Below are 98,161 nucleotides of genomic sequence, written 5' to 3'. Positions count from 1 at the left end.
GTGTCATTTTGATTGCTTTGTGGAATCTTCGGGTGTTATACCAGATGGTGTGTGCGAATATTGTTTGTTTTGCATCATAAAACCCCGTGAATTCGTAACGTTCGATTACTTCCCGCTGAATGATGGAGTGGAATGCTTCGATGTAGGAATTTTCTTCCGGTGTTGCGATGTGTGTGAACTCTTGATTGGCTTCCGCTGTGCGAAGGTATTGCTTTACGTTGTTGGCAATAAATTGAGATCCATTGTCATTTCGAATGGTTACTCCTTTGATTCCGTATTCGTTGTTTATTCGTCTAAATGCATTGATGACATCAATTTGTTTGATGCTTTTTTGAAATATCTGACCCACGATTTTACGAGAAAAGACATCGATGATAGTTAGCAAGTAAAAGTTTCTTTTTTCGCCGTGTACATAGACGTATTTAATGTCTAGGCATAGGTATTCCATTGGATAGGAAGCCTGAATCTTACGGTGTTGGACAAACTTGCGTTTGCCGCTGGTTCGTATCACTTTACCCAAAAGTAGGTTGTGTTCGTCCATTAATCGGTAAACTTTTTTCTTGTTAATGTAATAATCAAGCTTGCGTAATTCCCCTGTTACATTTTCATACCCGTAGCAGCAAAACTCTTGCGAGAGGATGTCTTTAATTTGCTCGATAACGATTTGATTTTCGACCTTCTCTCCATCTTGTTTCCACGTATGAGAACTGGCTTTAACGCCCGGTTTTCCACCTGTAGACTTATAATAGTAAACACTGGAAGGAAGGTTAGACCAAGATAAAAGCATACGTGTAGGAGCCTGCTGAAAGTATTGAGAAACGATCATCTTCTTGTCTTGGTTAGCACAGGGCTTTTTTTTAAAAGCTCTGATTTAAATTCTATTTCCAAGGCTTGTCGAGCGATAATTCTTTTCAATCGTTCGTTTTCTTCTTCCAAAGCCCTAAGCTCTGGATCTATTCGCTTATAGGCAGACTTTAATCCTTCAACTCCTTTGGAAAGGTATTTATTCTTCCACTTAGCATATAGACTAGGTGCTAAATTATACTTCCGGCACGTTACTGTAGTGCCCTCTCTTTGACCTTCTTGAAGTATCGCTAAACGATCTTCTGGTGTGAAAATTCTTCTTTCTCTTTTCATAGTTCCCTAATTTAATTGGTTCTAAACTCTTTTTAAAATTTAGTCCAGTCTATTAGGGGGTTAGTACATTAATTCATGAACCATCATGCCACTAAGATTCGCTCTAGTGGCATTTTTATTTTATCACCTCATTGAGGTCAGATCCGACCTTGTGTCAGATATGTCCTTTAAGCAAATTTGAACATGAAATTAAAGAAGGAAGAACTTGTTTCTCGAGTTGGTAGTAAGATACGGGAGATACGAAAGGAAAAAGGTCTTACTATCGAGAAGCTCGCCTTAGAGGCTGAAATTGAGAGCAAACAGTTGCGCAGAATCGAACTCGGTCAGATTAATACCAGTGTCTACCAAATCTATAATCTATCACATACTTTGGATGTTAAAATGCACGACATCTTTATTTTTAATCATTGATTAATATGGCTAAAAGTTTATTAATAAATGCAATTCAAAGGTTATTTAACAACTATAAGTGGTCGGACATTTCTAAACTTGGCCAAGTTAGCTTCGAAGAATATATCTCAAAACTAAATCCTAGTCAGACTAAAGTTATTGAAGACGATAAATTTAAAAGAATTCAATGGGAGGATGAGCAGACCCTATACATAGTTCGATTCACTAAGGGAGGGAAATTCCTAATGATAGAGAGAGAAGTTTGGTATGAATATCAATTGCCATTTTTTAAAAAGAAAATAATCTTAGATGAACGTAAAAGCTAAACTCTCCTATTTTCGTTTGGTCTACGTCTCATTGTTCTTTGCTTGTATAACCACTGATTTATTAGCTCAGTTGAATGATAAGGGAATTACAACCAGCAAACCCGCTAGGCTTAGCAATTTAATTACCCTATTAAAGGCAGAAATTAGTTCCTCCCTTAAAGCCAAAGAAGTGGGCTTCTGTTATGCCGATCATTCCTCGCCTACCATAATGGATGGCAAAATCATTTGTACACAAAGCAAGGAGACAAATTCGATTAGTACTATTGTTGCTCAGAATCAATTTAAGAAAGGTAAAACGTACTATGTTAGAGCATACTCAATTGTCGGCAGCACAGTTCTATATGGAAATGAAGAAACAATTAGCTTGGAGCAGCAACAATATGAAATTGGGCAGAGGGCTTTCGGCGGGATCATTGCCTATATATTTGAGCCCAGAGACAAATTGTATGTAAAAGGAGAGATTCACGGAATTATTGCTGCCGAATCAGACCTACCTGGTACACATGCTTGGAATACAGCAATTGAAGTTAATATGAAGAAGTCGCCTATTTCTCTTACGAGACAATTAGAGGAAGGACTTGGTAATGGAGCTACTAATACACGAACTATTACAAGTGATTTACGTAATAGAATACAAGAATTAAGCATTAATATCCCTGTAAAGGCCACCTATCCTGCCGCAGCGGAAATGTGCTCTACACTTAAATTGAACTCATATGACGATTGGTTTCTGCCAAGTTTGAACGAAATGAAAATTATGTGGTTCCATCAAACAGCAGAACTTAATCTGAGCAAAAAAAATGTTTATTGGACATCCACCTCATATAATCCAAACAAAGCAGTTGCATTCGCATTTAAAGAAACCCCTTTAATCAAAGAAGTAAATCAAGGGTTGAAATTTGCTGTTAGACCAATGAGATATTTTTAGGTATTAAGAACAGAGATTTGATTACAGGCCTCACTTTTAGTGGGGTCTTTGTATTATTAGACAATAACTCTGTTTGATCACAGGAGCTTTTAGAGGAGCTCTAGTAAATGCCCCCCCTACCCCCCCAACACGTTTGTGTGGAGAAAATAGGGGAGCATTTATTAAAGTAAATCTATTTGATCCCGATCGCTATAGGTTCACTCCCATGCTGGAAAATGCAATCATCCAAATCACATGGTAGGGTTTTGTTTAAGTGGGTTAATACGATGGTTAAATTTTGCTACATCGCCCCAAACTCAGAAATTGTTGAGTTTAGGTTCCACGGGGTGAGCCATAATCACCCCACTCGCCGTCATCCATTATCTATTAAGATAATTGCTACCGCTTGAACGCCAGTCTAGGAACAATTGACTTGCTGCCACCCTAGAATTTTCAGGATAATATTTGCCTGATTATTTTCTGATCAAATTTACAAACAACCTTTATTGTAGGCAATAGGAAGCCTTAGTTCCTAGAAAACCCCGCTAACCAAGCTTGTTAAATGTTCGATTCCACTCAATCAGGGAATATTTTTGTAACTAATTCAGTTATACCAATTTTAATTGGCTAGTAACTAAGCTTCGGTAACTCATCCAAAGTACCCACCTGTTCCATCCCCAAACTACGCAGGTACTTCAAGCTGGTCATCATTGATTGGTGTGAACAAAGCCTCTGAACAAGATGCAGGTCTTTATCCCTTTTGAACACTGAACACACTGCTGAATGCCTAAAGGAATATAGAGTGTGGTTAGGGGTAATTACTCCACTGCGAACAAGCTTAGTCTTTACCCTTGCCCAACAAGTGGAGAAATACCATTCATTTAGTGGTTTCAGCTCATTAGTAAAGATGTTAAACTGATCGGGAAGTGCTAGTACCCCATTTGCTATCAGAATTGTCCTAATGTTTTCAGGAACTGGAATAGAGCGTATACGCTTTGACTTATTCTCATCTCCTGAGAGGGTTAAGATCGTTAAATCTTCGTTGAAGTTACCTCTAGTAAGTAATCTGACCTCTCTGTGAGGACGCAATAGCATACAATAAACAAACAATGCACACAAAAAGAGGTTATCACTTCTAGTTCGTACCGCTTCTAAACATACCTCCAGCTGTTTCTCTGTAAATGCTTGGTTATGGACAGCTTCTACTCTCCTGCAGGAAGTACCTTTGACTGGATTAATCTTCATTATACCACGTTGTAGGATCTTATTGAACACTGCAGATAAGGTTCTGCGTTTGATAGCATAGTAAGCACTAGAGGAATTAAACCTCGAAAGAAAGCTTTCTACGGTAGCAGAGGTAATAGCATCCACCTCTTTGTCAAGAATCTCCAAACTACGTGCATAATCTAAGAACTCTTGGGTAACTATGGTGGTATCACGAATATACTTCTTAGAATAAGATGAAGTATTCAGCTCTTTAAGCATTGTTGTTAGCACCTCTTCAATTAACCACCTCTTAAGACCAGGGAGCCATCCTTTCTTTAGTTCAGCAATAACTATGTCTTCTAGTAAAATCAGTTCTCTGAGCCGCGATTTGGCTGTCTTTTTAAGGTTTGGAGAACATGATTTGCCGAATTGTGCACCTTGGTAGATGCGAACCCGCTTTTGGTTGATAAAGAAGTAAACATAGGACCGTTTGGAAAGGTCCTCACTGAAGAAGATTTTAGGTGTGATTTGCATTTACTGACCCAGTTTGTGACTCAGGCAATCCAAAACCACTCAAAAAGACTGTTTCCTCCTTAGCTCAGCTGGTAGAGCAACTGATTTGTAATCAGTAGGTCATTGGTTCGATCCCGATAGGAGGCTCTGAAAATAAGGCAGTTATAACGAAAGTTATAGCTGCTTTTTCATTTGTACCAGATTTGTACCAAAAACTTATCTCTCCTTCCTCCATTCTCCACTCCACCGTATCCGATTTTATTACCGGTAATATTCTTGCACAAATCAAGGGCCTCAATTACGGCAGAGAAATATTTTTGGATTTTTTTCTATAATTTCGACTCTATCTGCTTTGCAAAATGGGAATTACCCCAGTTTGCAACTTCTATCAAAACTGGCATAAGACTAATCCCTGAGTCGGTTAAATTATATTCAACTCTTTGAGGCAGTTCATCTGATTCTAATCGATTAATTAACCCTAGTAACTCTAAATCTTTCAACTCTTTAGAAAGGACCTTGTTTGAAATGGCTGGCATCAATTGATTTAATTTGCCAAAACGGATCGTCTTATCCCCAATACAATTCAAAATAATAGGTTTCCATTTACCACCAATAATTGACATAGTTCGGGTTACGGGACATTGGAATGGATTATCGATAAAACGCATATACCGGTTACTTAGAGGTTACTACTAATTGATTTCTGGTTACAAATGTATACCAATATTCCGTAGTTTTGAAAAAAATAATTATATATGAAAAAAGTATTGATTTTAGGACTATGCTATTTGATGGCATCTTATCATGTTCTCGCACAGCAAAAGGAAATGATTTATGTGAATGCAAATTCAGGTAATGATGACGCAGCTGGTTCTCAAATGACGCCATTAAAATCGTTGTTTGAGGCTGCTAAGCGTGTGAATAAATTAGCTGGCAAAGGAAGTATACAAGTTTTCTTGTCAGAAGGTACGTATGGACTTGCAGAAACCGCTACATTCAATCCCACACAATGGGTATTTTCAAAACAAGATCGCCTCGAAATTCGCGCGGAGATTTTACCAGATAGTTCAGCTTGGGAACCTAATAAAATGCCCATAATTGTTTCGACAATGCCATTTAAACTTGAACGTGATGATAAGAAAGTAATCACGGGCGGTTCAAATTATGGTATTTTAATCGAAAGCAGTCATGCTACCATTCAAGGACTTCGTATATTAGGTGAACCTGTGCATGAAAAACCCAAAGCGGGTGTACTCGTTCGAAATTATCCAATCGTATGGGAAGGTAAAAACTTGAGTGATTTGCGCGTTACACAATGCCTGTTTCTAGGGAATCAATTCGCATTACCTAACCACTTGGGCATATTATCCAATGGAAAGCAATTAGAAGTCGATCATTGTGTCTTTTATGGGGTAAAAGATGCTGTAGTGATGTGGAATGCACCTGCTGAACAATCTAGTATGCATCATAATTTGATTTTGAATAGTTACGGTGCAGCTGTTTGGACTTGGTCAACAACACCTGACTTCAAATTTTATAACAATGTCATGAGTGGAATCAACGTCTTGTGGGTATTGGAGAAAGAAGCAAAAAATGCTTACCAGATTCAGAATTCTATGGTTATTGGCTATAATCAATTAGTGAATCAAGGTGGAGGCCCACAAGATTTTGGTACACCAGCCAATCCAAAGAAATTGATGTATGGTTCTGATTTTGTTCTTCAAAAAACAGGCGGTTTATCTATCGAGGAAGACCAAACAAGTCGTTATTATTTACAAATAAAACCTGGAACTTTAGGAACTTCTTATGGGGCGGGGTTATTTTATAAATTATCAAATGAGAAATAAGGGTTTTATAGCCGTAATGATATTGTTGGCCGCACCCATGTATGGTCAGCAATTCACTTGGGAAAAGCAAACATTTTCCGCCATTAATTCAATTGCTAAAGTAGTTGAATTAGACGGAGCAAAAGTTTTAGAAGTTACTAGAGACTTAGTCAAATCTCCCTTTGATATTAATAATATTGAGAACTCTGTGGATGGACCGACCTTTGTTAAGTTGGCAAATACTGACATCGAAAATGGTATCATCGAAGTGAAGATGTTAAGTAAGATTCAAGTAGATTCACCGTTCCCACAAGCAAGAGGATTCATCGGTTTGGCCTATCGCATCGATGAGGCGAATACCCAATTTGAGAATATTTATTTGCGACCAAGTAATGGTCGAGCTGATGACCAACTGCGCAGAAACCATACTGTTCAGTATTTTGCCTATCCTGGTTATACTTTCAGCCGCTTGCGAAAAGAAGCTAATGGCTTATATGAAACCTATGCGGATATCGGATTAAACGAATGGATTGATGTCCGATTAGAATATCAAGGAGAGAAGGTCACTTTGTTTATTAACAACCAAAAGTCACCAAATTTTATTGTCAACAAAATGTTGGGCAAATCAACGCGAGGAAGCATTGGTTTGTGGGTAGAAGTAGGGACAATTGGCTACTTTAAAGACTTGAAAGTAACGAAGAATTAAATAAAAAAGGGGCTTAATTAATAGCCTCTTTTTTTATTTACTTGAAAAATAACTCAATACGATTTCATTGAACTCTTTCGGATTCGTTGTAAACCGTATGCTGCAAGCAACCCGTAAAGAAGCCCTGAATTTATTAGATTTGGGAATTGCCTCCGTGGAAGATATTGACCAGGCTGTTATAAAAGGTCTCGGCTATCCGATGGGCCCATTTCAGTTGCTCGACTTAACAGGCATCGACTTAGCTTATCATGTTGGAATGGAAAAATACCAAGCATCAGGAAATGAAGATGATAAACCATCTCCAACTATCGTGGAGAAGTTCAACAAAGGAGAATGGGGAAAGTAAGTGGGCAAGGGATTTTATACTTATTGATGCTTGACTTCATTCAATCCTCATAGGGGGTTCTGAGAAGCTCGACAGCAATGTCGGGCTTTTTTGTTGCCCTGCCCCCTGATAATTTCCTCTAAAAACTGATTATTTTCTTACAAATCCACAATTACAACTGAAAGTGCACTATATTGCACAAATCTGCCTAAATCAGCCTACAGTAATCATTAATTACAAACAAAAGAGCATTATAATGCACCAACAAGACATCATAGAAACACTAAAAAAGCGACGTATTACGCTCCAAGTGAACCAAGAGACCCTTGCTATGCTGTCAGGTGTAGGTCTACGAACGGTCAAACAATTTGAAAGCGGAAAAGGAAATCCTACCTTGGAGACGATTCAAAAACTAGCCGATGTACTAGGACTTGAAATGCAATTAGCCATTAAAAAAATAGCAACAGAAAATGAGGACAGCGACGATACTGTATAAGACTGAACCTGCAGGAATTTTGAGTCAACTGAATAATGGCAGTTTTCATTTTCACTATTTGGAGACATGGATAGAAGATAAAAAGAAACCGGCCATCAGCTTAACCATGCCTAAGTCAAAAAAGGAATTTAAGTCCCCTCAACTATTTCCAGTTTTCTTTCACTTGTTACCAGAGGGAGCAAATAAGCAAGCGGTTTGCAAGTTCAAGAAGATTGATCCGTCGGATCATTTTGGCATACTATTACATACCGCTCAATTCGATACGATAGGTGCGATAACGATTGAACAAATAGACTGATAAGTGAATATACCACTGCTTTCCTACTGCCCAAGTACACTAGCTGAAGGTCATTCCAGTTACTGCCGATCTGCGATTCAGCGACTATTCTCGAATCACAAGGTGCATCACGTGTTGCCCTATGATTCACCGACGAGTTCAGACGAGGTTTCTGGTATTTTCTTTGAGAATAGAACGATTATGTCTATTTCTGGAGTACAGGAAAAGTTTTCCCTCCTACTAAAGAAGAATAAGCTTCGATTAGCACAGCCGGGGGAAAGTGGTCATTATTTACTAAAGCCAATTCCTACTCTGGGCAAGAACAAGCATCTGATGCCTGCAAACGAGCATTTGACGATGCAGATAGCTAAACAGGTTTTTCAAATAGATACGGCAGAGAATGGGATTGTTTTTTTCCAAAATGGGGAAATGGCCTATTTGACGAAACGATTTGACCGAGATGAAGCTGGACTGAAACGAGGGAAAGAGGACTTTGCAGTTTTGGCAAACAGAACACCACAAACACACGGGGCGAATTACAAATACGAAGGAAATTACCTCGAATTGTTCCAAATCATGCAGCAATATGTGCCTGCCTATGCCACCGAGGCCCCTAAACTATTTAAAATCATCTTGTTTAATTACCTGTTTTCGAATGGAGATGCCCATTTAAAGAATTTCTCCTTACTAGAAACAGTGGATGGCGATTACATTCTGAGCCCGGCCTATGATTTATTGAATTCTCAATTACATATCGCAGATAGCGATTTTGCCTTACTAGGTGGCTTATATCCGAAGGCGCAATACCAGGGAAAATTAATCCATCAGTTTATACACTTGGGAAAAATGGCAAATATCCCTGAAAAAATGGTAGAACGAATTCTCGAACAAATGCAGGCGAATTCGACGGAGATTGAAATGTTGATTCGACGCTCCTTTCTAGAAGAAAGTGCTCAGAAAAACTATTATCAAAGTTACCAGGGACGGTTGAAACGACTGAAAATCTAGTAAATTGCAATATTATGTCTAAACCGATTCTTCTCATCAGATACTGCCCGAAATGCAACTGGTTACTGCGAGCAGCCTATGTGGCCCAAGAACTCCTCAGTACATTCGAACTAGAAGCTGGGGGTGTCATGTTAAAGCCTAGCCAAATTGCAGGAGAATTCTCCATTTCTATAGATGATAAACCTTTGTTTGACAGAAAGTTAAACGGAGGATTTGAGGAAATAAAGGTGATTAAGCAACTCGTTCGAGACGAAATCTGTCCTGAAAAAATATTAGGACACAGCGACAAATGATCGGTCTACTCATGGCAGGTGGGGCTAGCACTCGGATGGGAACCGATAAAGGTTTGTTGCTAGATAAGGCTGGAAAATTATGGGCCAAAAAAACATTTGAATTACTTGAAAAAGGGAATTTATCCTGTTTCGTCAGCCTCAATTCTAGTCAATTAGATACGTACCAAGCCCATTTTTCAATTAAATCGTTAGTGATTGACAATTCTAAAATCCCAGTAAAAGGCCCTTTACTTGGTATATTAAGTGTGCATCAGCAATTTCCCAAAGAGGATCTTTTTGCTTTGGCAACAGATCTTCCTTATTTGTCATTTGCTCAGATCGAGCGACTACTCGTATTTCGGGAACAAAATCCTAAACGGGGGATTTGGGTATACAGAAGTCATAAAGGGCCAGAACCACTTTGTGCGATTTATTCAGCGCGGATTTTAGCTCAAATCTTATCCGCACCTCCACAAAAATTCAGCCTAACGGCACTTTTGGATCAATTCCCAACAGCCTATTTACCAATCCTTCCGGAAGAAATGGATAATTTCGAGAATGTCAATTTCCCAATATACGGAAAGTCACTTTAGGCGCATTGCACAATTCACAGCAATAATCATCTTCCAGATTCATAAACGGCGTTCCGGGTTCAATACCTTGAGAGAGGTCACCGTAGGCTGGGTCATAACGTGTTAAACACGCAACACAGAAATAACGATTTTCTTCCAAGCTTTCCTCAGTGCGGACTTCTGATCGAATGGTTTGGCGCACCTGGGTGGCCCTATATTTATAAAATGACAAAATGGCTCGACGCAATTGCTCACCCAACACAAATTTAGGTACACTTGAACAAAATAGATAGCCTGTCCGCTGATTAGGATTAAAATCATGCGCGCATAAAATATCATATACGTAAAATAAACCCCACAAAACAGATCGCGAGCGTACCACGATTCCACCAAAAACTTCACTTTTCGGCCTTGTTTTAATCCCAATACTTAATCCAAACGAACGGGTATCTTCTCTATTTAAATGCCGGACCAAAAATTGCTTTAAGGCTAAACCTTTCGGACTATGATCTTCTAATTGAAAATTCAATTCGTTCGCGGCATGACGCATATTTATTTGATGCTTTTCTAACAGCAAATTCCAAGCGCACTTGTCCTTTTCCTCGATTCCCTTTATCATTAATGATTTCCAAGGAGTAGAACCAATTTGACCCACTTTGGTATCTAAACACAACAAGCATACTTCGCGTAAAAAATCACAGCTAAATAATTCTTTACGCCGATAAATACCTAACCAATACCGGTTGTTATACCGATTCAAGCCTTCGTAATAAGGCAAATTGAATGGTGGTAATTCAGCTGTCGACTGAGCCTTACGAATTATATAACTTTTAACCTCCAAACGAGAAAGTAAAAGCTCTCCACTCGCCGCTTCCTGCCCATAAAATGATTGCTTATCGGATAAAATTAAGCTTTCTAGCTGTTTTGAAAAAGCTGCCACATCTTGAGTATACACTAATTCTGTCCACTCATAAATCACATTAGTTTTCGGAAAACGGACAAATAAATGCCAAAAATGTGGCTCTGTAGCGGATGCAACCCAATTGATATTCCCCGTCAATAAAGGAGTAAAACTTTGATTACTATCGGATATATTTATTTTTAAAGTAGGTTGGTAATTAATTCCATCTAAAATATCTCGGTAAACTCCTTCATTCAGCCATGTACCTTGTATAAACACCTCCTCCGCGGGATAGGAGCTAACAATATTCGGGTAAATTTCTTGATCCACCTCGAAGACGATACCTGCTTCATCCAGTGAATGGACTAAATCCTCTAGAGAAGTAGCTTCCAACGGAATCAATAATTGTTGACGCAACCCAAAACGCACCTGCCGTAACTTCAGCGTATCTAGAACATTCAGAATCTCAAGTAAATCACCTGGAGAAATAATACCTCCCAGAAAATTAATTTTTATGTAACTCATACTAGTCCAAATTCACGCATAGCAATAGGAAAATTCTTGTTTTCATGACTAGGATTCGTCAATTTAAGAAGGCTGTATCGCTGCAAATCACTTAATGCATTCCAGCTATTGAGTGTAACCTCCCAACCAAATTCCAAAGCCTTAGAACAAATACTTTGGGGCACATTTTTTCCAGCTTGCCATCCCACTAAAATTTTTGATTCAGACAATTGTGCTGGGGGTTGACCGGTATAATTTTCAATTAATTGGGCCAAAAATTGAGAGTACATAGCCTTTTCTGTAACTGATTCACACGAATTCATTGCCAAGGCTAACTTCTCATCTGAACCGAATTTCGCCCAAGCGGCTAAGCTCAATTTTATCTGTACCGCGTCTAATTTAAATCGAACAGCCATCGGAATACAACGCATGTTCGCTTCCATAAAATCTTCCTCGAAGACAAAATACTCAATATTTGCGTGACCTAAAAAGATCGAAGGGGCTAATATTTTCATGAAATTATTTTTTGTTTCAACGTTCTATCTAACAAAGCTTTCACTTCTGGCCGGCAGCTGCCGCAGCCCATACCCGCACCAGATAATTGGCATAATTGTAAGTGATCGCTACAGCCTGCTTCGATTTTTTGAATTACATTTCCTTCCCCTACCCCATTACAAGAACAGACCACCTTCCCAAGTATCGGCTCAGGCGCTTTGCCTGATCGTAATAAAAGCAATCGTTTCTCACTTAGCTCTAATTTTTGCTCAATCAAATTTCGGAATTCTAAAAATTCCCGCTTATCTCCAATCAAAATGGCGCCTATTAGGCGGTCATTGTGAATAATGCATTTTTTATAAAATCGTTTGGCTTTGTCCATAAAAATCACCTCCTCAAAGGCTGGATCTTTAGGACATTCCACTACTCCCATAGAACAGAGATCCGTACCGGGCATCTTTAATATATTCATCAACAAAGATCCACTATATTGACGGGAGATATCGCCATTGAGGTAGCGAGCTAAGACCTCAGCTTGCTGTTCAGCCGCTGCAGTAATGCCATACAAAACCCCATTGCATTCCGCTATTTCTCCTATCGCGAAAATGGAAGGATCACTTGTTTGTAAGTAGGCGTCTACTACCACACCGCGCTGCGTGAGTAAATCAGCTTGTTTAGCTAATTCGATGTTTGGGATTGTACCAATGGCAATGACAATAGCTTGACAAGGTAAAGTAAGTCCACTTTTCAATCGGACACCTTCTACCGCATAATCGCCTAACAAGCGCTCTATTTCATCATTATAATGTATAGAGATCCCCCTATCCACTAATTCTTCATGCAAAAGCTGACTGCCTAATGGATCCAATTGGCGATCCATGAAGCGGGAGTTGCGATGAACCAAAGAAACGGGAATCTGCATTTCCTCTAAGGATGCGGCAAGCTCAATTCCGAGCAACCCGCCACCTACAATGACCACGGGACCATTGGCAGGATCCACATGAGCCTTGAAGCGATCTGCATCAGGCCGACTTCGCATCGTAAATATCCCCTCCAAAGGTGGCAAATCACGCAACATAGCTGGTCTACTACCTGTTGCTAAAATTAACACATCGTAGGAATGCACTTGTCCTTTCGAGTCGGTCACTGTCTTTGCTCCGCGATCAATCGAATCAATGCCGAGTCCACGGTACAACGAGATGGAATGTTCTTCCTCTTCTGCCTCCGACATTTTTACCAAATTCACCCAAGGCAAAGCCCCACTAATATAATCTGGCAACAAAACACGATTGTAAAAAGGTAAATCTTCTTTACTAAATACTACAATTTCATCTACGGAATTGTTTTGTCGGTACGATTTAACAAAGCCACAAGCACCAGCTCCAGCACCTACAACAACTATTTTTTGTTTCTGCTTAACAAAGGCCTGAACAGAAACGGCAGCAAATTTGAAATCGGGTTCCTTACTTTTCGGATCTACGAGACTCGAAGTAAGGTTATTTACTCGATTATCATCACGACCTGCGATTTTCCCCCAATGCATCGGCATAAAAACGCAACCACGTTTCAGATCATCACTTAACTTCGCCTTTACGCGAACGCATCCACGTTGATTCTTGACCTCGACGAGCGAACCTTCCTGAATGCGTAAGAAAGCCGCGTCATCTGGGTGAACCTCTACAAAGGATTCACCCATGTGCTGCTTTAATTTATTGACTTTCCCGGTCTTGGACATAGTGTGCCATTGATCTCGAATACGACCAGTATTCAAAATAAAGGGAAATTCTTCACTGCATTTTTCCGAAGTATTTTCATCTGATACCGACTGAATTTGGGCTTTCCCAGAGGGAGTATAAAATACACGATTTGTAAATAGACGCGAGGTACCAACACCCGTTGATCCGGCGGGGTAAGGCCATTGAACTGTCCGATTTTTCGTTAAAGTCGCATAATTTAGTCCACTAACATCTATGTGCGTACCTGCTGTTAATTGTGCATGTTCCGAATAAATGGCTGAGGCATTTTCAAAATCAAAACCTTGGTAACCCATTTCCTGGGCGAATCGACAGATAATTTCCGCATCTGGCAACGCCTCTCCTGGAGCATCGACAATTTTAGGTAAGTGAGAAATGCGCCGTTCAGCGTTTGTCATTGTCCCTTCTTTTTCGGCCCAAGCCGCAGCAGGAAAAACAACATCAGCATACTCTAAAGTTTCTGCCTGGTTGGAAATTTCTTGAACTACAACAAATTTGGCCTTTTTCAAACCCGCCTCCACCTGACGAACATTCGGCATACTAGTCAATGGATTCGTACAAATTATCCACACCGCCTTTAAGGTACCGTCATCTAGTGCTTGGAACATTTCTGTAGCACTTAAACCAGGCTTGGCAGCGATACTTCCAGCAGGAACACCCCAGAATTGCTCCACTTCAGCCCGATGTGCTGGATTTAATAAATCACGGTGGGCTGGCAGTAGATTAGAGAGTCCTCCTACTTCCCGGCCGCCCATGGCATTAGGCTGACCCGTTAAAGAAAGTGGGCCGGCACCTGGGCGACCTATTTGGCCTGTAATGAGATTCAAATTAATCAGCGAGAGATTTTTATTTACACCCACCGCACTTTGATTCAAGCCCATAGTCCACATACTCATGTAGCTTTTCGCACCTGCAATGTAGCTAGCTGCTTGCGTAATTTTCGCTAACGAAACGCCACAAATCAACGCTGATTCCTCCACCGACTTTAAAAAAACAGATGTTCGGTACGCCTCATACCCCTCTGCATGGTCACGAATAAAGGTATGATCTACCGCGTCCATTTCAATTAACAGGCGCCCAATAACATGATGCAAAACAACATCAGTTCCAGGATTGACCTGCAAGTGAATATCCGCTATAGCACAGGTCTGCGTCTTGCGGGGATCACTCACAATAATTTTCAAATCTGGATTGCGGGCTTTGGCAGCCTCCACCCTTCGCCAAAGTATGGGATGACACCAAGCAGGATTTGCACCTGCTACAAAAATAACATCCGCTAATTCAATATCAGCATAGGAAACGGGCACCGAATCCTCTCCTAAACTCATTTTATAACCCACCACGGCAGAACTCATACACAAACGGGAATTTGTGTCAATGTTGTTACTGCCGATAAATCCTTTGATCAACTTATTGATTACATAGTATTCCTCAGTTAAACATTGACCAGAGGCATAAAATGCGACAGAATCTGGTCCATATTGAGCAATTAAGGACTTAAAGACAGCCGCTGTTCGCTGCATAGCCGATTCCCAGCTTACCCGAATGCGCGGCTGATTTTTAGCATAGCGCATCAATGGATAATGTAAACGGTCTGATACATCATTTACCGTATAGTGCAAATTCATACCTTTACTACACAATTGGCCGTCATTTACAGGATGCCCCATTTCCCCCTCAACAAGCAGGCGACCAAGCGCATCCTTTTTAACAGATACACCACAGCCGACCCCGCAGTAACAACAGGTACTTTTGTGTTCAGTACAACCAGGTTTGAGGGATTTTTCCATGTTGAATATTAGGCAACCGTTAATTCAAGCGCTTTTTTTGCTTCGCTAAATCGAGTAACAAAAATGATGGCGGATACGGCAATTACTATCATACCAATATAACCGAAGGCTTGCATATAGGTAATACTTTCGCTCTTAAATAAGAATCCAAATAACATACCACCCACATTTCCACCTGCACCTACCACTCCGCTCACAAAACCAACATTTTTCGTATTGACAAACGGAGTAATGGCATAAGTTGCCCCGTTTGCCATTTTTAAAAATAATGCAAAAGTGATCATCGATAGGATTGCTAAAGGTAAATTACCTGCATTGGCAAAAAGTAATAGGCCGACACCCTCTAACAATAAAACCGAAGCTAATAGCAAACCCTTGCCACGCATACCATAGGAGCGACCTACTCGATCGGCAAAAATACCTCCCAAGGCACGCGCAAAGATGTTCATAAAACCAAATGCTCCAGCCCAAAAGCCAGCGCTGCTTTGGGTTAAGTTGTATTCTTGCACAAAATGTAAGGCTGCCACATTATCAAACGTAATTTCCATACCAAAACAAACAGCATATGCCAAAGCCAAGGCCCAAACACGCCAATCTTTCAATACCGTAAAATCCGTTTTTGACTTCAATTGTACATCACGATCAATTTCATCATAATTGCCAGCAGGTGTATCTTTCGTAAATTTGAAATATACAAAGGCCATTAGTAGCATCATCACGCCGGGAAGAATCATCGCATAACGCCAAGCGTCAGCTTTGACATAACCAAAACCAACAATTGCCGTAAATACAACGGGCATTAACATATTCGTGATTCCTCCACCTAAATTACCCCATCCACCGGCAACAGCATTCGCTGTACCTTTGATGGCAGGCGAGAACATCATTGACGTATGAAATTGAGTGATCACAAAAGAAGCTCCCACGATACTGATTGCTAGGCGAAACAAAAGGAAACTACTGTAACTTTCAGCGAGTCCAACGCACATTACAGGAATCGCCCCCACTATTAGTAAAGCCGTATAGGTCTTCCGAGGTCCCCAAGTATCGCACAAGCGACCAATCAATAACCGAGCAATAATGGTTCCTGAAACGGAAGCAATAATAATATTCCCAATTTGTGGTTTAGTCAAATGCAAAGTTTCTTTAATTGTAGGCATCAATGGCGCTAGTCCAAACCAACCAAAGAAACAAACAAAAAAGGTCATCCAAGTAATATGAAACGTACGCATTTGTACCCCACGGAAGGAGAAAATGTTTAATTTTTCGAGCGGCAGATTGTTCTTCATTAGATTTTATTTAAGTGGATTATAATAGAATATTGAGTTGTAGGTAAGCCCATGAAGCTTGTTTTTGAGTGGTGCCGGGACTAAATCCCTTAGCCGATTCCATCGAATCGCTTGCTTGCATCACAGAAAAACCCATTTCAAGCATACTAAACTTGTTCAGCACATAGGTGCTAACCCAGTCTAGTTCGATACCTAAGAAGGGGTTAATTTTTTGACCATCTTGGGCCTTTTGATCCGCCTCCAACGCAAAATAATGCAGATCCATCCCTGAACTGAATCGTTTATTTTTAGCAACATACTTTGATTTTAGATACAAATCAGACAACCCTCCTGCCGGGGAACCCGTTCCTGCATAGAAGTAATCCATCAATCCCCAAAACTTATGTGGCGTCCCATACAAGGGATCAAATCGATGGTTGGTTTTCGAACTCGAAAAGGCATCATTTCCAGAAACAACATCCCAACCAAACGTATAGGCTATATTCCTAGGTTGATAGGTAATGGCTAACGAAGAAGTAAAGGCATCTAAAAGAAGGCCGTCTTTATCCTTGCCTGTTTGGTAATAAATGGCTCCATTAAAATTCCAAGCTTTTGCCAAAGGTGCAGAGAAGTTCGATCCTATTGTCCAACGCGCATTCAACACCGTAGAATGGTAGCGACGTCCAAATACATAAGCCGTATCTTTACCCGCTATATTCCGAGTGGAATCTAGACTATAAGCTCCAAATTGATCACTCAAAATGACTCCAGACCATTTCGCTTTACCTACGTTTTTTGAGAGGTACAAAAATTGCATCGATTTGTAATTTTGGCCCAAAGCATTCGTCGACGGAGGATTTACCAGACTAGCGACACCGTTCTTCGCTGATAAACCAGTAACTCCTACCAAAGGAATAATTCCTGCGGGAACGGCTACTAAATTCCCCTTGCTATCTTTCACATACGGAAGAACATTACCAGGCACATAATAGCTTCCGTCTGTTTGAAAAGCATCCGTATTTTGATTATATGCCATTCCCAAATCCACTCTCCAGCCTTTATTAATCAGTTTCAAAACCAGTGCATCATGTCGACGGCCTTGCTGCAACCAATCCAGATTCCCCAAAATACGTGAATCATCATACATCAATTCTTGCCTTCCTAACTTAATACCTAAGTACTCCACAAAACCTGGCAAAATTGTATCCTTTTTATTTACTAAACTGATTTCAGTCCAGGCTTCATGAACACCTAAACGAACACCATCCGCCGCTGAAATAGTTGATGCATCCTGACCCCAAACGCGTACATCTTGTATGGAAGTTTGAAATTGCACTCGACTACTTTTATAGGCACTCGTCAAACGAGTTCGTTGCGAAATAAAAAGGGCTGGGTCATACGTATTGAGACGAAGAATTCCGGCTCCGTCTCGGTATTCCGAGCGAGTGCGTATTTGGCCTGACCACGTTAATTGTCCGAAAGCCTGGCTTGCGAACAATAAAATAAGTGATAGGTATTTATAGTTCATGAGAATCAATTAAGAGAAATACATTACCTTCCCGAACTTCGACAGGATAAGTCGCAATGGAGCATTCGTCTCCGCTGAGGCATTCCCCTGATTTGAGGGAAAAAGTTTTCTTGTGAAAGGGACAGGCCACTTTGGGCTCTTCTCCTGCTGATCCGATCATCCCTCTACTTAAGGCCATTTGATGACGGTGGGGACATTCATTTTGGGTGGCGTACCACTCGCCTCTACGGGTAAAATTAAAGATAGCAATTTGTTGGTCTCCTACTTTTACACATACGCCACCATTCTCAGGTACATCATGTGTGGGACACGCGAGTATCCAATGTTGTTTTGTTGTTTCTACCATGGCTTATTATTTCCAGGCTTGCGCCTTTTTTTGATAACGTAATTCATCAAATTGTACAGTGGGGTCTTTTTCTTCCGGCGCATTAACAAAATGGCTAAAGCGCTTTCTAAACTCCGGATTTTCTACGGCTGCCTTCCATTCACAGACATAATTATCTACGAGACTTTGCATCTCTGACTCAAGCTCTGACCCGATTCCGAGACTATCGTTCACCACCACGTTCCGGAGATAATCCATGCCGCCATCCAATTTATTTAACCAAGTGGCAGTTCGCGTAAGTGGATCCGCCGTTTTGATGTAAAACATCAAAAAGCGATCAATGAACCGAATGCACGTTTCGCTATCAAGGTCACTCGCTAATAATAATGCATGTTGTGGTTTAGACCCCCCATTACCACAAACATGAAGGTTCCAGCCTTTCTCAGTTGCAATAATACCAAAGTCTTTGCTCTGAGCCTCAGCACATTCGCGTATACAGCCAGAAACACCCCCTTTAATTTTATGGGGTGCTCGAATTCCGCGGTAGCGTTCTTCTATTTGTATTGCAAAAGAAACTGAATCATGTAGTCCAAAGCGGCACCAGGTACTTCCAACACAACTTTTTACAGTCCTTAACGCTTTTCCATAGGCATGACCACTTTCAAAACCTGCAGCAATTAACTGCTCCCAGATTATTGGCAAATCAGATAAATGCGCTCCGAACAAATCAATTCGTTGACCACCCGTGATTTTAGTGTATAAATTAAATTCTTTGGCGACCTGACCGATAACAATCAATTTATCAGGCGTAATTTCTCCGCCGGGAATACGAGGGACTACAGAATAAGTCCCCCCTTTTTGGATGTTCGCTAAGAACCTATCATTACTATCCTGTGCAGTGTCATTCCCTTTGTCTAAAATTAATTCATTCCAAAGACTCGCTAAAATGGAAGAGACCAATGGCTTACAAGTTTCACATCCATCCCCATTTCCGTGCGCGGTCAACACCGCATCATAGGAACGGAGATCCTGCAAACGCACTAAATCTAATAATTCTTGTCTGCTGTACGCAAAGTGTTCACAAATGACATTACGCACATAAATCCCCTGCGATTTGAGGGTATAATTGACTAAATCTTTGACCATAGGAACACAACCTCCACAACCCGTCCCCGCCTTAGTACATTTCTTAATCTCTTCAATAGAAACGGCTCCATCAATCACATGACCACAAATTTCTCCTTTTGTTACGGCTTCACAGCTGCATATAACAGCTTCATCTGGCAAACTTGTCACACCAGCTCCTCCATCAGATTCTCCTCCGCGAGATCCTAAAATCACATCCTCTGGATTAGGCGGCAACACTACTTTATTTTTACAGGTTTGTAACAACAAATTATATTGTTCAGCATCTCCAATCAAAATACCTCCTAACAACTCCTTGCCATCCTTACTGATATTAATTCGTTTGTAGATACCCTTATTTTTATCTTCAAAAACAATAGAGCGCGCCTCTGATCCCGCAATAAATGGATCACCAAAACTTGCCACATCTACGCCAATTAGCTTCAATTTAGTACTCATATCAAAGCCTAAAAACACTTTTTCGGTACCTAAAATCGAAGCAACAGCAACTTCGGCCATTTCATATCCTGGTGCTACTAAGCCAAAAATCATTCCTTCAAATAAGGCACACTCACCGATAGCTAAAATGGCCGGATCGGAAGTAAACATTTGTTGATTTACGACAATTCCTCCCCTAGGTCCTACGTTAAGTTGAGCCGCAATTGCTAATTCATCTCGAGGTTTAATTCCAGCCGAAATAACTAACATATCCACGTTCAATGTACTTTCATCTTGAAAGCGCATACCCGAAATCGCTGATTCACCTACGATTTCAGTTGTATTTTTAGAAGTATGAATGGAAAGCCCAAGTGTTTCTAACTTTGATTTTAAAACAGATGAACCTGCATCATCAATTTGCCGAGGCATGAGTCGTGGCGCAAATTCAATCACATGTGTATTTGTCACGCCTAGGTCAATCATCGCTTTCGCTGCTTCTAATCCTAGCAAACCACCACCAATGACAGCACCTGTTTTCGCCTTAGGTGCCCACGCTTGCATCATTTCAAGGTCCTCAATCGTACGATAAATAAAAACACCCTCTTTTTCGACACCCGGAATGGGAGGAACAAAGGCAGAAGAACCCGTAGCTAATACAAGGTAATCGTAGGCCATGGTAAGACCACTGTGTGAACTTACCGTTTTTTCCTTTCGGTTAATGGCTAAAATAGGATCTCCCACAATTAATACGATACCCTGTTCTGTGTACCAAGAAGTAGGTGCGAGTTGAAGATCTTCAGCCGATTTGCCGCTAAAAAACTCACTTAGATGAACTCTGTCATAAGCAGGTCGAATTTCTTCACCAAAAACAGTAAGATCTAAATGTACCTCTGATTTGGCCACTAATTTTTCACAAAACTTGTAGCCCACCATACCATTACCTACGATGATAATTTTCATATTGCTTGATTATGTTAAAAAAATTGCATTTTTCCAATATAAATTAAAATCAGAAAAATAAAATTAAGCTAAATACAGTTCCAATTCGAACAGATGAAATCTTATTTTACTTTTAAAAATGCATTCTATTGCTTGATTATGGAACAAATATTAAATTCTAAAATTTTAAAAACAAATTTATTTGGTTAAATTTCAAACCTATTTTTGCGAAATTTTCAAATTTTAATCTAATTCTTTGTAATTTTTCAACCTAAAAAAATTAGTTTTTCAAAAAAAATCAGAATTTACTATAAAATCTAAACCTAGATGTATAGATTTACAGAAGCTAGCCAAAAATAGGCTGATTAAAAATTGAATAATACTAAGAAAACCTAATCGGACCCACATGAAAAAATCATGCTTATACCTCGTGGGAGCAGGACCAGGAGATCCAGAAATGATCACACTAAAAGCAATCCGCGCACTTGAGCAAGCAGACGCTATTTTGTATGATGCGCTAGCGAATGTAGATCTATTAAATTATGCTAAACCAGGATGCCACTTAGAATTTGTAGGCAAACGATTTGGGTGCCACTATTTATCGCAACAGGAAATCAATGATCGAATTGTTGAGCTTGGATACTTACACAAACGGGTTGTTCGATTAAAAGGAGGAGATCCTTTTGTATTTGGAAGAGCGCAAGAAGAAATTGAAGCGGCGGAATCTGTTGGAATGAACATCGAGATTATACCAGGTATCTCGAGTGCCTTAGCTGTTGCAGCAACTAATCGCATCCCATTGACCTGCAGAGGTATTAATGAAAGCTTTTGGGTTACAACTGGAACAAAAGCAAACGGAGAAATTTCAGAGGACATCCAATGGGCTGCTCGATCATCCGCGACAGTCGTTATTTTGATGGCAATGAGTAAGCTAGAAACCATTATGGATTTATTCTGCCAAAACGGGAAACAAGATACGCCCGTAGCCATTATTCAAAATGGAACTAGACCTGATGAAAAAAAGGTATTTGGGACAGTTAAAGATATTGTCTTCCGATGCGAAGCCGCTACAATAAGCAATCCTGCTATTATTTTAATTGGTGAAGTGGTTGCTCTTCACCCAGAAAAAATCAAACAACTTATTGAAAATCAATACATAACCACTTAAATAATGCAAACCTTACAAAAAAGTGCACTTGATTCCGAAACAGAGTATACGGAATTAATGATTCCTAGTTACGCTAATTTTGGCGGTAAAATCCATGGCGGCATTCTGCTGTCCTTAATGGATAAAGTCGCCTTTATTTGCGCCTCGAAGCACAGTGGACAATACTGCGTGACAGTAGCTGTTGAAGGAGTAGAATTTAAGCAGGCAGTCGAAGTGGGCGAACTAGTAACAATCAAAGCCTCTGTTATTTTTGTAGGTAAAACTACCATGATTGTGGGAATGCGAGTTGAATCCTTTAAGCCCACCGAGGGTATTGTTCGCCACACTAACTCCTGTTATTTTACAATGGCAGCGAAAGATTCAGAAGGAAATCTCACGGCCGTACCTGGGCTACGACTGGAAACAGACAATCAATTACGCCGTTATTGCAAAGGAAAAATCATCCGAAAACTTTCCTTAGAAAAAAGAGATTTATTAAAAAGTGCAGTTAAGGATCAATTAATACAAGATCTACGTCAAGAATGCCAAGAAACCGACAAATGTTTCCTGTCTTAATCCCTCCACATTTTCTCCACTTGCCTTACAATCTCCGGCAAATCCTGTTTTTTCATACACGCAAAATGTCCTTTAGGACAAGTCTTCGTACCAAAATTCGAACAAGGCTGACAACTTAAATCTGGGACGATGGATTGAAAAACCTGCGCTTTTGAATCAACCGGCATCAAAGGCTCCACTTGCAAAGCGGGGGAAGTAGCTCCCCAGATCGCGATTACATTCTTTTCAAAGGCACAAGCAATGTATAACAATCCGGTATCGTGTGAGATGACGACACGGGCTTTGGCAACCATCAAAGCAGATTCATGCAAAGAATAAATGCCACAGGTATTTACAATTCGCGATGGGTCCACTAATGCCAATGCATCGCCCTCTTCCTTTTCCTCCTTACCTCCTATTAATACAATCGGATGCGGAATCTGTGCACACAACGCCTGTAATGAATCCAAAGGCAATTTCTTGGTAGCATACGAAGCACCAATGACTAAAGCCACATAACCTTCTGGGAAAAAAGTGGGCTCTTTTACTTCAGATGGCACAAAATAGTCCAAACCTTTTCCATCGTAGACAACCCTTAATGGCGCTAGAGCATCCACACTGCGCAAGGAAATGTGGCGATCGGCCATTTTATTCACGTGGAATTTGGTTAACAAAAACTTCTCTATACTTAACTTATTGTACGATAAATAGGGAACCCCTAAAGCCAGGCGAATCCGCAAACTGCGCAGATTCTTGTGTAGATCGATGATGTAATCGAATTTGTAGGCCTTTAATTCCTGGATGGTGGCAGAAAGATCTTTGTCAAAATAATGAAACTGGTCCACGTAAGGATTCGCTTCAGAGACGGCTTTCATCGACTTCTTCGTCAAGAAATGAATCTCCACACCGGGAATCTGCTGCTTCGCACAACGCAAGGCCGGAGAAGCTAAAACGATGTCGCCAATGGCCGAGAAACGAATAAAAAGTAGCCGCATAGGTAAATTCTGAATTTAAAGTTAATTCATCCCGGGAGAATTTCTATTCTAAATGTTTTATTTTAAATTTAGCTATGCAACGTAGAAACTTCATTAAAGGGGGCCTCTTGGCTTCTACCCTATCTTTAAAATCCTCCATTCCGGCTTTAACGCCTATCGAATTTACACCCATCAATGCGGAAGAACGTAAGATGCGCGTGGCAAAGGCTCAGAAATTGATGGCGGAGAAGCAGATTCAGGCCATTATTTTAGATGCAGGGATTAACATGAATTATTTCACGGGCATCAGTTGGCATCCGTCGGAGCGGTCGATGTTAGCGGTCATTCCAGTGAAAGGTGAAATTAATTTTATTTGCCCGGCTTTTGAGGAAGATCGGTTTCTAGAGATGGCTCCAGCTGGAACTAAGGTTTCGATCTGGGAGGAAGATGAGAATCCTTTTGCTTTGACCACTTGTGTCTTAAAGGGTATTGGAATTGAAAAGGGCCAAATAGGTATCGACGAATTCTGTCGTTTCTTCATCTTCGATGGATTGCGTAAATCAGACGCTAGCTTTCAATTCGTGAGCGCAGATCCCATCACCATTCCTTGTAGAATAATCAAATCTTCCGCTGAGATTTCCTTGATGCAAAAAGCGAATGATGCGACGGTTAAGGCGATTCAGGCCGGAATTGCAGCTTTATCGATCGGGTGTACACCTCGTCAAATCTCACAGAAGATTGCCCAAGCTCACGCAGAGCAAGGTGCGATGCACGGTTTTGCGTCGGTGACTTTTGGGGTGGCTACTTCGTTTCCTCACGGAAGTTCGAGAAAACAGATTTTGAAATCAGGCGATGTGGTGATGTTAGATTGCGGTTGCAGCGTGGGAGGATATGAGTCGGATATAACAAGAACCGTTGTTTTTGGGGAGCCTAGCGTGAAGCAAAAACAGATCTGGGATCTAGAGAAAAAGGCGCAACAAGCGGGTTTTGAGGCCGCTAAATTAGGAGCGCCGGCGGAAAACGTAGATTTTGCCGCGCGGAAAGTATTGATTGACGCAGGCTTTGGCCCAGATTATAAATTACCGGGTCTTCCGCATCGTACCGGTCACGGGATCGGAATGAGTGGACACGAATGGGGTAATATGGTCAAAGGAAACAAGGCGCCACTAGAAATAGGCATGTGCTTTAGTATTGAACCGACGATTGCGATTCCCGGGGAATTTGGCGTACGTTTAGAGGATTGTGCCTATATGACGGCAGATGGCCCTAAATGGTTTTCAAATCCAAGCAAATCGATCTCAGAGCCGTTTTAATTCCAACACCTGATTCACACAAGACGGAATATCACGCTCATAATGACTGACGTATAATAAGGTCATGTCTGATTTTTCTGCTAAATAATCAAGCACCGACTTTAGGTGCTCTGTTTGAACACGGTCTAGTCCTTGACTTGGCTCGTCGAGTATCAAGAGTTCTGGATTCTTAACCAAAGCACGCGTAATCAATACCATACGCTGTTCCCCACCCGAAATCTGCAAGAATGATCTCTCTTTCAAATGAGCGATGCCCATTACTTGCATCCAATGATTTACTTGATCCGATTGCTCCTCGGTTAAGCGCTTAAACAACCCAAGTGTATCAAACAAACCGGAGGCCACCACCGAAAAGCAAGAACCGCCCTCCTTAAAATACAAATGCAACTCCGGACTCAAATACCCAATTTTGCGTTTAATATCCCAAATACTTTCTCCTGATCCACGCTTTCGGTCAAACAAGATGATATTCTGTGAATAAGCCTGCGGATTATCTGCCGTAATTAAACTAATCAACGTAGACTTCCCAGCCCCGTTCGGACCTTTGATGGCCCAACGCTCTCCCCTATTTACTTTCCAGCTGAAATCACGTAAGATCGTCTTCGTTCCGTATTTTATCTGCACCTTTTCCATCTTAACGGCTGTTTCGAATGAATCTAATGGTCGCAGCAAAGGCTCTGGTTTCATGGCAGATTCTTGTGACAATGGCAATTCAATCACCTGATTAATGAAATCAGGCACATCGCCAGGCGAAGAAACGAGGATGAATTGGATGCCTTTCGAGTCAAGCGATACTAATCCTTTGGTGAGAATTTCCCGGCCATTTACATCCAGACCCACATAGGGATTGTCCAAAATCAACCAATCTGGCTGGTAAGCTAATGATTTAACAATTTGCAGGCGTTTGTTCTCGCCATTGGACAATTGAATTAAGGGGCGCTTCAATAGGCTTTCTAATTCAAAAACCGAGACCCAATCCCCTAATGCCAATCCAGCTAATTCCTCCTCCACCGTATAGGCATCCTCGCAATCCGAAGAATTAAAACGCTGTTGTAAATAAAATTCAGAGAGGTTACTGCGATTCTTAAATTGATGCTGTTGCTCTACGAGCATGACATAGGCTCTTTTTTCCGGATTTCGAGAAGAAAAAAAGACCTCGCCCGTTCTAAACAATCGTCCGGCTAAGGCTTTTGCCAAAGAGGTCTTCCCTGATCCCATCGGTCCTACGATGGCCGTTTTTTGGCCAGATAAAATCTGAAAAGAGATCGATGAGACGACGGGTTTAGCTCCAAGGGAGACCGAAACGTCCGAAATTTTAGCGAGGCAATTATCCAAGAATATTTCCTATTTTTAACAAAAATAAACCTATTCGATGAAAAAAGCCTCATTCCTCTCCGGACTCTTGTTCCTGTGTAGTTTTACTATCCTTGCCCAATCTCTACCACACAGTACGCCAGAAGCAGAAGGCGTGTCTTCCGAAGCTATCATCAAATTCATCGAGGGCTATTCCTCGGACAAACACGAATTACACTCCTATATGCTGATTCGCCACGGAAAAGTGATTTCTGAGGCATGGTGGAAGCCCTATGCAGCCGATAAAAAACATACGATGTATAGTGTTTCCAAAAGCTGGACCTCCACCGCCATCGGCTTCGCCGTGGCTGAAAAGCGTCTGACGGTACAAGATAAAGTCCTTTCTTTTTTTCCAGAACATGCTGATTTGAAAGACAAACCCTTTCTAGCCGACCTACGCGTACAAGACCTCTTAACCATGTCTGCTGGTCACGAAAAAGAGCCTCTACGCAGTGTGATCGTCTTTTCACCAGACTGGGTTCGCGGATTTTTGGACTACCCTATCGCGCACAAACCCGGTACTAAGTTTTTATACAATACGTTAGCCACCTATATGTTGTCTGCGATTATCCAAAAAGTGACGGGCATGACGACTTTGGACTATTTAAAACCACGATTATTAGACCCATTGCACATCAGCGGCATCGACTGGGAATCAGACCAAAAAGGCATCAATGTGGGCGGCTGGGGCATTCGTGTGAAGACAGAAGATATGGCCAAACTCGGTTTATTGTATCTAAACAAAGGTAAATTCGAAGGCAAGCAGGTTTTGCCAGCAGCCTGGGTGGAAGAAGCCACAAGCAAACACATCGACCAAGAACCGGATGCGAGCGAAGATAAAAAGGCTAATGGACAATATGCGGATTGGTTGCAGGGCTATGGCTACCAATTTTGGCGTTCTAGAAACGGGGCATTTAGAGGCGACGGAGCCTATGGTCAGTATATTTTGATGATGCCAGCGCAAGATGCTGTGCTTATTATCACGTCAGAATCCCAGGATTTGCCTGATGATTTGAACCAGGTTTGGAAAAACTTATTGCCAGCGTTTCAAGCGAAAGCCCTTCCTTCTAATCCTTCCGGGTTAAAAGCGCTAGCCGCATTTAATGCTAGCAGACAAATTAAAGCACCGGTTTCTAGCCTACAAGCGGCTTTGCCTACGAAAAGCTATTTATTAGGAACTAACCCACTGGATTTCCGCCAATTCAAGGTCGATTCAAAAGGAACGTTAACCATCACAACTAAAGATTCCACACAGCACGAATTTAAACTGGCTCAAGGTTCTTGGGCTACAGGAAAGTCAAACCTAGTGGGCCCTTACATGTTGAGAGCTGCCAGAGTTGACTTAGCCAAAAAAGCCCCATTTGATTACGCTGGATCGTATCGATGGATTGATGCGGAGACGCTGGAGATCACCTTATTGTATTTCGAAAGTCCACACCACTGGACGATTATGCTGAAAGGCGATCAAGTATCCGTGGTCAATTCATTTGAACCCCAAAACGAAATCAAGATCCCACAACGGAAATAGGTGGGATTTCGTCGCAAAATTTGACCCGCAGGATATAAATTTCGGGATATATTCGTAAAATGAACTTAGAAACCTATTCTTACCTATGAAAAATAACAACAACACATCGCGTCGTCAGTTTTTGGCGGCCGGCTCACTCGCCACTTTAGGCCTTTTGTGGGCATCAAATTCCTCTTTTAGTTTCGCGAAACCAAACTCTGTTTTTGGAGGCGTTCAAATAGGTGCAATAACGTATTCTTTCCGCGGCATGCCGGGAGACATCAAACAAATCATCCAATACTGCGTAGAATCAGGCGTTTCAGCCATTGAATTAATGGGAGATGCCGTGGAAGATTACGCAGGACGTCCGGCAAATCCGGTACCGATGCGTTGGACACCTGGTCAACCCCGCCCTACTTTAACCGATGAACAAAAGGCAGCACTAGCACAATACCAAAAAGAGGTGGCTGCTTGGCGCGAATCTGTTTCCATGGATAAATTCAAGGAAGTGCGCAAGATGCTTGATGACGCGGGTATCTCTGTGCATGCCTACAAGCCGAATGCCTTTGGCGAGAAAAACTCAGATGCCGAGGTGGAGTCAGCTTTACGCGCTGCTAAAGTGTTAGGGGCCAAATCGGTTACTTTAGAATTACCCTCTGCTGCGCAGACACAACGTTTGGGGGCTTTAGGAGAAAAACATAAGATTTACTTTGGCTACCATACCCATACACAAGTGAAAGATACGGTGTATGATGAGGCTTTGGCCCAAAACAAATACAATTCCATCAACCTAGATGCAGGTCACTACATCGCCGTGGGAGCTCCTCACACGACCGCTTCTTTGATTGCGTTTATTGAAGCGAAACACGACCGCATCTCCAGCATGCACATTAAAGACCGTACATCGAAAGAACATGGCGCTGGAAACCTAGCTTGGGGCAATGGCGACACTCCTTTGAAAGAGTTGTTGACGTTAATGAAGAAAAATAAGTATAAATTCCCTGCGACAGTTGAACTAGAATACGAAGTTCCGGCAGGATCAACGGCAGTAGAAGAAGTGAAGAAATGCGTGGCGTATGCTAAGAATATCCTAGCTTAATATATATGCTTGTAAAAGGGGCGCCTCACCATGTGAAGCGCCCCTTTTTTTATTTATACGCATCTATCGTCTCAATACTGCCATCCGGTCGGTATTTCAACTCAGTCACTTTGATATTTCTAAGGTGGGTCTTGCCTGAGATTTCCACATCGTGGTAATATAAATACCATTTGCCACTTTGTTCTACGATCGAATGGTGGTTCGTCCATCCTTTCACCGGCTTCAAGATAACCCCTTGGTAGGTAAATGGTCCATAAGGACTAGTTCCTGTGGCATAAGCGATGTTATGGGTATCACCCGTGGAATATGAGAAATAGTATTTCCCCTGGTATTGATGTACGAAAGCAGCCTCGAAGAAACGGCGATCGTGATCCTCTGATAATAAAACCTTACCCGCTGCATCCAAAATCTGCACATTGCGTGGCGCCTCTGCCATTTGCTTCATGTTTGCATCTAAACGAGCTACTTTGGCCATCAAGGCAGGCTGACCATTGGCCGGTTGCGTCTCATCTGTCGAGCCATAGTTTCCAGACTTCCAGCGTTGTAATTGACCGCCCCAGATTCCTCCGAAATACAGATAATACGTTCCATCTTTGTCCTTAAACACACAAGGATCGATACTGAACGAACCTTTCATAAACTCTTTCTCTGCTTTGAATGGGCCCTCTGGCTTAGAGGAGGAGGCAACTCCAATGCGGAAAACACCCTCCTTGTCCTTTGCTGGGAAATACAAATAGTAGGTTCCTTTCGATTCTGCTGCATCTGGAGCCCAAAGCATCTTGGAGGCCCAAGCCACATCTTCCAGCTTTAAAGCCACCCCATGATCAACCACCGGACTTTCGGGAGTTTTTTGTGATAAAACGTGGTAATCGTTCATCGCAAAGTGACTTCCTAAATCATCTTCCTTTACTCCGGCATCGATGTCATGTGAAGGGTAAATGTAAATTTGGCCCTGAAATAGGTGGGCCGAAGGATCTGCAGTGAACATATGCGAAACCAATGGTTTCGATTGCCCCAGCGCAGTTAAACTTAATAGGCTTAAAGCGAGTATTTTTTTCATGTTCATTGGTTTATGTTAAAAGGTCTGAATTGTTTATTTTTACTTCTATGAAACCGATCGAAACCGCTTTACTGTCTTTTGGAATGTCTGGCCGCGTTTTTCACGCCCCATTCATCCAGTTACATCCTGGATTTAATTTACAAGGATCTTGGGAGCGCTCCAAGAAAACGATTGAGAATGCCTATCCTGATTCCACCTCTTTTGATTCAATGGAAGCCGTATTAGCAGACCCTTCGATCGAGTTAGTCATTGTTAATACCCCCATCTATTCGCATTTCGAATATGCTACCGCCGCCTTGAAAGCCGGAAAGCACATCGTGGTAGAGAAAGCCTTTACTTGCAACGCGGCTGAGGCAGAAAAGCTCGTATCGTTAGGGAAAGAAGTGAATAAAAAGATTTTTGTTTACCAAAACCGCCGTTGGGATTCCGATTTCCTAACGCTGAAAAAGGTACACGAATCAGGTGTATTAGGCGATATCGTCGAAGCTGAGTTTCACTTTGATCGCTACAATCCATTGATGTCTCCTAAACGACATAAAGAAGAGGCAGGTCCCGGCGCTGGAATTGTGACCGATTTAGGGCCTCATTTAATCGATCAAGCTTTGCACTTATTTGGAAAACCTACACACGTTTTCGCCGATTTACGCAAAACAAGACCAGGTACGGAGGTCATCGACTTGTTCGAGATTCTGTTGTATTATCCAGCCTTACGCGTTCGCTTAAAAAGTGGTTATTACTTCAAAGAACCCATTCCTGCCTTCCAATTGCACGGAACGAAAGGCAGTTTCATCAAAACCCGTTCCGATCGCCAAGAAGTTGATTTAGACAAAGGCCACGTTCCGATAGGTGAAAATTGGGGTGTGGATGCTCCAAGTGAATACGGATTTTTACACGTGGATGGAAGCAGTCCAGAGCGCGTTGCTTCTGAAAAAGGCGAGTATATGGCATTCTATGAAAATGTTTTCCAATCTTTGCGTTACGGAGCGGTACCAGCAGTACCTGGAGAAGATGGAATCGCCAGTATGCGTGTCATCGATGCCGCCTATGAAAGTCTAGAAAAACAAGCAGTTATCTCGTATTAAAATGGAATTATTCAATCAATTTGAGCCTGAATTAAGTAAAAAGATTCAACAAGCCGGTGTCGTTCGTAAATTCAAAACGGATGATTACTTGATGAAAACAGGACAATCCATTCGTTCAGCTGTCTTGGTAACGAAAGGAATTATCAAAGTATTCCGCGAAGACGAGGAAGGTAACGAAGTTTTTATGTACAACCTGCATCCGGGTGAGGCTTGTGCCATTTCCATGACTTGCGCGGCGAGACAATTATCCTCTCAGATTATGGCCAAAGCCCTTGTAGACACTGAAGTCATCGCCATTCCAGTAGAATTAATGGACGAATGGGCCGCTAAATACAAGTCTTGGTACCAATTTGTGTTAGAGACCTACCGTTCTCGCTTTGAAGAATTATTGGACACCTTAGATCAAATCGCGTTTAGAAATCTGGATGAGCGCTTGCTTTGGTACCTAAAGCAGCATCAAAAAAGCTTAAAAACAAACATTTTAAAGGCTTCCTTCACCGATATTGCCCAAGAATTAAACTCTTCACGCGAAGTCATTTCTCGCTTGATGAAGAAGTTAGCCGAGAAAGGCTACATTAAAATCAATAAAAACCAGATTGAGATTGTGGATTTAAGGGGACTGTGATTTTCATCACGGACTAAGTCCCATTTTAGCGGCAATTTGCAGGCCTAAATACAAAAGCATGCAAAAAAACGCCTTATTCATCCTATTCTTATTCTTATTTTCAGCTACATTGGTAGCTCAGCACCAAGAAATTCATACGCCTCCGCATCTTTGGAAAGGTAAAAAAAGTGTCGCGGAGGATTCTACTTCCTTATTATTCGCTTTTAAACATGGAAAAGTACACGGTAATCTACGCTACTTTTTCATGGCCACAGAGAATCAAGATCATTTAACCGACGCCCATGCAAATGCAATGGGTGGTGGACTTTTTTATGAAACAGCTTCCTTTAGAGGATTTCAATTCGGAGTAGGTGGTTATTTTATCTACAATGTAGGTTCATCCGACATGACCCACATTGACCCTTACACTCAAACGGTCAGTCGTTATGAAACATCCCTATTCGACCTGGAAAATTTAGCCAACAAGCACGACTTAGATCGATTAGAAGAATTATACCTGAAATACAACTTTAAAAAATCTCACATTGCTTTAGGAAAACAGCTCATTAATACGCCATTCATCAATTTACAAGATGGAAGAATGCGCCCTACGGAGGTAGGCGGATTGTTTGGCGAGATTTTCCCAGGGAAAAAGAATAAACTAGAGGGAGGATACTTGTATGAAATTTCTCCACGCGGAACGGTGGATTGGTATGGTATAGGGGAGTCTATTGGAATTTACCCAAATGGCACGAATGTAAATGGGACAAAAGGGAATTACAAAGGGAATATTGAATCCAATGGGGTCTATCTTCTAGGATACACACACCAATTGCCTCAAGGCAACTCGCTTAAGCTTTGGAATGTGTATGTGGATAATGTATTCAACACGACTATGTTGCAATGGGATTTGAAACGGGGTGCTTGGGTAGCTGGAGTCCAATACACACAACAACACGCGGTTAACGAGGGTGGAAACGAAGACCCTACTAAAACCTATTTTTCACCTGATCAACATTCACGTGTGATTAGTACGAAGGTAGGTTATGAGACCGGAAATTGGAAAACTTCCCTTAATTATACACGCATCACCGCTGAAGGCCGTTATTTAATGCCGCGTGAATGGGGACGTGATCCTTTTTATACTTTTATGCCTCGGGAACGAAATGAAGGTTTTGGGGATGTGAATGCCTACGTAGGGAAAGTCAATTATGCTTTTGCCAAAGCTCCTCTAAAGGCTAGCCTCAGCTATGGCTATTTTCAACTACCAGATGTAAAGAACTATATGTTGAACAAATATGGCTTGCCTAGCTACACGCAATTGAATCTAGATCTTACCTATGAGTTTACTGATTTCTTAGAAGGTGTAGACATCCAGGCTTTATATGTTCACAAAGCAAACCAAGGAGAAACCTACCAGAATGAAAAATACATCATCAATAAGGTCAATATGAGCAATTATAACCTGATTTTAAACTTTCACTTTTGATGAAAACTTTTTTTAGGCTTGTGATAAAAATCACGAATTAGCTCTAAAAATGGCTCCAAATTTGTATCAACAAAAAACAATAATAAACGCATGGAAATTATAGGTTATTTCGCCTCCCTACTTATCGGAATTTCACTGGGCTTAATCGGCGGTGGTGGTTCCATTTTAACAGTACCCGTATTAGTTTACCTTTTCGGAGTTGACCCCATTTTAGCAACCGCTTATTCCCTTTTCGTGGTAGGTGCTAGTTCATTAGTAGGCGCATTCCCTAAGTACAAGCAAGGTTTAATCAACGTAAAAACGGCTGTCATTTTCGGTATCCCATCCATCGCAGCCGTTTATGCCACTAGAAAATTCATTGTTCCTCTGATCCCCTCAGAGGTATTCACACTAGGAGACTTCGTGGTAACTAAATCCATTTTAATGATGGTTTTATTTGCCATCCTAATGGTAGCGGCTTCCATCTCCATGATTCGCGGTAAATGCGAACAGTGTGAAAAGGAAAAATTAGGTACTTACGTAGAAGAAGAGCAAGTGTTCAACTACCCAATGATCCTATTAGAAGGAGCTGTAGTAGGTACATTAACCGGCTTAGTAGGTGCTGGCGGAGGATTCTTAATCATACCAGCCTTAGTCATGCTTTCTAAATTATCTATGAAACAAGCAGTAGGGACTTCCCTATTGATCATCGCCGCTAAATCATTAATCGGATTTACAGGAGATTTAGGTCACCAAGTCATCGATTGGAACTTATTGTTAATCGTTACAGGTCTTGCTATTGTAGGTATTTTCTTAGGCGATATCATTAGTAAAAAAGTAGACGGAAATAAATTAAAAGTAGGTTTTGGATGGTTTGTTTTAGTGATGGGTATCTATATCCTGATCCAGCAATTAGCCTTCCCATTAAAATAAATAAACACATTCACAGCATAATAATTACGAAAATGAAAGTAGAACAAATTTACACTGGATGTTTAGCACAAGGTGCTTATTACATCGAGAACAACGGAGAAGCAGCGATTATCGATCCACTTCGTGAAGTACAACCTTATATCGAGAAAGCAGAGCGTAACGGAGCTAAAATCAAGTATGTATTCGAAACTCACTTCCATGCTGACTTCGTTTCTGGTCACATTGACTTATCTGCCAAAACAGGCGCTCCTATCGTTTACGGTCCAAACGCTGCTTGTCAATTCGAATGTATCACGGCGACAGATGGCCAAGAATTCCCATTAGGAAATGCGACCATCCGTGTGATTCACACACCTGGTCACACGATGGAATCCACTTGTTTCCTTTTGATCGATGAAAATGGCAAGGAGACTAGTTTGTTCTCTGGTGACACCTTATTCATCGGTGATGTAGGTCGTCCAGATTTGGCACAAAAAGTGAAGGCTGACTTAACAGAAGATATCTTAGCGGGTCATTTATTCGATTCATTACGTAACAAAATCATGCCTTTAGCAGATGATATCATCGTCTATCCTGCGCACGGTGCGGGTTCTGCATGCGGTAAAAACATGAGCAAAGAGACAACGGATACATTGGGCAACCAAAAGAAGACCAACTATGCATTGAATCCAGCTTTAACAAGAGAAGCATTCAAAAAAGAGGTTTTAACAGGATTAGTTGCACCTCCAGCTTATTTCCCTTTGAACGTTTTGATGAATATTCAAGGATATGATTCAATTGACAAAGTATTAGAGCGCGGCCAACATGCCTTAAGTCCAGAAGGATTTGAAGCAGCAGCTAACGAAACGAGCGCGTTAATCTTAGATACACGTGATCCTCAAACTTTCGCAGCTGGATTCGTACCTAACTCGATTAACATCGGTATCGATGGATCTTTTGCTCCATGGGTAGGTGCTATGATTCCAGACATCAAACAAGAAATCTTGTTAGTCACTGATGAGGGACGCGAGGAAGAAGTAATTACACGTTTAGCGCGTGTGGGTTATGACTTCACGATTGGCTATCTAAAAGGTGGATTTGCGTCTTGGAAAGCTGCAGGTAAGGAGTTTGACCAAATCGAATCTATCGAACCAGCTGAAGCATTCAAACGCGTACAAGCAGGCGAAGGTGAAATCATCGACGTTCGTAAGAATTCAGAATATTTATCTGAGCACGTGATTGATGTAGAAAATGCTCCTTTGGATTTCATCAATGATAGCATGTTGAAAATCGACAAAAACAAGACTTACTTTGTGCACTGCGCAGGTGGTTACCGTTCGATGATTTTCAACTCTACCCTAAGAGCTCGTGGATACGATAACTTAATTGATATTAATGGTGGCTTCAAGGCGATCAAGGAGTCAGGTAAGTTCCAAGTGTCTGATTATGTATGTCCTTCAACCCTTTTATAATCATGGAAGATTTATTATCAAATCCAGCAACTACGGTTGTTGATGTCAGAGAAACAGGTGAATTTGCTGGTGGCCACTATAAAGGCGCGATCAATATTCCTCTGGGTATTATTCCCTTACGATTAGATGAATTCAAAGCAATGAACGGCCCCATTGTCGTTTACTGCAGAAGCGGTAATCGTTCAGGTATGGCGATGAACTTGTTAAAGCAAGCAGGTCTCTCTGAGGTGTATAATGGCGGAGGATTACAGGATATGTTAATTTACCAAAACTAATATGCTAGCTAGCCTAACACAAAATTGGGGTTTCATGCGCATTATCCGCCTAGTCATAGGTGGATATGCGCTTGTTGAAGCTATTCGTGCATCAGATGTACTGATTGGCATCATGGGCACCGTACTTGTAGGCATGGCCTTATTCAATCTAGGCTGTGGCGCACAAGGTTGTGGTGTACCTACCTCTCGCACTAAAACCACTCATTCAGATGACGTTGATTATGAAGAAGTTCTTTCAAAATAAGAGTTGGCAGATCTTGGGTGGACTTTTGGGCGGAATTGCCGGATATTTCTACTGGAAAGAAATTGGTTGTGTTACGGGCACCTGCCCCATTACCAGTAAGCCCCTGAATAGCATTATTTATTTCGCCGTTTTAGCTTATTTTGTAACGGGGACGATGGCAGGATTTAGAGCACAAAGAATAAAGCACAAAGAATAGAGATGGTGAATGGTAAGTGGTAAATGGTAAATGCTGAATTTTTCCTCCGGACTATTTCCCTCCGGACTGACTACTGGCCACTGACTACTGCCCACTGCTCACTGAATACTGATTACTAACAATTAAATACCCTTACAATGGAAACAATTACCCAACCCTGGCCTTGGTACACGGCAGGAATTATTATCGGACTTATCGTTCCGGCCTTATTGATTTTAGGCAACAAGCACTTTGGCATTTCAGCGAATTTACGTCACGCCTGCGCTGTCTGCTTACCCAGCAATATCCCATTCTTCAAGTATGATTGGAGAAAAGAAACCTGGAATTTCTTCTTCGTAGGAGGTATTCTAGTGGGTGGTATTATCTCAACACTTTATTTAGGATCAGGAGATGCCGTTATTGTACATCCAGATTTAGCTCAGGAATTAGCGAGTTATGGCATTACGGACTTCTCAGGCATGGTACCTGCCCAATTATTTTCTTTTGAATCCTTATTTACTGTTCGTGGCCTAGTTATGATGGTAGGCGGCGGATTTCTAGTTGGATTCGGTGCGCGTTACGCAGGCGGATGTACTTCTGGACATGCGATTATGGGTCTATCTGACTTACAGTGGCCCTCATTAGTGGCTACCATCTGCTTTATGATAGGTGGTTTTATTATGGCTAATTTCATTTTACCCTTCATCTTACACTTATAATACCCATGGAAAATAAGACAAATCAACACACAAATCCAGCTGATTTTGAAGTACGTTCATTAGACACCATGTGTGTAAATGAATCGGAATTAAAGCACCCTTGGTACTATAACCTAAAATATAGCCTAGTTGGCGTTATTTTTGGCATTGTATTCATTAAAGCAGAAATCATCTCTTGGTTCAGAATTCAAGAAATGTTCCGCCTTCAAAGCTTCCACATGTACGGGGTGATCGGAACGGCTGTAGTGGTAGGAGCTATCTCTGTATTTTTAATCAAGAAATTCAAGGTTAAAACCATACACGGAGAGGAAATTACTTTTACGGACAAGAAGTTTAATAAGGGCCAAATCATAGGTGGCTTAACTTTTGGTCTAGGATGGGCTTTAACTGGAGCTTGCCCAGGTCCTCTTTTCGCACAAGTAGGTTCAGGTGCCATCGTCATTCTAGTCGTTATTCTTAGTGCAACGGCGGGAACTTGGGTATATGGTAAGTTCAGAGATCAATTGCCGCATTAGGAGATACGAGAGTATAGATTATAGAGTAGAGATACTTCACTCAAATTCAAAAGCTAGCATCAGCACAAACTGCATGCTAGCTTTTTTTATGTCCCTTAAACACAAAAATAGGATGCCGAACCTAATCAACACCCTATCTCTACTCTATAATCTATACTCTCTACTCTATATTCTCTACTCTCCTATCTAAACGTATAATCCACCCCAGTCACTTGACTCAACAAATCTTGTGGCCCGTCTAATATCTTCGCATCGTGGCGTAAGATGGGTGTAACGGGAGAGAATTTTGCTAAGTACTCCTTCATCATCGAGTGTAAAGTATAGGCCGTATTAGTTGCCTCTTTTACTCCTTTCATACGGCACAGCATATCTTCTGGATCGCCATCACGCTCACAAGCGCACAAGGTATACAGCCGGTTTTTATCTAATTCAGCGCCCGCAATGGTCACTTTTTGTACACGATGTCCTACTCGCTCAAAAGCTTTGAATTCGACTTGCATTCCTTTAAAACGGATAAGCCAGCCACCAAAACGTTTGGAAGCATCCTGGGCAAACACATTCTGCATCTCTTTTTCTAACCAATCTAAAATCTGTTGCCCAGATGCTTTCGCTGTACGGATAGTACTATCCACCGGTAACATATCGTATAAATAGCCCTCCGTAATCGCTACTTTCCCATCTTTTCCTGGGACGCGTGGAGGGCAAAAACGGAATCCATTGGATAGAACAACATCCGCATTTACTTTCCATTTTAAAGCATCTACAATCATCGTATCGATGGTATTCTCTACCACAAAGTTGCGGTAAAGAGGGACCGTGCTATAGCCCAATACTTTATTAATTTCTTCCTTGTACGGCTTCTCTAAGTCTTGAACTAAAGCTTTGATCGCTGGATCGGCGGGGTATTTGATGGGATCGACTTCCACTAATTCATAGGTAGAACCTAGGACTTTACCATCCTTAACTTGAATATCGAGTTTGCCAATAAACGAACCAAAGGCTCCTGGCTCCACAATCTTCGTGTATTCCGCTTGAATCGGTTTACGAACCCTTTCATGCGTATCTGCCCCAAAAATATAGTCTACTCCCTGGCAATCGGGATGATTGCCCAAGGCAATTTGCTGAGATAAACCCAAGTGAGATAAGATAATCACAAAGTCACATTGCTCTTGCTCGCGCAAAAGCGTCACGTATTCTTTCAGATTATCCTCTGGTTTGGTATAAATAATTCCTTTTGAATACAAAGGGGATTGACGTAAAGGAACTAAAGGGTCTGTATAGCCCAAGAAGCCGATCTTTATTCCCATGCGGTGCATGATTTGGTAGGGTTGAAAGATCAGTTCACCTTTCTTTCCATCACCTAAATCGTGGTACATGTTCGCGCAAATTTTGGGAGCTAATAAACCACCCAATAATTTCTGCATATTCTTTTTATAATAAACAACCTCCCAGTTTCCTGGTAAATACAGATCATAATCCATCGCATTTAACAAAGGAACGAATGCCTGCCCCGTTGTTTTCACAGAGAGCATACTTCCTTGGAACATGTCTCCCGTGTCGAGCGTGATGGTATTCTGAGGATTTTTCTCCTTTAATTTCTGTAAAGCGGTGGCCATATGGGGGTATCCTCCAGCCTTGCGAAAGGTCAACTCATTATTTTCCCAAAACAATTCATCATGCGCATGCAATTGACAGTGCACATCCGTGGTTTGGAGAATTGTTATTTGACCAGATCCAGCGATTGATTTTGTTGATAAAGTAGTATTCTCTGCATTTTTAGCTTGTAAGCCTACAGGCGTTAACGCTGCCACACTCGTCAGTATTCCGCCTTGTAAAAATTTTCTTCTAGAGTTCATTCGGTTTATTTTTTAGACTTCTTGTGTTTCGCAATCCATTCTTTAATCGGCTTATATGGGCCATATTTATGTTGTTCTTCCGTAAAAGGATCAGCATAAGGGCCAAAAGGATGGTCAAAAGGCTTGCCCGCGACATCTGGCCAGTCCTTGCTTAAGTCTTTAGCCGGTCGTGGCATGGAATTGACATAAGCCGCTAAATCCCAAGCTTCCTCATCTGTCAACTGCGGTTTCTCGTAATTCGCTCCTAATGGCATGTTGTATTTCACATACCCAGCAAAATTCGACATCCGGTAAAGCCCAGCGCCATGATTATAACTATGAGGTCCCCAAAGTGGTGGATAAGTATACGACTTCCCATTTTCAGCCAGCACGCCACCGCCATCTGCCTGATGACAGGACTGGCATTTAGCTGCGTAAACTTCCGCACCTTTAGCGGGATCAATCGCGCGTTTTAAGCCTTTTAATTTGAAAATCCCTGATCCTTTAGGTGACTTGTCTTTCTTCACATCCGTGCCTAGCCATTTAATATAGGCCAAAATAGCCCGCATCTCCTTACTTTCAGCCGCTAATGCCTGGCCATTTAAGCTACGTTCAAAACAATCATTGACCCGCTTAACCTGATCTTCAATGGCCCCTGAACGAGCTCTGAATTTAGGATAGGTAGATTGTACCGCGAAATAATTATTTCCCCAAGGTTGCGTACCTGCATTCAAGTGGCAGTTTTGGCAATTCATGCCATTGGAAATAGCCTTAACAGAACCCTTTGGCCCTAAATAATCAGATGTGTGGCCAATTAACTCTTTACCATATTCCACTAGTGCTTTCTCCTCTGGCTTTAGATACATCATTCGCCAATCCGATGGTGCCGTCCAAAGATGAGTAAAGTTAGAATCTGGCTCCACATAAACTTGAGTAGAATCAGTGGCATCACTAGCTGTACTAACATGGGAGAACCCTAAATACCCCAAAAGACCAAACAGGGCAATTAATAAGGCATAAAGGAATACTTGTAATAAGCCTGGCTGAGTTGAATTTGAACTTGTATTAGACATAGAGGTACTATATTTAAAGCTATTAACGTACAAAAGACTAGATAAATCAGCATAAACGCTGTGACTTTTGTCACTATTACGATAAATGATTACATTTTTTCAGTAGGCGTTGTCACGATTGCGTCAAATTCGGCTTTGGTAATAAAAACAGGGGTGTAAGTGCCTCCCGCATTTGTCAAATTCTTGAAAAAAGAACGTAAGTGGTTGCGGCTACCTTTGTTTAAAAAATCATACACTAATTTAACATCTTGATTATTAGTTACTGCAATGGATTTATTCAAATCAAAAATATCCAATTCCTCAATTTTTGCCCCCACTTGATAGGCCGCTAATATGCTCCCATTTCCTTGGCTTACTAGCGCATTATACAGTGATTGAAGATCTGCATTAGCAAAAACGCCGCGTGGATTTTTATCCATAGGATCGACTAATTGGTATTTAGTTATAATCGTTAACATCGCCTCCATGTGGCTCAATTCGCTATTGGGGATGTTTTGAAAAATCTTAACCCCATATTTATCAAACATCGCTTGATAGACATCGTAGGCTAACTTTTCCTCCTCTCGAATAAACAAAACACGCTGCTTTTCAGCCGAGTCTAATGGTTCTACAGGCAAACTAGAGACTGTAGCTTGAATGGCGGACAAACTTTGAGACGAATTGCCTTGATCATCCCCTAGAGGACCTCCTTTTTCACAACTACTTAAAAAGACAAGAACAGCAACGAACGATAGGACCTTTTTCATATGAGATTATTTATATTTTTCTCAAAGGTAGGGTGCCTCTTACTGCCTAAGCGTGATATTACTCACGAAAACAGACATGTGACTTTTATCACTTTTTAGCAAGAAAATAGGAGCTATTTTTGAATAAACTTAGACTGTTAACCATGAAAACACATCACCATATTGTCATCGTTGGCGGAGGAAATGCCGGTATTTCAATCGCCTCGCAACTATTACGTAAAGATTCATCTTTAGACATCGCCATCATCGATGGCGCAAAGAAACATTATTACCAACCCGCTTGGACCTTAGTAGGTGGTGGAGAATTCAATATTCAAGACACAGAACGCGATGAAGCATCGGTCATCCCTGCCGGAACCACGTGGATTCAACAGATGGTTTCGGGCTTTAAACCAGAAGAGAACAAGGTTACCCTAGCTGATGGAACCGATGTAGGTTATGATTATTTAGTGGCAGCTCCTGGGATCCAATTGAATTGGGGGGAGATAAAAGGCTTAAAAGAAAATCTAGGCAAAAATGGGGTTTGCTCTAATTATAGTTTCGAAACAGCCCCTTACACCTGGGAATGTATTCAGAAGACTAGAGGCGGCAAGGCAATTTTCACCAATCCACACACCCCCATTAAGTGCGGTGGTGCTCCTCAAAAGATTATGTACTTAGCTGCTGATTATTTCAAAAAACAGGGCATTGATAGCCAGGTGGAATTTTGGAGTGGAGGTACGCGCGTTTTTGGCGTAGAAAAATATGAAAACACCTTAAAAAACGTTATTGCTCGATACGGTATACATACACAATTCTTTGTTAAGTTAGACGAGATTGATGGACCTAATAAAAAAGCGAAATTTGTGGGAATAGGCGAAGCGAATAAGGGCCAAGAATACTGGGTTGAATACGATATGATTCACGTAACCCCACCACAATCGGCACCGGACTTCATTAAAAAGAGTCCTTTAGCAAATGCTGCCGGCTGGATCGATGTAGAAAAACACACCCTACAACACGCTACATTCAAAAATATTTTCGCTTGCGGAGATGCTGCTGCATTACCCGTTTCTAGAACTGGAGCAGCTATTCGTAAGCAAGCGCCCGTTTTAGTGAGCAATTTACTGGCTGTAATGAAGGGCAAATCGATGTCAGCCTCCTATGATGGTTATTCCTCTTGTCCTATTATTACAGGATATGATAAATTAGTTTTGGCCGAATTCGATTATAACAATACCCCAATGGAAACATTCCCGATGGATCAATCAAAAGAGCGCTGGTCTATGTACCAAATGAAGAAATACCTACTCCCCTATTTGTATTGGAATCAAATCCTACCCGGAAAGATGTAAGAAAAAAGGCCGCTGTTAGGGCGGCCTTTCCATTTAATATTTGAGATAGGCCCAGCCGGCCTCCTGCTTAAGGACTACTTCAGCTACACCAGAGGGAACAGTGCCCGCTTGTGTTAAAATAGTAGAGCGATCAATTTTACGTTCGCGAATGGTATTTTCACAGGCTTTGAACAAAACGCCTGACGCAGCTAATTCTGCAACTTTGGATTTTTGAGTTGTTTTGCCATCGATTAAGATACCAATACCAGAACCATGAGCGACTAATTCAATTTGCGTAGTAGGCCCTAGTGCTGTTTGAAGATTTGAAATATTTTTCAATGCTCCGTGCCAAACTAAGGTATCCGAGGTATTTAATTGCACAACCACTTTGTGTGTTTGAGCATTAGCTGCAAAAAAAATGAAAGCAACAAATAAGGTTAACAGTAAGGTTTTTTTCATGATTATTTTTTTTTACTAAACTACAAATTTTACAAATGAAAGCAATGTGGAACGAGCGTTATCAAGCGGACGAATACCAATATGGAATAAATCCAAATGATTTTATGAAAGAGCAAATCACACCCCTACCCGCGAGCCGCATTTTATTTCCAGGTGCTGGAGAGGGACGAGATGCCGTTTTTGCTGCCAAAAAAGGATGGGAAGTCCACGCCTTTGACCTAAGTGAACAAGGGAAAGCAAAAGCGGAAAAATTAGCCTCAGCCGAAAAAATACGGATCCACTATAAAGTGGCAGATGCCGCGCTGGTAAAATTCCCTTTGGAATCTTTTGACGTCATTGCCTTAACCTATTTCCATCTGCCCTTGGAGACTCGATTACACTTTTACAAGCAATGCGTTTCGTGGCTTAAACCTGGCGGCTTACTTATTTTAGAAGGATTTAACCAGCGCCAACTCGGTTTAAGTTCAGGAGGACCTAAAAACGCAGAATGGTTATTTTCTACTGCAACTATTGCTGCCGAATTCCCTGGATTACAAATTCTAGTAAACGAAGAGAAGCAACGGACATTAAACGAAGGTCCACTTCACCAGGGTTTAGCAGAGGTTGTACAATTGGTGGGTCAAAAACTATAAAACATAGGCTTTGGCCGCATTTCCCACCATCTTCTTAGCTTCCTTTATTCGTTTTTTTTGACTAAAATAATTTAACACCCCTATAATAAGCCCTAAAATTGACATCCCATAAAATAGGTAAATCGCCCATCCAATCGTGTTAAATTGAACAATATTTTGAACACTTAAGCCAGCTACCAGAAAATACATGGAGGTTCGAATAAAAGATAAAAATGTGGTTTGATTAGCCATAATCGTACGCTGAATGGCTAAATTTTCTCTTAATATTAAGTCTTTGTTCATCAGTATAGATTTAATAAGGTGTGATTGAAGTCAAATTTTCTTGGTCCTGGACCACTCTACATTTATAAAAGAAAATAGAAAGAACTAAAAGCCCTTTCTATTCCTATGTCCTCTAAACCAAAATAATACTTTTGTATGATACTCAAATGTAGAATTTGACCAATGTTTACCAAATTCAATATGCAAAATTACCCTGATAACTTCAATTAAATCGTGACTTAAGTCCCAAGACTCAAACTATTTTAGGTGGTGACCAATATCACGAATTAGGCCTAGGGTTCACCGTAAATTTGTATTACTAAACAGAAAAAATAATGATTGGTTTAATTAAAAATTTATTTGGCTTTGGTCCAAAGGTTGACTTCAAGTCACTTTTAGCGGATGGTGCGACATTAGTCGATGTTCGCACTCCCGCAGAATTTAAAGATGGGCACATCAAAGGCGCCATCAATTTACCTTTGCAAACTTTAGGTTCTAATATGAACAAATTAAAGAAAGATCAGGTTATCATTACTTGTTGCCGCTCAGGAAGCCGTAGTGGAATGGCTCGCCGCCAGTTGCAAGCTGCCGGTTATACGCAGGTGTACAATGGAGGACCGTGGACTTCACTTAAAGCATAAAAAAAGAAGGAATGGTAAATGATGAATGGTAAATGGTTAATGATAAATGTTTCCCTCGGACTATTGACTAGCGACTATCGACTAAATCGCGCAGCGATGACTCGCGCAGCGACTGACTACTGATTACTAGAAACTAACAAATTATGAGCAAATTCGCAGACCTATTGAAATCGCCAGAACCCGTTTTAGTTGATTTTTCAGCTGAATGGTGCGGCCCATGCAAGCAATTAAAACCTATTTTAGAACAATTAAAGGCTAAAATTGGTAATTCTGCCAAAATCATTAAAATCGATGTCGACAAGAATCGTACCTTAGCAGATAAATTCCAAATCCGTTCCGTACCTACGATGATCCTATTTAAGGATGGTAAGTCGGTTTGGCGTCAATCAGGGGTAATTCCTGCGAGTACTTTGGAAGGTATCATTAAACAACATTCAAAATGAGAAACGTATTATATTCATTACTAATCCTTGGATTATTATTTTCTTGTGGGCCAAAAGAGGGACAACAAGACCTAGGTGCGACTGAATTCCAAACAGCATTAACAGCTGAATCAAAGGCTCAGATTTTAGATGTCAGAACGGCCGGTGAATTCCAAGGAGGCCACATCGAAGGTGCACTTAACGCAGATGTTAGCTCAGCGACTTTCCAACAAATTGCCTCAGGCTTAGATAAAGACAAAACTGTTTTCGTCTACTGCCTTTCAGGTGCAAGATCTGCTTCAGCCGCAGGAATGCTACAAGAAATGGGATTCAAATCTATCGTCAATTTAACAGGAGGTATGTTAGCTTGGCAATCAGCTAATCTTCCCATCGCTACTGGCGAAGCGAAACAAGCAGGTTCTGCCGGTTTAACAGAAGCTACTTTTGCCGAAAAAATCAAAGGCAAACCGATGGTCATCATCGATTACAATGCCACTTGGTGCGGCCCTTGCAAGCAATTAAGCCCTATCTTAAAAGAATGGGTTAAAGCTCAAAACGGTAAAGTCGAACTGATTGAAATAGATGTAGACGAAAACCAAGAGCTTGCAAAATCCAAGAAAATCGAAGCTATCCCCTACCTAGAAATGTACAAGAATGGCGTTAAGACGTGGTCTAGCGTGGGATTGATTGGGAAAGAGGAGTTAGATAAGTCGCTTCGCGACTAAGTCATTTACGTCGCTTCGCGACTAAGTCATCGCGTCGCGATTTAGTCGCCTTCGGCTAAGTCGTCGCTGCGAGACTAAGTCCGGAGTAAAGAGTAGAGAGCATGGAGAAAACATTTACCATTTACCATTCACAACTTACCATCTTCCCTCCCTATTCAGGTGTTAATGATGATTCTTTTTTGAAAATTATTGCGCAGCACAATTTTAAAAAAGAATCATCATTAACACATCATTCTCCACTTAATCACCCCCGCGGAACCCAACGTCAATAATCCAATGACGATTACACTCACTTCTAGTTCGAAATAGTCCGCTAAAACACCTGTTAAAATAGCACCAAAAGCATAGCCTAAATCGCGCCACAGGCGAAAAGTGCCTAAACTAGCGGCTCGATCAGCTGGGTGTGTGTTTTCTGCAATGGATGCTAAAAAAGTCGGATAGACAACCGCTGTTCCTACGCCTATCACAAAGGATAGGATGGCAAAAGCGGCGAATGTTTGAGCCCAAATAAGACCTAATATGGCAAAGGCTTGGAGAAGCATGCCGATAAATAATAAATCTTTTTGGCAAATAAAATCAGATAAACGTCCTGTCCCTAATTGCGCTAGGCCCCAAACCAGGGGATAGATGGCCGTAATCATCCCTATTTGGCCTAAATCAAAACCTTTAGTAGCTAATAACAGGGGAAATAGCCCCCATATCATCCCATCGTTCAGATTATTGACAAGACCTGCTTGAGAGATAGCTCCTAAATTTCGATGCAATAAAGAAGTATCCCAAAACGGATTTTTAAGTAAAGGGAGGGAACTTTCTTGGGCCGCTTTTTGGACAAATGACCGAGTATCTTTCACCCAAATCCAAGAAATCAACAAGCCCAAAAACACAAATACTATCCCGATATAAAAGGGATAAGGCCTAATTCCGTATGTATTCGCTATCCAGGCCGTTAAAAGCGCCACTAAACCGACAGATAAATAACCCGCGAATTCATTAATTCCCATAGCTAAACCCCGCTGCTTATCCCCCACTAGATCGATTTTCATAGTCACGGTACTAGACCAAGCGAGGCCCTGATTAATTCCCAAAAGTACATTAGCAGCCACAATCCAATTCCAAGTAGGCGCCCACATCAACAAGAACGGAATGGGAATCGCAAAAAGCCAACCGTAAATCAACAAACGTCTACGGCCCAATGTATTCGCAAAATGACCAGCGAAGTAATTTGTTAAGGCTTTGACAATACCAAAAACGACGATAAAGGAAAAGATGGCTGAATGAGAGGCAATATGAAATTCCTGAGCCGCTAATTGAGGCAAAATGGAACGTTCAAGTCCGACCATCCCGCCCACAAAGGCATTCACTAAAACCAACAAACTGAACTGCTGCCAATTCTCTTTCAATCCGAACCGAACTTCCATTTGCGTAAAATTTAGACACAAAGGTGCTCAGATGAACGCCAAAAGCACTTAACAAATGTTAAATTAGGATTTCTTCGCGCGAATGCGACTCAAACTTACCTGCGTGATTCCCAGATAAGAAGCAATAAATTTCAATGGAGCCCTCTTTAATACCTCAGGCTGCTCTTTCTCTAATAAATGGTAGCGTTCCTCTGCCGCATGAAACTGCAAATTTTCTATCCGTTGTATAGTCTCCACATAGGCCTTTTCAAACAATTTCGAGAACAAGCGTTCTATATCACGGTGCTCCTCGTACAGCGAAGTTAAAGCGGACGTATCAATGGACCAAAGCTCCGAATCCTCCAAAACCTGTATGCCTTTTTGACTAGGCTTACCCGCAAAAAGGCTTTCAGCCCGCGCAATCAAGTTGAATTCGCCATAAAAGCCCTCTGTCACATCCGTTCCGTCTTTGATATAATAAATACGAGCCATTCCCTTTTTCAAAAAATAAAGGGTCTTGCAGGTTTGGCCGATGGATTGCAAATCCTGGTTTTTAGCAATACGAATCTCCCGGCAAATACCTGCCAATGCCTCTTGAGAAGCTGCGCTCAGAGGGTAAATAGACTGGAAATAGGGGATGATGGGGGACATAGTATCGGTAATCAAAGTTCAAAGAGCAAAGTTCAAAGAATTTAAATTAAGTATTTCAAATAGTATCGCCAAAGGCGATTCCAACTCTGAACTTTGAACTTTGCTCTTTGAAATTTATTTCTTTTCCGCTTCAAACCCTATCGACACCGAATTAACGCAATAGCGTAATCCTGTATCCGTAGGGCCATCGTCAAAAACGTGGCCTAAATGGCCTCCACATTTTGCACAGGTAATTTCTGTGCGGCGCATGCCTAAGGTATTGTCTACGGTTTCTTTGATCACACCTGCTTTCACTTCCTTGTCAAAACTAGGCCAGCCGCAATGTGAATCGAATTTAGAATCAGAGCTAAAAAGAGGGGCTCCGCAGCCTCTGCAAGTATACATTCCCTTCTCGGTGTGCATCAAGAATTTGCCAGTATAGGGACGTTCGGTACCTTTTTGGCGTAAAATATAATACTCGTCTTCTGTCAATTTAGCCTTCCATTCGGCTTCCGTCTTAGGCAAATTTTCCATCGTCTTTGTTGCTGTAGTTGCTATCGTTTGTTTAGGCGTTTGTTTGGGCTCTTGTCCACAAGCTTGCAGGCTTACGAACAAAAGTACTAATCCTAGCATCTTTTTCATGTGATTATTATTTATAGCATAACGCAAGATAAGGGAAAAAGGTTTACGCGCCGCAAGCGGCAGTCATCGCTGCGCGATTTAGTCACGACTGCGTCGTTTAGTCGTCCTACGGACTTAGTCGATAGTCGCTAGTCGGGAGTCACTAGTCGATAGTCCGGAGTAAACATTTACCATTCACCACTTACCATTTACCATCCTCTCCTCTCTATACTCTCTTATCTCTAATCTTCTTTATTCTTTGTGCTTTATGCTCTATGCTTTAGACGTACCGCGGATCCACCCGCCACGCTAACTTCCGCAATTGTTGCACGCGCAGGGTTCTATGGCCAAAATCGTCCATCGACACGCCCTGCATCCAATAAATTCCACTGCCCCGGAAAGAATAGTTCTTTAGGTCGGAGGGGAAATGGACCGTATCAAAGAACTCGCCTTGGAGGTCCACAAAGTAGCCAAAATACATTCGTTCGCCCTGTTTCGTTCGGGTGGACTTTAAGGTGACGAGGTAGCCGATGATATCGCCTTTAGGCAATACCAAATCCGCATTCAACAAGGTCTCTGGTAATTCCTCAAGCAACAAAAAGGGCGAACAGAGAGGAAAACCGAGAATTTCCCATTGGTCGAAAGCATCCTCCTCGGGTTCGTGGATAAGCGGCGGCAAAACCCCGATGTCAGGGGAAAGCTCCTCGAACATCTCCATCGAGACCACCGTAGAGACTTTGCCTTGAAAACGCGCGTGCGCCTCCCATAATAGGGGCTTTTTGGCCTGACCTAGGTTGCGAAAGGCACCTATGCGAATCAACAAAATCGATTGCTCTAGCCCGATGGACACGCGGTGCACAAAATCCTCCCAAGAACGGAAAGGCCCAGACTGCCTCCGCGCCTCGAGTATTTCTTGGATGACCCGCTTCTCCAGGCCTTTGATATGTACCCAGCCCAAATAAATCCGCTTGCCTTCGATTCGGGTTAGGTAGTCGCTCTCATTAATTTCCGGTGCCTCCACCTCTGCTCCACAGCGTCTTGCCTCATGCACGTAAAATTCGGTGCGGTAGAATCCACCAAAATTGTTGATCACCGCCACCATAAATTCGAGCGGGTAATAGGTCTTCAGATAGAGACTTTGGTAGCTTTCTACGGCAAAAGAAGCCGAGTGCGCTTTCGAAAAGGAATAGCCCGAAAAGCTTTCCATCTGCCTCCACACCTCGCGTGAAACGGCTTCTGGATAGCCTTTGGCGGCACAATTCTCGAAAAAAGCCTGCCTAATGCGGTCAAATTCAGCTCTAGAACGGTATTTACCCGACATCCCGCGGCGCAGTACATCGGCCTCCGCTAAAGTCAAACCGGCAAAATAGTGAGCCACCTTGATCACATCTTCTTGGTACACCATCACGCCATAGGTTTCCTTCATCAGCTCCCCCATCAGCGGGTGCACGGGCTCGTAGGAATTCGGGGCGTGGAAACGCTCGATGTAGGCCTTCATCATCCCGGATGAGGAAACGCCGGGGCGAATGATGGAGGATGCGGCGACTAGGGTAATGTAATCTTGGCAACGTAGCTTCTTTAAAAGCGAACGCATCGCGGGCGATTCGATGTAGAAGCAGCCCATCGTCTCGTGGCGCATCAGCTGTTTTCGTACGCCTTCGTCTTTCATAAAGTCCTGGACGCGGTGCACGTCGACATCAACTCCCCGGTTTGCTCGGATGATGTCGACGGACTCTTTGATGTGGCCGAGGCCTCTTTGGGACAAAATATCAAACTTCGCAAATCCGATCTCCTCCGCCACGTACATATCGAACTGGCAGATGGGGAAACCTTTGGGCATTCCCTCCAAGGCCGTGTAAGCGGATAAAGGCGCATCCGAAATCAGGATGCCGCCCGCGTGGATGCTGAGGTAATTAGGGAAGTCGAGCAAGAGTTGGCCGTATTTGACGATCAGCGCCTGTATTTCAGATGTCACCTCCCGCATGGCGGTGGCGGGATCGAGCCAGGCGTCTATTTCGGCTTTGGGAAGACCAAAAACCTTCGCCAATTCCCGGTAAATCGACTTATCCCGAAACGTCACATAGGTGGCCAGAAGACACACGTGCTTCGCCCCATAGCGCTTAAAGATATAATCGATAATGTCATCGCGCTCATCCCAGGAGAAATCAATATCAAAATCCGGCGGACTCGTCCGGTGTTTGTTGATGAAACGCTCGAAATAGAGGTCTAATTCGACCGGATCCACGTCTGTAATCCCGATACAATAGGCCACAATGGAATTCGCCCCAGAGCCACGCCCCACGTGAAAATAGCCCCTAGAACGCGCATAGCGAATGATATCCCAGGTAATCAGGAAATAGGCATTAAAATCCAGCTCGTGAATAATCTTCAATTCCTTCTCCACCCGCGCCTTCGCCTCGCGATCCCCGCGCGGATAACGATACCGCAAACCCTCGTAAGCTAGCTTGGTGAGGAGGGCTAAATCGTCTTCTTTGGAAGAACTAAACAGCGAACGATTCTTCGGCTTTTTAAAATCAAAGCTAAAACTACAATCGGCTAGAATCTGATCCGCCTCCGCTAATAGCTGCGGATAATCCGCACAAGAAGCCGCTATTTCAGCAGGAGTATAGAAACGTTCGTCTGCCTGCGCCTGGTCCTTAGGCGAAAGTTTACTCAATAAGGTATTCAAATCGATCGCGCGCAGCAATCGGTGCATCGAAAATCCACGCTGATCCAGAAAGGTAAACGGCTGACACCAGACAAAATCACGCAGGTCTTTTTCTTTCCAAAGCAAATTCCGGTCACTCGCCCGCACGCCCCAGCGCTCCCGCGGTCCAGCCAGCGTCTTGATCTTTTTCCGCATGGCTAGCGGATAAATCGTCCACACATCGTCTGAAACGGGAGGTCGCTCTGGCCAGGGCTCTTTGGACACTAAATACTTCGTCGCAAAATCATTGATCTGCAAAAAACCACGCTCATTCCGCGCTAAACACACATAACCCGCCTCGAATTCCATCCCCACCACGGGCTTAATCCCCTCCTGCTGACACGCCTGCACGAAATCAAAGACACCAGAACTCCGATGTATATCCGTTAAGGCTAACGACGTAATGCCGCGCGCCTTCGCCTCCTGAACCAATTGCTCAGGCGAAAGCGTACCATAGCGCAAGCTGTAGTAAGAATGGCAGTTCAAATACATCTATTCGTCGTTTTTTGCGTGTGACGCCCCAGCGAGTGTCGCACCAGCAGATACTACAGCAGCAGGCAGTCGATTCCTCCGTTCGGCACTCCCCATCAATCCGCTCGCACGCAAGATGGAAAACTCGCCGTAGCGGTTCTTCAGGGAATCCATCGCCTGGTACAGCGGCACTAGCTTCGCCCCGTCATCAAACAGGTTCAGTTGCTCCTGCCCTTGTAACAGTTTGGAGAATCGCACCCCGATCAGCCGAATCAACAGCCTGCGGTCATACAGCTTCTCGAACAATTCGTAGACCGCCGGAATCAGGCGGTGGTCGCTAGCGGAAGCGGGGATACTGATTTGACGGGTATGGGTGTCAAAATTCGAGTAACGCACCTTCACCGTAATACAGGACGTACATTGCCCCAGCTTGCGCAAATCATAGCTCAGCTGCTCGGTCAGCGAACCCAGAATCCGCCGTAATAAAATTACATCCGTGCTATCCTGCTCAAACGTTATCTCTTTAGACAAGGACTTCTGCTCGGAATAAGGCACCACGGGACGTAAATCAATGCCATTAGCTCTTTCCCAAAGCATCGTCCCCGACTTCCCAAAGGTTCGCTCTAATACCCGCTGTGGCATTTGACTAAGCGTTCCTACGTGGACGATGCCCATATTACGCAGGGTTTGGGCCGTGACGGCACCGATCATCGGGATCTTGTTCACCGTCATCGGCGCTAAAAAGGCTTTCTCCTGCCCTGCTGGCACGTGAAACTCCCCGGCGGGCTTGACGTGATTCGTCGCGACTTTGGACACCGTCTTATTCACCGATAAACCAAACGACATCTGTAATCCAATCTGCTTTTTAATCCGATCCCGCAAATCCTGGGCAAAAGCATAGGAGCCAAAAAAGCGCTCCATCCCCGTCATATCTAAATAAAACTCATCAATCGAGGCTTTCTCCACCAAAGGCGCCCGCTCCATAATCAGCGAGGTCACCATCTCCGAATGCTGCACATACGCCTCGTAATCACCCCTTAACACAATCGCATCCGGACACAATTTCAGCGCCATCTTCATGGGCATCGCAGAACGCACCCCAAAAGCCCGCGTCTCATAACTACACGCCGCCACCACGCCTCGATCCGAACCGCCGCCCACAATGACCGGCTGGCCCACGAGTCGGGTATCTCGGAGTCGCTCTACCGAGACAAAGAAACTGTCTAAATCCATGTGCACAATCGCGCGCTCCTGCATAAAATTGGTAGATATTTGGGTATTTTGAATACCTTTCGTAACTTCGAAAAGTATACGAAGAAATTTTAGATACGAATTTTATTCATTTTCCTTTAATAAGCAAATCGCATGAGCACTTTTTTTAGTCAGAATTTACGTTTTTTACGCAGCAAGATGTCGGAGAAAACTTCGCAGGAAAAACTGGCGGAATTACTGAATATTAAGAAGCCGACTTTGGGCTCGTATGAGTCCGGAAGAGCGGAGCCTAAATATGCGGATTTGATCTCTCTAGCGGAGTTTTTTAAGGTTGAAGTGGATGAATTATTGAAGGAGGATTTGTCCAAAAGAATCCCCGGCCTGTCGAACAAACCTAAGCTACGAATTTTAGCTACGACGGTCGATGCGAACAATGAAGAGAATATCGAGATGGTACCGGTCAAAGCTTTGGCAGGATACACCGCCTCCTACGACGACCTCGACTTCGTGCGCGATCTCCCTACGTTCCAAGTGCCTTTCCTACCTAAAGACAAGAAATACCGCGTTTTCCCCATCAAAGGCGAATCGATGTTGCCCCTACAACCGGGCTCTTTAGTCTTCGCTGAATACGTAGAAGACTGGACCCAAATCAAGGACGGCACCATCTGCATCGTCGTGACCCGCGAGGACGGCGTCGTGTTAAAGCAGGTCATCAACCACCTCGCAGAACGCAAAGTCTTGATCCTGAACTCCACGAACAAGACCTACGACCCTTACCCGATTTTGGGCTCTGAAATCCAGGAAATCTGGAAGTTCGCGGGGTATTTTTATAATGAATTTCCGGAAAACTAAAAAAATGATGAATGGTAGATGGTGAATGGTAAATGAAAATTTACACAGAACCCCATTTACCATTTACCACTCACCATTTACCATCTCTACAGATGATCCTTAAAATTGCCACCTCCCTTTCCATTTCCGAAAACCAAGTTCGTAAAACCATCGCCCTATTAGACGAGGGCGCCACGATTCCCTTTATTTCCCGTTACCGCAAGGAGGCCACCGGAAGTTTAGACGAAGTACAGGTAGCGGCAATTCGTGATTTACGGGACCAATACGTAGAATTAGAAAAGCGACGAGAAGCCATCTTGAAGTCGCTACAGGAACTAGATAAATTGACGCCAGAACTGGAGAAGGCAGTTAGAGGGGCTGAGACTTTGGCCAAATTAGAAGACATCTACCTTCCCTACAAACCCAAGCGCAAAACACGCGCGATGGCGGCCCGAGAAAAAGGCTTACAAGAGCTCGCAAACCAAATCCGCTTACAAGGCCTAAAAGACCCAGAGGTCTTAGCGGCTGAATACTTAGACAACGTAGAGGAAGCACTTGCAGGCGCTCGGGATATTTTAGCGGAAGAGATGATGGAAACGGCAGAAGCGAGAGAAGAAGCGAGAAATCTGTTTACCCGCAAGACGACTGTTAAATCCACGGTTGCGAAAGGCAAAAAAGAGGAGGGCATTAAATACAAAGATTATTTCGACTGGTCTGAATCCTTGGCTCAAGCGCCGTCTCACCGGGTTTTGGCCTTATTCAGAGGCGAAAACGAGGGGATTCTAAATCTGAACTTAACAGGTCCAGACGAGGACGTATTAAATAGATTAGAGCGCCGGTTCTTAACCGGAAACAATGCCTGCGCGAAACAAGTGGGATTAGCTATCCAAGATGGCTATAAGCGCTTGCTAATGCCAGCGATGGAAACCGAAATGCGAGCTGAGGCGAAGAAACGCGCAGACGAGGAAGCTATCCGCGTATTCGCAGAAAATATCAGACAACTGTTATTAGCGGCACCATTAGGCCAAAAACGTGTCTTAGCCCTCGATCCCGGCTTCAGAACAGGCTGCAAAGTCGTTTGCCTGGATGAACAAGGAACGCTTTTAGACAATACCGCGGTTTATCCGCACACCGGACCTGGACAGGCCGCTGAAGCTGCCCACACCATCCAAGCCTGGGTGAAACAATACAAAGTGCAAGCGATTGCCATCGGGAACGGGACAGCTGGTCGTGAGACCGAATCCTTTGTACGTGGACTTAAGCTTGAAGGGATTACCATCATCATGGTAAACGAAAGTGGAGCGTCCATCTATTCTGCATCTGAAGCGGCGCGTGACGAATTCCCAGACAAGGATGTAACGGTTCGCGGAGCCGTTTCGATCGGTAGACGTTTGATGGATCCTTTGGCAGAACTGGTAAAGATCGATCCTAAATCCATCGGTGTGGGACAATACCAGCACGATGTAGACCAAAAGAAATTACAAGCCTCCCTCGACGATACCGTAATCTCGTGCGTGAACTCGGTAGGCGTGGAATTAAACACGGCCTCTAAACAGATTCTATCCTACGTTTCTGGCCTAGGACCTCAATTAGCCCAAAACATCATCGATTACCGCACCAAAAACGGCCCATTCTTAAAACGCTCTGACTTGAAAAAGGTCACGCGTTTAGGCGAAAAAGCTTTCGAACAAGCCGCCGCTTTCTTGCGTATTCGCAACGCGAAAAACCCGTTGGACGCCAGCGCAGTGCATCCAGAACGCTACGAAATCGTGGAGAAGATGGCGAAAGATTTGAACTGCAAGGTTTCTGATCTATTGGCGAACGAATCCTTACGCAAACAAATTCGCTTGAGTCAATACGTGAATACGGAAGTAGGTATGCCTACGTTAACCGATATCATGGAGGAATTAGCAAAGCCAGGACGCGATCCTCGCGAGCAATTCGAAGCCTTCGAATTCACGGAGGGCGTAAATTCGATTAAAGATCTTCGGGTAGGTATGATGCTTCCGGGAATCGTGACGAATATTACGAATTTTGGCGCCTTTGTCGATATCGGCGTTCACCAAGACGGATTAGTGCACGTCAGCCAGCTAGCGGACAAGTTTGTGAAAGACCCGAACGAAGTGGTTAAAGTGGCCCAAAAAGTGCAAGTCCGAGTGACGGAGGTGGATGAGGTAAGGAAGAGGATTGCGTTGAGTATGAAGAAATAGAGTAGAGATTATAGAGTATAGAGTATAGAGAAGAGATAAAATGTTCATCTATGCTCTATACTCTCCTCTCTCTAATCTACACTACTTAAAGGTAATTGGTTGAGTAAATCTACTTCTTACTGCTTTTCCCTCTAATATAGTCGGAACCCATCGAGGCATATTAATCACGACGCGTATTGCCTCTAAATCGCAATCAGGATGAAATCCTTTGACTATTTTGGCATTTGTAATCGTACCATCTTTCTCCACAACAAAGGAAACAAAAACTTGTCCAGTGACAATCCTTTGTTGCTTCAATAAAGATTCTGGATAAACTAAACTTGACATCAAATAAAGGGTATATGCCTTGGGACCACCCATAAAGTGAGCAGGTTGTAAAAACTTATAATAGGCAACCTCTTTACCTTCAATATCAAAACAAGACCCACCTTGAAATGCGTCAAAATCATAGCGATCCCAGCGTTTTAACACCCCATTAGGCCAAAAAGTCTTCAGATAGCCATCTAATTTCCCTTCCAAATGAGTCGCTTCATATTCTTTCTTCCCTAAAGAATCGAATTGAAAGGAGAGTCCATTTCGCACCTTTTTATTTTTATTCTTGTAGGTATCCCAAGTGGCCAAACTACCATCAGGTCGAAAGCGTTTTACAATTACCTGTTTTTTACTCGAAGAATCAGGAACGGTGATCTCAGAACGGTAATAGGGCTCTTCTTTGCCCACCTTCTCTCCGTCTTCATTGTAATACGTGATTTCCTGAGCGAAACTGATTAAACTAATAAATAAAAATAGAGAAGTAAATAGCTTTTTCATTTTGAGATTATTTAGGGTTAGGTTATTCTACTAAAAAAGGGAAGCTTTCGCTCCCCCTTCTTTTAATCTTTTTTCTTACAGCAATTCGGCAACTTAGCATAGTCTTTTGCTATCGCCTTTACCTCATCAGCATCGTATCCCGTTTCCGAGATCACTTTTCTAATGCCAGCGGCATCGATTTTCGCCGCATCGTATTCCACGGTGATCACCTTGTCGTCTAGATTCAAATCAGACTTAGCCACGCCTTTCGTCAAGGCTAAATTCTTCTCAATACGCTCTTTGCACATTTCGCAAATAGCTGAAGTTTTAATCTTGACTGTCTCCTTAGGACCAGCCATTGCCAAAAACGGCAAAATCAACAAAAATAGAATCTTTTTCATCGTTTTATTTTTTAACTACTTTCAAATCCATCGTGCAAGCAGGGCACTTCCCTTTCTTCGAATAGGTCTTTTTGCCTTCACACTTCATTGGACACGCATATTCTTCTTTTTTACTCTCTTTGGTAGCCTTTTGAGTGGCTTGAGATGTGGACGCAAAGGCCCCAAACATACCCATTACTAGGGTCGAAACTAAGATGTACTTTTTCATATTAATTGATTTTAAAACGGATTCCTGTATAAACCATCGTGCCGGTTATCGGCCCCCAAACCATCGAAGCATCAAAACCCAATGCAAATGGATCTTTCGCTACGTAAATGGGATTCTTTTGGGTAAAATTAAAAAGATTTTCCACTCCAAGGTACAATTCCCACTTTTTAAATTGACGCGTTACTTGCGCATAAACGGTAGAGAATGGCGGTGCGCTCACTTCTTGAATGGAACCTGTATGTAAATGGGCTAATTTATGGTCTGGAATCCGCCTTGATCCATTCCATTGCCAGGTTATATCGTATTTCCAAATGTCGTACGGCGTCGAATAGGCTAGATTCACTAATACGCGATCCTTGTTAAGATAAGGCTTTGATAAACGAATTAATCCTCCATCCATTCGCAAATAATCTGCTTGCACATCCTGGAAACGGTAGGCCACTTTCATCTCAAAGCGCTTAAATGGACTATAATTAAATTCTGCCTGAATACTGGTTGCAAATGATTCCCCGGGCATCGCATACATGCGCAAAGTCGAGCCCGCCTCCATATCGACCATCCATTGGTGGGTGAAATCAGTCCTAAATGCATCCAAAACTAGATTCGCCTTCCGAGAACCAATGTTCATGTTCTTAGTCAACGTAATCCCATAATTCCATGACGCCTCCAGAGGATTTAGATTTCCGACTAATTTTAAGGCGCGGTTATTGATGAGGAATCCCGTGTTTTCTGCCAAAGGATTCACCCGTCTCCACCCCTTTCCGGCAGATAAACGAAGGATCCAATCCGGGGCTACATCCCATTTTACATGCAAACGAGGCACCCATTGTGTACCTAACTGGTTATGGAAGTCGACTCTTTGGCCTAAAACCACTGTTAATTTAGTAGGAATCGTCCACGTATATTCCCCATAAATTCCTGGTACTATTTCGGTTCTAGCATAAGCAGAGTCTATATAGGACTCCTGATAGGAATCTAGTAAAAAACTGGCACCGGTCTTCCAGGTATGGTTGGTGTTGCCAATGATGGATTGAAAAATCAAATTACCATAAACACTTTGTTCTCGTCCTGTATAATTCTTAGTGGAGAAATAGGAATCATTTGCATGGTTAGCTGTGCTTACAATTAGGGCCAAACCCTGGTAAGGCTTGTTAGGAAATAATCGAGCTATTTTTGCGAAGGTCTCGAAACGCTCTGTCTTACTTCCAAAACCATATATTTGGGAACGATCCGCTTCAGACGTGAACGACTTTTGACCCCCTAAACGATCCTCATTCAAGTAATTTGCTCCCCACTGGATCATCCAACGATCCGTCGCATATTTCCAGCGATTGAGGACATTGATCAAATTAAATAAAGGCAAATCCAAAAAGCCATCCCCATTTCCATCCAAGCGAGCCGCCTGCTGAGAATAGTGTGTAAATACGCCCGTAGATAAACGAGAATTGAAGCGATGTGCTCCTTGTTGATTGACCTCGAATCGACCCTGTGAGTTCGTGTAAGTATTTAAATAATATACTTCAGAGGTGTCAGGCTTTGCGAGTTCCACATTGATGGCTCCCGTCATGGATTCATATCCATTCACAACGGAGATGGTACCTTTCGCTAAATCAATCGACCTTATCCAAGTTCCTGGCAAATAATTCAAGCCGTAAGTGGATTTCAGTCCACGGATAGAGGGAACATTCTCCACATTCGTTTGCACATAGGTTCCGGCTAAACCCAGCATCTGAATTTGTTTAGACCCCGTCACTGCATCCGAGTAATTAACGGAAACGGAGGCATTCGTTTCAAAACTTTCGGAAAGATTGCAGCAAGCCGCTTTCCCCAAGGTTTTAATCGTCATGATTTCGGTGGCGAGGACGGCGTTATCGTCTTTTTGGCCAGGATTTGCCACAACTCGAAATTCCTTCAATTCCGTTTCACGTTCAATGCTATCTTTTTGCATGACCCGTTGTTGAGCCTGCGCTAGCGTCGCAAAACTCAAAAATATAAGTATTTTGTACATGGTATTTTGATTTAGATGAATGAAATAGTTAAAAAACTATAACCTGAATCAAATCAAATACGTTTGCAATTGAGCTAAGCGAATCTGCTGCGCGAGCGGCGGAGCGTTAGAATGATAAGAAACATAACCAGGACCCTGATGATTTAAATCAAGATTTTGATAAAACGAAGAGACAGAAATGGGTGTAAAGGCAAAAATCATCGCCGTATTCCCTTTCGTCAAATCAAAATTAAACTTTACCTGGTATTTCCCTAACAAACAGCATTTTGCCCTTGAAATATGAGCTTCTGTTGTTTTTTTACAGCAGGATTCTGCTTTTGTAATGGTTGTTTTCTTCGCCCCTGTGTAGATGCAAGTAGCCTCTGTCCATGAAATTCCCAAGCTGCCGAAAAGAATCCAGGCAGCGAGAAAGAAGGACATGAAGCTTTTGGCAAAGAATTTCATTAGACAAAATTAAGGACAATTCACTAATTTGCTATATGTTTCAGCGGTTTATCTTTTTCATTCTATGCTGCGCCTGCATTCCCTTGCAAGCTCAGACTTACCGCTACCTGATTCTTTTTAAAGACAAGGGCTCGAATACCTATTCCATTAACAATCCAAGCGCATTTTTAAGTTCCAAAAGCCTCGAACGTCGTCGCAAAAACCGCGTCGCTATCACGCTTCAAGACCTACCTATAAGTCCCGATTACCTAGCTCAAGTAAAAGCTTCAGGTGCGCGCATTTTGTTTCCCTTAAAATGGCTAAACGGTGCATTGATTCTACAAAAACCGAGTGAATTAAAGAAAACACTTGCTCTAAGCTGCGTTAAAGGACTTTATTGGGATTTTCCAGCGGACTCCAGCTCAACTAATCAAATTCAATCCGGAACGCAATCGAGTTCAATTAGCCCAGATTATGGCAACTCCCTCTCCCAAAATGGGCAATTAGGCATTGATCAAATGCACGCTAAAAACATCTTAGGCGATGGGATTCTAATTACCCTACTTGATGACGGATTTAAAAATGCGAATACCGTACCCTATCTTAAAAATCTTGTCAGTGAAAAACGCATCCTCGCTACGCTTACCACTGATCCATCTTTGACCTCCGTATATGCTGGCGGTGGCCACGGCACAAACGTCCTTTCTACCATCGCCGGAAATGTACCCGGTAAATTAATTGGAACGGCCTACAAAGCCTCCTTTGCTTTGGCACAAACCGAAGAAAGTCGCCACGAATTAATCGTGGAGGAAGCGAATTGGCTAAGAGGCGCAGAATGGGCCGATAGCTTAGGCACAGACATCCTTTCCTCTTCTTTAGGTTACTCGACTTTTGACAATCCCCTGCATAACCACACCTACGCAGATATGAATGGCAAATCGACACTCGTTTCTAAAGCCGCGGCCTGGGCAGCAAGCAAAGGGATTCTTTGCACCATTAGCGCAGGAAATGAAGGGGCAAATGAATGGAAATACATCACCGCACCAGCAGATGCCGATTCGATTTTAACCGTGGGATCAGTCAATGCATTGGGCGGTTTATCGTCTTTTAGCTCTACAGGACCTAGTTTTGACGGTCGCATTAAGCCTGATGTTGTTAGTATGGGATCAAACACGGTGGTGGGAAATACCGATGGTACCATTGGAATCTCTAATGGCACCTCTTTTTCAGCTCCGCTAATCGCGGGACTTGCCGCAGGATTAATGCAATCTTTCCCTACCCACACGGCTCAACAAATCAGAAAGGCCATCCTAAAATCAGGCTCACAATTTACTAGAACAGATATGCTGCTTGGATTTGGCATCCCTGATTTTGCCAAAGCAAGCGAAGCCATCGAACTGATTTTAGGCAATTCCGAGGAACAAACTTTACGCATCTACCCTAACCCTGTAAACCCCGGCGAAGCGGTACACCTTTCCATCCTATTCCCTTCTGCTCAAGTAGAAATACTGAATAATGCCGGAATAATTGTCCAATCCTTTCAGCTAACACAGGCCGAGTCAAGTATTTACCTTGGCCCTTTCGTTTCTGGCAAATATTATTTTAGATTTACCACAGAATCAACCTCTATTGTTAAACCTGTACTATTACGATGAAAACACGCTTTCTTTCGCTCGACATTCTCCGAGGAATTACGCTCGCTGGCATGATTCTAGTGAATAACGCTGGCAACTGGCAATTCACCTATGCGCCACTTTTACACGCAGAATGGAATGGCTTTACACCCACTGACCTTGTATTTCCTAGTTTTTTATTCATGGTGGGCGTCGCCATGCGCTTCTCTTTCAAGGCATTCAACTACGAATTAACGCCAGCCGTTCGCAACAAGATTTTAAAGCGGACATTGTATTTATTTCTGATCAATTACTTCATTTTCTATTTTCCATTCACCCATTTCTCTTTTGAAACGTTGCGTTTTTTGAATGTATTACCGCGCATTGCCCTGTCCTTTTGCGCCGTTTCCTTTTTAACGTTACAAGTGCCGTCTAAATGGCTAACCTGGATAAATGCTGGTATTTTATTCTCATTTTGGGCTATTTTATATTTCTTTGGAGATGCTGGACTTTGGATGGATATCAGTTCGAATGCAGTGAGAAAACTAGACTTATTTTTATTCGGAGAATCCCATTTATACCATGGAAATGTGGTCAATGGCATCGCTATTGCCTTCGACCCAGAGGGACTTTTGAGTACGCTTCCCGCTATTTCTACTTGTCTTTTCGGCTATCAAGTCAGTTTATTTTTAGAGAATCAGGCCAAAGAAAATAAGTCCGCCTTACTCAGTTTGCTGGGCTGGGGCGCCGTTTTAATTGTAGTGGCGTTGATCTGGGACCAAGTTTTTCCCATCAATAAAAAGTTATGGACCAGCTCTTTCGTTTTACTTTGTGCTGGCATTGACTTCATCTTGATTGGATTATTAAATTGGTGGATGGAGACTAAAGAACGTCACTTCGGCAACACCTTCTTCCTCGTTTTTGGCACTAATTCTATCCTTGCGTACGGCATTTCAGAAGTCATTGCCATTCAATTAGGCAACTACCAGATCCAAGATATGTCCGCTAGCGAATGGCTGTATTGGCATCTATTTGAACCTATTTTTGGCAAATACAATGGGTCGCTGGCCTATGCAATTGCTTTTGTGCTGGTTTGCTGGAGTATTTGTTGGGTGTTTTGGAAGAAGAAAATATTCTTGAAAGTATAGCTTTTCGAGTCGGCGCCTTGCGCCTTAGTCGCTGGGTCGCCACTTCGTGGCTTAGTCGCTGCTTCGCAGCTTAGTCAACTTCGTTTTAGTCGGCGCCTTGCGCCTTAGTCGCTGCTTCGCAGCTTAGTCAACTTCGTTTTAGTCAAAGAGTCAAAAAGAATGACCAAGTCCGCAGGACGACTAAATCGCGAAGCGATGACTAAGTCCGCAGGACGACTAAATCGCGAAGCGATGACCAAGTCCGCAGGACGACTAAATCGCGAAGCGATGACCAAGTCCGCAGGACGACTAAATCGCGAAGCGATGACCAAGTCCGCAGGACGACTAAATCGCGAAGCGATGACCAAGTCCGCAGGACGACTAAATCGCGAAGCGATGACCAAGTCCGCAGGACGACTCCTTTTCGCAAGCGGATTTTTAGCTGAGGGTAGTTTAGTTGAGGGATTTTAGAAATTATGGCGTAGACCAATTTGAAAATCCCTCAACTAAATAGCCTCAGAATGAAAAAGGAGCGCCGCACCAAAAACCCCTGCCGAATCACCCAACTTAGGCTTCACAATAGGTGTCAAGACCTCTCCTGAATTGAAAATGTATTTTTTGATTCGTTCGATTCCCTCTGTATATAGCAAATCGATATTTCCTACACCGCCACCGATGACGATGACTTGGGGATCTAATACGTTAATTAAAGTCGAAACGGCACGGCCGAAATTCTCTAACATTCGCTCAATCGTAGCAGAGGCATGCATATCAGTTCCAGCTAGATGAGCTTGAAGGATTTGTGGCATGCGGAGTTTTTGGCCTGAAATAGAAAAATAAAACTCCTCTAAAGCTGGTCCAGAGATAACGTGTTCCACGCAACCCGACTTACCGCAATAGCACGCCTTGCCGCCTTCCTCCAAAATGCTGTGTCCCCATTCGCCACCAATGCCGTGTAAGCCATTAATCACTTGACCGTGTACGACTAATCCGCCGCCTACACCAGTTCCCATAATGATCCCAAAAACGACTTCCGCTTTAGGATTCACGTCTTGCACCGCACCCAAATGGGTTTCTGCTAACGCAAAGCAATTCGCATCATTTGCGAGACGTACTTCAACGCCTAAGGCTTTGGTTAAATCAGCTGCCATCGGACGACCGTTCATAGAGGTCGTGTTGCAGTTTTTCATGGTTTGGGTAGCGGGATTCAAGACGCCAGGAGTGGCAAAACCGATTCGGGTAGGCGAAACACCCAGCTGTTCGGAGACGCAGGAAACTAAACGGGCTACTTGGGAAATGATGTGTTCGTAGCCTTTTGCTGCTTCGGTATCGATGCGTTCGCGGGCAATGACTTGCGTTAAATCAGCGGCAGACAATACGGCACATTCGATTTTGGTTCCCCCTAAATCGATGCCCCATACATAGGAATTTTCCATAGGTTTAGCGACGGTTGTCGTTGTTCTCAAAAATACTCAAATAACTCAAATAGCGACTGTGCGCAATATCTCCCGCCTCAAAAGCCTTTAAAACGGCACAAGACGGTTCCGAAATATGCAGGCAATTGTTGAATTTGCATTCGCCTATTAGCGCACGCATTTCGGGGAAATAATGCGATAATTCTTCTTTCTCGATCTCCATCACGCCTAATTCATTGATGCCTGGGCTATCGATTAAATAGGTCTCTGGCCCCAATTCCCACATCGTGGAATAGGTGGTGGTGTGGACGCCTTTTTGGGCAAAATCAGAAATCTCCTTCACTTTAATGTTCAAATGGGGAGATACCAAGTTCAATAAACTAGATTTTCCAACGCCTGAATGGCCTGCTAAAAGCGACACCTTTCCGGCAAACATCGCCTTGAATTCATCGACGCCTTGGCTGCGCGGAATAGACGTAAACAGAATGCCATAGCCTAATTCCTGGTAGAGGGCGGCGTATTCAAAGATTTGGTCTTCTTCCTGTTCATTCAATAAATCCATCTTGTTGAACACGATGGTGACAGGGATTCGAAAAGCTTCAGCAGTGACTAAAAAACGATCTAAAAACCCCAAAGAAGTCTTAGGGGATTTCAAGGTCATCACGAAGATGGCTTGATCCACATTCGCGGCCATTAATTGGCCCTGACCTGTTTTATGAACGGATTTCCGGATGATATAATTCGTGCGAGGGATGATTTCTTCGATGACTACTGTCTCGTTTGCCTCGTCTTCCACCGCATAAATGACGCGATCTCCCACCGTAACAGGATTTGAGGTTTTAGGTCCTTTTAGCTTAAATTTACCTTTTAAACGTCCTTTAAATACCTTACCTGACTCGGAACGAATTTCGTACCAAGAACCGGTTGAACGCATAATTAAGCCTTTACTTCCTTCCATCGATTGCTAAATTACGCACAAATTGATTGATTCTTTCCGTTGCCCCTGCTTGTAATTGAACGAAAGCTCGAGATTGCACTTGTTTATTGACAAAAACATCGTCCACATCGTATATCACACGCATCGCCTGATCTAATTCCTCAGTACTGGCAATCGGAAAAGCTAGTCCTAATTCGATCAGGTCTCTGGCTTCCTTGAATTTGGAATAATTTTTATTACCAAAGAAGACCGTCGGTCCAAAAACCGCCGCCTCCAAGGTATTGTGCAAACCATCCCCAAAAGCACCTCCAATGTAAGCAAAAGAAGCCCCTCGGTATAGATTTGCTAAGCGACCCACCTCGTTCACAAAAAGAACATCGGCCTTTTCGCGCGCAGGACCTTGGGAATAAGCTACCGGCAATTCAATCTGTTCTTCCCAAGATTTCAATTCCTCCGAATGAATTTCGTGCGGCGCAATGACCCATTTAAAAGGGTACTTCTTTGAATTGATGAGGGGAATCAACACCTCCATATCGGCCTGCCACGCAGAACCCACCACCATAAACTCTTGATTGTCTAAAAAAGATGTCAATAAATCCCAGGATACGGGATTCCGAAGCGTATCCAGCACCCTGTCAAATCGCGTATCACCCGCCACAGTAACATTCTCTCGTTGCAGCAAATCAGCTGATGCTTGATCTTGAACGAAAAGGTGCGTAAAACAATCCAATAAGCGACGGTAAAAACCGCCATACCACGTAAAAAACACCTGATTAGCTCTAAAAATCGCCGATACTAGGATCGTAGGAACTCCCCGCTTCTTTAAACCCGTCAGGTAATAATGCCAAAACTCATACTTCACAAACACCGCCAACGAAGGCTTCACTAAATCCAAGAAACGCGCACTATTGAAGTAGCCATCCAAAGGCAAATAACTCACATAATCCGCTCCAACATAGTTTTTTCGCACTTCATAACCAGAGGGCGAGAAGAAGGTCACTAAAATAAAATGGTCAGGATTCTCCTTTTTATAGGCTTCAATGATAGGTCTTCCCTGCTCAAATTCACCCATCGAAGCAGTGTGAAACCAAGCCACGGGCTTTTCATTCATTTTGAAATGTGGCTCGAGACCTGCCCAAACCTGATTTTGGCCCTCATTCATCAACGCAGCTTTGGTTTGAAAAAAAGCGGCGAATCGAATCAGTCCCCGATATAAAAACAAGACAAAAGAATAGAGGCAAACCCTCATTTTTTACTAAATTTGATGTTGAATCTTTAAAATTACGAAAAAGGCAGGTGAATATGAATTGGATACCCTTGACTGACGAGAAACAACTGGCGGAAATTGTAGAAACATCACAGGAGAAACCGGTCGTTATTTTCAAACACAGTACGCGTTGCTCGATCTCTTCAACTGCGTTAAATCGCTTTGAAAGAGCCTGGGATTCTGAAAATACACCCGCCTATTATTTGGATTTAATCGCCTACAGACCTATTTCAGGTCAAATTGCGGAACAATTCACTGTTGAACACCAATCTCCTCAAGTGTTAGTGATTGATAAAGGCGCTTGCCCTTATTCTGCTACGCATTGGGACATTTCGGTGGACGAAATTAAACCATACTTGAATGCCTAGATTTTTTTTCTTGTGGGTGATTTTAGGGGTACCATTATTCATGATGGGCCAAAGAAAATCAGCAACACCCCAGAAAAAAGAATCGCAAGCGCAATCTTCGTCCTGGGGATTTGGCGTTAATACCAATACCAACTCAGGTATTTTAGGTGGATTTAGTTTTTTAAAAACATTCAAAAATCGCTCTTTCGTGAATTTTGACTTAACCAATACGAAGGATTACCGCGAATTCGATTCCCCTTATTCGTATAATGGCAAGACCTATGTAGAAGGAAAATTAAATTACCTACTTAATTTCAGGCCTGAATACGGCCGCCAATGGGGATTATTAAAACAATCGTCTGATGGAGGAACGAGTTTAAATGGTCGAATCGCCACAGGGCCTACCATTGGCATTCAAAAACCCTATTTTGTTGATATAGTTTACACGGACGCAGGAGGTAAAACTTTGAGTACATCTGTACCTATGGCAAAAGCCCTAGATAACAGCTATAATAAGTCCATTATCAGTGGCGAAGGCAGTTTCTTTTCTGGCTTATCTGAGGCCAAATTTATTCCAGGCTGGCACCTAAAAACAGCTTTAGAGTTTAAATTTGAAACCTTAAAACAAAATTACCTGTCCTTAGAAACCGGCTTTATAGTGGACTATTTTAGTCAACCGGTTGAAATTTTAAACCAAACGACCCCTCGCTCTGTTTATACGACGGGTTATGTGACCTTTTTCTTTGGAAAAAGTAAATAGAAAAAAGATGATTGAATTACCTCAAGTAAGTCCTGCTGCAAATTCTCGTAAACCAGATTGGTTACGTGTTAAATTGCCTATTGGTGAAAAATATACGAACGTTCGCAAGATTGTAGATGAATACAAATTGCACACGATTTGCCAATCCGGCAATTGCCCTAATATGGGAGAATGCTGGGGCGAGGGAACAGCCACATTCATGATTTTAGGAAATGTGTGCACGCGTTCCTGCACCTTTTGCGCCGTAGCCACTGGCCGTCCAAACGAATACGATGAGGACGAACCGCGCCGCGTAGCCGATGCCATAAAATTAATGCAGGTAAAGCACGCCGTAATCACCTCAGTGAACCGCGACGAATTGAAAGATAAAGGAGCAGAAATTTGGTACCAAACCGTTAGAGCGGTGAAAGAAACCACTCCAGCGACGACCATCGAAACCTTGATTCCAGACGTGAAAGCGAACTGGGATGCCTTGATTCGCATGATCGAAGGCGGACAAGAAGTCGTTTCTCATAATATGGAGACGGTGGAACGTTTATACCGTTACGTTCGCCCACAAGCTAAATATGTGCGTAGTTTAGAGCAAATCAAGCGGACCAAAGAGTTCGGCAAACGCAATAAATCTGGTATCATGCTAGGTCTAGGCGAAACCCAAGACGAGGTATTAAAAGCAATGGATGATTTAGTAGAGAACGGGCTGGATGTCTTGACTTTGGGACAATATTTACAACCCACGAAAATGCACCACGAGGTCATCGAGTGGATCCACCCAGACACTTTTGCGATGTACAAAGAGGAAGGTTTGAAACGTGGGCTTGCTTACGTAGAATCAGGAGCCCTAGTTCGTTCGAGTTACCACGCGGAAAAGCACATCTAGTTTATGCAATTACCCGGCCCAGCCTATCGAGAATACGATTACATCCTGGCGGGAGGGGGAATGGCCGGTCTATCTTTTGCTTATTATTTGGTCCAAAGTAGTCTCAGCAACAAGCAAATCTTGATCATTGATCGGGGCGTTCGAAACGAACAAACCTTTTGTTATTGGAGCTCAGATTCAACCGATTTCGATTTTCTAGCCGAAAAATCCTGGGATTCTCTCTATTTCCATAGCGCCAGACCATCGTCATTGAAGATTTCGATCGAGCCGTATACTTATCACAAGATTAACGGTCATGCGTGGTTTTCGCACATAGAAGAGGAACTCGCAAAACACCCTAACATCCACTACTTGCAGGCTGAAATTGAATCGATCAGCTACCAAGGAGTTGGATCTTGTGTTAGCACCTCAGAGGGCGTCTTTTATGCTTCCGAGAAAATCATCGATAGCTTTAGCCCATTCCCTTGCGATAACGCTAATCCCAAACACCTCAAGCAACATTTTTTAGGCTGGGTGGTCGAATGCAATTTTAATAACTTCGAAACGGATGCGGCGCACTTATTTGACTTCCGTGTGGCTTTTGGTAAGGAATGTGAGTTTATGTATGTACTTCCTACCAGCCCTCGCAAAGCCTTATTTGAATACACTTTTTTCTCTGGCACCTTACGAGAGCCTGATTATTACCGTGACAAAATCAAATCCTATCTTTTCGCTTATTACGGACTGACAGCCGATGATTATTTGTTAAAGGAAGAAGAAAGTGGCGTGATCCCCATGCGAAATAATCCGAATAAACCGGCCAATTTATATGAAAAACACCTTAAAATTGGTACAAGCGGTGGCTTCGTAAAATCCACAACCGGCTATAGCTTTTACCGAACCCAAAAATTCTGCAAAGACCTCGTAGCAGCGCTTGAAAAAGGTCCATCTGCCACACTTGTTATTCGCGTTAGTCCTTGGAAGATTTGGCTAGATGAAGTCTTTCTGCAAGTTCTCATCGACCAAAAAATAGCCGGCTCTAAAGTCTTTGAAAGCCTTTTTTACAATAATAAACCTGGGCTCCTGTTGAAGTTTTTACAAGAAGAAACCTCCTGGAAGGAAGACCTTCGCTTGATGTGGTCTGTACCTACTTTACCTTTTGTAAGAGCCGCACTGAAAACTATTTACCGGTCAAAAATTAAATGAATGGAACTTGCGGGTTCCTTGGAATAATCGTATTTTTGCCCTGATTTTAATCTCAAAACAAATAATATTCGCCCATGGCTTATCTATTCACCTCTGAATCGGTTTCTGAAGGACACCCAGATAAAGTAGCTGATCAAATCTCTGATGCGTTAATTGACCATTTCATGGCCTTTGACCCCACTTCTAAAGTAGCTTGCGAAACCCTGGTAACCACAGGTCAAGTCGTGTTAGCTGGAGAGGTGAACACAACGACGTATTTAGACGTGCAAGCCATCACTCGTGAAGTCATTCGCAAGATTGGTTATACGAAGTCAGAATATATGTTTGAGGCAAACTCTTGCGGTATTTTATCAGCGATTCACGAGCAATCAGCCGATATCAACCAAGGTGTTGATCGCAAGAACCCAGAAGAGCAAGGTGCGGGTGACCAAGGAATGATGTTCGGTTTCGCTACGAAAGAGACTGACAACTATATGCCTTTGGCCCTAGACTTAGCCCACAAAATCTTACAAGAACTTTCAGCTATCCGCAATAACGAGCCATCGTTAATTGGATACCTTCGTCCTGATGCAAAATCTCAGGTAACAATCGAATACAGTGATAATCACGTGCCTCAACGCATCGACACGATCGTTGTTTCCACTCAGCACGATGATTTCGCGTCAGAAGCAGAAATGTTAGCGAAAATCAACAAGGACATCGTTGAAATCGTTATCCCTCGCGTGAAGGCTAAATTGAAGCCTGAATTGCAAGCTTTATTCAACGATGCGATTACGTATCATATTAACCCAACAGGTAAATTCGTGATCGGTGGTCCACACGGAGATACGGGTTTAACAGGCCGCAAGATCATCGTAGATACCTATGGTGGAAAAGGTGCTCACGGTGGTGGTGCCTTCTCTGGAAAGGATCCGTCCAAAGTAGACCGTTCAGCTGCCTATGCAACACGTCATATCGCGAAAAACTTAGTCGCTGCTGGTTTATGTGACCAAGTATTAGTACAAGTTTCTTATGCGATTGGTGTAGCTAAACCTTGCGGTTTATTCATCGATACTTACGGAACAGCGAAAGTTGAAATGACAGACGGCGAAATCGCACGTAAAGTAGAAGCTATCTTCGATATGCGTCCTTACTTCATCGAGCAACGCTTGAAATTACGTAACCCGATCTATTCTGAGACGGCAGCTTACGGACACATGGGACGTAAGAATGAAATCGTTACAAAAGAATTCACTGGTCCTAACGGCCAAAAAGTAAGCAAAGAAGTGGAATTATTCACTTGGGAAAAATTAGACTACGTAGATGCGGTTAAGTCTGCATTCGGAATCTAATCTTGATTACCTTGATATGAAAAAAGGCGACCTTCGGTCGCCTTTTTTAGTTTAGAGCTTTATTTTTTTTAAAATTCCTCGCTCTCCAAATCTTCTGCTCGAAGCGCCTTTACGGAATTGTTTTTCGATTTAAATCGCTTAATCTGCTCTGCGATGGCATTCAACGCCAGGTCTAATGCCTCTTCGAATGATTTCGCTGTTTCTTTCACAAATAACACCGCCCCGGGAACTGTGATCTTAATTTCTAACATTTTCTCCTTTACCTTTCCTAGACTTTTCGCCACTTTCAGGAACACCTCACCCCCGGTTATTCGGTCATAAAAGGTATCTAACTTGTTTAACTTTTCTTGAATGCTTTCTACCAATTTGCGGTCCGCAGTAAAGTGGATCGCGTGAACTTGCACTTTCATAAGCTTAAAATTTAATGGTGAAACACGCTTTGGGAATCTTAGCAAAGCTGACAGAAAAAAGAACGTTTTAGATTCGTTATAAACGTATTGTATTTTTCAGGTGATGTCAAGTTTTTAACAGAATTTATTTGAGCGAGGCTCAAATAAATTCTGTTAAAAAGTCGCAGCTTCGCTGCCTAGTCGCCTGCGGCCTAGTCGCGACTGTGTCGCTTAGTCAGTGGGTAGTGGGCAGTGGGCGTAATCAGTAGACAGTAATCAGTAGACACTAGTCAGTAGTTAGTAAATGAGGCCGGAGGCCGCACCACTATACCATCGCCGCAGGCGATACCACCATTTACCATTCACCACTTACCATTCACCATCTCTACTCTATACTCTATTCTCTCTACTCTAAACCACTATACCATCGCCACAGGCGATTCCACATTTGAACTTTGAACTTTGCTCTTTGAAATTTGCCAGAGGCGATTCCACCATTTACCATTCACCACTTACCATTCACCATCTTTACTCACCCATCTCTACTCTAGATACTTCAACCTCACCAACCTCACCCCCACCCCATTCCTTCTCATAAAATCGTGCCAAAAATGCTGAATAGCCGATAAATGGTCATTCGGAGACTTCACTTCGACGAAGGCAAATTCCTCTCCTTTTTGGATAAATAAATCAGGGAAGCCCTTGACGTGTGTGCCTAAATGTTCCCATAAGTATTGAGCTATTGCGGCCAACCCATCCGGAGGCATCACTTGCAAAAACCGCTCCATCAGATCGAAATCGAGGGAATACCAATCTACTAAGGGATTCATAGCCCCATGATTTGCCTCAGCACGGGAGCGTAAAAGAGCTAATAAACTGACCCGATCCCCTAATAAATGCAACGGCAATTCACCCGCAAAACTTTCTTTTCCATAATGACTCGGAGCCCATTGAAAAGGGTGGTGAAAGCCCTCTTTTCGGTCGGCAAAAATCAAATCCCAAGCGAAAAGACCGAGGAAATTACGCCAAATCTGATTCTCTGTAAAAGCCGCATAATAGCCCTCTGCCTGAAAATGGGCAACCACTCCTGCTTCCACTTGACCAATGTATTCCGGCGATATTTCAATCAATTCAGCCTGCTTGAGCGAGGCAGTTACCTGTTTGATGGATTTTTTAGAGGCTTGTTTGGCCAAAAAATCTTCGAAAAAATGAATCTCCGTGGGCGACACGCACAGCTCTAATCCCACACGAGCCCAAGCAATGGCTTCCTCTAACTCCCCCATTTTCTGCAAAACACGCACACGCCGCTCTAAAGAAGCACCCGTTAAGGAAACCTCATATACTTCCAAAGCCTCTAAATAAGCCTTTTCGCGCTCTAACAAACGACCTAAAGCGTAACAGGTCTTTTCAAATGCACGAACCGATGGCTCTAACAAGGAAGAAGCTAAGGGCAACATATGCACTCGCCAGGAAGCCAGCACCTCATCTGCACTTACGATGGTCGTATAAAACCATTCCCTCCACATCGAAATGGCCCATTTTTGTTCCGCTTCTTCTCTGGTTTGAAAATAGGGTTTTAAGTCTTCTTCCTGTACTTCCACAAAGGCACGGTGCCCTAAATCACGCACCACGAAGTCTGTTAAATCCCGAGATCGCGTCCCAAAAAACAAGAACTGAATGAACGCAAACACCTCCACTCTCGCGGGTGCAACCACACCAGAAGAAAATGCAGTGATTAAGTCAGAGGATGAAACGAGTGCCGCAGCCTCTTCTTTAGAGGCAGAACTAGGAATTTTGATGTCTTGTTTTTTGGCCAAAGTAACACATTCCTGCTTCGTAAAAATCGATTCTATTCCTTCGGAAACATCGGTTAGCAAACCGGACCTGCGCAAAACACGCAGCGGAGTCGCTAAATCTCCTATTTCTGGATATTTCAATTTCTCTATCCGAAAACAGGCCGACCGACGCGACGCTAAACGCAAATACAGGCACTGCGCGGCGAAAGTCAGTTCAGAAAAATCTTTTAAAAATGCTATTTCCTTTTCCTGTAAAAGGGGCAGATAATGCCGATCGATATAACGCAGAATGTAGCTAAAATGATCCCAATAATAGGTTGCAGACAATTCTACCTCATTTTTTCGATCATTCGTCATTATTGTTTATCTTTGTCTACCTTTTTAGGGGATTATCCTTTTATTCATAAATCAAAACAAAAATATGCAAACTGTTGCTAATTTCAATTTTGCTGGTAAAAAAGCGCTAGTACGTGTTGATTTCAACGTTCCATTGAATGAGCGTTTCGAAATTACAGATGATACCCGAATCAAGGCGACGATTCCTACGATCCAAAAGATTTTGAAAGACGGCGGATCGGTTGTGTTAATGTCTCACCTAGGTCGTCCGAAAGATGGTCCTACTGAAAAATATTCGTTGAAACACTTGGTGACACCTTTGTCATTGGTTTTTGGCGTGAAAGTAAAATTTGCCACTGATTGCATCTCAGATGAGGCTGTTGAATTAGCGAACGGTTTACAAGCAGGCGAAATCTTGCTTCTAGAAAACCTTCGTTTCTACAAAGAAGAAGAAAAAGGAGATGTTGATTTTGCGCAAAAACTAGCTCGTTTGGGCAACGTTTGGGTTAATGACGCATTTGGAACGGCGCACCGTGCGCACGCTTCTACTGCGGTAATTGGTCAATTCTTCTCAGATAAAGTGAGTGGATACGTGATGCAAGCGGAATTAGATAACGCACAAAAGATCCTTGAATACTCTGAGCGTCCGTTTACGGCGATTATGGGTGGATCGAAAATCTCTGATAAAATCTTGATTATCGAACGTCTGTTGGACAAAGTAGACAACTTGATTATCGGCGGTGGTATGACTTACACTTTCTCTTTAGCAGAAGGCGGAAAGATTGGTAAATCGATCTGTGAGCCTGATAAAGTGGAATTGGCGAAACAATTAATCGAAAAAGCGAAGGCTAAAGGTGTGAATTTAATCATGCCTTTAGACAACGTTTGTGCAGATGATTTCAATAACAACGCAAATCGTCAAACAGTAGAACGCGGTGAGATTCCTGATGGTTGGGAAGGTTTAGATATCGGCCCTAAGTCGATCGCTTTATTCCAAGAAACGATCGCGAAATCAAAAACAATTCTTTGGAACGGTCCAATGGGCGTATTTGAGTTCTCAAACTTCGCTATCGGAACTAACGCAATTGCGGATGCTGTCGTGAAAGCAACGGAAGAAAATGGAGCATTCTCTCTTATCGGAGGTGGCGATTCAGCTTCTGCAGTTAATAACGCAGGTTATGGAGATCGCGTTAGCTACGTTTCTACGGGTGGTGGCGCTTTATTAGAATACATGGAAGGTAAAACTTTACCAGGTGTGGCTGCTTTAGAAGCTTAGAAAACACCGGAATTTCAGATAAAATTGCAGAAGGCGAGGAAACATTCCTCGCCTTTTTGTATTTTAGTACTTTGACCCTTGCCTTTTCATGATTCAGCATAAAAACCCTGCCCATCTGCGTGCCAGCTTCTTGAGTTTAGATAGTCGCCAGATTTATGAGCCTTCTAAAACTGCCTTTTTTGCAGTAAACGGGCTACACCACGATGGGCATCAATATGTAGAATCGCTGTATGCTAAAGGCGTTCGGGAATTTATTGTCGAAGAATCTGCATGGCACGGCCCAATCGCAGAAAAGGCTGCTAACTGGGAGCAAACGAACATTTATGTCGTTGAAAACAGCATCGCTACCTTGCAAGAAATAGCCCAGCAACACCGGGCCCAATTTCAATATCCTGTCATCGGCATAACGGGTTCAAATGGTAAAACCATTTGCAAAGAATGGCTGGCGACACTTTGCAATCATGCGTTTACTGTAGTTAAAAGTCCTAAGAGTTTTAATTCCCAAATTGGTGTTCCCCTCTCCCTCTGGGCGATGCAGGAGAAGCACAACTTGGGCATTTTCGAAGCGGGTATTTCTCAAAAAGGGGAAATGGACAAAATCGAAGCGATGCTGAAGCCGGACTATGGTATTTTTACGCATTTTGGTGAGGCACACGGCTCTAATTTCAGCTCAGATGAAGAGAAGCTAAGAGAAAAACTGCAACTCTTTAAAAGAGCGAAAAAACTCGTCTATCGTGTCACCAATCTGCAAGATGATCCCATCAAGCAAATAATGCAGGAAATTAATCCTTCGTGTGAATTGATTGGATGGAATACGATTAGCCCAGATAAAGGTTTGTTCACTTTTTGGCAAACAAAAGGTAAAACAGCCCAAATCAAAGTGATCAAAGCCGCTCAAAGCGAAACCTTCATCGATAGTTCCATCGACTTTAACGATGAAGCATCACTCGAAAACAGCACCCATTGCCTCATTATGGCCTCTATTTTAGGCCTCAATCGCGATACATTAAGCCTAAAAGCACGGGTATTAAAACCCGTATCAATGCGCTTAGAAATGAAAGAAGGCTTGCGTGGAAATACCTTAATTGATGATTCCTATAACAATGACCTGGATGGACTTCGCCTCGCTTTACCTCTCTTAAAGAAAAACAAACACAAGAAAAGTGTCTTAATCCTCAGTGATTTCCTCGAAACAGGCATCCCTGAAAAGGAATTATATACCACCATTGCGGCCTTAGTTCGTCACCAAAAAATTGATCGAATGATCGGAATAGGTGACCAAATAATCCGCAATAAAACCAATTTTGATCAAATAGATGTATTTCACAGTACAGAAGACCTTATTGCTTCTGGACTACTTAATACCATCAACACGAGCCAAATTTTACTAAAAGGCGCGCGTAAATACAACTTCGAAAAACTCGTTCATAACTTAGAAAATAAGACCCATCGAACGCAATTAGAGGTGAACCTGGATGCCTTACAGCATAATCTAGCTTATTTTAAAAAGGACATCGGACCAAAAACTAAATTAATGGTGATGGTCAAAGCCTTTGCCTACGGCACCGGCGCCATCGAAATTGCCACCTTACTCCAAAACAGCGGCGTAGATTACCTCACCGTAGCTTACACAGACGAAGGCGTTTACTTACGTAAACACGGCATTTTCGTACCTATTATGGTGATGAATCCGCAAATAGAAGAATTCGATAAGCTAACCGATAATGGATTAGAACCCGAAATCTATAGCTTAGACCTACTCAAAGCCATCGACGAATATGGAATGCAACAAGGCAAAAACATCAAAATCCATATCAAATTAGATACAGGGATGAAACGCCTTGGCTTTGAAGCATCTGAAATCGCTGAATTAAGCCAAAATTTAGCTCAAATGCCCCATTTATGGGTGGCCAGCATCTTAAGCCATTTAGCGGCAGCAGATAGCCCACAACACACAGATTTTACAGAAGAACAAATAAAAAGATTCAATTCGGCAGCATCCAAAATCGAATCAAGCCTCGGTTATCAAACAATCAAACATATTGCAAACTCCGCTGCCATCCAAAGTTACCCCTCAGCACGACTAGATATGGTCCGCTTGGGCATCAGTTTGTATGGAATTACGGGTAATCCAAACGTAAAAAACAAGATCGAGAACGTATTAACCTTAAAAACGTCTATTTCTCAGATCAAAAACATCGCCCCAGAAGAGACAATTGGCTACGGAAGACGTGGTAAATTAGCCGGTTCTGGACGCATTGCTACCCTGGCCATTGGCTATGCGGATGGCTATTCTAGAGCCCTGGGAATGGGCAAAGGAAGCTTCGAAATAAAGGGTCATTTATGCCCCACCGTTGGCTCCATTTGCATGGACATGTGCATGGTCGATATTAGCCAATTCCCCGACATTTCAGTCGAAGATACCGCCATAGCCTTTGGAGGGAAAATACAATTATACGAATTAGCGAAACAAGCAGAAACTATCCCTTACGAACTGATGACAAATATCAGTGAACGTGTGAAGAGGGTTTATGTGACACAGTAGGCAGTAGACAGTAATCAGTATCCAGTAGACAGTCCGGAGGGAAAGAGTCCGAAGGAGTGCGCCCATTCACCATCCACCATCCATCATCTACCATCCTCCATTCACCATCTCTTATCTCTACTCTATAATCTCTAATCTTATTAATTAGCTATATTGCTATGCACACTATTACTACTTTACAATATCGCTAATTACTAATTGTTTATTCGGCTAACTATTTAGTGCGGCTGCTAAATAGCTTATCAATAACCTGATTTGGAGATATCCATTCTATATATTAACTTAGCTAAATATCAAATAATAGCATGGCTGTAGAGAACATAGCAAAAGCTTTAGGGGATGAGTCCAGAAGGAAAATCATCGAACTATTAAAGGAAGGAGAACTTCCTGCTACCGCTATATTTGATCAATTTGAGTACGCCGCCCCTACTATCTCCAGGCATTTATCTGTTTTAAAAGATGCAGGCTTAGTCAGTACACGCAGAAATGGAGTCTTTATTTACTACTCTTTAGAGAAGGATGCGCTGCGTCAATTAGACGAATGGCTCTCCCCTTTCCTACCGAAAGCAAAGGCCGCACCGAAAGAAAAATCGAATCAAGTACCTAAAATTCCGAAAGAAAACCCTTTCGATAAATTTCAGTCTGAATTCTAAAATATAAAAATAATACAATTTATAATGAAGCGATTTGTGTTCATCATTCGAGGTCCAGTAGCCGGAATTTCCAGCGAATCTAGCTTAGCATCGGAGGCAGAATTAGACCAAATTCGCACCTGGTTAAAGGGCTTAAAATCGACTTATTCGGACATGCTTTTCCAAAAATTTTCAGGTGAATTACAGGCGCTAAATCAGAGCGGAAAATTAGACAGCCGACTGATCCAACAAATTGATGGAGGAGAAATTTCTCAGATCGTCACGCTGATTTTGCCAGGCTTAGAAGTGGCCGAAGAAATCGCAGCGAGTTTCCCCTTCCCTAACGAGTTTTATAGTCTCGAATTGAGAGAAATGGCTTAAACCCCTATCCTATTCAACAAAAAAGGCCCATACGTAATGTATAGGCCTTTTTTATGCATTCGCGACGAGAATCGCGTATTTTTTCTCTCCTTATAGATTGATCTCGCCTACCATATTCTCAGGCTTTACCCAAGCATCAAACTCTTCGGCAGTTAAATAACCTAATGAAATCGCTGTTTCCTTAAGTGTAGAGCCATTTTTATGAGCAGTTTGCGCAATCTCCGCTGCTTTATAGTATCCGATCTTCGTATTTAGGGCAGTTACTAACATCAAAGAGTTATTCACGTGCTTCTTAATGTTATCGTGTAGCGGTTCGATACCTACCGCACATTTATCATTAAATGCGACACACACATCGCCAATTAAACGAGCTGAATGTAAGAAATTATAAATCATCACTGGTTTAAAAACGTTCAGCTCGAAATGGCCATTTGAACCACCAATTCCAATGGCTACGTCATTACCCATCACCTGCGCCGCAACCATCGTCATCGCCTCGCATTGCGTTGGATTCACCTTACCAGGCATAATAGAAGAACCAGGCTCGTTATCAGGAATATAAATCTCACCAATACCCGAACGAGGACCAGATGAAAGCATACGAACATCGTTACCAATCTTCATTAAACTCACTGCAACCGTCTTTAAAGCTCCGTGAGCCTCTACAATTGCATCGTGTGCGGCTAAGGCCTCAAACTTGTTCTCCGCTGTGACAAAAGGCAATCCTGTCAATGTAGCAATGTGCTTCGCTACGTTTTCTGAATAGCCTTTAGGCGTATTAATACCCGTTCCTACCGCTGTACCCCCCAAGGCAAGCTCAGAAAGGTGTGCAAGGCTATTGTTGATGGCACGTAAACCGTGATCTAACTGGGATACATAACCAGAAAACTCTTGACCTAAAGTTAAAGGAGTCGCATCCATAAAGTGCGTACGACCAATTTTAACCACGTTTTTAAAGGCCTTTGCTTTGGCAGCCAAGGTATCTCTCAACTTCGTAATACCTGGAATCGTTACCTCCACTAGAGATTGATAGGCAGCGATGTGCATCGCCGTAGGGAACGTATCATTCGACGATTGAGACTTATTAACATCGTCATTCGGGTGTACAAATTTTTGCTCATCAAGCAAATTTCCACCTTGTAAAACGTGAGCGCGGTAAGCGATCACCTCATTGCAATTCATATTGGATTGAGTACCTGAACCTGTTTGCCAAACCACTAAAGGGAACTGGTCTGCCCATTGTCCACCTAGGATTTCGTCACAAACTTGACCAATTAAGTTCTTCTTAGCCTCGTCTAAGACGCCAGCCTCGAAGTTCGTGATGGCCGCCGCTTTCTTTAGGTATGCAAAGGCTCTAATGATCTCCTTTGGCATTTTATTAATATCCTGAGCAATCGGGAAATTCTCAATCGAACGTTGCGTTTGAGCACCCCAATAAACGTGAGCAGGCACTTGCACCTTACCCATAGTATCTTTTTCAATTCTATACTCCATACGATGTTTTGTATTAAATTTGTCTTAGTCCACAAAAATACCACCAAAATCAATAAGATGCTTATAATTTACGGAATTCCTGCCTGCAATACGATGAAAAAAGCGTTTGACTATTTAAACGAAAAAGGGATTCCCTTTGCCTTCCACAATTACAAGAAAAGTGGCATCGAAGCTTCCCAATTGCGCTATTTCATCGAGCAATTAGGCGAAGAAACAGTGTTAAACAAGCAGGGAAGCACCTATCGTCAATTAAGTGACGCAGAAAAGACAAATCTGAATGTATTTACCTTTTTACAAGAAAAAACATCTGCCATCAAGCGACCGATTTTCGTCTTGAATGACAGATGTTTTGCTGGGTTCAAACCCGAAGAATTAGATACTTGGCTAACTACTTAATTATCCTTTATAAAAGAGCCATTTGGCCATCTCTTTTACGGTGATTTTCTTCCCGTACATTAAGATTCCCACCCGGTAAATACGGGCTGAAATCCAGCTGCAACCTAAGAAACCTACCACTAACAAGATCATAGAGGTGGCTAATTCCCACATCGGAACACCATAAGGTAAGCGCACCATCATATTAATAGGTGATGTAAAGGGAATCATAGAGGCCCAAAATGCCATCGGGCTATCTGGATCTTGCAAGGTAAACTGCGCCATAATGAAAGCAAGAATTATGGGAAGCATGACAATAAAAGTGAATTGCTGGGCCTCTGCAGCACTTTCAACCGCGCTTCCAATGGCCGCAAATAACGAACTGTAAAGTAAATAACCGAACAAGAAATAGAACAAAAATCCGCCTACCATGAGTGGAATATTGGTGCTTTCGATCACCTTCGTTACCTCGGCCATCGGCGAAGCATCCTCTATTTTCTTCGCCACTTCAGGGTCTCCTTTTTTGATTTGTTCCACCTTCTGTTGCATTGGGTTAGCACTATAGAATTTCGAGGCCACTTGGGATAAACCAATAGTTAATACAATCCACAATAAAAACTGTGTCAAACCTACCATCCCTACACCTAAAATCTTCCCTAACATTAGCTGATAAGGCTTTATGGAGGATATGATTACCTCAATTATCCGACTACTTTTCTCCTCAATCACCCCATTCATCACCTGAGATCCGTATAATAATAAGGTCACGTAAAGCAACATACCCATCACTCCCGCTAAAATCATCGCACCTCCAGAGGAAGAGCTTGTTTCATCCCCTTTCTCTGAAACAGTAATAGTCTCGCTACTTACTTCTATTTGGGTCTTTTCATACACCTCAGACGCTATACCAGCGTCCTTCATTAAAATGGCGCGTACCTTTTTCTCAATAACACGCTCGATCGAAGACTTCAACGGTAGACTTAAATTCTTCTCTGAATAAATCTTAATATCTTTTGAATGGGTCAAAAGATCCTTAGGTAAATGAACAAAAGCGGCATACCCCTCTTTGGTAAAAGAACTCTTCAAATCAGAAACAGGCTTTTTCACGAGCTTGAATTCGACTTCCTTGTCTACTAAGTCACTCATTTGAAACAAACCACTCTCGTCTAAAATTTCGATTCGCTTCACCTCTTTATCTTGCGTCGCTAACCAAATGGGAACTGCATAAATTGCCGTAATTAAAATGGGCCCTAACAAAGAGGCAACCCAGAAGGATTTCTTTTGAATGCGGGTCAAATACTCCCGCTGAATCACTAATAATATCTTGTTCATCGCTTATTTCGTTTCGGCTACTACTTGAATAAAAATGTCATTAAACGAGGGAATCACCTCTTTGAATTCAAACAAATCGACCTGCTTGATCAAAGCTGCAATAGCTTTATTTGTTTGATTAGGCTCCGTTAACTTAATAACGGCCTTATTCTTTTCAGGTGTAATGGATATAATATCAAAAGCCTTTGATTCCTCTAATTCTCCTGAATAACTCACCTCGAATGCGTGCTGCTTAAAGCGGTTCCTGACCTCCTCTTTTTCGCCCGTTAAAACGACTTGAGAATGATTAATCAGCGCAATACTATCACATAATTCCTCCACAGATTCCATGCGATGCGTCGAGAACAAAATAGTTGTACCACGTTCCTTTAAGGCCAAAATCTCATCTTTCAGCATATTCGCATTAATGGGATCAAAACCCGAAAAGGGTTCGTCTAGAATCAACAATTTCGGCTCGTGCACGACCGTCGCAATGAACTGGGTCTTTTGCTGCATACCTTTGGACAAATTATCCACAGGCTTGTACCACCAATCCTTTATATCCAACCGAATGAACCAATCCTTCAATCTACTCTGCGCCTCAGCCTTAGAAAGACCTTTTAATTGCGCTAAATACATCAGCTGATCACCTACCTTCATTTTCTTATATAAACCGCGCTCTTCGGGCAGATAACCGATTTGCTCCACATGTTTAGGCTGCAAAAGTTCGCCATCAAACAATACGTGTCCCTCGTCTGGTGCAGTAATCTGATTAATGATGCGTATGAGTGAGGTTTTGCCGGCTCCATTGGGCCCTAAAAGACCAAATATTTGGCCCTTTGGAATTTCCAAACTGACACCGGCTAGGGCTGTGTGATCCGCATAGCGTTTCACCACCTGTTGAATTGATAAGATCATAGAGTAAAATTAACTAGACGAATTTAAACAAAAAAAGCGTTCAAATCCCGGCAAAAGGATGAACGCAAAATAAACAGGATAAGTGAAATTAAGCGATGATTTTGGATACAAAATCCCAAATAACGACCCCCATACTCACCGATACATTTAAGGAATGTTTCGTACCAAACTGAGGGATTTCTAAGCTAAAGTCAGCCTCTTGAATCCATTCATCATTTACCCCAAAAACCTCGTTTCCGAACACAAAAGCATATTTTTGATCTTTTGCTGGCTCGAATTTTTCTAACGAAACAGAACCCTGCACCTGTTCTACACAAACGATTTGGTATCCCGCTGCGCGCAAAGCCTGGCGACTAGAAGCACCATTCTCAAAATAGACCCAGTCCACTGATTCATCTGCTCCCAAGGCTGTTTTTGAAATCTCCCGATGTGGGGGTTGTGCTGTGATTCCGCACAAATGAATGGCAGCACACTTAAAGGCATCTCCTGTCCGAAAGGCAGAGCCAATGTTATTCATACTCCTTATGTCATCTAAAACGATCACATAAGGGAACTTTTCCGTGCTTTTATAAGTGGATACGTCGAGCCTATTCAGCTCATCCATTGACAATTTCTTAGACATACTAGTTTAGGCAATCCAAGAGAAAGGATACGCTAATTCTGGCACCTTAACTCGATCTGCTAATTTTTCTAAACGGGCTGGCAAATTGGCTACGTAATCACGCGCCTTCTCAGCTGATTCATTCAGACCGGTCATATTTTCAATATTCCAGTCACTGATTAAACCCCTCATGATGGTCACATAATCGTTCGTCGTATACACGCCTAAACGCTGAGCCGCATCTGAGAAATGTTCGAATAAAGAGCTCTTCGCACCATTGATCTCCCGCAAGAAATGAGCGGGCATCACAATCTTCTTTTTCATCATATCCGCAAAGGCAAGCATCATTTCATTCGGATCTAGTGTAAAGATTTCCGAAACGAAAGCACGGTATGCCTTGTGGTGACGTAACTCATCTGCGGCGATTTGCGCACACATACGAGATAAAAGAGAGTTGCCGTGTTGCTTGGCTAAAGAAGCTGTGCGACGGTGAGAAATGTTGGTTGCTAATTCTTGAAACGAAGTATACACAAAATTGCGATACGGATCCGCGGAAGTTCCGATATCAAATCCATCTGCAATTAAGTATTGAGTGGAAACGGCTACCGCTTTCATATCCACCTTTCCAGATAAATAAAGATACGTGCCTAATAAATTTCCATGACGGTTTTCTTCAGCGGTCCAGTTGCGAATCCACCGCGTCCAGCCATCGTTTTGGTCTACCTGATTAACAGTATCCATCGCTAACAACCAAGATTCATAGGTAGGCAAAGCTTCTTCCGTAATGGTATCACCTACTAAAACAGCCCAATAATCATAAGGCAATTCATTCGCTGCTTCTTGCAGAGCTTTCACATCCGAAAAGAAAGAATCCTTCGTGGAATCTGGCAACATGTCTGCTGGCTGCCAATTGGTCTCGATCGGGACTAAATAGTCCTTCACATAGGAGTCCATGTTTTTGGCCAATTCAGTCATGACCTCTAAGCGTGTGTGAAATTGCGACATTCGTTTCTTGGTTAAAATTTTAGCATTCGAAGATAGTAAAAAATCCCTATTTAACCTCCCAAATACGTAATTCCTTTATCCGGAGTTCACCTCCCAAAGACACTAAACGAACTGTTTCTTTTTTCTTAGGAAAACGCAAAGAGCTGATAGCCACTAACCCGTCTTGAGCTAACAATTCGATGGTAGAACGATCCACTACGAGTTGCATTACTTTATCCTCCCCAGCCAGGAAGGGAGCTGATTGTATTACATCAAAACCTGGGGCTGGAATTTCGCCGCTCAATCGTCGATCGATGAACCAATCTTGACTCTTCTCATCGAAACCTATACGGGTCAATTCTGGATTCTGCTTTGCCTCGTCCCCTAGTTCTATGCCCCATTGTTTCGCATTGGCAGCATCTACTTTTAGCTCTATGACATAGGTCTTACTTTGAAGAAATTTCATTCCTGATAAGGTCTTACTGCCTTTAAGGACCAAATTTTTCGCTTCAAAACTAGGTTTCATCTTCGTCAAATCAGGCTTCAACACCTGCTTTAATTTCAATCCTTGTGATGTACGCACTAATGAAAGTGTTCTAGCTAAGGACATTTGTCCTTTCCAAGGGAAGGTCGGCTGTTCTTTAGCATAGGACCAACTTAACATCCAACCTAACCAAAACGTTTCTGTATTCGCCGTATTATAAAATGGAATCGCCGCATAAAAATCTCGACCATAATCCACATAGTTTACCTGCTCTTTAGGTGCATCGTTTGTAAAAGTTTTACCATCAAAATCCCCTACAAAATACTGCATGCCCACCGCTTTCTTGTAGGGACCTTGGCTAGATAAAGCTAAGACCCACTTTTTCTCTTTCGAATTTTCCACCGGTAATTCTAGCAAAGAAGGGCATTCCCAGATCATGTCCACATCACCTTGCGGACCGAATTCGCTCAACAAACTCCAGTGAATCAAATCTTTCGATCCGTAAAACTGAGCTGTATATTCCCAAGGTTTAACTACCGTCATCACAAACTGCTTTGATGGCGCATGGTAGATGATATTCGGGTCTCTAAAATCCTTTAGATTGATGCTTAACACAGGGTTTTGGGCATATTTCGTCCAAGTTAAACCTTCATCGTTCGAAAAGGCCAAATGCTGTTCTTGCAACGTATTCGGATAATCTGCCGTATAAATGGCAATCAATAAAGGTTTTGACGGATCACCTAAACCCGAAACATGGTCTTTATCATAGACCACACAGCCGGAGAAGATATATTCTTTGCCATGTGGAATGGCTAACGGCAATTCCTCCCAGTGCAATAAATCCTTACTTTTTGCATGTCCCCAACTCATGTTTCCCCATTCGTTACCTTGTGGGTTATGCTGGAAAAACAGGTGGTAATTCCCGTTGATACAGATCAACCCATTCGGGTCATTGGTCCAATTTTTCTTAGGGCTAAAATGAATGGCAGGACGCCATTGTTCAGTCGATTGTTGTGCTAACGTATTAAACGCTAGAAGCGTTAAAATGAATAAAGTTGATTTTATTTTCATCAATTTGGAGATAATAAGCATTTTTAAATTGAGGATTAAACCAATCCCCTAGATTGTAATAAGTCGCCCCCGAAGGCAGCGGAAGAGCAATGGGATGATGTCTATGACCAAAAACAAAGGCCTCTATCGATGTATTCGATGCAGCCGTCTCGCGCACATAGGATAAAATGTAATCCGTGTTTGGATCAAAAGCTTGCTCGCCTTTCGTCATCGTACTTTCCTTACGAGTAGATGACCAAAAATTAGCCAGACTAATCCCAACATTTGGATGCAAGAATCCAAAAAGCCATTGCGCTATTCGATTTGTGAATACGTTCTTCAAAATCTTGTATCCCGTGTCTCCTGGGCCTAAGCCATCTCCGTGACCAACATGCAACTGAAAAGAAGCTTTCGAAGAGCTGATCTTTACATCACGAGGTTCTCGGTAGATCTTAGCCCCTAATTCCTTCTCCAGATAATCCCACATCCACAAATCATGGTTACCCACAAAAATATGAAGGGTAATTCCTTGGTCAGCTATAGCTGAGAGCTTACCTAGAAAGCGAACAAAACCACGCGGAACTGCTGTTTTATATTCAAACCAAAAATCAAATAAATCACCCAACAGAAATAAATCCTGGGCATCTGACTGCACCTGATCTAACCAAGAAACCAAGGCTTTCTCCCGCTCTCTAGATGTCTTTTCATCCGGAAAACCTAAATGAAAATCAGAGGCGAAATATACTTTTTTCCCGGATGTCAGATTAATGTGAATCATATCAAAAAAATGGGGCGATTGTTAGGCGCCCCAATTAATTAACTATTAGTACCTGTTGATTTAGGTTTTCTTGCTCTCGGCTTTGCGGCCACGTCTTTAGCAGCTGCTGGCTTTTTAGCTGGTGCCTTTTTAGCGGGCACCTTTACCTCTGCCACCGCTTTTTTCGTAGCAGGAGCTTTCTTCGGAGCATTTTTTTTCTCCTCTGCTAAATCACGCTCATCTTTCGCCACCTTGCGTTTTTTCTCGGTCTCACCTTTAATAAACTCTTGGTAGGAAGTCAATTGTTCGAATGGACGAGGACCTACTAGGGCTTCTAAATCACTTTGGAATAAAACCTCTTTCTGCAATAATTGCTCAGCTAAAATGGTCAATTTATCTTGCTTCGATTTTAACAATTTCTTCGTGCGGTCGTAAGCCTCTTTAATGATTTTACGAACCTCTTCATCAATTTCACGCGCAGTGGTCTCTGAATAAGGCTTGTTAAATTGATACTCCGATCCTTTCGAATCGTAATAAGAGATATTGCCTAATTTTTCGTTCATGCCATAAATGGTCACCATCGAATAGGCTAATTTCGTAATACGCTCTAAGTCATTTTGTGCACCCGTAGAAATCTTGCCAAAGACAATTTCCTCTGCTGCACGCCCGCCTAAAGTCACACACATCTCATCCATCAATTGCTCTGTACGGTACAAAAACTGCTCCTTAGGCAAGTATTGTGCGTAACCTAACGCAGCAACACCACGTGGTACGATGGAAACTTTCACTAGTGGGTTTGCGTGTTCTAAGAACCAACCTGCAATCGCATGACCTGCTTCGTGGAACGCAACTATTTTCTTCTCTTCTGGAGAGATTAACTTGTTTTTCTTCTCTAAACCACCAATCACGCGATCCATCGCCTCTTGGAAGTCATTCATATCCACCGCTGTCTTTGAACGACGAGCCGCAATTAAAGCCGCCTCGTTACACACATTGGCAATCTCAGCACCTGCAAAACCGGGAGTCTGGGCCGCTAATTCTTTAGGGTCTGTATCAGCCGCTAATTTCAACGGCTTCAAGTGTACCTTAAAAATTGCCTCACGACCGATGATATCGGGCTTGTCGATCGAGATTTGACGATCAAAACGACCTGGACGCAATAAGGCTGGATCCAATACATCTGGACGGTTTGTAGCCGCCATAATGATGATTCCTGAATCTGTTGCAAATCCATCCATCTCGACTAAAAGAGAGTTCAAGGTATTTTCGCGCTCATCATTGCCACCGGGCATAGAGCCACGACCACGGGAGCGACCTACCGCATCAATCTCATCAATGAAGATGATGCAAGGCGCTTTTTCCTTTGCTTGCTTAAACAAATCACGCACACGAGCTGCCCCTACACCCACAAACATCTCTACAAAATCAGAACCAGATAGAGAGAAGAATGGAACGCCAGCTTCCCCTGCCACTGCTTTCGCTAGCAAGGTTTTACCCGTACCTGGAGGGCCTACTAATAAGGCTCCCTTCGGAATTTTACCCCCTAAATCAGTGAACTTTTTAGGGAATTTTAAGAACTCAACAATCTCTTGAATCTCTTCTTTTGCTTCATCTAAACCAGCAACGTCATTGAACGTAATCTTCACTTTAGATTCTCCTTCAATTAACGTAGCCCGGGAGCGACCGATGTTGAAAATTTGGCCACCGCCGCCAGCTCCTCCACCCATTCTAAAGAATAAGAAATAGAAACTAAGACCCATTAAAATAAAGAAACCCCAGGTTCCTAACCAGTCCAAAGGACCCGTTCTAGTCTCTGGAGAGGCCATGATTTGCTCATTCCGAGGGAAGGCTTTTTGGCGATCTTCTAAGAATCGCTCAAAGCTTTCCTTCGAATTAATCTCAAATTCAAAGTGAGGCACCTGAGCCGCAGGAACTAATTTCTGCGTCGTATTTTTCTTGAAATACTTTGGGATAAAAGTCGGTTTTAGACTAACCTCGACAATTTTATCGTTCACAATGACCACTTTTTCTACCTCTTTTTGAATCAACATAGATTCAAATTGCTTGATGGTAATGGGTTGCAACGTCGTTTCCTTTGAAAAGAAAAATAGACTGATCACGGCAATGACTAGACCTACGACCATCCAGCTTTGGAATCCTCCTACTGGCTTTTTAGGCATTCTTGGTTGTAAGCCAGAGCGCTTTGCATTTTTAAAATTGTTCCCTTGTTTCGCCATTTTGATTTTTATTGTTGGGCATTAAACACCTTGTTAGGTGCAAAGGTTCTATAAATCTAAAATAATATTAATCTGGGATGACCGTAAATTTAGCGTCTCCCCACAGCTCCTCTAGTTTAAAGAAGGAACGTTTTTCTTTCAAAAATACGTGTACGATGACATCGTAATAATCCATCAAAATCCATTCCCGATTTGCTTTACCTTCAACTGCATGTACATGAATTTTTCCTGATTCCCACACTTCCTTATCCACTGAATCAGCAATTGCATCGATTTGGGTATCTGAAGTACCTGAACAAATCACAAAAAAGTCCGTAAAAGCGTTATCTACTTTACGTAAATCTAGCACCGTAATTTCTTGTGCTTTTTTATCCTGCATGCCTTTTACCACCCAGCTCACTATTTCCTCAGACGCATCGACTTGCTTTGCGGCTTTCTTAAGAGTTTTACTCATAAATGTTTTTTCTGTATTAATTTGTGTAACAAGAAACCAATAACGAATAAAAATCTAAATTTGTTCTTGTAACCCTAAAATTACAAATAATAATTGAACAATTACCACGCCCCTACCCGCTTCGTTGGCAAAAACAGTAAATATCTAGACATTTGTCCATCGACTAATTCTTTGGCTTTCTCAGAGGCCTTACAGGGAGATTTACCGGAGGGATTTGCCTGGATTGCAGGACATCAAACGGCAGGGAGAGGCCAAAGAGGGAACACTTGGAATGCCCAACCTCATCAAAATCTAACTCTTTCCATTTTATTACGTCCACCACACCGCTTATTGGACAAACAATTTTACTTGAGCAAAGCAGTAGCGAATGGAATTTTAGCTGGATTAGAGGCTTGGTCCCGAGCCACACAAGGTGAAAGTTTTAACTTCGAAATCAAATGGCCGAACGACATTTACTTGGATGGAGTCAAAATGGGCGGCATATTAATTGAGAATAATTTTCAAGCCGGTCAATGGAGCTTTTCCATCATTGGAATTGGCCTTAATATCAATCAAAGACAATTTGAAAATATCCGGGGTACTTCCCTTCGCTCCTATCTACAACTAGAACAGGAAATCCCCCTGACTGAAATCTATTCATACATTTCGCAAGGTATTGAAGAATCGTACGACTTATTTACGCGTGAAGCATTTCCTACCCTTGACGAAATCTACCACGAACGTTTGTTTAGACGATCACAATGGGCCCTTTATGAGACATCAAACGGACAATTTGAAGGTAAAATTATTGGCGTAAACGAGCAAGGATTATTAGAAATTGAAAAAGAATTCACGGTAGAGTCCTATGATTTAAAGGAAATTAGTTTTATTTTCACTGCCTAATTGACCTCTAAACACCTTGTATGATCTCCCATTACCAAAGCAATTTGGAGAACTTTCTTCATTGGGCTAAGCAACAACCTAACCGAATCTATTTACGCCAACCAATTGGCGACCAATACATTGACTACAGCTATTCCGCTGCAGCATCTGAGGTAAAACGAATTGCTCAGTTCATTCAAAATAACCTTAAGGATGGCCTAAAAAATGTGGGTATTCTCTCGAAGAATTCTGCTCATTGGATGATGGCAGACCTAGCTATTGCCGCTGCAGGAGGAATTTCAGTACCCTTTTATGCCACCTTAACGAAGGATCAGTTACATCAAGTGTTAGTGCATTCCGAATGCCAAATTTTGATCGTGGGCAAATTAGATCATTGGAACCAAATCAAAGACGGGATACCGGACCATATTTTACTTCTACACACGCCTGAAAGTTCGGAAAAAACGGGAATTCAGTGGTCGGAACTTTTACACCTGACGAAAGAAATTCAAACACTTCCGCAGCCAAAACCGGAGGACATCGCCACCATCGTGTATACCTCAGGCACCACAGGTATGCCTAAGGGTGTTATGATCACCTACGGCGGTATCGAAGCGGGAATCAATATGGCGCGTGGAATTGCCTTATTGGATATGCCGGAGACTCGCTTTATATCCTACCTTCCCCTTTGCCATATTGCCGAACGAAATTTTGTCGAATTTGCGGCAACTGCTGCAGGCGGCACGATCTATTTTGTTGAAAACCTAGAAACCTTTTCAAAAAACCTTGCCGGCGCTCGACCGACCCATTTCTTGGCGGTACCACGAATTTGGGCAAAATTTCAGGAGGGCATTTTACAAAAAATAGGCGGCCAAAAGAAACTAAATCTACTCCTAGGTATACCCTTAATCAACAGGTTGATACAGAAAAAGATTCAAAAAGGTCTCGGATTAGATCAAACGAAATTAGCCGTAAGTGGCGCAGCTCCCATTACGACTGAACTACTGATTTGGTTTCAAAAACTGGGGATATATATTCAGGAAGCCTATGGCATGACTGAAAATATGGGCCTTAACGCTGTCATGCCTCGTGACCAAATAAAACTAGGCTATGTAGGCAGAATTCACCCGGATTGCGAAACTCGCATCGATCCAACTACGCAAGAAATCCAAATGCGTGCCCCCTACAATTCTACTGGTTATTTTAAAGAGCCCGTATTAACGCAAGAATTATTTACGGAGGATGGCTGGCTGAAAACGGGAGACCAAGGCAAATTAGATCCGGAAGGCTTTATTTCTATCATAGGCCGTGTGAAGGATAATTTCAAAACGGCCAAAGGTCATTATGTGGCTCCTGCGCCTATTGAGAACAAGCTAAATACACACGAATTCATCGAACAAGTGTGTGTGGTAGGAGTTAATTTGCCTCAACCGATTGGTTTAGTCGTGTTAAGTGCTCTAGGAAAGTCAAAAGATCAAGGAGAATTGCACAAGGCATTTACCGAATTACGTCAAGAAGTAAATCCACTATTAAAAAATTATGAACATTTGAAAAAAATCGTCGTAGTGAAAGAGGATTGGAATATCGAAAATGAATGCCTTACGCCTACAATGAAGATAAAACGTCCCTCGATAGAGAAAAAATACCAAGCTCATTTCGAGGCTTGGTACGCTCATCCTGAGACAATTGTTTATGAACTAATGGATTAAAATTTTTACCTTGCGAGGTGAACTATTTCCGCCTATACCTCGTACTTTTTGCCTGCTTTTTTATACAAGAAGCAGCTCAGGCACAGTATGTCATCGTAGATAGTGTCATTTTCAAAGGAAATGAAAAAACCAGAGACAATATACTTCGCAGGGAGTTAGACTTAAACTCAGGAGATACGCTTCAAGTAGCAGAAATCGACTCAAGGCTTGAGTTCAACCGCCGTAAATTAACGAATACGAATTTATTCATTTGGGTTAAGGGCGATTATCACCAAAACAAACCACAACACATTATCATTACCTATGAATTCCTAGAACAGTGGTATTTATTAGGCTACCCCGTTTTCCAATTAGCGGACCGAAACTTAAACGACTGGTGGTCCCGAGGGCATTCCATGGAGCGCACGATCTATGGCGCCCATTTGATTCATAACAACTTTATGGGGCGAAATGAAAAACTTAGTCTCAAAGCAGAGACAGGATTTACACAACGTCTCGAATTAGGCTACTCGAACCCCTATATTGACCCTAAAAAAACACTGGGTTTAGGCGCCTCTCTCACCTATATCACGAACAAAAATTTAGCCTTTCGAACGGTTAATGATACGCTCAATACGTTGAGTAGTAATAAAATCTTACGTGAACGTTGGAGCGGGGCTTTGAGCCTTCGAAAAAGACTCAAGTTCTATGATTTTCATTTCGCTGAAATTCGTTACAGCCATTCAGTAGTCGCAGATACGATAAGACAATTAAACCCTAATTATTATTACAAAGGATCCAACGAACAAAACTTTTTACAGTTAACGTACGCCTATTCTTACGATTTCAGAGATTACGCTCCCTACCCATTGAGAGGCAAAAAGATCGATTTTGCCTATAATTTTTATGGAATTTTAGCCCAAGACGCCTTGAATTATTGGGATCTGAGAGCCTCTGTTGCCTATTTTTTCGACTTAGGCTCTAACTTTTTTATCACTTCTCAGTGGAAAGCTAAAGTAACTCAGGAGAATAAAAATATCCCTTATGCAAACATTCTAGCCCTTGGTTATGGAAATGACAATGTAAGAGGCTATGAGTTAAACGTGATTGATGGGACTAATTATCTATTATCAAAAAACACGTTCAAATACCAATTATTCAACAAAATCATACCGCTTCGAATCATCCCCTACAAACAATTTAACCAGGTTCCTCTCTCCATCTATCCTACCGTATTTTTCGATTTTGCCTATGTATACCAAGCAAACCCGGAGTTAACATCAAGTCGCTTCTCGAATCGCTGGATTTACGGTATGGGCCTTGGGTTTGACATCGTCACCTACTATAATTTTGTCTGCAAATTAGGTGTCCCCGTCGTGAATAGTGGTAAATCAGGCTTAGTGGTCAGTATTGGCAGAGAATTTTAGCCAAAAAAAAAGCCGATCAAAGACCGGCTCATTTTAAAAATACCTAACCACTAATAATCTTGTATATCTGGGAAGACTCGAAGTCTTTTACATCATAATTTTTCCAAAAATAACATTTTTTATTATCAATGGCGAAATTCATTTATTTTTGGCAAATAAAAAACCTTTGCTCGATTTTCACTACTATGGAAAACCCGTTAAATAAACTAATCGTTCCTTTATTCGCCTTATTTATTTTTGTCACCTCTTGTAATCAAGAGAAGAAGAACGAGAATAAGGAAAGTGCCCAGCAGGAATCTGTCACTGCTGCCTGGAATGATAGCGGAGAATGGGTACAAAAACTGAGCTTAAGTCCCCAACAAATTATTCGAAATGCTACTTGGGGACAAGCAATGTCTAGTCTGAAAGATACGTTAGCCCTTGCGGAATCACAACCAGAAAAAGGCCAATCCTACACCTTGTATTTCGATGACACTGATTTGAATTTTAGTGATATTACCTACATTCCTAACGATCAGAATGAATTACAAGAAATCGACTTTGATATTTTTGTCGAATCAAGCGCAGATGTACAACCTCTAATTGAACAATGGAAAGGCTATTTAGATGCTAAATTTGGTCCATCTGAAGTAAAGGGAAAGCAAATCCTTTGGACTAAAAACAAAAATACCCGAATCGAATTAGAGAATGTAAGTACTCTGAAGGATCCGGGTATTAAACTTAGCTTTAAAGCCGTTCATTAAATTTTATATATCCATCCTCGCGTATCAGCGATTTCGCCTAAACGAATTTGGCTGATCTCCGTAAATACTTTGGCAGAGAAGTCAGATTCTTTACGAGGAGGTAATTCGTAATCCTTTCCTTCGAAACCAATCGTTTGAATGGGCGCAATTACGGCTGCCGTACCTGCTCCGAAAGCTTCCGTTACCGCTCCCGAACTGATCCCTTCCACTAATTCCTTCACGGATAAAAGTCGCTCTTGTACTTCCACACCCCAATCTTTGGCAATCTGAATCACCGACTTACGTGTTACACCATCTAAGATCGTGTCCCCCGTAGGCGCAGTCACTAAGGCTCCGTTAATAATAAACATCAAGTTCATTGTACCCGCTTCCTCCACATATTGGTGAGTCGCCGCATCCGTCCAAATAATCTGATCGTAACCTGCTTTATTCGCTTCTATGGTAGGATATAAGGAACCACCATAGTTACCTGCATTCTTTGCAAAACCTACCCCACCTTTCGCAGCACGGATATATTCCGTCTCCACACGAACGCGTAAAGGCTTTGAATAATACGATCCCACAGGACAAAGGAAAATGATAAATTTATAAGTTGTCGAAGGAGAAACACCCACGTATTCGTCTGTCGCAAACATAAACGGACGGATATACAAAGAGCAACCCTCTTTTTCTGGCACCCAAGCATTGTCTAATTGTATCAATTGCTTCAAACCTCCCAAGAAAATCTCTTCAGGCACCTCCGGCATACACATACGAAGCGCAGATTTATTGAAACGCTTCATATTCTCCTCAGGACGAAATACTAAAACTTCTCCTTTCTTAGAGCGATAGGCCTTCATTCCTTCAAAAATGGCCTGACCATAGTGGATCGACATCATCGCAGGTTGATAGGATAAGGGTCCATAAGGCTGGATTTGGACGGATTTCCAGGCTCCATCCGCATATTCAGCGACGAGCATGTGATCAGCGAAACTGCGGCCAAAAGCCAAATTGTCAAAATCAACCTCGCTCAAGCGAGATGTAGGCGTTTTTTGAATGGTAATTTGCATAAGTTTTTGTTTCTACTTGCCGGAATTCCAAGGTATCTCAGGGATACCCAACGAATGGTGCAAATAACGGCACATCATAAATAAGTAATCGGATAATCTATTCAAATAAGCGATCGCAGTCGCATAATCTTCTTTTTCTTCTACTTGCACCCAACGAATTAAACTACGTTCAGCACGCCTACAAACAGTACGGGTAATTTGAGCCGCAGCGATGGTGGGATGTCCTCCTGGTAAAATAAAGAAACGCATCGGCGCTATTTTACCATCTATTTCATCAATCATTTCCTCGATTGCTACAATGTCATGCAAGGAAATCAACTTCATGTTGCCTAGGTATTCTTTCGAATCACTCGCGACGTGAGCGCCTAACACGAATAAACTAGACTGGATAGATTGTAATTTTTCAGCCAGCGGAGCTTCTATCTGACAAACCAACGCACCAATATGGCAATTTAATTCATCGATATCCCCAATCGCGTCCATTCGAACATCTGATTTAGACAATCCTTTTCCATCCGCTAAGCGGGTAAATCCTCCATCACCGTTCTTCGTATAAATTGCCATTCTATTGGGGTTATCTACAAAAATAATAGAAATAAAGATTAGGTCGGTATGATTTTCAAAACTAATTTTGCAGACATTTTATTCAACTATGTCGATAGACCATTTTGCATCTCGAGTTTGGCGAATTTTGTCCATGGTGGCATTCGGAATCTCTCTATTATTTATATACCGAGGGCTTCCTGACCCTACGGCGGTGCATTTTGGAGAAACGGGACGTGGCGATGGATTTCTACCTAAAGAGGAGGTTTTCTATTTAGTGGCCGGAATCATTACCTTGTTGAACGTTCTAACCCTATTGTTGATCAAGGCAATCGATAAAATTCCAACTGAAAAATGGGGACTAATCCTACCTGTTTTTGCTGAAAAAGGAAACGCTACCGTTAAAAACACGTTCATTAACTGGCTTCATTTCTTTCCAGCGCTCATTAATACGTATCTCATTTTAGTAATGAGGGCGCTTTTAATGCTGAACGATGAAAGAACCTACCAAACCGATTATAGCTACATTCCTATGCTAGGAATCGTTTTCTTATTAGTATGGTTAATCTATTTACCTGTCCGACTTTTTGCTAGCCCTAAATTCGAAGAGGAACTATGAGTATTCAAATGCCGAATATTCCCATTCAGGCCTTTGATTACCCCTTACCTGAATCGAAAATCGCTCAATTTCCTCTAGCTAATCGCCACGATTCAAAGCTTTTGATTTACGAGGAAGGACAAATCCAACACCATTCCTTTCGAAATCTTGCCGATTATCTACCGGAGAATGCTTTATTAATTTTTAATAATACCAAAGTCATTCCAGCCCGCATTCCTTTATTCAAGGAAAACGGCGTGGCGATTGAACTATTTCTATTACACCCTATTTCGAATTCGGCTCCTACCGAGCAATTGATGGAAAGCAAGGGAGAAATCGTGTGGGAATGCCTAGTGGGGAACAAAAAGCGCTGGAAAGAGCAGGATGTCTTAACAAGAGGGGCATTGTCCTTTTCGTGGGTGAATAGGGAAGAAAATCACATTCGTATTTGTTGGACTACTGATCAGCCCTTTGCCGAAATTTTAGAAGAAATAGGCAAAATCCCGCTTCCTCCTTATATGGAACGGGATACGGAACTAAGTGATAGTGATCGCTACCAGACCTTATTCTCGGATAAATTAGGAGCAGTGGCGGCTCCTACTGCTAGCTTGCATTTCTCTGAGGAGGTTTTAGCCGATTTAGATCGACGTCATATCCCTAAAACTTACCTCACCTTGCACGTGGGTGCTGGCACTTTCTTACCGGTCAAGGATGATGATGTTAGTAAACACCCCATGCATCGGGAGCAGTTGGTTTTTACACCAGAATTAATAAAAACACTTTTGGCTCATCAGGGACCGTTTATTCCAGTTGGAACAACGGCATTGCGCGCCTTAGAAAGCTTGTACTGGAGTGGGGTTTGGCTTCTTGAAAAAAGGCCTCTAGAGAACGGAGTTCTCGTTATCCCTAAAGAATTTGCTTACGAATTGCGTTCGACCATTCGTATAAAGGACTCCTTAGAGGCCATTATTCGTTATTTGGAGGCTAACAATATACATCAATGGGTCGCAGAAACGGAGATTCTGATTATGCCAGGCTACACCTTGCATTTCTGTGATGGCATCGTGACGAATTTCCACCAGCCTAAATCTACGCTATTAGTGTTAATCGCCGCCTTGATTGGGGATGATTGGAGGCGGGTCTACGACACGGCTTTGGCAAACGATTACCGCTTCCTTAGTTATGGCGATTCGTCTCTATTATTTAAAAAGAAGGATATTTAGTACTTTTGCAAAAAAGAATACATTATGACAAATTTCATAGAAGAATTACGTTGGAGAGGGATGTTACACGATATGATTCCAGGTTTAGAGGATCAGCTTGCCAAAGAAATGACGGTAGCCTATATCGGTTTCGACCCTACTGCACCGAGTCTTCACATTGGAAATTTAGCGGCGATTATGCTCTTAAAGCATTTTCAATTGTCAGGTCATAAGCCTATAGCCTTAGTAGGTGGAGCCACCGGAATGATTGGTGATCCTTCAGGGAAATCCGCCGAACGCGATTTTCTTTCAGAAGATACGTTACGCGAAAATCAAGTAGGTATTCAAGCCCAGCTGGAGAAATTCTTGGAATTCCATTCTGGAGCTAATTCTGCTGAGGTGGTTAATAATTACGATTGGTTTAAAGAATTCAGCTTCCTAGGTTTCCTGCGTGAGGCTGGCAAATTCTTAACCGTTAATTATATGATGTCCAAAGATTCGGTAAAGAAGCGCCTTGAAACCGGTATTTCTTTCACAGAGTTCTCTTATCAATTATTACAAGGTTACGATTTTTACCATTTATATAAGCACAAAAATGTACGCCTTCAAATGGGTGGTTCTGATCAGTGGGGTAATATTACCACAGGTACAGAAATCATTCGTCGTAAAGAAGGACATGATGAAGATGCGACGGAGCGTGCTGCTTTCGCATTAACGACTCCTTTAGTAACAAAAGCAGATGGAACTAAGTTTGGCAAGTCCGAATCGGGTAATGTTTGGCTAGATGCTACTAAAACATCTCCATTCGCTTTCTATCAGTTTTGGTTAAATGCCGCTGATGCAGACGTCCCACGCCTGATCCGCGTATTCACTTTATATACGAAGGACCAAATCGAAGAAATGGAGCGTGCCCACGCAGAAGCACCCCACTTGCGTATTTTGCAAAAGGCCGTTGCAGAAGAAGTAACTACGCGAGTTCATGGTGCAGACATATGTGCGCTTGTCATTGAAGCTTCTGCCCTACTCTTCTCTAAAGACGCGGTCGAATTACTAAGCAATGCCTCAGATGCCTTAATTGCACAATTACCAGTCTATGAAGTTTCAGCCACTTTATTAGCTGAATGCCAAAACCTCACCGACCTCATCAGCGTAGGAACAGAAAATCTCATTTGTTCTTCCAAAGGTGAAGCTAGAAAAGCCATCCAAGGAAATGCCATCAGCGTCAATAAAGTAAAAATTACAGACCCTACTTCGCCCCTTCATTTCGACAAAATCAAAGGCTCTTTCCTTTTAATTGGAAATGGAAAGCAGAAAAATTATATTTTATCCTTCAAATAGTCTAGGTTTCATACCCTACACAAAAAAAAATAAAAAAATTAGAGTGCAGGTTTGTAGAATATAAAATAATCCTACATCTTTGCACTCCCAATCGCTAGGAACAAAAGGTTTCTAGATCTAGACTGAGAGTAGATCAGGTGATTAAGTTCACGACAGAGCGGGTTGCTTTGTTTGGTTTATATCGAGGTACAAGAGTTCTTTGACGTGTTGATAGAAATAAAGAAGAGATACTGTGTTTAAATCACAGTGTCGAAATAGTAGCATTCAAGACAAGGATAATGACAATTTTCTTATTAAAATAAGAGCAGTCAAACAT

98 protein-coding genes and 1 tRNA gene are annotated in these 98,161 nt (G+C 42.3%); 53 read left to right on the top strand and 46 right to left on the bottom strand.

Features of this window, described 5'->3' with window-relative positions:
• Both EWU21_RS11185 and EWU21_RS11180 read right to left on the bottom strand, forming a co-directional pair.
• A partial coding sequence (locus EWU21_RS11185) for an IS3 family transposase (protein WP_130896484.1) occupies positions 1–826 on the bottom strand: 826 nt, incomplete at its 3' end.
• On the bottom strand, positions 823–1,137 hold the full coding sequence (locus EWU21_RS11180) for a transposase (RefSeq protein ID WP_130896482.1): 315 nt from the start codon (positions 1,135–1,137) through the stop codon (positions 823–825). The genes EWU21_RS11180 and EWU21_RS11185, both read right to left, overlap by 4 nt.
• A gap of 183 nt (positions 1,138–1,320) precedes the next feature.
• Between EWU21_RS11180 and EWU21_RS11465 the strand changes: the two genes are divergently transcribed.
• Genes EWU21_RS11465 through EWU21_RS11325 form a run of 3 tightly spaced genes read left to right on the top strand, consistent with a single transcriptional unit; the run spans position 1,321 to position 2,781 of the window.
• Positions 1,321–1,548 (top strand): helix-turn-helix transcriptional regulator, encoded by a 228-nt coding sequence (locus EWU21_RS11465; RefSeq protein ID WP_130897050.1) that lies wholly within the window; start codon positions 1,321–1,323, stop codon positions 1,546–1,548.
• A gap of 5 nt (positions 1,549–1,553) precedes the next feature.
• A complete protein-coding gene (locus EWU21_RS11170; RefSeq protein ID WP_130897049.1) occupies positions 1,554–1,853 on the top strand; it encodes a hypothetical protein in 300 nt (99 codons plus the stop codon).
• Complete coding sequence (locus EWU21_RS11325) at positions 1,837–2,781, top strand: hypothetical protein (RefSeq protein ID WP_201738111.1); 945 nt, start codon at positions 1,837–1,839, stop codon at positions 2,779–2,781. The genes EWU21_RS11170 and EWU21_RS11325 overlap by 17 nt, the downstream gene beginning before the upstream one ends.
• Positions 2,782–3,387: 606 nt before the next feature.
• On the opposite strand, the gene EWU21_RS11160 is transcribed toward EWU21_RS11325, so the two are convergent.
• Positions 3,388–4,500, bottom strand: a complete 1,113-nt coding sequence (locus tag EWU21_RS11160) for a tyrosine-type recombinase/integrase (protein WP_130897048.1) — start codon at positions 4,498–4,500, stop codon at positions 3,388–3,390.
• A gap of 54 nt (positions 4,501–4,554) precedes the next feature.
• Between EWU21_RS11160 and EWU21_RS11155 the strand changes: the two genes are divergently transcribed.
• Positions 4,555–4,626 (top strand) — tRNA-Thr (locus EWU21_RS11155).
• A 182-nt stretch (positions 4,627–4,808) separates the two neighbouring features.
• Here EWU21_RS11155 and EWU21_RS11150 read toward each other — a convergent pair.
• Entirely contained in the window at positions 4,809–5,102 is a 294-nt protein-coding gene (locus EWU21_RS11150; protein ID WP_161566508.1) for a winged helix-turn-helix transcriptional regulator, read from the bottom strand.
• Positions 5,103–5,234: 132 nt separating this feature from the next.
• On the opposite strand from EWU21_RS11150, the gene EWU21_RS11145 reads away from it, so the two are divergent.
• The 8 genes from EWU21_RS11145 (at position 5,235) to EWU21_RS11110 (ending at position 9,982) form a co-directional block, all read left to right on the top strand.
• A complete protein-coding gene (locus EWU21_RS11145; RefSeq protein WP_130897046.1) occupies positions 5,235–6,326 on the top strand; it encodes a right-handed parallel beta-helix repeat-containing protein in 1,092 nt (363 codons plus the stop codon).
• Entirely contained in the window at positions 6,316–7,011 is a 696-nt protein-coding gene (locus EWU21_RS11140) for a LamG domain-containing protein (RefSeq protein WP_130897045.1), read from the top strand. The genes EWU21_RS11145 and EWU21_RS11140 overlap by 11 nt, the downstream gene beginning before the upstream one ends.
• A gap of 67 nt (positions 7,012–7,078) precedes the next feature.
• Entirely contained in the window at positions 7,079–7,357 is a 279-nt protein-coding gene (locus EWU21_RS11135) for a 3-hydroxyacyl-CoA dehydrogenase family protein (protein ID WP_262707899.1), read from the top strand.
• A gap of 235 nt (positions 7,358–7,592) precedes the next feature.
• Positions 7,593–7,832 (top strand): helix-turn-helix domain-containing protein, encoded by a 240-nt coding sequence (locus EWU21_RS11130; RefSeq protein ID WP_130897043.1) that lies wholly within the window; start codon positions 7,593–7,595, stop codon positions 7,830–7,832.
• Positions 7,807–8,130, top strand: a complete 324-nt coding sequence (locus EWU21_RS11125; protein ID WP_130897042.1) for a HipA N-terminal domain-containing protein — start codon at positions 7,807–7,809, stop codon at positions 8,128–8,130. Before EWU21_RS11130 ends, EWU21_RS11125 begins: the two co-directional genes overlap by 26 nt.
• A gap of 3 nt (positions 8,131–8,133) precedes the next feature.
• Positions 8,134–9,117 carry a HipA domain-containing protein gene (locus tag EWU21_RS11120; RefSeq protein WP_130897041.1) on the top strand — a complete coding sequence of 328 codons (984 nt, stop codon included), beginning with the start codon at positions 8,134–8,136 and terminating at the stop codon, positions 9,115–9,117.
• Positions 9,118–9,131: 14 nt separating this feature from the next.
• Entirely contained in the window at positions 9,132–9,410 is a 279-nt protein-coding gene (locus EWU21_RS11115) for a SelT/SelW/SelH family protein (RefSeq protein ID WP_130897040.1), read from the top strand.
• A complete protein-coding gene (locus EWU21_RS11110; protein ID WP_130897039.1) occupies positions 9,407–9,982 on the top strand; it encodes a molybdenum cofactor guanylyltransferase in 576 nt (191 codons plus the stop codon). Before EWU21_RS11115 ends, EWU21_RS11110 begins: the two co-directional genes overlap by 4 nt.
• Here EWU21_RS11110 and EWU21_RS11105 read toward each other — a convergent pair.
• From EWU21_RS11105 to nirB, 7 genes are read right to left on the bottom strand one after another with little or no spacing between them, the layout of a single operon-like run.
• Positions 9,951–11,387 carry a rubredoxin gene (locus EWU21_RS11105; protein WP_130897038.1) on the bottom strand — a complete coding sequence of 479 codons (1,437 nt, stop codon included), beginning with the start codon at positions 11,385–11,387 and terminating at the stop codon, positions 9,951–9,953. The genes EWU21_RS11110 and EWU21_RS11105 overlap by 32 nt on opposite strands.
• Complete coding sequence (locus EWU21_RS11100; RefSeq protein ID WP_130897037.1) at positions 11,384–11,881, bottom strand: nitrate reductase associated protein; 498 nt, start codon at positions 11,879–11,881, stop codon at positions 11,384–11,386. Before EWU21_RS11100 ends, EWU21_RS11105 begins: the two co-directional genes overlap by 4 nt.
• The gene (locus tag EWU21_RS11095; RefSeq protein ID WP_130897036.1) at positions 11,878–15,405 is read right to left on the bottom strand and encodes a nitrate reductase; all 3,528 of its coding nucleotides are present in this window, start codon (positions 15,403–15,405) and stop codon (positions 11,878–11,880) included. The genes EWU21_RS11100 and EWU21_RS11095 overlap by 4 nt, the downstream gene beginning before the upstream one ends.
• An 8-nt stretch (positions 15,406–15,413) precedes the next feature.
• Positions 15,414–16,694 (bottom strand): NarK family nitrate/nitrite MFS transporter, encoded by a 1,281-nt coding sequence (locus EWU21_RS11090; protein WP_130897035.1) that lies wholly within the window; start codon positions 16,692–16,694, stop codon positions 15,414–15,416.
• A 19-nt stretch (positions 16,695–16,713) separates the two neighbouring features.
• A complete protein-coding gene (locus EWU21_RS11085) occupies positions 16,714–18,201 on the bottom strand; it encodes an alginate export family protein (RefSeq protein WP_130897034.1) in 1,488 nt (495 codons plus the stop codon).
• Positions 18,191–18,547, bottom strand: a complete 357-nt coding sequence (gene nirD, locus EWU21_RS11080; RefSeq protein ID WP_130897033.1) for a nitrite reductase small subunit NirD — start codon at positions 18,545–18,547, stop codon at positions 18,191–18,193. Before nirD ends, EWU21_RS11085 begins: the two co-directional genes overlap by 11 nt.
• A gap of 6 nt (positions 18,548–18,553) precedes the next feature.
• The gene (nirB, locus tag EWU21_RS11075) at positions 18,554–21,049 is read right to left on the bottom strand and encodes a nitrite reductase large subunit NirB (protein WP_130897032.1); all 2,496 of its coding nucleotides are present in this window, start codon (positions 21,047–21,049) and stop codon (positions 18,554–18,556) included.
• A 385-nt stretch (positions 21,050–21,434) separates the two neighbouring features.
• On the opposite strand from nirB, the gene cobA reads away from it, so the two are divergent.
• A complete protein-coding gene (cobA, locus tag EWU21_RS11070; RefSeq protein WP_130897031.1) occupies positions 21,435–22,196 on the top strand; it encodes a uroporphyrinogen-III C-methyltransferase in 762 nt (253 codons plus the stop codon).
• A gap of 3 nt (positions 22,197–22,199) precedes the next feature.
• On the top strand, positions 22,200–22,751 hold the full coding sequence (locus tag EWU21_RS11065; RefSeq protein WP_130897030.1) for an acyl-CoA thioesterase: 552 nt from the start codon (positions 22,200–22,202) through the stop codon (positions 22,749–22,751).
• Here EWU21_RS11065 and EWU21_RS11060 read toward each other — a convergent pair.
• Positions 22,748–23,725: a glycosyltransferase family 9 protein gene (locus EWU21_RS11060; RefSeq protein ID WP_130897029.1), complete on the bottom strand. Its 978-nt coding sequence runs from the start codon at positions 23,723–23,725 to the stop codon at positions 22,748–22,750. The genes EWU21_RS11065 and EWU21_RS11060 overlap by 4 nt on opposite strands.
• Positions 23,726–23,799: 74 nt before the next feature.
• On the opposite strand from EWU21_RS11060, the gene EWU21_RS11055 reads away from it, so the two are divergent.
• Positions 23,800–25,017: a M24 family metallopeptidase gene (locus EWU21_RS11055; protein ID WP_130897028.1), complete on the top strand. Its 1,218-nt coding sequence runs from the start codon at positions 23,800–23,802 to the stop codon at positions 25,015–25,017.
• On the opposite strand, the gene EWU21_RS11050 is transcribed toward EWU21_RS11055, so the two are convergent.
• Positions 25,003–26,352 (bottom strand): ATP-binding cassette domain-containing protein, encoded by a 1,350-nt coding sequence (locus EWU21_RS11050; protein WP_201738110.1) that lies wholly within the window; start codon positions 26,350–26,352, stop codon positions 25,003–25,005. The two genes, EWU21_RS11055 and EWU21_RS11050, sit on opposite strands and share 15 nt — an antisense overlap.
• A gap of 37 nt (positions 26,353–26,389) precedes the next feature.
• Between EWU21_RS11050 and EWU21_RS11045 the strand changes: the two genes are divergently transcribed.
• On the top strand, positions 26,390–27,898 hold the full coding sequence (locus tag EWU21_RS11045) for a serine hydrolase domain-containing protein (protein WP_130897027.1): 1,509 nt from the start codon (positions 26,390–26,392) through the stop codon (positions 27,896–27,898).
• 85 nt (positions 27,899–27,983) lie between these two features.
• On the top strand, positions 27,984–28,976 hold the full coding sequence (locus EWU21_RS11040; RefSeq protein WP_130897026.1) for a sugar phosphate isomerase/epimerase family protein: 993 nt from the start codon (positions 27,984–27,986) through the stop codon (positions 28,974–28,976).
• A gap of 49 nt (positions 28,977–29,025) precedes the next feature.
• On the opposite strand, the gene EWU21_RS11035 is transcribed toward EWU21_RS11040, so the two are convergent.
• Complete coding sequence (locus EWU21_RS11035) at positions 29,026–30,036, bottom strand: glycoside hydrolase family 43 protein (RefSeq protein ID WP_236633222.1); 1,011 nt, start codon at positions 30,034–30,036, stop codon at positions 29,026–29,028.
• Between the two features lie 47 nt (positions 30,037–30,083).
• On the opposite strand from EWU21_RS11035, the gene EWU21_RS11030 reads away from it, so the two are divergent.
• The 10 genes from EWU21_RS11030 (at position 30,084) to EWU21_RS10985 (ending at position 37,502) form a co-directional block, all read left to right on the top strand.
• Entirely contained in the window at positions 30,084–31,118 is a 1,035-nt protein-coding gene (locus tag EWU21_RS11030; RefSeq protein ID WP_130897024.1) for a Gfo/Idh/MocA family oxidoreductase, read from the top strand.
• Between the two features lies 1 nt (position 31,119).
• Positions 31,120–31,743, top strand: coding sequence for a Crp/Fnr family transcriptional regulator (locus EWU21_RS11025; protein ID WP_130897023.1), 624 nt, complete (start codon positions 31,120–31,122; stop codon positions 31,741–31,743).
• Positions 31,744–31,801: 58 nt separating this feature from the next.
• On the top strand, positions 31,802–33,211 hold the full coding sequence (locus tag EWU21_RS11020) for a hypothetical protein (RefSeq protein WP_130897022.1): 1,410 nt from the start codon (positions 31,802–31,804) through the stop codon (positions 33,209–33,211).
• A 90-nt stretch (positions 33,212–33,301) separates the two neighbouring features.
• Complete coding sequence (locus EWU21_RS11015; protein WP_130897021.1) at positions 33,302–34,123, top strand: sulfite exporter TauE/SafE family protein; 822 nt, start codon at positions 33,302–33,304, stop codon at positions 34,121–34,123.
• A gap of 32 nt (positions 34,124–34,155) precedes the next feature.
• Positions 34,156–35,574 carry an MBL fold metallo-hydrolase gene (locus EWU21_RS11010; RefSeq protein WP_130897020.1) on the top strand — a complete coding sequence of 473 codons (1,419 nt, stop codon included), beginning with the start codon at positions 34,156–34,158 and terminating at the stop codon, positions 35,572–35,574.
• Between the two features lie 2 nt (positions 35,575–35,576).
• Positions 35,577–35,849: a rhodanese-like domain-containing protein gene (locus tag EWU21_RS11005; RefSeq protein WP_130897019.1), complete on the top strand. Its 273-nt coding sequence runs from the start codon at positions 35,577–35,579 to the stop codon at positions 35,847–35,849.
• A gap of 1 nt (position 35,850) precedes the next feature.
• On the top strand, positions 35,851–36,093 hold the full coding sequence (locus tag EWU21_RS11000; protein ID WP_130897018.1) for a hypothetical protein: 243 nt from the start codon (positions 35,851–35,853) through the stop codon (positions 36,091–36,093).
• Entirely contained in the window at positions 36,071–36,289 is a 219-nt protein-coding gene (locus EWU21_RS10995; protein ID WP_130897017.1) for a hypothetical protein, read from the top strand. Before EWU21_RS11000 ends, EWU21_RS10995 begins: the two co-directional genes overlap by 23 nt.
• Before the next feature lie 137 nt (positions 36,290–36,426).
• The gene (locus tag EWU21_RS10990) at positions 36,427–36,987 is read left to right on the top strand and encodes a YeeE/YedE family protein (protein ID WP_130897016.1); all 561 of its coding nucleotides are present in this window, start codon (positions 36,427–36,429) and stop codon (positions 36,985–36,987) included.
• Positions 36,988–37,055: 68 nt separating this feature from the next.
• The gene (locus EWU21_RS10985; RefSeq protein ID WP_236633223.1) at positions 37,056–37,502 is read left to right on the top strand and encodes a DUF6691 family protein; all 447 of its coding nucleotides are present in this window, start codon (positions 37,056–37,058) and stop codon (positions 37,500–37,502) included.
• A 182-nt stretch (positions 37,503–37,684) separates the two neighbouring features.
• Here the strand turns inward: EWU21_RS10985 and EWU21_RS10980 are convergent, their stop codons facing one another.
• The 3 genes from EWU21_RS10980 to EWU21_RS10970 all read right to left on the bottom strand — a co-directional run bounded on the left by EWU21_RS10980 (position 37,685) and on the right by EWU21_RS10970 (position 41,156).
• On the bottom strand, positions 37,685–39,358 hold the full coding sequence (locus EWU21_RS10980; RefSeq protein WP_130897014.1) for a bifunctional metallophosphatase/5'-nucleotidase: 1,674 nt from the start codon (positions 39,356–39,358) through the stop codon (positions 37,685–37,687).
• Between the two features lie 5 nt (positions 39,359–39,363).
• Positions 39,364–40,410, bottom strand: a complete 1,047-nt coding sequence (locus EWU21_RS10975) for a c-type cytochrome (RefSeq protein WP_130897013.1) — start codon at positions 40,408–40,410, stop codon at positions 39,364–39,366.
• 89 nt (positions 40,411–40,499) lie between these two features.
• The gene (locus EWU21_RS10970; RefSeq protein WP_130897012.1) at positions 40,500–41,156 is read right to left on the bottom strand and encodes a DUF2202 domain-containing protein; all 657 of its coding nucleotides are present in this window, start codon (positions 41,154–41,156) and stop codon (positions 40,500–40,502) included.
• 143 nt (positions 41,157–41,299) lie between these two features.
• Here EWU21_RS10970 and EWU21_RS10965 point away from each other — a divergent pair, with 143 nt between their 5' ends.
• Positions 41,300–42,490 carry an NAD(P)/FAD-dependent oxidoreductase gene (locus tag EWU21_RS10965; protein ID WP_130897011.1) on the top strand — a complete coding sequence of 397 codons (1,191 nt, stop codon included), beginning with the start codon at positions 41,300–41,302 and terminating at the stop codon, positions 42,488–42,490.
• A 33-nt stretch (positions 42,491–42,523) separates the two neighbouring features.
• Here EWU21_RS10965 and EWU21_RS10960 read toward each other — a convergent pair whose 3' ends face one another.
• The gene (locus EWU21_RS10960; RefSeq protein WP_130897010.1) at positions 42,524–42,928 is read right to left on the bottom strand and encodes a DsrE family protein; all 405 of its coding nucleotides are present in this window, start codon (positions 42,926–42,928) and stop codon (positions 42,524–42,526) included.
• 35 nt (positions 42,929–42,963) lie between these two features.
• On the opposite strand from EWU21_RS10960, the gene EWU21_RS10955 reads away from it, so the two are divergent.
• Positions 42,964–43,560, top strand: coding sequence for a class I SAM-dependent methyltransferase (locus EWU21_RS10955; protein ID WP_130897009.1), 597 nt, complete (start codon positions 42,964–42,966; stop codon positions 43,558–43,560).
• On the opposite strand, the gene EWU21_RS10950 is transcribed toward EWU21_RS10955, so the two are convergent.
• A complete protein-coding gene (locus tag EWU21_RS10950; protein ID WP_130897008.1) occupies positions 43,555–43,842 on the bottom strand; it encodes a DUF202 domain-containing protein in 288 nt (95 codons plus the stop codon). The two genes, EWU21_RS10955 and EWU21_RS10950, sit on opposite strands and share 6 nt — an antisense overlap.
• Before the next feature lie 314 nt (positions 43,843–44,156).
• On the opposite strand from EWU21_RS10950, the gene EWU21_RS10945 reads away from it, so the two are divergent.
• The 3 genes from EWU21_RS10945 to EWU21_RS10935 all read left to right on the top strand — a co-directional run bounded on the left by EWU21_RS10945 (position 44,157) and on the right by EWU21_RS10935 (position 45,609).
• Positions 44,157–44,462, top strand: coding sequence for a rhodanese-like domain-containing protein (locus EWU21_RS10945; RefSeq protein ID WP_130897007.1), 306 nt, complete (start codon positions 44,157–44,159; stop codon positions 44,460–44,462).
• 143 nt (positions 44,463–44,605) lie between these two features.
• Positions 44,606–44,905, top strand: coding sequence for a thioredoxin (trxA, locus tag EWU21_RS10940; RefSeq protein WP_130897006.1), 300 nt, complete (start codon positions 44,606–44,608; stop codon positions 44,903–44,905).
• Positions 44,902–45,609: a thioredoxin domain-containing protein gene (locus EWU21_RS10935; protein ID WP_130897005.1), complete on the top strand. Its 708-nt coding sequence runs from the start codon at positions 44,902–44,904 to the stop codon at positions 45,607–45,609. Before trxA ends, EWU21_RS10935 begins: the two co-directional genes overlap by 4 nt.
• Positions 45,610–45,830: 221 nt before the next feature.
• On the opposite strand, the gene EWU21_RS10930 is transcribed toward EWU21_RS10935, so the two are convergent.
• The 5 genes from EWU21_RS10930 to dinB form a co-directional block, all read right to left on the bottom strand.
• A complete protein-coding gene (locus EWU21_RS10930) occupies positions 45,831–47,027 on the bottom strand; it encodes an MFS transporter (RefSeq protein WP_130897004.1) in 1,197 nt (398 codons plus the stop codon).
• Between the two features lie 63 nt (positions 47,028–47,090).
• A complete protein-coding gene (locus EWU21_RS10925) occupies positions 47,091–47,657 on the bottom strand; it encodes a Crp/Fnr family transcriptional regulator (protein WP_130897003.1) in 567 nt (188 codons plus the stop codon).
• A gap of 114 nt (positions 47,658–47,771) precedes the next feature.
• On the bottom strand, positions 47,772–48,278 hold the full coding sequence (gene msrB / locus EWU21_RS10920; RefSeq protein WP_130897002.1) for a peptide-methionine (R)-S-oxide reductase MsrB: 507 nt from the start codon (positions 48,276–48,278) through the stop codon (positions 47,772–47,774).
• A gap of 259 nt (positions 48,279–48,537) precedes the next feature.
• Entirely contained in the window at positions 48,538–51,456 is a 2,919-nt protein-coding gene (locus EWU21_RS10915; RefSeq protein WP_130897001.1) for a DNA polymerase III subunit alpha, read from the bottom strand.
• Entirely contained in the window at positions 51,457–52,692 is a 1,236-nt protein-coding gene (dinB, locus tag EWU21_RS10910) for a DNA polymerase IV (RefSeq protein ID WP_130897000.1), read from the bottom strand.
• A 108-nt stretch (positions 52,693–52,800) separates the two neighbouring features.
• Between dinB and EWU21_RS10905 the strand changes: the two genes are divergently transcribed.
• Positions 52,801–53,499, top strand: coding sequence for an XRE family transcriptional regulator (locus EWU21_RS10905; RefSeq protein WP_130896999.1), 699 nt, complete (start codon positions 52,801–52,803; stop codon positions 53,497–53,499).
• 92 nt (positions 53,500–53,591) lie between these two features.
• Positions 53,592–55,688, top strand: coding sequence for a Tex family protein (locus tag EWU21_RS10900; protein ID WP_130897054.1), 2,097 nt, complete (start codon positions 53,592–53,594; stop codon positions 55,686–55,688).
• 81 nt (positions 55,689–55,769) lie between these two features.
• Here EWU21_RS10900 and EWU21_RS10895 read toward each other — a convergent pair whose 3' ends face one another.
• The 5 genes from EWU21_RS10895 to EWU21_RS10875 all read right to left on the bottom strand — a co-directional run bounded on the left by EWU21_RS10895 (position 55,770) and on the right by EWU21_RS10875 (position 59,538).
• Positions 55,770–56,498: an energy transducer TonB gene (locus EWU21_RS10895; RefSeq protein ID WP_130896998.1), complete on the bottom strand. Its 729-nt coding sequence runs from the start codon at positions 56,496–56,498 to the stop codon at positions 55,770–55,772.
• Positions 56,499–56,560: 62 nt separating this feature from the next.
• Entirely contained in the window at positions 56,561–56,878 is a 318-nt protein-coding gene (locus EWU21_RS10890; RefSeq protein WP_130896997.1) for a heavy-metal-associated domain-containing protein, read from the bottom strand.
• A gap of 4 nt (positions 56,879–56,882) precedes the next feature.
• The gene (locus EWU21_RS10885) at positions 56,883–57,086 is read right to left on the bottom strand and encodes a heavy metal-binding domain-containing protein (protein ID WP_130896996.1); all 204 of its coding nucleotides are present in this window, start codon (positions 57,084–57,086) and stop codon (positions 56,883–56,885) included.
• Between the two features lies 1 nt (position 57,087).
• On the bottom strand, positions 57,088–59,094 hold the full coding sequence (locus EWU21_RS10880; protein ID WP_130896995.1) for a TonB-dependent receptor plug domain-containing protein: 2,007 nt from the start codon (positions 59,092–59,094) through the stop codon (positions 57,088–57,090).
• 48 nt (positions 59,095–59,142) lie between these two features.
• Complete coding sequence (locus tag EWU21_RS10875; RefSeq protein ID WP_130896994.1) at positions 59,143–59,538, bottom strand: HYC_CC_PP family protein; 396 nt, start codon at positions 59,536–59,538, stop codon at positions 59,143–59,145.
• 35 nt (positions 59,539–59,573) lie between these two features.
• On the opposite strand from EWU21_RS10875, the gene EWU21_RS10870 reads away from it, so the two are divergent.
• Both EWU21_RS10870 and EWU21_RS10865 read left to right on the top strand, forming a co-directional pair.
• A complete protein-coding gene (locus tag EWU21_RS10870) occupies positions 59,574–61,172 on the top strand; it encodes a S8 family peptidase (protein WP_130896993.1) in 1,599 nt (532 codons plus the stop codon).
• Positions 61,169–62,278 (top strand): acyltransferase family protein, encoded by a 1,110-nt coding sequence (locus tag EWU21_RS10865; protein WP_130896992.1) that lies wholly within the window; start codon positions 61,169–61,171, stop codon positions 62,276–62,278. The genes EWU21_RS10870 and EWU21_RS10865 overlap by 4 nt, the downstream gene beginning before the upstream one ends.
• Before the next feature lie 104 nt (positions 62,279–62,382).
• On the opposite strand, the gene EWU21_RS10860 is transcribed toward EWU21_RS10865, so the two are convergent.
• From EWU21_RS10860 to EWU21_RS10845, 4 genes are all read right to left on the bottom strand, one after another.
• Positions 62,383–62,661, bottom strand: coding sequence for a hypothetical protein (locus tag EWU21_RS10860; RefSeq protein ID WP_130896991.1), 279 nt, complete (start codon positions 62,659–62,661; stop codon positions 62,383–62,385).
• 102 nt (positions 62,662–62,763) lie between these two features.
• The gene (locus EWU21_RS10855; RefSeq protein ID WP_130896990.1) at positions 62,764–63,693 is read right to left on the bottom strand and encodes an ROK family protein; all 930 of its coding nucleotides are present in this window, start codon (positions 63,691–63,693) and stop codon (positions 62,764–62,766) included.
• 4 nt (positions 63,694–63,697) lie between these two features.
• Entirely contained in the window at positions 63,698–64,630 is a 933-nt protein-coding gene (gene rsgA, locus EWU21_RS10850; protein ID WP_130896989.1) for a ribosome small subunit-dependent GTPase A, read from the bottom strand.
• Positions 64,617–65,858 (bottom strand): 3-deoxy-D-manno-octulosonic acid transferase, encoded by a 1,242-nt coding sequence (locus tag EWU21_RS10845; RefSeq protein WP_130896988.1) that lies wholly within the window; start codon positions 65,856–65,858, stop codon positions 64,617–64,619. Before EWU21_RS10845 ends, rsgA begins: the two co-directional genes overlap by 14 nt.
• Positions 65,859–65,911: 53 nt before the next feature.
• On the opposite strand from EWU21_RS10845, the gene ytxJ reads away from it, so the two are divergent.
• The 5 genes from ytxJ to metK all read left to right on the top strand — a co-directional run bounded on the left by ytxJ (position 65,912) and on the right by metK (position 70,376).
• A complete protein-coding gene (ytxJ, locus tag EWU21_RS10840; protein ID WP_130896987.1) occupies positions 65,912–66,244 on the top strand; it encodes a bacillithiol system redox-active protein YtxJ in 333 nt (110 codons plus the stop codon).
• A complete protein-coding gene (locus EWU21_RS10835; RefSeq protein ID WP_130896986.1) occupies positions 66,237–66,983 on the top strand; it encodes a hypothetical protein in 747 nt (248 codons plus the stop codon). Before ytxJ ends, EWU21_RS10835 begins: the two co-directional genes overlap by 8 nt.
• A 7-nt stretch (positions 66,984–66,990) precedes the next feature.
• Complete coding sequence (gene lipA, locus EWU21_RS10830; protein WP_130896985.1) at positions 66,991–67,860, top strand: lipoyl synthase; 870 nt, start codon at positions 66,991–66,993, stop codon at positions 67,858–67,860.
• A gap of 3 nt (positions 67,861–67,863) precedes the next feature.
• On the top strand, positions 67,864–69,045 hold the full coding sequence (locus EWU21_RS10825; protein WP_130896984.1) for a lycopene cyclase family protein: 1,182 nt from the start codon (positions 67,864–67,866) through the stop codon (positions 69,043–69,045).
• Positions 69,046–69,119: 74 nt separating this feature from the next.
• Entirely contained in the window at positions 69,120–70,376 is a 1,257-nt protein-coding gene (gene metK, locus EWU21_RS10820) for a methionine adenosyltransferase (protein ID WP_130896983.1), read from the top strand.
• Between the two features lie 68 nt (positions 70,377–70,444).
• Here metK and EWU21_RS10815 read toward each other — a convergent pair whose 3' ends face one another.
• Together EWU21_RS10815 and EWU21_RS10810 are read right to left on the bottom strand one after the other, a co-directional pair.
• Positions 70,445–70,786, bottom strand: a complete 342-nt coding sequence (locus tag EWU21_RS10815) for an HPF/RaiA family ribosome-associated protein (protein ID WP_130896982.1) — start codon at positions 70,784–70,786, stop codon at positions 70,445–70,447.
• 521 nt (positions 70,787–71,307) lie between these two features.
• Complete coding sequence (locus tag EWU21_RS10810; RefSeq protein WP_130896981.1) at positions 71,308–72,918, bottom strand: VRR-NUC domain-containing protein; 1,611 nt, start codon at positions 72,916–72,918, stop codon at positions 71,308–71,310.
• A 64-nt stretch (positions 72,919–72,982) separates the two neighbouring features.
• Between EWU21_RS10810 and EWU21_RS10805 the strand changes: the two genes are divergently transcribed.
• The 4 genes from EWU21_RS10805 to EWU21_RS10790 all read left to right on the top strand — a co-directional run bounded on the left by EWU21_RS10805 (position 72,983) and on the right by EWU21_RS10790 (position 77,731).
• The gene (locus EWU21_RS10805; RefSeq protein WP_130896980.1) at positions 72,983–74,173 is read left to right on the top strand and encodes a phosphoglycerate kinase; all 1,191 of its coding nucleotides are present in this window, start codon (positions 72,983–72,985) and stop codon (positions 74,171–74,173) included.
• Positions 74,174–74,261: 88 nt separating this feature from the next.
• Positions 74,262–76,718 (top strand): bifunctional UDP-N-acetylmuramoyl-tripeptide:D-alanyl-D-alanine ligase/alanine racemase, encoded by a 2,457-nt coding sequence (locus EWU21_RS10800; RefSeq protein WP_130896979.1) that lies wholly within the window; start codon positions 74,262–74,264, stop codon positions 76,716–76,718.
• Between the two features lie 305 nt (positions 76,719–77,023).
• Positions 77,024–77,371 (top strand): ArsR/SmtB family transcription factor, encoded by a 348-nt coding sequence (locus EWU21_RS10795; RefSeq protein WP_130896978.1) that lies wholly within the window; start codon positions 77,024–77,026, stop codon positions 77,369–77,371.
• Between the two features lie 24 nt (positions 77,372–77,395).
• On the top strand, positions 77,396–77,731 hold the full coding sequence (locus EWU21_RS10790; protein WP_130896977.1) for a hypothetical protein: 336 nt from the start codon (positions 77,396–77,398) through the stop codon (positions 77,729–77,731).
• 90 nt (positions 77,732–77,821) lie between these two features.
• Here the strand turns inward: EWU21_RS10790 and fumC are convergent, their stop codons facing one another.
• On the bottom strand, positions 77,822–79,225 hold the full coding sequence (gene fumC, locus EWU21_RS10785; RefSeq protein WP_130896976.1) for a class II fumarate hydratase: 1,404 nt from the start codon (positions 79,223–79,225) through the stop codon (positions 77,822–77,824).
• 57 nt (positions 79,226–79,282) lie between these two features.
• Between fumC and EWU21_RS10780 the strand changes: the two genes are divergently transcribed.
• Complete coding sequence (locus EWU21_RS10780; protein WP_130896975.1) at positions 79,283–79,621, top strand: Spx/MgsR family RNA polymerase-binding regulatory protein; 339 nt, start codon at positions 79,283–79,285, stop codon at positions 79,619–79,621.
• Here the strand turns inward: EWU21_RS10780 and EWU21_RS10775 are convergent, their stop codons facing one another.
• The 8 genes from EWU21_RS10775 to rsfS all read right to left on the bottom strand — a co-directional run bounded on the left by EWU21_RS10775 (position 79,622) and on the right by rsfS (position 88,396).
• Complete coding sequence (locus EWU21_RS10775) at positions 79,622–80,932, bottom strand: ABC transporter permease (RefSeq protein ID WP_130896974.1); 1,311 nt, start codon at positions 80,930–80,932, stop codon at positions 79,622–79,624.
• 3 nt (positions 80,933–80,935) lie between these two features.
• Positions 80,936–81,829 (bottom strand): ABC transporter ATP-binding protein, encoded by an 894-nt coding sequence (locus EWU21_RS10770; protein ID WP_130896973.1) that lies wholly within the window; start codon positions 81,827–81,829, stop codon positions 80,936–80,938.
• Positions 81,830–81,917: 88 nt separating this feature from the next.
• A complete protein-coding gene (locus EWU21_RS10765; protein ID WP_236633221.1) occupies positions 81,918–82,451 on the bottom strand; it encodes a TrmH family RNA methyltransferase in 534 nt (177 codons plus the stop codon).
• Positions 82,452–82,457: 6 nt separating this feature from the next.
• A complete protein-coding gene (locus EWU21_RS10760; protein ID WP_236633220.1) occupies positions 82,458–83,435 on the bottom strand; it encodes an acyl-ACP desaturase in 978 nt (325 codons plus the stop codon).
• A gap of 46 nt (positions 83,436–83,481) precedes the next feature.
• Positions 83,482–84,969 carry a glycoside hydrolase family 32 protein gene (locus EWU21_RS10755; protein ID WP_161566507.1) on the bottom strand — a complete coding sequence of 496 codons (1,488 nt, stop codon included), beginning with the start codon at positions 84,967–84,969 and terminating at the stop codon, positions 83,482–83,484.
• On the bottom strand, positions 84,923–85,726 hold the full coding sequence (locus EWU21_RS10750; protein ID WP_130896971.1) for a UDP-2,3-diacylglucosamine diphosphatase: 804 nt from the start codon (positions 85,724–85,726) through the stop codon (positions 84,923–84,925). Before EWU21_RS10750 ends, EWU21_RS10755 begins: the two co-directional genes overlap by 47 nt.
• Before the next feature lie 38 nt (positions 85,727–85,764).
• Complete coding sequence (gene ftsH / locus EWU21_RS10745) at positions 85,765–87,942, bottom strand: ATP-dependent zinc metalloprotease FtsH (RefSeq protein ID WP_130896970.1); 2,178 nt, start codon at positions 87,940–87,942, stop codon at positions 85,765–85,767.
• A 67-nt stretch (positions 87,943–88,009) separates the two neighbouring features.
• Positions 88,010–88,396 (bottom strand): ribosome silencing factor, encoded by a 387-nt coding sequence (rsfS, locus tag EWU21_RS10740; protein ID WP_130896969.1) that lies wholly within the window; start codon positions 88,394–88,396, stop codon positions 88,010–88,012.
• Between the two features lie 93 nt (positions 88,397–88,489).
• Between rsfS and EWU21_RS10735 the strand changes: the two genes are divergently transcribed.
• The 4 genes from EWU21_RS10735 to EWU21_RS10720 all read left to right on the top strand — a co-directional run bounded on the left by EWU21_RS10735 (position 88,490) and on the right by EWU21_RS10720 (position 93,115).
• A complete protein-coding gene (locus EWU21_RS10735) occupies positions 88,490–89,278 on the top strand; it encodes a biotin--[acetyl-CoA-carboxylase] ligase (protein WP_130896968.1) in 789 nt (262 codons plus the stop codon).
• Positions 89,279–89,298: 20 nt separating this feature from the next.
• The gene (locus EWU21_RS10730) at positions 89,299–90,966 is read left to right on the top strand and encodes an AMP-binding protein (RefSeq protein ID WP_130896967.1); all 1,668 of its coding nucleotides are present in this window, start codon (positions 89,299–89,301) and stop codon (positions 90,964–90,966) included.
• Positions 90,967–90,983: 17 nt separating this feature from the next.
• Complete coding sequence (locus EWU21_RS10725) at positions 90,984–92,372, top strand: BamA/TamA family outer membrane protein (RefSeq protein ID WP_130896966.1); 1,389 nt, start codon at positions 90,984–90,986, stop codon at positions 92,370–92,372.
• 185 nt (positions 92,373–92,557) lie between these two features.
• A complete protein-coding gene (locus EWU21_RS10720; RefSeq protein ID WP_130896965.1) occupies positions 92,558–93,115 on the top strand; it encodes a hypothetical protein in 558 nt (185 codons plus the stop codon).
• On the opposite strand, the gene EWU21_RS10715 is transcribed toward EWU21_RS10720, so the two are convergent.
• The gene (locus EWU21_RS10715; RefSeq protein ID WP_130896964.1) at positions 93,112–94,164 is read right to left on the bottom strand and encodes a branched-chain amino acid aminotransferase; all 1,053 of its coding nucleotides are present in this window, start codon (positions 94,162–94,164) and stop codon (positions 93,112–93,114) included. The genes EWU21_RS10720 and EWU21_RS10715 overlap by 4 nt on opposite strands.
• A gap of 12 nt (positions 94,165–94,176) precedes the next feature.
• Complete coding sequence (locus EWU21_RS10710; protein WP_130896963.1) at positions 94,177–94,728, bottom strand: cob(I)yrinic acid a,c-diamide adenosyltransferase; 552 nt, start codon at positions 94,726–94,728, stop codon at positions 94,177–94,179.
• Positions 94,729–94,861: 133 nt separating this feature from the next.
• Here EWU21_RS10710 and EWU21_RS10705 point away from each other — a divergent pair, with 133 nt between their 5' ends.
• Genes EWU21_RS10705 through tyrS form a run of 3 tightly spaced genes read left to right on the top strand, consistent with a single transcriptional unit; the run spans position 94,862 to position 97,845 of the window.
• A complete protein-coding gene (locus EWU21_RS10705; RefSeq protein WP_130896962.1) occupies positions 94,862–95,326 on the top strand; it encodes a hypothetical protein in 465 nt (154 codons plus the stop codon).
• Complete coding sequence (locus EWU21_RS10700) at positions 95,323–96,528, top strand: S-adenosylmethionine:tRNA ribosyltransferase-isomerase (RefSeq protein WP_236633219.1); 1,206 nt, start codon at positions 95,323–95,325, stop codon at positions 96,526–96,528. The genes EWU21_RS10705 and EWU21_RS10700 overlap by 4 nt, the downstream gene beginning before the upstream one ends.
• Before the next feature lie 24 nt (positions 96,529–96,552).
• Positions 96,553–97,845 carry a tyrosine--tRNA ligase gene (tyrS, locus tag EWU21_RS10695; RefSeq protein ID WP_130896961.1) on the top strand — a complete coding sequence of 431 codons (1,293 nt, stop codon included), beginning with the start codon at positions 96,553–96,555 and terminating at the stop codon, positions 97,843–97,845.
• The last annotated feature ends 316 nt before the right edge of the window (positions 97,846–98,161 follow it).

The organism is Aquirufa antheringensis, from assembly GCF_004307425.1.
In the GTDB taxonomy this organism is placed as follows: domain Bacteria; phylum Bacteroidota; class Bacteroidia; order Cytophagales; family Spirosomataceae; genus Aquirufa; species Aquirufa antheringensis.
The sequence above is the reverse complement of the archived record's forward strand: the minus strand, read 5'-3'. Positions and strand labels throughout refer to the sequence as shown.

What these genes read in the sequence shown, in the direction of transcription:
- EWU21_RS11180 (WP_130896482.1), bottom strand. Translation starts at nt 1,137, where the DNA reads ATGAAAAGAGAAAGAAGAATTTTCACACCAGAAGATCGTTTAGCGATA.
- EWU21_RS11465 (WP_130897050.1), top strand. Translation starts at nt 1,321, where the DNA reads ATGAAATTAAAGAAGGAAGAACTTGTTTCTCGAGTTGGTAGTAAGATA.
- EWU21_RS11170 (WP_130897049.1), top strand. Translation starts at nt 1,554, where the DNA reads ATGGCTAAAAGTTTATTAATAAATGCAATTCAAAGGTTATTTAACAAC.
- EWU21_RS11325 (WP_201738111.1), top strand. Translation starts at nt 1,837, where the DNA reads ATGAACGTAAAAGCTAAACTCTCCTATTTTCGTTTGGTCTACGTCTCA.
- EWU21_RS11160 (WP_130897048.1), bottom strand. Translation starts at nt 4,500, where the DNA reads ATGCAAATCACACCTAAAATCTTCTTCAGTGAGGACCTTTCCAAACGG.
- EWU21_RS11150 (WP_161566508.1), bottom strand. Translation starts at nt 5,102, where the DNA reads ATGTCAATTATTGGTGGTAAATGGAAACCTATTATTTTGAATTGTATT.
- EWU21_RS11145 (WP_130897046.1), top strand. Translation starts at nt 5,235, where the DNA reads ATGAAAAAAGTATTGATTTTAGGACTATGCTATTTGATGGCATCTTAT.
- EWU21_RS11140 (WP_130897045.1), top strand. Translation starts at nt 6,316, where the DNA reads ATGAGAAATAAGGGTTTTATAGCCGTAATGATATTGTTGGCCGCACCC.
- EWU21_RS11130 (WP_130897043.1), top strand. Translation starts at nt 7,593, where the DNA reads ATGCACCAACAAGACATCATAGAAACACTAAAAAAGCGACGTATTACG.
- EWU21_RS11125 (WP_130897042.1), top strand. Translation starts at nt 7,807, where the DNA reads ATGAGGACAGCGACGATACTGTATAAGACTGAACCTGCAGGAATTTTG.
- EWU21_RS11115 (WP_130897040.1), top strand. Translation starts at nt 9,132, where the DNA reads ATGTCTAAACCGATTCTTCTCATCAGATACTGCCCGAAATGCAACTGG.
- EWU21_RS11110 (WP_130897039.1), top strand. Translation starts at nt 9,407, where the DNA reads ATGATCGGTCTACTCATGGCAGGTGGGGCTAGCACTCGGATGGGAACC.
- EWU21_RS11105 (WP_130897038.1), bottom strand. Translation starts at nt 11,387, where the DNA reads ATGAGTTACATAAAAATTAATTTTCTGGGAGGTATTATTTCTCCAGGT.
- EWU21_RS11100 (WP_130897037.1), bottom strand. Translation starts at nt 11,881, where the DNA reads ATGAAAATATTAGCCCCTTCGATCTTTTTAGGTCACGCAAATATTGAG.
- EWU21_RS11095 (WP_130897036.1), bottom strand. Translation starts at nt 15,405, where the DNA reads ATGGAAAAATCCCTCAAACCTGGTTGTACTGAACACAAAAGTACCTGT.
- EWU21_RS11090 (WP_130897035.1), bottom strand. Translation starts at nt 16,694, where the DNA reads ATGAAGAACAATCTGCCGCTCGAAAAATTAAACATTTTCTCCTTCCGT.
- EWU21_RS11085 (WP_130897034.1), bottom strand. Translation starts at nt 18,201, where the DNA reads ATGAACTATAAATACCTATCACTTATTTTATTGTTCGCAAGCCAGGCT.
- nirD (WP_130897033.1), bottom strand. Translation starts at nt 18,547, where the DNA reads ATGGTAGAAACAACAAAACAACATTGGATACTCGCGTGTCCCACACAT.
- nirB (WP_130897032.1), bottom strand. Translation starts at nt 21,049, where the DNA reads ATGAAAATTATCATCGTAGGTAATGGTATGGTGGGCTACAAGTTTTGT.
- cobA (WP_130897031.1), top strand. Translation starts at nt 21,435, where the DNA reads ATGAAAAAATCATGCTTATACCTCGTGGGAGCAGGACCAGGAGATCCA.
- EWU21_RS11065 (WP_130897030.1), top strand. Translation starts at nt 22,200, where the DNA reads ATGCAAACCTTACAAAAAAGTGCACTTGATTCCGAAACAGAGTATACG.
- EWU21_RS11060 (WP_130897029.1), bottom strand. Translation starts at nt 23,725, where the DNA reads ATGCGGCTACTTTTTATTCGTTTCTCGGCCATTGGCGACATCGTTTTA.
- EWU21_RS11055 (WP_130897028.1), top strand. Translation starts at nt 23,800, where the DNA reads ATGCAACGTAGAAACTTCATTAAAGGGGGCCTCTTGGCTTCTACCCTA.
- EWU21_RS11045 (WP_130897027.1), top strand. Translation starts at nt 26,390, where the DNA reads ATGAAAAAAGCCTCATTCCTCTCCGGACTCTTGTTCCTGTGTAGTTTT.
- EWU21_RS11040 (WP_130897026.1), top strand. Translation starts at nt 27,984, where the DNA reads ATGAAAAATAACAACAACACATCGCGTCGTCAGTTTTTGGCGGCCGGC.
- EWU21_RS11035 (WP_236633222.1), bottom strand. Translation starts at nt 30,036, where the DNA reads ATGAAAAAAATACTCGCTTTAAGCCTATTAAGTTTAACTGCGCTGGGG.
- EWU21_RS11030 (WP_130897024.1), top strand. Translation starts at nt 30,084, where the DNA reads ATGAAACCGATCGAAACCGCTTTACTGTCTTTTGGAATGTCTGGCCGC.
- EWU21_RS11025 (WP_130897023.1), top strand. Translation starts at nt 31,120, where the DNA reads ATGGAATTATTCAATCAATTTGAGCCTGAATTAAGTAAAAAGATTCAA.
- EWU21_RS11020 (WP_130897022.1), top strand. Translation starts at nt 31,802, where the DNA reads ATGCAAAAAAACGCCTTATTCATCCTATTCTTATTCTTATTTTCAGCT.
- EWU21_RS11015 (WP_130897021.1), top strand. Translation starts at nt 33,302, where the DNA reads ATGGAAATTATAGGTTATTTCGCCTCCCTACTTATCGGAATTTCACTG.
- EWU21_RS11010 (WP_130897020.1), top strand. Translation starts at nt 34,156, where the DNA reads ATGAAAGTAGAACAAATTTACACTGGATGTTTAGCACAAGGTGCTTAT.
- EWU21_RS11005 (WP_130897019.1), top strand. Translation starts at nt 35,577, where the DNA reads ATGGAAGATTTATTATCAAATCCAGCAACTACGGTTGTTGATGTCAGA.
- EWU21_RS11000 (WP_130897018.1), top strand. Translation starts at nt 35,851, where the DNA reads ATGCTAGCTAGCCTAACACAAAATTGGGGTTTCATGCGCATTATCCGC.
- EWU21_RS10995 (WP_130897017.1), top strand. Translation starts at nt 36,071, where the DNA reads ATGAAGAAGTTCTTTCAAAATAAGAGTTGGCAGATCTTGGGTGGACTT.
- EWU21_RS10990 (WP_130897016.1), top strand. Translation starts at nt 36,427, where the DNA reads ATGGAAACAATTACCCAACCCTGGCCTTGGTACACGGCAGGAATTATT.
- EWU21_RS10985 (WP_236633223.1), top strand. Translation starts at nt 37,056, where the DNA reads ATGTGTGTAAATGAATCGGAATTAAAGCACCCTTGGTACTATAACCTA.
- EWU21_RS10980 (WP_130897014.1), bottom strand. Translation starts at nt 39,358, where the DNA reads ATGAACTCTAGAAGAAAATTTTTACAAGGCGGAATACTGACGAGTGTG.
- EWU21_RS10975 (WP_130897013.1), bottom strand. Translation starts at nt 40,410, where the DNA reads ATGTCTAATACAAGTTCAAATTCAACTCAGCCAGGCTTATTACAAGTA.
- EWU21_RS10970 (WP_130897012.1), bottom strand. Translation starts at nt 41,156, where the DNA reads ATGAAAAAGGTCCTATCGTTCGTTGCTGTTCTTGTCTTTTTAAGTAGT.
- EWU21_RS10965 (WP_130897011.1), top strand. Translation starts at nt 41,300, where the DNA reads ATGAAAACACATCACCATATTGTCATCGTTGGCGGAGGAAATGCCGGT.
- EWU21_RS10960 (WP_130897010.1), bottom strand. Translation starts at nt 42,928, where the DNA reads ATGAAAAAAACCTTACTGTTAACCTTATTTGTTGCTTTCATTTTTTTT.
- EWU21_RS10955 (WP_130897009.1), top strand. Translation starts at nt 42,964, where the DNA reads ATGAAAGCAATGTGGAACGAGCGTTATCAAGCGGACGAATACCAATAT.
- EWU21_RS10950 (WP_130897008.1), bottom strand. Translation starts at nt 43,842, where the DNA reads ATGAACAAAGACTTAATATTAAGAGAAAATTTAGCCATTCAGCGTACG.
- EWU21_RS10945 (WP_130897007.1), top strand. Translation starts at nt 44,157, where the DNA reads ATGATTGGTTTAATTAAAAATTTATTTGGCTTTGGTCCAAAGGTTGAC.
- trxA (WP_130897006.1), top strand. Translation starts at nt 44,606, where the DNA reads ATGAGCAAATTCGCAGACCTATTGAAATCGCCAGAACCCGTTTTAGTT.
- EWU21_RS10935 (WP_130897005.1), top strand. Translation starts at nt 44,902, where the DNA reads ATGAGAAACGTATTATATTCATTACTAATCCTTGGATTATTATTTTCT.
- EWU21_RS10930 (WP_130897004.1), bottom strand. Translation starts at nt 47,027, where the DNA reads ATGGAAGTTCGGTTCGGATTGAAAGAGAATTGGCAGCAGTTCAGTTTG.
- EWU21_RS10925 (WP_130897003.1), bottom strand. Translation starts at nt 47,657, where the DNA reads ATGTCCCCCATCATCCCCTATTTCCAGTCTATTTACCCTCTGAGCGCA.
- msrB (WP_130897002.1), bottom strand. Translation starts at nt 48,278, where the DNA reads ATGAAAAAGATGCTAGGATTAGTACTTTTGTTCGTAAGCCTGCAAGCT.
- EWU21_RS10915 (WP_130897001.1), bottom strand. Translation starts at nt 51,456, where the DNA reads ATGTATTTGAACTGCCATTCTTACTACAGCTTGCGCTATGGTACGCTT.
- dinB (WP_130897000.1), bottom strand. Translation starts at nt 52,692, where the DNA reads ATGCAGGAGCGCGCGATTGTGCACATGGATTTAGACAGTTTCTTTGTC.
- EWU21_RS10905 (WP_130896999.1), top strand. Translation starts at nt 52,801, where the DNA reads ATGAGCACTTTTTTTAGTCAGAATTTACGTTTTTTACGCAGCAAGATG.
- EWU21_RS10900 (WP_130897054.1), top strand. Translation starts at nt 53,592, where the DNA reads ATGATCCTTAAAATTGCCACCTCCCTTTCCATTTCCGAAAACCAAGTT.
- EWU21_RS10895 (WP_130896998.1), bottom strand. Translation starts at nt 56,498, where the DNA reads ATGAAAAAGCTATTTACTTCTCTATTTTTATTTATTAGTTTAATCAGT.
- EWU21_RS10890 (WP_130896997.1), bottom strand. Translation starts at nt 56,878, where the DNA reads ATGAAAAAGATTCTATTTTTGTTGATTTTGCCGTTTTTGGCAATGGCT.
- EWU21_RS10885 (WP_130896996.1), bottom strand. Translation starts at nt 57,086, where the DNA reads ATGAAAAAGTACATCTTAGTTTCGACCCTAGTAATGGGTATGTTTGGG.
- EWU21_RS10880 (WP_130896995.1), bottom strand. Translation starts at nt 59,094, where the DNA reads ATGTACAAAATACTTATATTTTTGAGTTTTGCGACGCTAGCGCAGGCT.
- EWU21_RS10875 (WP_130896994.1), bottom strand. Translation starts at nt 59,538, where the DNA reads ATGAAATTCTTTGCCAAAAGCTTCATGTCCTTCTTTCTCGCTGCCTGG.
- EWU21_RS10870 (WP_130896993.1), top strand. Translation starts at nt 59,574, where the DNA reads ATGTTTCAGCGGTTTATCTTTTTCATTCTATGCTGCGCCTGCATTCCC.
- EWU21_RS10865 (WP_130896992.1), top strand. Translation starts at nt 61,169, where the DNA reads ATGAAAACACGCTTTCTTTCGCTCGACATTCTCCGAGGAATTACGCTC.
- EWU21_RS10855 (WP_130896990.1), bottom strand. Translation starts at nt 63,693, where the DNA reads ATGGAAAATTCCTATGTATGGGGCATCGATTTAGGGGGAACCAAAATC.
- rsgA (WP_130896989.1), bottom strand. Translation starts at nt 64,630, where the DNA reads ATGGAAGGAAGTAAAGGCTTAATTATGCGTTCAACCGGTTCTTGGTAC.
- EWU21_RS10845 (WP_130896988.1), bottom strand. Translation starts at nt 65,858, where the DNA reads ATGAGGGTTTGCCTCTATTCTTTTGTCTTGTTTTTATATCGGGGACTG.
- ytxJ (WP_130896987.1), top strand. Translation starts at nt 65,912, where the DNA reads ATGAATTGGATACCCTTGACTGACGAGAAACAACTGGCGGAAATTGTA.
- EWU21_RS10835 (WP_130896986.1), top strand. Translation starts at nt 66,237, where the DNA reads ATGCCTAGATTTTTTTTCTTGTGGGTGATTTTAGGGGTACCATTATTC.
- lipA (WP_130896985.1), top strand. Translation starts at nt 66,991, where the DNA reads ATGATTGAATTACCTCAAGTAAGTCCTGCTGCAAATTCTCGTAAACCA.
- EWU21_RS10825 (WP_130896984.1), top strand. Translation starts at nt 67,864, where the DNA reads ATGCAATTACCCGGCCCAGCCTATCGAGAATACGATTACATCCTGGCG.
- metK (WP_130896983.1), top strand. Translation starts at nt 69,120, where the DNA reads ATGGCTTATCTATTCACCTCTGAATCGGTTTCTGAAGGACACCCAGAT.
- EWU21_RS10815 (WP_130896982.1), bottom strand. Translation starts at nt 70,786, where the DNA reads ATGAAAGTGCAAGTTCACGCGATCCACTTTACTGCGGACCGCAAATTG.
- EWU21_RS10810 (WP_130896981.1), bottom strand. Translation starts at nt 72,918, where the DNA reads ATGACGAATGATCGAAAAAATGAGGTAGAATTGTCTGCAACCTATTAT.
- EWU21_RS10805 (WP_130896980.1), top strand. Translation starts at nt 72,983, where the DNA reads ATGCAAACTGTTGCTAATTTCAATTTTGCTGGTAAAAAAGCGCTAGTA.
- EWU21_RS10800 (WP_130896979.1), top strand. Translation starts at nt 74,262, where the DNA reads ATGATTCAGCATAAAAACCCTGCCCATCTGCGTGCCAGCTTCTTGAGT.
- EWU21_RS10795 (WP_130896978.1), top strand. Translation starts at nt 77,024, where the DNA reads ATGGCTGTAGAGAACATAGCAAAAGCTTTAGGGGATGAGTCCAGAAGG.
- EWU21_RS10790 (WP_130896977.1), top strand. Translation starts at nt 77,396, where the DNA reads ATGAAGCGATTTGTGTTCATCATTCGAGGTCCAGTAGCCGGAATTTCC.
- fumC (WP_130896976.1), bottom strand. Translation starts at nt 79,225, where the DNA reads ATGGAGTATAGAATTGAAAAAGATACTATGGGTAAGGTGCAAGTGCCT.
- EWU21_RS10780 (WP_130896975.1), top strand. Translation starts at nt 79,283, where the DNA reads ATGCTTATAATTTACGGAATTCCTGCCTGCAATACGATGAAAAAAGCG.
- EWU21_RS10775 (WP_130896974.1), bottom strand. Translation starts at nt 80,932, where the DNA reads ATGAACAAGATATTATTAGTGATTCAGCGGGAGTATTTGACCCGCATT.
- EWU21_RS10770 (WP_130896973.1), bottom strand. Translation starts at nt 81,829, where the DNA reads ATGATCTTATCAATTCAACAGGTGGTGAAACGCTATGCGGATCACACA.
- EWU21_RS10765 (WP_236633221.1), bottom strand. Translation starts at nt 82,451, where the DNA reads ATGTCTAAGAAATTGTCAATGGATGAGCTGAATAGGCTCGACGTATCC.
- EWU21_RS10760 (WP_236633220.1), bottom strand. Translation starts at nt 83,435, where the DNA reads ATGTCGCAATTTCACACACGCTTAGAGGTCATGACTGAATTGGCCAAA.
- EWU21_RS10755 (WP_161566507.1), bottom strand. Translation starts at nt 84,969, where the DNA reads ATGAAAATAAAATCAACTTTATTCATTTTAACGCTTCTAGCGTTTAAT.
- EWU21_RS10750 (WP_130896971.1), bottom strand. Translation starts at nt 85,726, where the DNA reads ATGATTCACATTAATCTGACATCCGGGAAAAAAGTATATTTCGCCTCT.
- ftsH (WP_130896970.1), bottom strand. Translation starts at nt 87,942, where the DNA reads ATGGCGAAACAAGGGAACAATTTTAAAAATGCAAAGCGCTCTGGCTTA.
- rsfS (WP_130896969.1), bottom strand. Translation starts at nt 88,396, where the DNA reads ATGAGTAAAACTCTTAAGAAAGCCGCAAAGCAAGTCGATGCGTCTGAG.
- EWU21_RS10730 (WP_130896967.1), top strand. Translation starts at nt 89,299, where the DNA reads ATGATCTCCCATTACCAAAGCAATTTGGAGAACTTTCTTCATTGGGCT.
- EWU21_RS10720 (WP_130896965.1), top strand. Translation starts at nt 92,558, where the DNA reads ATGGAAAACCCGTTAAATAAACTAATCGTTCCTTTATTCGCCTTATTT.
- EWU21_RS10715 (WP_130896964.1), bottom strand. Translation starts at nt 94,164, where the DNA reads ATGCAAATTACCATTCAAAAAACGCCTACATCTCGCTTGAGCGAGGTT.
- EWU21_RS10710 (WP_130896963.1), bottom strand. Translation starts at nt 94,728, where the DNA reads ATGGCAATTTATACGAAGAACGGTGATGGAGGATTTACCCGCTTAGCG.
- EWU21_RS10705 (WP_130896962.1), top strand. Translation starts at nt 94,862, where the DNA reads ATGGTGGCATTCGGAATCTCTCTATTATTTATATACCGAGGGCTTCCT.
- EWU21_RS10700 (WP_236633219.1), top strand. Translation starts at nt 95,323, where the DNA reads ATGAGTATTCAAATGCCGAATATTCCCATTCAGGCCTTTGATTACCCC.
- tyrS (WP_130896961.1), top strand. Translation starts at nt 96,553, where the DNA reads ATGACAAATTTCATAGAAGAATTACGTTGGAGAGGGATGTTACACGAT.